The sequence below is a fragment of the Leptospira wolbachii serovar Codice str. CDC genome, from assembly GCF_000332515.2.
GTDB classification, from domain to species: Bacteria; Spirochaetota; Leptospiria; order Leptospirales; family Leptospiraceae; genus Leptospira_A; species Leptospira_A wolbachii.
Window position 1 is genome coordinate 760,001 of sequence record NZ_AOGZ02000014.1, and the last position, 115,343, is coordinate 875,343.

Annotated in this window: 106 protein-coding genes (2 of these 106 running past the window's edge); 45 read left to right on the forward strand and 61 right to left on the reverse strand. The window is 39.5% G+C overall.

What is annotated here, in order from left to right:
• The 3 genes from LEP1GSC195_RS09030 to LEP1GSC195_RS09040 form a co-directional block, all read right to left on the reverse strand.
• Nucleotides 1-101, reverse strand: the 5' portion of a protein-coding gene (locus tag LEP1GSC195_RS09030) for a methyl-accepting chemotaxis protein (protein WP_040506598.1). Its footprint begins 1,660 nt before the window's first position; 101 of the gene's 1,761 nt are visible here — the first part of the coding sequence; its start codon is at nt 99-101; its stop codon lies beyond the left edge, outside the window.
• Nucleotides 102-413: 312 nt separating this feature from the next.
• Nucleotides 414-2,195, reverse strand: a complete 1,782-nt coding sequence (locus tag LEP1GSC195_RS09035; protein WP_015681374.1) for a methyl-accepting chemotaxis protein — start codon at nt 2,193-2,195, stop codon at nt 414-416.
• Between the two features lie 147 nt (nt 2,196-2,342).
• Nucleotides 2,343-3,539 carry a metallophosphoesterase gene (locus LEP1GSC195_RS09040; protein ID WP_015681867.1) on the reverse strand — a complete coding sequence of 399 codons (1,197 nt, stop codon included), beginning with the start codon at nt 3,537-3,539 and terminating at the stop codon, nt 2,343-2,345.
• Between the two features lie 70 nt (nt 3,540-3,609).
• Here LEP1GSC195_RS09040 and LEP1GSC195_RS09045 point away from each other — a divergent pair, with 70 nt between their 5' ends.
• Nucleotides 3,610-5,133 carry a malate:quinone oxidoreductase gene (locus tag LEP1GSC195_RS09045; protein ID WP_015682675.1) on the forward strand — a complete coding sequence of 508 codons (1,524 nt, stop codon included), beginning with the start codon at nt 3,610-3,612 and terminating at the stop codon, nt 5,131-5,133.
• Nucleotides 5,134-5,164: 31 nt separating this feature from the next.
• On the opposite strand, the gene LEP1GSC195_RS09050 is transcribed toward LEP1GSC195_RS09045, so the two are convergent.
• Nucleotides 5,165-6,424 (reverse strand): OmpA family protein, encoded by a 1,260-nt coding sequence (locus tag LEP1GSC195_RS09050; RefSeq protein ID WP_015680834.1) that lies wholly within the window; start codon nt 6,422-6,424, stop codon nt 5,165-5,167.
• Nucleotides 6,425-6,526: 102 nt separating this feature from the next.
• Between LEP1GSC195_RS09050 and LEP1GSC195_RS09055 the strand changes: the two genes are divergently transcribed.
• The 5 genes from LEP1GSC195_RS09055 to LEP1GSC195_RS09075 all read left to right on the forward strand — a co-directional run bounded on the left by LEP1GSC195_RS09055 (nt 6,527) and on the right by LEP1GSC195_RS09075 (nt 12,944).
• Nucleotides 6,527-7,699: an NAD(P)/FAD-dependent oxidoreductase gene (locus LEP1GSC195_RS09055; RefSeq protein WP_015681607.1), complete on the forward strand. Its 1,173-nt coding sequence runs from the start codon at nt 6,527-6,529 to the stop codon at nt 7,697-7,699.
• Nucleotides 7,700-7,703: 4 nt separating this feature from the next.
• On the forward strand, nt 7,704-8,639 hold the full coding sequence (locus tag LEP1GSC195_RS09060; RefSeq protein ID WP_015682110.1) for a sigma-70 family RNA polymerase sigma factor: 936 nt from the start codon (nt 7,704-7,706) through the stop codon (nt 8,637-8,639).
• A 181-nt stretch (nt 8,640-8,820) separates the two neighbouring features.
• Nucleotides 8,821-11,109, forward strand: coding sequence for an ATP-binding protein (locus LEP1GSC195_RS09065; RefSeq protein WP_040507038.1), 2,289 nt, complete (start codon nt 8,821-8,823; stop codon nt 11,107-11,109).
• 12 nt (nt 11,110-11,121) lie between these two features.
• Nucleotides 11,122-12,153: an MBL fold metallo-hydrolase gene (locus LEP1GSC195_RS09070; protein WP_015680989.1), complete on the forward strand. Its 1,032-nt coding sequence runs from the start codon at nt 11,122-11,124 to the stop codon at nt 12,151-12,153.
• Nucleotides 12,154-12,206: 53 nt separating this feature from the next.
• Nucleotides 12,207-12,944, forward strand: a complete 738-nt coding sequence (locus LEP1GSC195_RS09075) for an SDR family NAD(P)-dependent oxidoreductase (RefSeq protein ID WP_015680669.1) — start codon at nt 12,207-12,209, stop codon at nt 12,942-12,944.
• Nucleotides 12,945-12,999: 55 nt separating this feature from the next.
• Here LEP1GSC195_RS09075 and LEP1GSC195_RS09080 read toward each other — a convergent pair whose 3' ends face one another.
• Genes LEP1GSC195_RS09080 through nirK form a run of 3 tightly spaced genes read right to left on the reverse strand, consistent with a single transcriptional unit; the run spans nt 13,000 to nt 15,804 of the window.
• On the reverse strand, nt 13,000-13,617 hold the full coding sequence (locus LEP1GSC195_RS09080) for an SCO family protein (protein WP_015681319.1): 618 nt from the start codon (nt 13,615-13,617) through the stop codon (nt 13,000-13,002).
• Nucleotides 13,614-14,381, reverse strand: coding sequence for a formylglycine-generating enzyme family protein (locus LEP1GSC195_RS09085; RefSeq protein WP_015682165.1), 768 nt, complete (start codon nt 14,379-14,381; stop codon nt 13,614-13,616). The genes LEP1GSC195_RS09080 and LEP1GSC195_RS09085 overlap by 4 nt, the downstream gene beginning before the upstream one ends.
• Before the next feature lie 22 nt (nt 14,382-14,403).
• A complete protein-coding gene (gene nirK / locus LEP1GSC195_RS09090; protein ID WP_408605938.1) occupies nt 14,404-15,804 on the reverse strand; it encodes a copper-containing nitrite reductase in 1,401 nt (466 codons plus the stop codon).
• A 208-nt stretch (nt 15,805-16,012) separates the two neighbouring features.
• Between nirK and LEP1GSC195_RS09095 the strand changes: the two genes are divergently transcribed.
• Nucleotides 16,013-17,776 (forward strand): GAF domain-containing SpoIIE family protein phosphatase, encoded by a 1,764-nt coding sequence (locus tag LEP1GSC195_RS09095; RefSeq protein ID WP_015681545.1) that lies wholly within the window; start codon nt 16,013-16,015, stop codon nt 17,774-17,776.
• 29 nt (nt 17,777-17,805) lie between these two features.
• Here LEP1GSC195_RS09095 and LEP1GSC195_RS09100 read toward each other — a convergent pair whose 3' ends face one another.
• The 8 genes from LEP1GSC195_RS09100 to LEP1GSC195_RS09125 all read right to left on the reverse strand — a co-directional run bounded on the left by LEP1GSC195_RS09100 (nt 17,806) and on the right by LEP1GSC195_RS09125 (nt 23,285).
• Nucleotides 17,806-19,506 carry a methyl-accepting chemotaxis protein gene (locus LEP1GSC195_RS09100; protein ID WP_232227749.1) on the reverse strand — a complete coding sequence of 567 codons (1,701 nt, stop codon included), beginning with the start codon at nt 19,504-19,506 and terminating at the stop codon, nt 17,806-17,808.
• A 303-nt stretch (nt 19,507-19,809) separates the two neighbouring features.
• On the reverse strand, nt 19,810-20,094 hold the full coding sequence (locus LEP1GSC195_RS09105; protein ID WP_040506602.1) for a hypothetical protein: 285 nt from the start codon (nt 20,092-20,094) through the stop codon (nt 19,810-19,812).
• Between the two features lie 46 nt (nt 20,095-20,140).
• A complete protein-coding gene (locus LEP1GSC195_RS19715; protein WP_015681241.1) occupies nt 20,141-20,290 on the reverse strand; it encodes a hypothetical protein in 150 nt (49 codons plus the stop codon).
• A gap of 41 nt (nt 20,291-20,331) precedes the next feature.
• Nucleotides 20,332-20,553 (reverse strand): hypothetical protein, encoded by a 222-nt coding sequence (locus LEP1GSC195_RS09110; RefSeq protein WP_015681764.1) that lies wholly within the window; start codon nt 20,551-20,553, stop codon nt 20,332-20,334.
• Between the two features lie 122 nt (nt 20,554-20,675).
• Entirely contained in the window at nt 20,676-20,978 is a 303-nt protein-coding gene (locus LEP1GSC195_RS09115) for a hypothetical protein (RefSeq protein ID WP_015682258.1), read from the reverse strand.
• Nucleotides 20,971-21,186 carry a hypothetical protein gene (locus LEP1GSC195_RS09120; protein WP_156827648.1) on the reverse strand — a complete coding sequence of 72 codons (216 nt, stop codon included), beginning with the start codon at nt 21,184-21,186 and terminating at the stop codon, nt 20,971-20,973. Before LEP1GSC195_RS09120 ends, LEP1GSC195_RS09115 begins: the two co-directional genes overlap by 8 nt.
• A gap of 1,145 nt (nt 21,187-22,331) precedes the next feature.
• Nucleotides 22,332-22,469, reverse strand: coding sequence for a hypothetical protein (locus tag LEP1GSC195_RS19725; RefSeq protein ID WP_015681105.1), 138 nt, complete (start codon nt 22,467-22,469; stop codon nt 22,332-22,334).
• Nucleotides 22,470-22,751: 282 nt separating this feature from the next.
• Complete coding sequence (locus LEP1GSC195_RS09125; protein WP_015681936.1) at nt 22,752-23,285, reverse strand: gamma carbonic anhydrase family protein; 534 nt, start codon at nt 23,283-23,285, stop codon at nt 22,752-22,754.
• 157 nt (nt 23,286-23,442) lie between these two features.
• On the opposite strand from LEP1GSC195_RS09125, the gene odhB reads away from it, so the two are divergent.
• The 7 genes from odhB to LEP1GSC195_RS09160 all read left to right on the forward strand — a co-directional run bounded on the left by odhB (nt 23,443) and on the right by LEP1GSC195_RS09160 (nt 30,851).
• Entirely contained in the window at nt 23,443-24,666 is a 1,224-nt protein-coding gene (odhB, locus tag LEP1GSC195_RS09130; RefSeq protein WP_015681492.1) for a 2-oxoglutarate dehydrogenase complex dihydrolipoyllysine-residue succinyltransferase, read from the forward strand.
• Between the two features lie 9 nt (nt 24,667-24,675).
• Nucleotides 24,676-26,082, forward strand: a complete 1,407-nt coding sequence (lpdA, locus tag LEP1GSC195_RS09135) for a dihydrolipoyl dehydrogenase (protein ID WP_015681431.1) — start codon at nt 24,676-24,678, stop codon at nt 26,080-26,082.
• 34 nt (nt 26,083-26,116) lie between these two features.
• Nucleotides 26,117-28,885 carry a 2-oxoglutarate dehydrogenase E1 component gene (locus tag LEP1GSC195_RS09140; RefSeq protein WP_015681945.1) on the forward strand — a complete coding sequence of 923 codons (2,769 nt, stop codon included), beginning with the start codon at nt 26,117-26,119 and terminating at the stop codon, nt 28,883-28,885.
• Nucleotides 28,886-29,040: 155 nt separating this feature from the next.
• Complete coding sequence (locus LEP1GSC195_RS09145; RefSeq protein ID WP_040506604.1) at nt 29,041-29,880, forward strand: hypothetical protein; 840 nt, start codon at nt 29,041-29,043, stop codon at nt 29,878-29,880.
• A complete protein-coding gene (locus tag LEP1GSC195_RS09150) occupies nt 29,877-30,182 on the forward strand; it encodes a TRL-like family protein (RefSeq protein WP_040506606.1) in 306 nt (101 codons plus the stop codon). Before LEP1GSC195_RS09145 ends, LEP1GSC195_RS09150 begins: the two co-directional genes overlap by 4 nt.
• Complete coding sequence (locus LEP1GSC195_RS09155) at nt 30,179-30,508, forward strand: TRL-like family protein (RefSeq protein ID WP_015680643.1); 330 nt, start codon at nt 30,179-30,181, stop codon at nt 30,506-30,508. Before LEP1GSC195_RS09150 ends, LEP1GSC195_RS09155 begins: the two co-directional genes overlap by 4 nt.
• The gene (locus LEP1GSC195_RS09160; protein WP_232227750.1) at nt 30,489-30,851 is read left to right on the forward strand and encodes a TRL-like family protein; all 363 of its coding nucleotides are present in this window, start codon (nt 30,489-30,491) and stop codon (nt 30,849-30,851) included. Before LEP1GSC195_RS09155 ends, LEP1GSC195_RS09160 begins: the two co-directional genes overlap by 20 nt.
• Before the next feature lie 8 nt (nt 30,852-30,859).
• On the opposite strand, the gene LEP1GSC195_RS09165 is transcribed toward LEP1GSC195_RS09160, so the two are convergent.
• The 7 genes from LEP1GSC195_RS09165 to LEP1GSC195_RS09195 all read right to left on the reverse strand — a co-directional run bounded on the left by LEP1GSC195_RS09165 (nt 30,860) and on the right by LEP1GSC195_RS09195 (nt 36,615).
• Complete coding sequence (locus LEP1GSC195_RS09165) at nt 30,860-31,627, reverse strand: hypothetical protein (RefSeq protein WP_015682411.1); 768 nt, start codon at nt 31,625-31,627, stop codon at nt 30,860-30,862.
• Nucleotides 31,627-32,748 carry a DegT/DnrJ/EryC1/StrS aminotransferase family protein gene (locus tag LEP1GSC195_RS09170; protein ID WP_015680741.1) on the reverse strand — a complete coding sequence of 374 codons (1,122 nt, stop codon included), beginning with the start codon at nt 32,746-32,748 and terminating at the stop codon, nt 31,627-31,629. The genes LEP1GSC195_RS09165 and LEP1GSC195_RS09170 overlap by 1 nt, the downstream gene beginning before the upstream one ends.
• A gap of 16 nt (nt 32,749-32,764) precedes the next feature.
• Nucleotides 32,765-33,187, reverse strand: a complete 423-nt coding sequence (locus LEP1GSC195_RS09175) for a hypothetical protein (RefSeq protein ID WP_015681181.1) — start codon at nt 33,185-33,187, stop codon at nt 32,765-32,767.
• Entirely contained in the window at nt 33,184-34,131 is a 948-nt protein-coding gene (locus tag LEP1GSC195_RS09180; RefSeq protein WP_015681587.1) for a PdxA family dehydrogenase, read from the reverse strand. Before LEP1GSC195_RS09180 ends, LEP1GSC195_RS09175 begins: the two co-directional genes overlap by 4 nt.
• Complete coding sequence (locus LEP1GSC195_RS09185) at nt 34,132-34,572, reverse strand: bactofilin family protein (RefSeq protein WP_002989231.1); 441 nt, start codon at nt 34,570-34,572, stop codon at nt 34,132-34,134.
• Between the two features lie 68 nt (nt 34,573-34,640).
• Nucleotides 34,641-35,414 (reverse strand): hypothetical protein, encoded by a 774-nt coding sequence (locus LEP1GSC195_RS09190; protein WP_015682607.1) that lies wholly within the window; start codon nt 35,412-35,414, stop codon nt 34,641-34,643.
• 1 nt (nt 35,415) lies between these two features.
• Nucleotides 35,416-36,615, reverse strand: coding sequence for an LBF_1011 family protein (locus tag LEP1GSC195_RS09195; RefSeq protein WP_015682468.1), 1,200 nt, complete (start codon nt 36,613-36,615; stop codon nt 35,416-35,418).
• A gap of 48 nt (nt 36,616-36,663) precedes the next feature.
• Here LEP1GSC195_RS09195 and LEP1GSC195_RS09200 point away from each other — a divergent pair, with 48 nt between their 5' ends.
• From LEP1GSC195_RS09200 to LEP1GSC195_RS09230, 7 genes are all read left to right on the forward strand, one after another.
• Entirely contained in the window at nt 36,664-38,931 is a 2,268-nt protein-coding gene (locus LEP1GSC195_RS09200; protein WP_015681783.1) for a lytic transglycosylase domain-containing protein, read from the forward strand.
• A 68-nt stretch (nt 38,932-38,999) separates the two neighbouring features.
• Complete coding sequence (locus LEP1GSC195_RS09205) at nt 39,000-40,289, forward strand: citrate synthase (RefSeq protein ID WP_015681197.1); 1,290 nt, start codon at nt 39,000-39,002, stop codon at nt 40,287-40,289.
• Nucleotides 40,290-40,316: 27 nt separating this feature from the next.
• Nucleotides 40,317-42,281, forward strand: a complete 1,965-nt coding sequence (locus LEP1GSC195_RS09210; RefSeq protein WP_015680558.1) for a 7TM diverse intracellular signaling domain-containing protein — start codon at nt 40,317-40,319, stop codon at nt 42,279-42,281.
• The gene (locus LEP1GSC195_RS09215) at nt 42,278-43,111 is read left to right on the forward strand and encodes a class I SAM-dependent methyltransferase (RefSeq protein ID WP_015682802.1); all 834 of its coding nucleotides are present in this window, start codon (nt 42,278-42,280) and stop codon (nt 43,109-43,111) included. Before LEP1GSC195_RS09210 ends, LEP1GSC195_RS09215 begins: the two co-directional genes overlap by 4 nt.
• A 21-nt stretch (nt 43,112-43,132) precedes the next feature.
• On the forward strand, nt 43,133-43,966 hold the full coding sequence (locus LEP1GSC195_RS09220; protein WP_015681995.1) for a TrmH family RNA methyltransferase: 834 nt from the start codon (nt 43,133-43,135) through the stop codon (nt 43,964-43,966).
• Nucleotides 43,963-45,030 carry a glycosyl transferase family 1 gene (locus LEP1GSC195_RS09225; RefSeq protein ID WP_015681479.1) on the forward strand — a complete coding sequence of 356 codons (1,068 nt, stop codon included), beginning with the start codon at nt 43,963-43,965 and terminating at the stop codon, nt 45,028-45,030. The genes LEP1GSC195_RS09220 and LEP1GSC195_RS09225 overlap by 4 nt, the downstream gene beginning before the upstream one ends.
• Nucleotides 45,031-46,701 carry a DUF342 domain-containing protein gene (locus LEP1GSC195_RS09230; RefSeq protein ID WP_015681844.1) on the forward strand — a complete coding sequence of 557 codons (1,671 nt, stop codon included), beginning with the start codon at nt 45,031-45,033 and terminating at the stop codon, nt 46,699-46,701.
• Between the two features lie 17 nt (nt 46,702-46,718).
• On the opposite strand, the gene LEP1GSC195_RS09235 is transcribed toward LEP1GSC195_RS09230, so the two are convergent.
• The 12 genes from LEP1GSC195_RS09235 to pyrB form a co-directional block, all read right to left on the reverse strand.
• A complete protein-coding gene (locus LEP1GSC195_RS09235) occupies nt 46,719-47,483 on the reverse strand; it encodes an LA_1326/LA_4305 family lipoprotein (RefSeq protein ID WP_015681484.1) in 765 nt (254 codons plus the stop codon).
• A 5-nt stretch (nt 47,484-47,488) separates the two neighbouring features.
• Nucleotides 47,489-47,785 (reverse strand): STAS domain-containing protein, encoded by a 297-nt coding sequence (locus LEP1GSC195_RS09240; RefSeq protein ID WP_051122362.1) that lies wholly within the window; start codon nt 47,783-47,785, stop codon nt 47,489-47,491.
• Nucleotides 47,786-47,902: 117 nt separating this feature from the next.
• Entirely contained in the window at nt 47,903-48,091 is a 189-nt protein-coding gene (locus tag LEP1GSC195_RS09245; protein WP_015680850.1) for a hypothetical protein, read from the reverse strand.
• On the reverse strand, nt 48,088-48,882 hold the full coding sequence (locus tag LEP1GSC195_RS09250) for a pentapeptide repeat-containing protein (protein ID WP_015682583.1): 795 nt from the start codon (nt 48,880-48,882) through the stop codon (nt 48,088-48,090). Before LEP1GSC195_RS09250 ends, LEP1GSC195_RS09245 begins: the two co-directional genes overlap by 4 nt.
• A 45-nt stretch (nt 48,883-48,927) precedes the next feature.
• Nucleotides 48,928-49,128: a 50S ribosomal protein L31 gene (gene rpmE / locus LEP1GSC195_RS09255; protein WP_002989271.1), complete on the reverse strand. Its 201-nt coding sequence runs from the start codon at nt 49,126-49,128 to the stop codon at nt 48,928-48,930.
• Nucleotides 49,129-49,138: 10 nt separating this feature from the next.
• Nucleotides 49,139-50,542: a transcription termination factor Rho gene (rho, locus tag LEP1GSC195_RS09260; RefSeq protein WP_015681801.1), complete on the reverse strand. Its 1,404-nt coding sequence runs from the start codon at nt 50,540-50,542 to the stop codon at nt 49,139-49,141.
• A 140-nt stretch (nt 50,543-50,682) separates the two neighbouring features.
• On the reverse strand, nt 50,683-51,846 hold the full coding sequence (locus tag LEP1GSC195_RS09265) for a helix-turn-helix domain-containing protein (RefSeq protein WP_040506613.1): 1,164 nt from the start codon (nt 51,844-51,846) through the stop codon (nt 50,683-50,685).
• Nucleotides 51,847-51,892: 46 nt separating this feature from the next.
• On the reverse strand, nt 51,893-52,531 hold the full coding sequence (locus tag LEP1GSC195_RS09270; protein ID WP_015682730.1) for a hypothetical protein: 639 nt from the start codon (nt 52,529-52,531) through the stop codon (nt 51,893-51,895).
• Between the two features lies 1 nt (nt 52,532).
• On the reverse strand, nt 52,533-53,525 hold the full coding sequence (locus LEP1GSC195_RS09275; protein ID WP_015681921.1) for an adhesin OmpL37 family surface protein: 993 nt from the start codon (nt 53,523-53,525) through the stop codon (nt 52,533-52,535).
• A 52-nt stretch (nt 53,526-53,577) separates the two neighbouring features.
• Nucleotides 53,578-54,804, reverse strand: coding sequence for an LL-diaminopimelate aminotransferase (locus tag LEP1GSC195_RS09280; RefSeq protein WP_015682296.1), 1,227 nt, complete (start codon nt 54,802-54,804; stop codon nt 53,578-53,580).
• Nucleotides 54,788-55,156 (reverse strand): DUF2203 domain-containing protein, encoded by a 369-nt coding sequence (locus LEP1GSC195_RS09285; protein WP_015681830.1) that lies wholly within the window; start codon nt 55,154-55,156, stop codon nt 54,788-54,790. The genes LEP1GSC195_RS09280 and LEP1GSC195_RS09285 overlap by 17 nt, the downstream gene beginning before the upstream one ends.
• Nucleotides 55,149-56,081, reverse strand: a complete 933-nt coding sequence (gene pyrB, locus LEP1GSC195_RS09290; protein ID WP_015681182.1) for an aspartate carbamoyltransferase — start codon at nt 56,079-56,081, stop codon at nt 55,149-55,151. The genes LEP1GSC195_RS09285 and pyrB overlap by 8 nt, the downstream gene beginning before the upstream one ends.
• Before the next feature lie 66 nt (nt 56,082-56,147).
• On the opposite strand from pyrB, the gene LEP1GSC195_RS09295 reads away from it, so the two are divergent.
• Entirely contained in the window at nt 56,148-56,561 is a 414-nt protein-coding gene (locus LEP1GSC195_RS09295) for an acyl-CoA thioesterase (RefSeq protein ID WP_040507044.1), read from the forward strand.
• On the opposite strand, the gene LEP1GSC195_RS09300 is transcribed toward LEP1GSC195_RS09295, so the two are convergent.
• The 5 genes from LEP1GSC195_RS09300 to LEP1GSC195_RS09325 form a co-directional block, all read right to left on the reverse strand.
• The gene (locus tag LEP1GSC195_RS09300; RefSeq protein ID WP_015681248.1) at nt 56,545-57,141 is read right to left on the reverse strand and encodes a UbiX family flavin prenyltransferase; all 597 of its coding nucleotides are present in this window, start codon (nt 57,139-57,141) and stop codon (nt 56,545-56,547) included. The genes LEP1GSC195_RS09295 and LEP1GSC195_RS09300 overlap by 17 nt on opposite strands.
• Nucleotides 57,141-58,049, reverse strand: coding sequence for a UbiA-like polyprenyltransferase (locus LEP1GSC195_RS09305; RefSeq protein WP_015682492.1), 909 nt, complete (start codon nt 58,047-58,049; stop codon nt 57,141-57,143). The genes LEP1GSC195_RS09300 and LEP1GSC195_RS09305 overlap by 1 nt, the downstream gene beginning before the upstream one ends.
• Before the next feature lie 811 nt (nt 58,050-58,860).
• On the reverse strand, nt 58,861-59,502 hold the full coding sequence (locus tag LEP1GSC195_RS19525; protein ID WP_084597403.1) for an endonuclease III domain-containing protein: 642 nt from the start codon (nt 59,500-59,502) through the stop codon (nt 58,861-58,863).
• Nucleotides 59,503-59,524: 22 nt separating this feature from the next.
• Nucleotides 59,525-59,809: a 50S ribosomal protein L28 gene (gene rpmB / locus LEP1GSC195_RS09320; RefSeq protein ID WP_015681407.1), complete on the reverse strand. Its 285-nt coding sequence runs from the start codon at nt 59,807-59,809 to the stop codon at nt 59,525-59,527.
• An 18-nt stretch (nt 59,810-59,827) separates the two neighbouring features.
• On the reverse strand, nt 59,828-60,592 hold the full coding sequence (locus LEP1GSC195_RS09325) for an LOG family protein (RefSeq protein WP_015680808.1): 765 nt from the start codon (nt 60,590-60,592) through the stop codon (nt 59,828-59,830).
• Nucleotides 60,593-60,626: 34 nt separating this feature from the next.
• Here LEP1GSC195_RS09325 and LEP1GSC195_RS09330 point away from each other — a divergent pair, with 34 nt between their 5' ends.
• A complete protein-coding gene (locus LEP1GSC195_RS09330) occupies nt 60,627-61,475 on the forward strand; it encodes a hypothetical protein (RefSeq protein WP_015680679.1) in 849 nt (282 codons plus the stop codon).
• Here LEP1GSC195_RS09330 and LEP1GSC195_RS19530 read toward each other — a convergent pair.
• On the reverse strand, nt 61,426-61,635 hold the full coding sequence (locus LEP1GSC195_RS19530) for a hypothetical protein (protein WP_002973090.1): 210 nt from the start codon (nt 61,633-61,635) through the stop codon (nt 61,426-61,428). The genes LEP1GSC195_RS09330 and LEP1GSC195_RS19530 overlap by 50 nt on opposite strands.
• Nucleotides 61,636-61,692: 57 nt before the next feature.
• A complete protein-coding gene (locus LEP1GSC195_RS09335) occupies nt 61,693-62,589 on the reverse strand; it encodes an aldose 1-epimerase (protein ID WP_015682557.1) in 897 nt (298 codons plus the stop codon).
• 55 nt (nt 62,590-62,644) lie between these two features.
• On the opposite strand from LEP1GSC195_RS09335, the gene sppA reads away from it, so the two are divergent.
• The 3 genes from sppA to LEP1GSC195_RS09350 are packed head-to-tail and all read left to right on the forward strand — an operon-like array spanning nt 62,645 to nt 65,782.
• Nucleotides 62,645-63,643: a signal peptide peptidase SppA gene (gene sppA, locus LEP1GSC195_RS09340; RefSeq protein ID WP_015682201.1), complete on the forward strand. Its 999-nt coding sequence runs from the start codon at nt 62,645-62,647 to the stop codon at nt 63,641-63,643.
• A 20-nt stretch (nt 63,644-63,663) separates the two neighbouring features.
• Entirely contained in the window at nt 63,664-65,091 is a 1,428-nt protein-coding gene (locus LEP1GSC195_RS09345; RefSeq protein WP_015682717.1) for an MBOAT family O-acyltransferase, read from the forward strand.
• Complete coding sequence (locus LEP1GSC195_RS09350; protein ID WP_015682255.1) at nt 65,057-65,782, forward strand: hypothetical protein; 726 nt, start codon at nt 65,057-65,059, stop codon at nt 65,780-65,782. Before LEP1GSC195_RS09345 ends, LEP1GSC195_RS09350 begins: the two co-directional genes overlap by 35 nt.
• Before the next feature lie 56 nt (nt 65,783-65,838).
• On the opposite strand, the gene LEP1GSC195_RS09355 is transcribed toward LEP1GSC195_RS09350, so the two are convergent.
• The 3 genes from LEP1GSC195_RS09355 to LEP1GSC195_RS09365 all read right to left on the reverse strand — a co-directional run bounded on the left by LEP1GSC195_RS09355 (nt 65,839) and on the right by LEP1GSC195_RS09365 (nt 70,000).
• The gene (locus tag LEP1GSC195_RS09355; RefSeq protein WP_015681766.1) at nt 65,839-66,279 is read right to left on the reverse strand and encodes a tetratricopeptide repeat protein; all 441 of its coding nucleotides are present in this window, start codon (nt 66,277-66,279) and stop codon (nt 65,839-65,841) included.
• Between the two features lie 345 nt (nt 66,280-66,624).
• Nucleotides 66,625-69,042, reverse strand: a complete 2,418-nt coding sequence (locus tag LEP1GSC195_RS09360) for a penicillin-binding protein 1A (RefSeq protein WP_015681176.1) — start codon at nt 69,040-69,042, stop codon at nt 66,625-66,627.
• Nucleotides 69,043-69,046: 4 nt separating this feature from the next.
• A complete protein-coding gene (locus LEP1GSC195_RS09365) occupies nt 69,047-70,000 on the reverse strand; it encodes an MBL fold metallo-hydrolase (protein WP_040506618.1) in 954 nt (317 codons plus the stop codon).
• Between the two features lie 58 nt (nt 70,001-70,058).
• Here LEP1GSC195_RS09365 and LEP1GSC195_RS09370 point away from each other — a divergent pair, with 58 nt between their 5' ends.
• Genes LEP1GSC195_RS09370 through LEP1GSC195_RS09380 form a run of 3 tightly spaced genes read left to right on the forward strand, consistent with a single transcriptional unit; the run spans nt 70,059 to nt 72,996 of the window.
• Nucleotides 70,059-70,883: a rhomboid family intramembrane serine protease gene (locus tag LEP1GSC195_RS09370; protein ID WP_015681860.1), complete on the forward strand. Its 825-nt coding sequence runs from the start codon at nt 70,059-70,061 to the stop codon at nt 70,881-70,883.
• Nucleotides 70,880-71,749 carry a lipoate--protein ligase family protein gene (locus LEP1GSC195_RS09375; protein ID WP_040506619.1) on the forward strand — a complete coding sequence of 290 codons (870 nt, stop codon included), beginning with the start codon at nt 70,880-70,882 and terminating at the stop codon, nt 71,747-71,749. The genes LEP1GSC195_RS09370 and LEP1GSC195_RS09375 overlap by 4 nt, the downstream gene beginning before the upstream one ends.
• Nucleotides 71,746-72,996 (forward strand): serine hydroxymethyltransferase, encoded by a 1,251-nt coding sequence (locus LEP1GSC195_RS09380; protein ID WP_015682371.1) that lies wholly within the window; start codon nt 71,746-71,748, stop codon nt 72,994-72,996. Before LEP1GSC195_RS09375 ends, LEP1GSC195_RS09380 begins: the two co-directional genes overlap by 4 nt.
• On the opposite strand, the gene LEP1GSC195_RS09385 is transcribed toward LEP1GSC195_RS09380, so the two are convergent.
• The gene (locus LEP1GSC195_RS09385; protein ID WP_015681411.1) at nt 72,993-73,796 is read right to left on the reverse strand and encodes an NRDE family protein; all 804 of its coding nucleotides are present in this window, start codon (nt 73,794-73,796) and stop codon (nt 72,993-72,995) included. The two genes, LEP1GSC195_RS09380 and LEP1GSC195_RS09385, sit on opposite strands and share 4 nt — an antisense overlap.
• Before the next feature lie 104 nt (nt 73,797-73,900).
• On the opposite strand from LEP1GSC195_RS09385, the gene LEP1GSC195_RS09390 reads away from it, so the two are divergent.
• The 3 genes from LEP1GSC195_RS09390 to LEP1GSC195_RS09400 are packed head-to-tail and all read left to right on the forward strand — an operon-like array spanning nt 73,901 to nt 76,710.
• Nucleotides 73,901-74,512, forward strand: coding sequence for a DUF4254 domain-containing protein (locus LEP1GSC195_RS09390; RefSeq protein ID WP_015680508.1), 612 nt, complete (start codon nt 73,901-73,903; stop codon nt 74,510-74,512).
• Nucleotides 74,509-75,567, forward strand: coding sequence for a glycosyltransferase family 9 protein (locus LEP1GSC195_RS09395; protein WP_084597404.1), 1,059 nt, complete (start codon nt 74,509-74,511; stop codon nt 75,565-75,567). The genes LEP1GSC195_RS09390 and LEP1GSC195_RS09395 overlap by 4 nt, the downstream gene beginning before the upstream one ends.
• 48 nt (nt 75,568-75,615) lie before the next feature.
• Nucleotides 75,616-76,710: a hypothetical protein gene (locus LEP1GSC195_RS09400; RefSeq protein ID WP_015681662.1), complete on the forward strand. Its 1,095-nt coding sequence runs from the start codon at nt 75,616-75,618 to the stop codon at nt 76,708-76,710.
• An 18-nt stretch (nt 76,711-76,728) separates the two neighbouring features.
• Here LEP1GSC195_RS09400 and LEP1GSC195_RS09405 read toward each other — a convergent pair whose 3' ends face one another.
• Nucleotides 76,729-78,018, reverse strand: coding sequence for a glycosyltransferase (locus LEP1GSC195_RS09405; protein ID WP_015682428.1), 1,290 nt, complete (start codon nt 78,016-78,018; stop codon nt 76,729-76,731).
• 49 nt (nt 78,019-78,067) lie between these two features.
• Between LEP1GSC195_RS09405 and LEP1GSC195_RS09410 the strand changes: the two genes are divergently transcribed.
• Genes LEP1GSC195_RS09410 through LEP1GSC195_RS09420 form a run of 3 tightly spaced genes read left to right on the forward strand, consistent with a single transcriptional unit; the run spans nt 78,068 to nt 83,221 of the window.
• The gene (locus tag LEP1GSC195_RS09410) at nt 78,068-79,387 is read left to right on the forward strand and encodes an O-antigen ligase family protein (protein ID WP_015681258.1); all 1,320 of its coding nucleotides are present in this window, start codon (nt 78,068-78,070) and stop codon (nt 79,385-79,387) included.
• A 4-nt stretch (nt 79,388-79,391) separates the two neighbouring features.
• Nucleotides 79,392-81,368, forward strand: coding sequence for a glycoside hydrolase family 5 protein (locus LEP1GSC195_RS09415; RefSeq protein WP_015681468.1), 1,977 nt, complete (start codon nt 79,392-79,394; stop codon nt 81,366-81,368).
• Nucleotides 81,365-83,221, forward strand: coding sequence for an adenylate/guanylate cyclase domain-containing protein (locus LEP1GSC195_RS09420; RefSeq protein ID WP_015681951.1), 1,857 nt, complete (start codon nt 81,365-81,367; stop codon nt 83,219-83,221). Before LEP1GSC195_RS09415 ends, LEP1GSC195_RS09420 begins: the two co-directional genes overlap by 4 nt.
• Before the next feature lie 485 nt (nt 83,222-83,706).
• Here LEP1GSC195_RS09420 and LEP1GSC195_RS09425 read toward each other — a convergent pair whose 3' ends face one another.
• The 10 genes from LEP1GSC195_RS09425 to LEP1GSC195_RS09470 are packed head-to-tail and all read right to left on the reverse strand — an operon-like array spanning nt 83,707 to nt 101,597.
• Entirely contained in the window at nt 83,707-84,141 is a 435-nt protein-coding gene (locus LEP1GSC195_RS09425) for a hypothetical protein (protein WP_156827650.1), read from the reverse strand.
• 59 nt (nt 84,142-84,200) lie between these two features.
• Nucleotides 84,201-89,957 (reverse strand): TIGR04388 family protein, encoded by a 5,757-nt coding sequence (locus LEP1GSC195_RS09430; protein ID WP_015680699.1) that lies wholly within the window; start codon nt 89,955-89,957, stop codon nt 84,201-84,203.
• A gap of 24 nt (nt 89,958-89,981) precedes the next feature.
• The gene (locus tag LEP1GSC195_RS09435) at nt 89,982-92,660 is read right to left on the reverse strand and encodes an efflux RND transporter permease subunit (RefSeq protein WP_015681361.1); all 2,679 of its coding nucleotides are present in this window, start codon (nt 92,658-92,660) and stop codon (nt 89,982-89,984) included.
• Nucleotides 92,657-95,641 (reverse strand): efflux RND transporter permease subunit, encoded by a 2,985-nt coding sequence (locus tag LEP1GSC195_RS09440; RefSeq protein WP_015681878.1) that lies wholly within the window; start codon nt 95,639-95,641, stop codon nt 92,657-92,659. Before LEP1GSC195_RS09440 ends, LEP1GSC195_RS09435 begins: the two co-directional genes overlap by 4 nt.
• On the reverse strand, nt 95,638-97,038 hold the full coding sequence (locus LEP1GSC195_RS09445; protein ID WP_015682244.1) for an efflux RND transporter periplasmic adaptor subunit: 1,401 nt from the start codon (nt 97,036-97,038) through the stop codon (nt 95,638-95,640). The genes LEP1GSC195_RS09440 and LEP1GSC195_RS09445 overlap by 4 nt, the downstream gene beginning before the upstream one ends.
• Entirely contained in the window at nt 97,035-97,667 is a 633-nt protein-coding gene (locus LEP1GSC195_RS09450; protein ID WP_015680824.1) for a hypothetical protein, read from the reverse strand. The genes LEP1GSC195_RS09445 and LEP1GSC195_RS09450 overlap by 4 nt, the downstream gene beginning before the upstream one ends.
• A complete protein-coding gene (locus tag LEP1GSC195_RS09455) occupies nt 97,664-98,170 on the reverse strand; it encodes a hypothetical protein (protein WP_015681252.1) in 507 nt (168 codons plus the stop codon). Before LEP1GSC195_RS09455 ends, LEP1GSC195_RS09450 begins: the two co-directional genes overlap by 4 nt.
• The gene (locus tag LEP1GSC195_RS09460) at nt 98,154-98,702 is read right to left on the reverse strand and encodes a hypothetical protein (protein ID WP_015682798.1); all 549 of its coding nucleotides are present in this window, start codon (nt 98,700-98,702) and stop codon (nt 98,154-98,156) included. The genes LEP1GSC195_RS09455 and LEP1GSC195_RS09460 overlap by 17 nt, the downstream gene beginning before the upstream one ends.
• Complete coding sequence (locus LEP1GSC195_RS09465; RefSeq protein WP_040506622.1) at nt 98,699-100,057, reverse strand: Ig-like domain-containing protein; 1,359 nt, start codon at nt 100,055-100,057, stop codon at nt 98,699-98,701. Before LEP1GSC195_RS09465 ends, LEP1GSC195_RS09460 begins: the two co-directional genes overlap by 4 nt.
• Nucleotides 100,044-101,597, reverse strand: a complete 1,554-nt coding sequence (locus LEP1GSC195_RS09470; protein ID WP_040507054.1) for a TolC family protein — start codon at nt 101,595-101,597, stop codon at nt 100,044-100,046. Before LEP1GSC195_RS09470 ends, LEP1GSC195_RS09465 begins: the two co-directional genes overlap by 14 nt.
• Before the next feature lie 122 nt (nt 101,598-101,719).
• Here LEP1GSC195_RS09470 and LEP1GSC195_RS09475 point away from each other — a divergent pair, with 122 nt between their 5' ends.
• From LEP1GSC195_RS09475 to LEP1GSC195_RS09490, 4 genes are read left to right on the forward strand one after another with little or no spacing between them, the layout of a single operon-like run.
• The gene (locus LEP1GSC195_RS09475) at nt 101,720-102,448 is read left to right on the forward strand and encodes a FecR domain-containing protein (protein WP_051122383.1); all 729 of its coding nucleotides are present in this window, start codon (nt 101,720-101,722) and stop codon (nt 102,446-102,448) included.
• Nucleotides 102,445-103,365: a DUF4384 domain-containing protein gene (locus LEP1GSC195_RS09480; protein ID WP_015680722.1), complete on the forward strand. Its 921-nt coding sequence runs from the start codon at nt 102,445-102,447 to the stop codon at nt 103,363-103,365. Before LEP1GSC195_RS09475 ends, LEP1GSC195_RS09480 begins: the two co-directional genes overlap by 4 nt.
• Before the next feature lie 40 nt (nt 103,366-103,405).
• Nucleotides 103,406-103,606 (forward strand): hypothetical protein, encoded by a 201-nt coding sequence (locus LEP1GSC195_RS09485; protein WP_040507056.1) that lies wholly within the window; start codon nt 103,406-103,408, stop codon nt 103,604-103,606.
• Nucleotides 103,607-103,609: 3 nt separating this feature from the next.
• Nucleotides 103,610-104,812: an LIC_12337 family protein gene (locus tag LEP1GSC195_RS09490; RefSeq protein ID WP_015681560.1), complete on the forward strand. Its 1,203-nt coding sequence runs from the start codon at nt 103,610-103,612 to the stop codon at nt 104,810-104,812.
• A gap of 19 nt (nt 104,813-104,831) precedes the next feature.
• On the opposite strand, the gene LEP1GSC195_RS09495 is transcribed toward LEP1GSC195_RS09490, so the two are convergent.
• The gene (locus tag LEP1GSC195_RS09495; RefSeq protein WP_015680938.1) at nt 104,832-105,980 is read right to left on the reverse strand and encodes a hypothetical protein; all 1,149 of its coding nucleotides are present in this window, start codon (nt 105,978-105,980) and stop codon (nt 104,832-104,834) included.
• A 98-nt stretch (nt 105,981-106,078) separates the two neighbouring features.
• Here LEP1GSC195_RS09495 and LEP1GSC195_RS09500 point away from each other — a divergent pair, with 98 nt between their 5' ends.
• Nucleotides 106,079-107,572, forward strand: a complete 1,494-nt coding sequence (locus tag LEP1GSC195_RS09500; protein ID WP_015681646.1) for an ArnT family glycosyltransferase — start codon at nt 106,079-106,081, stop codon at nt 107,570-107,572.
• On the opposite strand, the gene LEP1GSC195_RS09505 is transcribed toward LEP1GSC195_RS09500, so the two are convergent.
• Nucleotides 107,569-107,973, reverse strand: a complete 405-nt coding sequence (locus LEP1GSC195_RS09505; RefSeq protein WP_015682731.1) for a thiol-disulfide oxidoreductase DCC family protein — start codon at nt 107,971-107,973, stop codon at nt 107,569-107,571. The genes LEP1GSC195_RS09500 and LEP1GSC195_RS09505 overlap by 4 nt on opposite strands.
• Nucleotides 107,974-108,040: 67 nt before the next feature.
• Between LEP1GSC195_RS09505 and LEP1GSC195_RS09510 the strand changes: the two genes are divergently transcribed.
• Nucleotides 108,041-109,987, forward strand: a complete 1,947-nt coding sequence (locus LEP1GSC195_RS09510; protein ID WP_015680764.1) for a M3 family metallopeptidase — start codon at nt 108,041-108,043, stop codon at nt 109,985-109,987.
• On the opposite strand, the gene LEP1GSC195_RS09515 is transcribed toward LEP1GSC195_RS09510, so the two are convergent.
• Both LEP1GSC195_RS09515 and LEP1GSC195_RS09520 read right to left on the reverse strand, forming a co-directional pair.
• Complete coding sequence (locus LEP1GSC195_RS09515; RefSeq protein ID WP_015681275.1) at nt 109,967-110,524, reverse strand: SCO family protein; 558 nt, start codon at nt 110,522-110,524, stop codon at nt 109,967-109,969. The genes LEP1GSC195_RS09510 and LEP1GSC195_RS09515 overlap by 21 nt on opposite strands.
• Nucleotides 110,521-111,009, reverse strand: a complete 489-nt coding sequence (locus LEP1GSC195_RS09520) for a copper chaperone PCu(A)C (RefSeq protein ID WP_015681271.1) — start codon at nt 111,007-111,009, stop codon at nt 110,521-110,523. The genes LEP1GSC195_RS09515 and LEP1GSC195_RS09520 overlap by 4 nt, the downstream gene beginning before the upstream one ends.
• Here LEP1GSC195_RS09520 and LEP1GSC195_RS09525 point away from each other — a divergent pair.
• On the forward strand, nt 110,969-111,988 hold the full coding sequence (locus LEP1GSC195_RS09525; protein ID WP_040506623.1) for an alpha/beta hydrolase: 1,020 nt from the start codon (nt 110,969-110,971) through the stop codon (nt 111,986-111,988). The genes LEP1GSC195_RS09520 and LEP1GSC195_RS09525 overlap by 41 nt on opposite strands.
• Here the strand turns inward: LEP1GSC195_RS09525 and LEP1GSC195_RS09530 are convergent.
• Nucleotides 111,968-113,869 (reverse strand): hybrid sensor histidine kinase/response regulator, encoded by a 1,902-nt coding sequence (locus tag LEP1GSC195_RS09530; protein ID WP_015681033.1) that lies wholly within the window; start codon nt 113,867-113,869, stop codon nt 111,968-111,970. The two genes, LEP1GSC195_RS09525 and LEP1GSC195_RS09530, sit on opposite strands and share 21 nt — an antisense overlap.
• 23 nt (nt 113,870-113,892) lie before the next feature.
• Here LEP1GSC195_RS09530 and LEP1GSC195_RS09535 point away from each other — a divergent pair, with 23 nt between their 5' ends.
• The 3 genes from LEP1GSC195_RS09535 to rktP all read left to right on the forward strand — a co-directional run.
• The gene (locus LEP1GSC195_RS09535; RefSeq protein WP_015681656.1) at nt 113,893-114,162 is read left to right on the forward strand and encodes a Sec-independent protein translocase subunit TatA/TatB; all 270 of its coding nucleotides are present in this window, start codon (nt 113,893-113,895) and stop codon (nt 114,160-114,162) included.
• An 81-nt stretch (nt 114,163-114,243) separates the two neighbouring features.
• Nucleotides 114,244-114,960 (forward strand): twin-arginine translocase subunit TatC, encoded by a 717-nt coding sequence (gene tatC, locus LEP1GSC195_RS09540; protein WP_015681596.1) that lies wholly within the window; start codon nt 114,244-114,246, stop codon nt 114,958-114,960.
• Nucleotides 114,957-115,343, forward strand: the start of a protein-coding gene (gene rktP, locus LEP1GSC195_RS09545; RefSeq protein WP_015680581.1) for an Arg-Lys translocation region protein phosphatase RktP. The gene runs 708 nt beyond the window's last position; 387 of the gene's 1,095 nt are visible here — the first part of the coding sequence; its start codon is at nt 114,957-114,959; its stop codon lies beyond the right edge, outside the window. The genes tatC and rktP overlap by 4 nt, the downstream gene beginning before the upstream one ends.

Genomic DNA, 115,343 nt, shown 5'->3' on the forward strand with positions numbered 1-115,343 from the left:
AAAATTGGGCCTAGCACTAAATTGAGAACCAAAAAAATAAAGATCATCAACTGTGTGCGAATATTAAGAGAAAAGAGTCTATGAAGAGTTTGCTTTATCATATTTTTGAATGTTATAGTTTGATTTAAGAGAAAACAATAACACAGCACGGAATGAAAGTAATTTTTTCGGAATCTCCGTTTTTAGTAATCCACGGAAAAATCCTAACTTTCCATTCGTCGCAACTTCTATAAAATAAACCCATAGATATGAAATCTTTTGTAAATAAAAGATTTACTAGCGTAGATTCTCCTTTACTGGATCAGGAGACATAGGTTCTAAACAAAGACCAACGTTCAAACACCGATCTCTTACAAATAGTAACTATTTCAATTCTTTTGCAATGATCCTAAAGGTAGTTGTATCGGATGATTTTAAAATCGGAACCTGGAAACAATCCTTTCCATAGAATCAGATACCTTTTGCAGACGGTTTGCTTCTTCGGAAATTTCGCTGAAGGTCGCAGAAATTTTGGAATGATTTTCCCATAACGCTTGCAAGTTGGTGTTGGATTCTTCGGTATAACCGGTTTGCAATTTCATTTCGGCCGTGATTTGTTCAGCATCCCTTTGGAATTCACCCACAAGGCCTTTTAAGGATTTAACATTTTCGGAACTGGATTCGCTTGTGCGACCAAACATCTGGACCACTCTTGAAATTTCTTCAAACTTTGATTTAACATCTTCGTTGGTGGAGATAATTTCCTTCATGGATTCTAAACTTTCTTTGGAGGCTACTTGGGATAACTTCACCACTCGTTTGATGTCTTCTATATTTTTTGCGGTTTCATCAGCAAGGCGAGACACTTCCCCCGCAACCACAGCAAAACCTCGTCCCATAGAACCGGCTCTTGCTGCTTCTATGGATGCGTTGAGGGATAGTAAATTTACGCGGTCAGAGATATCTTCTACAATAGAGATGGTGGCTTTGATGTTTTCACTCATTTGGTTCATGACCTCCACCTTTTCATAAGCAGATTGGATGGCATCTTTTGCTACTTGCACCGTGCCAATCGAATGGACTGTGTTTTTTGCCAATTCGTCTGCTTTTTGGGAAAGGTCTGTCATCTCATCAGTGACTCGTGTGAGTTCTAAAGCTAAAAAATTAGTTTTATCTTTTTGAGAAAGAACACGTTCATAGGTTGCTTTGGATAAACTTTGGATTTGGTTTACGGACTCAAAAGTAGAATCGAGTTTTGTTTTTTCCGAACTGACTTGAGAATCAATCACACCCCCTTTATCCAAAATTAATTTGGATGTTTCCAATAGGGAAATTGCTTCGTCTTTTGCGGTTTGAAAGTATTGTCGCAGAGATTCCATAAATAGATTTAGTTTTGTAATCGTATGACTCAAGTTTGTTGCAGAGAGTTGAGGAATTGTTTCCGATAGTTCTCCTTTGGATAACTTTTCAATGGAATGGTTGAGGTTATCAATATCTTCTTTTAAAGATTTACTTCCCACATAAGCCGCATAAACAATAATCACAACCATCATAACAAACACGACGGGCATTTGATAAAGCCAATAGGGAGATCGAAACTCTGTCATCAGAATCAAAAACAAATAATAACCAAAGGTTAACATTGGTAAAAGTGCCACGGCGATCATGGTAAATAGATTCCTCTGAAAAACACCGAAAATACGTATTTTTGTTTCATCTAAAAGGATAGTAGATAATTCTTTTGCCTTGAGGACTGGGCTTAAGTAAACCTCTGTTTGAAAATAGAAAGCCAAATAGATAATTGGTGAGAGCATCACACAAGCATAGGGTAAGGCCACAATTTCCTTCCACGGAAGACCGAGTAAAGTCACAGCCATAAAAGAAAATCCCAAAATGGAAACTGTCCAACGAATGAGAATCACTCGACCTTCCCAATGTGGGTGTTCCAAAAGTCCTTTTTTAAAACCTTCGAGTGTTTTTATATCGGTGTCTTTGGTATAACTTAAGAGCGTCCTGAGCCTTTTGTTTCGAAGACCTATCCCAATCACCAAAGGAACCAGGGAAAGGAGAGTGCCGAGGATTCCCAATTGAATGAGGGTATCCGTAGCAAAACCTGAGGCAAACAGACAAAAGTTGATAAAGTAAGGAAAGATGAGCAAGTATAAGGGAGCTTCAATAGCAACTGTCAACTTCCTGATGAGTAGATTCTGATTCATTTGCTTGGTATCCGCCGTTTAGTTTGTCAATATTCTAGAAAATCCAAAGAGAGTTCACCTACTTTCGCAATTTTTTTCCTATACGAACAACCCTCTGCCAGCGTTCAGGATGCAGAAATCAGGATTCATCCTAATCATTAGAAAAAATCAAGCAGATTGGAGTTCCAAAATGGAGATCTCAGAGGGGGCACCCAACCGGAACGGTGGCCCCCAATACCCAGTCCCCCGACTAACGTATATTAATGAGTCTTTATACTTATGTAAACCTGCGACAAATTTTTGCGCAAAATAAATAAGTAAATTGCCAGGGAAAAATTGGCCCCCATGGGTATGTCCTGAAATTTGTAACTGGAATCCGGCTTCACTTGCTTCGTAAATACTATTCGGTTGGTGTGCGAGAAGAATCTTATAATCGCTATTCTCACCGCCTTCCATCGCTCGTTTAGGGTCTGTTTGGTGGGAGCGAATAATTTTTCCTGCAGCCAAATCGGTCACACCTGCCATTAATAATTTGGCTTTGCCAATGTTTAGAATTTGGTTTTGGTTGAGTAGAATATGAACACCTAACTTTTGAATTTCAGGTAACCATGAAAGAACTCCCGAATAGTATTCATGATTTCCTGTTACGTAAAAAGTCCCATATTTTGACTGAATGTCGGCCAAAGGTTTTAGATGTTGTTTAAGAGTGGATACCGGTCCATCTACCAAATCTCCTGTTATTACAACGGCATCTGGCTTTTGGAGATTGATTCGCTTTACTACACGTTTTAAAAATCTTTCTTTAATCGTAGCACCAATATGCACGTCAGAGATTTGGACAATCTTAAAACCTCTCAAATCTGGATGTAAATCTTTTACAGGGATGGAAACTCGTTTGTATTGTAACCGCACATGAGCATTGAAAAATCCAAGGGAACTAAGGGCTGTCGCCACCACAATGGTAGAAAAAGCCAAACTAAAGTTTTTTACTTCCGTCACTCCATCCAGAGGAAATCCAAAATGAAGTAAGGTAGAAAACAAAACTTGCGAATAATGAGTCACAATTCCTAAATCCACCAGACGTAACAGATCCATAAGAAGAACCAACGTAAAGAGAATAGAGAAAAATCCAAAATTAGTGAAGGTGAGATAGGCAAAAAATGTCTGGGTTTTTTCTCGTTTCGAGATCCGACTTAGAGCATAAGTCAATGGGACAAGCAAAACCAAAGCCCCAATCCCAAATAAAATCACTGTTACCACCGGCCCATTCAGTGAAAGTCCTGAAATCAAACGAAAGGTAGAATAATAATAGATAAATCCAAGCAAGGATGTCAGAACGGACAAAAATAGGAAGAATGCTTTCAATCGAGTAACCCTATTCTTTGGACATGATTTTGATTGTGAAAGTTGTCGATAATTAACCAGAAGGTAGAGGATGAAAGAAAAAGATACAGTTAGAACAAAATCCGACGTAATTTTGATAGGTGCAGGCATCATGAGTGCCACCTTGGGTATTTTATTAAAAGAACTCGCACCCCACCTAACAATTACTGTATTGGAGAGGTTAGATGCCGCTGCAAGAGAAAGCTCTAACGCCTGGAACAATGCAGGCACCGGACACTCTGCTTTCTGTGAATTGAATTATACAATCGAAAACGAAGACGGATCCATCCAAACTAAAAAAGCCCTCCAAATTGCGGAATGGTTTGAAATCTCCAAAGAATTTTGGGGATACCTGGCTGGCACCAAACGGATCCTAGATGCTGATGAATTCATTCATTCGGTTCCACATTATAGTTTTGTCTGGGGAGAAGAAAATGTTTCCTTTCTTCGTAAACGTTATGATGCTTTAAAAAAGTATGAACTCTTTAAAGATTTAGTTTATTCAGAAGATAAAAAAACCGTAACAGATTGGCTTCCTCTCGTGATGAAAGGTCGGGATGATTCGGAACCAATTGCCGCAACCAAAATGGAGTTAGGAACTGATGTCAATTTTGGAACATTAACAAGAGCTATGTTTCGGTATCTGGAAAGTTTTCCAGATGTTCATGTACATTATTTTGAAGATGTGAAGGACTTGGAACGTGGAGAAAATGGATTTTGGCACCTAACTTCAAATAATATACAAACCCACGAAAAAGAACACCATGAAGCCAAATTTGTATTCATCGGTGCTGGTGGTGGTAGCCTTCCTCTTTTGGAAAAATCCGATATCCCGGAAGCCGCTGGGTTTGGTGGATTTCCAGTCAGCGGACAGTGGTTACGATGTCGCAACAGAGAGGTGATCAAACAACATTTTGCTAAAGTGTATGGAAAAGCCAATGTGGGTTCTCCTCCCATGTCTGTTCCTCATTTGGACACAAGGATCATTGAAGGCAAAAAAGAATTATTATTTGGACCTTACGCTGGCTTTACGACCAAGTTCTTAAAAAAAGGATCCTATTTAGATTTGGTGAAGTCATTAGAGTTTGATAATATTTTTCCAATGTTATCTGCCGGAATGCACAACCTTCCGCTGACAAAGTACCTCATAAGCCAAGCAATGCAGTCCCATGAAGATCGAATCGCCGCACTGCGAGAATACTTCCCTGAAGTCAAAGCTGAAGATTGGGAATTAGTTGTGGCTGGCCAGAGAGTTCAAGTCATCAAAAAGGATGAAGAGGAAGGTGGGGTTTTAGAATTTGGAACTGAAGTTGTGGCGGCAAAAGATGGGTCCCTTGCCGCACTCCTCGGAGCAAGCCCTGGTGCGTCTACATCCGTTTCCATTATGTTAGAAGTATTGGCAGATTGTTTTCCTAAAGAGATGCAATCAAATGAGTGGAAAACCAAACTAAAAACAATGATTCCCAGTTATGGTGAGTCGATGAAAAACAACCCAGATATTTGTACAACCAGCAGAAGGAAAACTGAACAACTTCTGGAACTAAACCAAGGAACAAGTATTAGCTCCAAAGTATAAGTTTTAATAAAGCGATTGGGCTTAGGAAAAATTATCTATTTTTTTTTCGAAGCTCAATCACTACTTTTTCTTTAGAATCCACATTATACATCGCAGAGCCTTGTGTAGAATCAGTAATCCTTTTGGGTTTCACACCCTTTTCACGAAGCACTCGAGAGATTGCCTGAGAACGTTCAAATCCAAGATCATAGTTTTCATAATTTCCGGGAACCTCTTCTCTGAAAGGTGTTGTGTAAGTGATCACCTGAACATCATAGTCTTTGTATTCATTTTCTAAACTACGAGCAATCGCATCCAATCTTGCTCGACCTTCTAAGTGGATACGGCTAGAAGGGAGATCAAATATCTCACTTGCAAGAAATACAAAACGTTCCAACTTAGTTTCGACTGATGGTTCTTTGATTTGCGATGGAATTTCAGGACCTACAGATTCAATTACACTCGTTTGTTTGTTCTCCGGTTCAGGAATCGGATTTGTTGATCCAAGAAGCGAAAAATTAATTCCCAAACCCAACTTTAGAAAAGTCTCTTCATAATTTCCCCGATTTCTATGTCCTGAATTTGGAGCTTCATACTTAACAATGTAAACGTTGGAATGTTCTATTTCTGTACTTAAGAAAAACTGGGAATCAAAATGATACCTAAGACCGAGTGCACCAAAAACTCGATTTGTGGTACCACCAAACATCTGTTCATATCCAACTCCACCACCTATCCGAATATACGGATCGATTAGTTCATTCGGTAAAAAATGAAAGAACAGATTCAAGTCTCCTGAATTTGCACTAAAAACAGTTCTTCTACTTTGAACTGCAAGATCATACGTATCACCTAAATTCAGCTTTTCGAGCTGCGAACTTGTATTTGGTCCCAAAAAAGAAAGTAAAACAATATTTCTTGCCTCTAAAGCACGAAAATAGGATGCACTAATCACTTGATTGGAATAAGAAAGCCCAATCCCAAAGTATCGAAATATACCATACTCGAACCCTAATTCCCCTCCATGACTGGAAAGCTCAGTACGGTTTTTCGTAAATTCTGCAATCAAAAGATAATTACCCGCACGATAAAGGGTATCTACATACGGTGAGTTTAACATGAGAAAATTTGGTTGGTTTGTGGTTTCAACGGTTTTCTCCAGACTTCCCGAGTGATTTCCTAACCCGGTAGATCCAAAACCATAAAATATTAAACTCCCTTGATCAAAACCTTGTGCAAATATAGATGGTGCCAAAAAAAATAAAAAAGTTCCAGTCCATAGGAAACGACATTTCCAATTCATTTTTTGCATTGATGATCGTTGTTTCTCTTAATTGTTTAATCAAGTCGAATTTTTTTAGAAACACTGTCACAAATACCAAGACCTATCTCGTCTTGGTAACGAGGTGTAACAATGAAACCAAAAATATTAATCCTTGGGGCCGGATATGCAGGAATTTTGGCTGCAAACCGTTTAGACAAACAATTGAAAGATGCCGAAATCATAATCATTTCTGAATCGATAGGTTTTAAAGAAAAAATTCGTTTCCATGAAATGGCTTCAGCGGGTCAGAAAAAGGAAATAAAAATCAAAAAACTTCTGCGAACAAGGATTAGTTTTTTACAAGGAAAAGTTAAGGATATTTTCCCCAATGAAAAATCAGTCGTAGTCGAAGGAAATCCAGATCGAATCAATTACGATTATCTTGTTATTGCTCTCGGAAGTTCTCAAATTCGTCCAATACAAACCTCAGAAGCATCTATCCAATCAAAAGAAGCTGTTTCTGATTTTTTGAGAAAAAACAAACAAAGAGAAATTCAAAAACTTTGTATTATTGGCGCGGGTCTTACCGGAATTGAGATGGCATCCGAATGGAAATACTTTCATCCCCATTCAACAGTTACTATCATTGACAGAAACGAATTAGGATCTTCGTTTTCAAAAAGAGCAAAAGATTATTTAAGAGTCTTTATGTTGGAAAACGATATCAATATTTTGGAAAACACCCACATTAAAACGATAAGCGAAAATGAAATCACTCTCGAAAACCAAAACAAAGTATCGTTCGACTGTCTTTTAAATTGCACCGGATTCAAAGGCCCAGATCTACTAAAAGAAGCAGGCTTTCAAACAAATTCACTAAATCAAATCTATGTCGATCCCTTCCTCAGATCTCGTCAATACCCCAATGTTTTTGTTGCGGGAGATTCAGCTTACCTAGAAAACTCAATCTTACGTATGGGTTGTGTGACTGCACTACCAATGGGAGCTTATATTGCCGACCAACTCGCAAACTTGATTAATGGAAAAAACCTATCACCTTTTTCATTTCAATTTGTTGGCCGTTGTGTTTCTCTTGGTAGGAAGGAAGGTTTTATTCAATTTACCTATGGAGATGACAGACCAAAAGAATGGATCATCAAAGGAAGATGGGGGGCAATGATTAAAGAACTAGTCAATCGATTTACTATTTTTTCATTGAAGATGGAAAAACAATCTCCCTTTCGATTCTATTTTTGGCCAAAAGGAAATCCTTTGCGAATGGAAGAGATCGATTTAGCAAAAACAATTTCTATTAGGACATGAATACGTGAATGATATAGAATTATTTTTAAAATGGAAACACTATATTTTCTCTATCGCATACCGAATTACTGGTAGTTATGTGGATGCAGAGGATATTGTTCAGGAGAGTTATCTTAGATGGCTCTCCGCAGAAAAACTCTCTATCCAAAACCATAAATCTTATTTAGGAAGCATATCAGCAAGGCTTGCTTTTGATCTTTTGAAAAAAGCCTCACGGAAAAAAGAATCTTATATTGGACCTTATTTACCTGAGCCAATCCCTGAAACCGCAGAGTCAATGGATGATGAAAAAATCAATTTTGCTTTTCTTGTGATATTGGAAACACTCAATCCGACAGAACGAGCAGTCTTCATATTACGGGAGTTATTTGATTTTGACTACGAATCAATTTCAGGCATCGTAGGTAAAAATACTGACAACTGTAGACAAATTTTAAGTCGTGCTCGGACTGCCATCCAATCTCGAAAGAAAAAATTTGATCCAGATCCCAAACTCCACTCTAAACTTTTAATGGAATTTAGTTTTGCATGTTACAACCAGGACACAAAATCACTAACCCATTTACTACGCGAAGATGTCATTGCCTTCTCCGATGGAGGTGGAAAGGTTCATGCAGCAAGGATTCCCATTCCTGGGATACAAAGAGTCATTTCTCTACTCGCAAGAACTACGAAGAAAGCCGCAGGAACCACAGAAATATTTTTCGGTTATGCGAACGGCTCACCAGCCATCATCGGGTATTCCAAGGATGGACCAAGTATTGTCCAAATTTTTACTACCCAAGGGAACAAAATCGATACAATATATAATTTAGTAAATCCTGATAAACTAAAAGGGTTTCAGAACAAAGAAAACCTTATGAAACTAGGATTTCTACGGAAACCAACGGTTTTTGAATGGTTTTCGTCTTATTGGAAGCATTTTATTTCCTTTTGGTAAAACACAAAGATTTACTGACTTTCCTTCGTCTCATAACATAAAGGCAATGAAGATATCAAAACCGATCTTCCTTTTGATCCTGCTCATCACAACACTTAGTGGTTGCGATCCCAGTAACATTGCTGCTGTACCTATCGCCAAAAAAGCAGTGTTAGATCTTCGTGGTTGGAACTTTGAAACCATGGGGAATGTTCCACTCAATGGAGAATGGCGAATCGACTGGAAGGATTGGACCCCAAAAGAAGATGCTCTGAATCAGGAATTCACCGTAGTACCTGGGCATTGGGCTAACTCAAAATCAGAAAAATATCCAACTGGTTTTGCCACACTAAGCCTAACAATATTAGTTTCTGATAATGCAGAATCTTTGTATCTTCAGAATGGAGTTACTCGCAATGCTTTTGAAATTTCTGCCGGTAATGAGACCATCTACAAATCAGGGACTATTGGAGAAAATTATTCCTCTGAGATTCCCAATCTTAACGTACAAACTGTATCTTTACCAAATTCGCCAAACAACCAGATTCATCTCTCCGTAAGAATTTCCTGCTTTCATTACCATATTTGTGGGATTGCGACACCATACATTTTAGGAACCCATTTAGGAATCAATAAGTCATTTTTAGAAACCATTGGCCGAGATGTTTTTGTATTAGCATCCCTTCTTACCTTAGCCTTCTTCCATCTTGTTTTATATCTTTTTTGGAGAGATGAAAAAACTCATATCTACTTTGCATCCGTTTGTTTTTTAGCCGCAATTCGCTTATTAAGCACAGGCGAAACTCGATTAATCTACAACTACCTTCCTCCTGGAATCTACGAAACCATGGTAAGAATCAATGGAATCAGTTTTGTTCTATTGTATCTTTCTTTTGTCCTTTACGTGAGAGAAATTTATAATTCAAAAGAATATATTTTTGTTTATAGGATCAACTTCTTTGTGGCATTTTTATTATTCTTTGCATTACCTCTAGATATACTTACCTTTTCAAAATTTCTAGCACTACATCTCATCCTCTCCCTCCTCGCACTTTTTGGATTACTCTATCCTATCATTCACGGAGTGATTTTAAAAAAACCGGGTAGCCGATTCTTTTTATTTTCAGTGATTGCAACTATGTCTTTGTTCTCCTTAGACATCCTAACTGAATTTGCAAAAAAAGGGACCGCTTATCTTGCACAATACGGGTTTCTTGTATTTGGCCTTTCACAAGCACTCTTCATTGCAGATAGGATGATTGAGAACTTTAGAAACAAGGAAAGACTCAAACAAGAAAAAGAAAATGCAGAGGCAAAGGTAAACTTCAAAACCGCTTTCCTTTCCACAATGAGCCACGAAATCAGAACACCCATGAATGGAATATTGGGAATGACTCAAATATTAAAACAAACAGAATTATCTGAAGAACAAAGAGAATACTTAAATCTCATTCAATTTAGCGGAGATAATTTGTTACTACTTGTGAATGATATTTTGGATTTAACAAAACTAGAATCTGGACAATTTGAGTTACATTTAGAACCACTTCCTCTTCCTAAATTTTTAAATGATTGTATCCATCTTTTTAAATCACAAACAAATTCAAATCAACTGAAGATTGAATTAGATTTTTTAAACAAACTACCTGCGTTTCTGATCACAGACCAAAGACGATTTGCACAGATTTTGGCTAACCTACTCAGCAATGCGGTAAAATTTACGGAGAAAGGAACCATCTCTGTTTCAATAGAATCAATTCCTTTGCCAGACAACCATGTTCGATTGGTGATTTCAGTCAAAGACACTGGGATAGGAATTCCTGAAGATAGGATGGGAATTTTGTTCCAACCATTCTCTCAAGTACATTCCCATCTTACTGAAAAAACAGTGGGGACAGGACTTGGACTTGCTATCACGAAAAAATTAATCGAGGAAATGGGAGGATCCATTTCTGTACATAGTATTTACGGAAGGGGTTCCAATTTCACATTTCAATTTGATTCTCAAATTCCAGAAGAATCCTTTCAGCCAAATCCATCTACCAACGAAGGCGAAACCATTCCCAAAATCGAATGGGATTCTAAGTTATCCGAAAAATATCCTTTGAAGATTTTAATTGCTGATGACGATCCTATCAATCAAAAAGTATCCAGCCTTTTCTTAAAGAAACTTGGATACACCGCCTTACAGGCTGAAAATGGAGAAGGAACATTGGATATGGTTCGATCAGAATTGCCTGATCTTGTTTTTATGGACATTCAAATGCCGGACATGGACGGAATCACTGTGACTAAGTGCATTCGCCAATCTCAGGCCATTCCCAAACAACCAGTAATTATAGCTCTTACTGCCAATGTCCTCGAGGAAGAAAAACAAAGATGCCTTTCCAGTGGAATGGATGATTTTATGACAAAACCACTCTTGTTACACGACCTTGATTTTATGATCCGAAAATGGGCCAAAAAAGATTTAGCGCCGTCCAATACTTAAAGGACAATACTTTTGGCTACAACCCTCGGCAAACTTCCCCACGGCGATATCCTCAAACGCATTTCTCAGTCAGAACATTTTCAGTCAGGTAGCTTTCAGAACCTGGAACATACCGAGATGTTAGCACCTAACAGCTCCTATTGGAAAATGGCAATAAAGTATTGGCAAAAACCAAATTCGATTCGACCATCATCTCCCATTCCCTCTTCGAAAATCAATTTAAAAGAATTAGATGCCACGAAGCCGCAATACATTTGGTTCGGACATTCTTCTTATTTACTGCTTGCTGAAGGTAAAAAAATCTTAGTTGATCCTGTTTTTTCCGGTTATGCTTCTCCTGTTCCCTTTGCAGTTCAGTCTTTTGAAGGAACAGATGTTTATTTACCAGAGGATATGCCTGATTTAGATATCTTACTCATCACACATGATCATTATGACCACCTAGATTATGAAACTGTAATCAAATTACACCCACGGACAAAAACCATCATTGTTCCGCTAGGTGTCTCTGCCCATCTTCTTTCTTGGGGTGTTCCTTTACAGAAAATTGTGGAGTTAGATTGGTTTGAATCTAAAGAAATTGTTCCTAACCTGACTGTCACCGCCACTCCCACTAGGCATTTTTCTGGACGAAGTGTACTGCGAAACAAAAGCCTCTGGTGTTCCTATGTATTAAAGGTTGGAGAGTACAAAGTGTTCGTGGGTGGTGACTCTGGATTTGGGTCGGTATTCGAAACCATAGGCAAAAAGTATGGACCCTTTGACTTGGCATTCTTAGAATGTGGACAATACGGTGACGACTGGCCTTCGATCCACATGCGCCCAGAAGAAACAGCATTGGCAGCAGAAACCATTGGGGCCAAATCTTTTGTGCCAGTCCATTGGGGGAAATTCATTCTTTCCCTCCATCCTTGGAATGACCCAATCAAACGAGTTCTCATTGCTTCCCAAAACTTAAAACTCAATTTACAGGTTCCTAAAATTGGAGAAAGTTTTTCCTTCACTGGATCCGGTAGTGTGGATGGCTGGTGGAATTTTCAGTGACAGAGAAATGGTTCCTTAAATATAGTCAGATAGATTTTATTTAGGTCTTTAAAATGAAACATGCCTTAGTTGTTGGCGCTACTTCCGATATCGGAATCCATATTGTAGAATCCCTTGCCAAAAGGGGATTTTCCTTGTCTTTAACAGGAAGAAACAAACAGAAGTTAAATGAAATTCTAAAAAAACTAAGCCACCAATTCCCAACGATAACCATTGATACTTACCAATGGGATATCACTGATTTTTCCTCTCATACTTTATTTTATGGCTCCCTTACCACCAAACCTTCGATTGTTTTTTTTGTCGCAGGGTATTATGAAGACCAAACCAAAGCCAGGGAAGACCAAAAAGAATTACTAAAAACAATCAATACCAACTACACTGGTGTTGTTTCTCTTATCAATACAATCTCTTTGGATATGGAACAGAGGGGGAACGGAACCATTGTTGCCATTAGTTCTGTGGCTGGAGAGCGCGGAAGACAAATGAATTATATTTATGGGAGTGCCAAAGCAGGCCTCACTACCTATCTTTCTGGCCTTAGGTCTCTTTTGTTTCCCAAAGGAGTCCAAATCTGCACCATCCAACTGGGACCAGTGTATACTAAAATGTCAGAAGGCCACAATCTCCTCCCGTGGCTCACCTTACAGCCGGAAGTTGCTGGTGAACTTATTGTGAAAGCGGGCCTTGCGAAAAAAGATTTAGTTTACATTCGTTGGCCTTGGCGTTGGATCATGTTAGGGATTCGCATCATCCCTGAATGGATCTTCAAACGCCTTCCACCTTTTTAATCATTGGAAATAAACCAGAACCGACGACTCGGTTAACAAAAATCCGTTTTGCTAATTACTTTAACTTCTGATACTGTGTTACCAGGGTATCGGTATTGGAACCTATCCCTTCGATCCGAGAGACAACGATTCCTTCTTTAGAAACCAAACTATAAACAGCAGAATGGTTAAATTCACCATTCGAAATCTTTTTGTAATTAATACCTAGAACCACGGACAACATACGAACATCCTCTTCCTTACCAGAAAGCAGAGTCCAATTGTCGTTTAATTTCATTTTCTTTTTATAAGCACTGAGAACAGTGGGAGTATCTTTTTCAGGATCAAAACTAACAAGAACCATACGAGGCTCTTGTCCCGTTGTTTCTTTTATTTTTTTTGCTAGTTGTTCCATATCTGCGACAAGTCTTGGACAAATGGATTGGCAAGTGGCATAAAACATACTAATAATAAAAAGTGAGCCTTTGTAATTTTTTAGAACTACTTTCTGGTTGGATTCTGTTGTCCACTGGGAACCCAAGTCAAATAAACTCCCTTGAGCAGCGTCACTAGCGGCCAAAACATGGTCATCTCCATGATGGTGGTGTTCTCCTGAGTTATGTTCATCACAACCAAAACTCAAAATAGAGGTAATAAAAAGAATCATGATTCTGTGAGTGAATTGTATTTTCATAATGGATTGTCCTTATTTTTTTTATCTGATGCACATCGAAATCCTAAATATTTGGCGGTATACCAACCCTTTAAACCAGCACGATACCCATAACGCATGTAAGATGCATAATTGGAAAAATCATTTGCTTTGAGAGAACCGCCCCCACAAAAAAGATTACTTTCTAAATCTGTATCTTGCCTGGAATCCCCAGTGACAGAAGTGTTATTAAAATCAAACACCCACTCCCAAATCATTCCATGTTGGTCATACACTCCAAATCCGTTTTTGTATCGTCCCACAGAAGGAAGAAATTCTGGTTTTTGTTCCCCATACCAATTTAAGATCACCATCTCCACTGCTTTTTTATTTTTACCAGCAGGAGGAATACTAGCAGCATACTCCCATTCGGATTCCAAGGGCAGTCTTTTTCCTTTCCATTGGCAATACGCATTGGCTGAAAACCAAGAAACATAGGTAACAGGGGAATTGGTTTGGTTGGTTTCTGGGCCCTTTCCCTTCCAATCTCCTAAATAACCGCCATCGGCAAATAGAGGAGATACTTTTCCCTTTTTCCATTCAGGATTGGCTCCGATAAACTCGAAATATTCTTTCTGTGTTGCCGGGTACTCATCCAAATAAAAACTTTTGATTTTTACACTAACACCTAACTGGGAATCAGTTTCTTTTAGAAAGGGTTTCCAATTTCCGGCTGGGATTTTTACCATTTCGCCGAAAACTGGAAACACAAGAATTAAAATCATAAGAAAAAACAAACGATACATGTTTGGCTCTTAGACTGCGATGTTATCTTACCTCTGCTTCCGAAACCATAATACCTTTGTTACCCCACTGGTTGTAAACATAACTAAGGACACTGGCAATCTCCTCATTAGAGAGTTCTAAATGAGGCATCACGTTATTGTATTTTTGTCCATTGACAGTAATCGGTCCACTCAATCCCTTTTTCAAAATCTGAATGGCCCGGCCTTTGTCTGCATTGAGATAGTCCGACTTAGCCAGTGGAGGAAAAACTCCGACCACACCTTGTCCTTCTTTCATGTGACAAGCTGCGCAAACCGATTTATAAACACGTTCCCCATTGGCCAAAATTTCTTTGGGAGTTTTTGCTGAAGCTTTGGGTTTTACTTCCGTTACCATTCTTTGGATGGCAGGACCTTCCGGGAGGTATACAGTATCGTCTTGTTTTCCAGAATAAATAGTGGCGTTAGGTTCCCCTTCTACCTTTAGCATCCCAAGCGAACCTTTGTTAAATGTTCTAAAAATAGAATGGTCTACCAAAATGAGGGTACCGGGAACTTCTACTTTAAAATCAACAATAGCAGAACCACCCGCAGGAATTAATGTAGTTTGTACATTTTTTTGGTTGGGAAGAACTCCACCTTCGGTATACACATTGTCAAAAATTTCTCCAATGACATGAAAAGAGGAAACTAAATTGGGTCCGCCATTTCCGACAAAAAGACGAACGGTTTCTCCCACTTTGGCTGTGATAGCTCTATCTTCTACAAGGGAACCTACAGATCCGTTAAACACTACGTAATCCGGAATTTCAGTAATCGCCTTTTCCATGCTAAATGGTTGGAGTCCTGGTTCCCCATTTTTCCCTTTAGTATAAAATTCACTTTGAACTACGTAGTATTCTTTATCAACTTTCGGAAGGTCATCCTTAGGTTGTACAAAGATCAAACCATACATACCGTTGGCGATATGCATTCCCACGGGAGAGGTAGCACAATGGTAAATATACAAACCAGGATTTAAGGCCTTAAAAGAAAATTTAGAAGCATGTCCCGGAATGGTAAGGGAGGCAGCAGCTCCTCCGCCTTGGCCAGTCACAGCGTGCAAATCAATGTTATGTGGCATTTTACTGGAAGGGTGGTTTTTTAGATGGAATTCTACATCATCTCCTTCACGAACACGGATCATGGGTCCAGGTACCGAACCTCCAAAGGTCCAAAAGGTATACTCAACTCCATCGGCAAGCCGACCTACCACTTCCACAGTTTCGATGTTTACGATCACTTTTGCTTCGCTCGTTCTGTCGATATGAGGTGGGACTTCAGGGGCATAAGTAAGTTTGGCCTCTTCTGTTTTTTGTCCCGAACAAACAGTGAATAGGCTTGTTATGACCATGAGGAGAAGATAAATTTTTAAGGTCTTTGATTTCGGTAGTTTCATATACATTTCCGTATCCTTTCGTTTCATTCTAAATTGCCTAAACTCAACTCTCATTGATACAAATCAATAGATTCGAGTGCAAACATTACAAAATGCACAAAAAATGTGAATCGAGAAGTATTTTTTCCTCCACTTTCTTTAATTCAGGAAAAAACCGAGTTGAATTTCTAAATCGACGAATTCGAAACTGGGATAAATATGGGTTTGGTGCCCCATGACTTTAGATCCGCAAAGAAGCCTCAGTAAGTTTCGCAGCCTACTCCATATCTCTTCCATTCTGAATGCAAACCTAGATTTGCACCAACTCCTTCCCCTAATTATGTTATATTCTAAAGATCTACTAGAAGCCGAGGCAAGCTCCCTTTTCCTTTTGGAAGATGAAGAATTTCTCTATTGCGAAGTCGCTCTCGGCGAAAAAGGTGAGATCATACAAGAGTATGCAAGGTTAGAGTTAGGTGAAGGTATTGTAGGGATGGTGGCCAGAGAGAAAAAACCCATCGCTCTGGAGGATGCTTACAAAGACCCAAGGTTCAATGCCAGTATGGACAAACGCACCGGTTTCAAAACCAAATCTCTTATTTGTGTGCCTCTCTTTGTAGAAGACCGAATCATTGGGACTCTTGAGGTTATCAATAAAACCAACAATCGTTTGTTTGATTCCTCGGACTTGGAATATTTAATTTCTCTTTCTGAGGTGGCCGCCACCGCCATCCAAAATGCAAACACCAAAGATAGTTTAGACAAACGTATCCTCGAATTATCTTTGTTAAATGAATTTGAAAGGTTGTCGGTTTCCGAAAAGAGTTTACACGAACTAGGCAAATGGATTCTCAATCGTGTTTTAGAATATTTGGGAGCAACTTCTGGAACCATTTATCTCGCTAATGCGGAGAATCAAGAACTAAGTATTCTCTCTGCTAAAGGAATTCCAGAAGAGGCCTATGAACAAATCAAAGTTCCTTATGGAACAGGTGTGTCGGGTTGGGTGGCAGACAAAAGAGAAAGCCTACTCATCCATAACTTAGATTTGGATCCTAGGTATAACAAACTCTCTCCTTACAAATTTGAATCCAAATCTCTTATTTCCGCGCCACTCATCTTTCAGAACGAACTGCTTGGTGTGATTAGTATCAACAATAAACTTTCAGGATATGCTTTCCAACATTCCGATTTAGACTTACTCACAAATATTGCAGCAAGACTCAGTAGCACGATTAAAAATGCCCAACTATTTCACCAAATTGTAGATACGGGAAAAGAATTGAATCGCGCCAAAAACATCATGAAAAAAATCATGCCTTCGATTCTTCCCAGTACAAGCGAACTTTCCTATGGTGTGGCGCACATTCCTTTGGAACAAGTTGGTGGTGATTTTTATGATGTCACCCAACTGGAAGACTCTAAGTTTTCTATTTTGATAGCAGATATATCGGGTCATGGTCTTTCGGCTGCGGTTCTTGCGGCTATGGCACACATGGTTCTAAAAAACTTTGAACAAGACATCAAACTTAGTCCTTCTTTATTTTTAACAACTCTGAACCACATGTTGTATGGAAAATTGGCAGGAAACTTCCTGACTGCTTTTTACGGAATCATCGACTTAAAAAACAATACCATACTTTGTGCAAATGCAGGCCACCACGCCCCATTTTTATTGGATAAAAAAGACTCACCTATTGTCCAGTTAGATGTCAAAGGAAAGATTTTAGGACTCATCCCAGATCTGTTTTATGATGAAAAAACCTTCCCCTTCTCTTCGGGAAATCGCCTAGTAATGTATACAGATGGAATTACGGAACATATGTCAAAGGATCATAACAAACGTTATGACGAAGATTTGTTTCAGAAAGCAATTCAAAAATCGAAGTCTCTCGGTGCCCAAAGCTCAGCTGATGATCTCATCCAAGCCGCAAAAGATTATGTGGGATCTAACGACTTTGCAGATGATGTAACAGTTTTATTAGTGGATCGGATTTAAAAGCCGACCCACTTTTATTATTTTAAAACCTAAGCAGTTACTTCCAAACTTTCGTTACTACCCGTATAGTAATGCTCCACTAAATCCAAAATTTTCTTTGGTTCAGAAACCACGAGAGAACTTTTTTCTGATAAGGTTTCTGATTTATAAGCAATTACCTGGGCCTGTTCTGATAACCCAAGTAGGATATTAGAAATTTGTTTGGAAGCAAGATTTGCTTCTAATACCGATTGGTCGATTTGTCTGACTTGATCTTCTACTGATTCCAACTTTAACTTCACTCGCGTAGATTCTTGTAAATCGTGATACAAAGATGCAGACACCTTTTTTAAAATTGATTTCATTTCATAAAACAAATCGGAGACAGAAAAAATTTCTAAAGAGGCTTCTTGTACCTTTGTTGAAGTTTCTTTAATCACTGACAAGGTTTCGTCTACGTAAGTTTTTATTTCTTCGGCAGAGACCGCAATTTGTTCATTCAAACTCATCATCTCTTTTGCCACGATGGCAAACCCAGCCCCAACATGTCCTGCCCTAGCAGCTTCAATGGATGCGTTTAAAGAAAGTAAGTTGGTTCTATCAGCGATTTCTGTGATGATAGAAACTATATTTAAAATTTTACTAGAAGCATGTTTGATAGCATCCATACCTTCTAAAGAATCAGAAATCTTTTGTTTTCCTAAGTCTGCTTTTTCAGTGGATCTTATAGATATTTCATCCAGGCCTTTTAGAGCACTTTGTGTTCCGTTCAAGTTTTGGTTCACCGCATTCATATAGTCTTTCATGTCTGACATGATGATCGAATGGTTTGCTGTAATTTGTTTGATATTAGCGAGAGCCGAGGTCAGTTCTTCCATACAAGCAGCAGCCTCTTCACTTCCCGAAGCCATCGAATGTGTGGAGGTAAAAAAGTGGTTTGTGAGGTCTGTCAATTCTTCAGAAATTCGAATCGAAACATGAGTTGCCTTTTGGATTTGAGAAACAATCCCCCAAAGGTTAATACTCATACTTTTCATTGAGAGTAACATAATTTTTACTTCATCTTTGCTATCATTTTGAAGATGATCCGGGTATTGGAATCTTCCAGAAGAAACAGAAATGACCGATTCTGTTGCTTTTTGCAGTTTTTTGTTTTTCTTAGATAAAACTAACAAAAAAGAAGAAGCAATGACTGTTTGTAAAAGGAATAGAAGGCCACAATACAAAGGAGTTTCGGGAAAATGAAATGTAAAAAGAATCAAAAATGGCAAGGATATCATTAGGATTAGGAAAATATCAAGGTATTTGATGGTCCGAATGTTTTTGACAACCTTTCCTTTTTTCTTAAAAGTAAAGGAACGTTTCCCCATTTTTTGATACAACTTCTCGTAAAACTCTTTCTTATCCTCTGCTAATTTTTTCCGAACGGAAACATAACCGACCACCTTTCTTTCTTCATCGAGAATAGGTGTGATCGTAGCATCCACCCAATAGAAGTTTCCCGATTTTGCTCTATTTTTGACTGCCCCAGTCCAAGGAAGTCCCACCTTAATATAATCCCAAAGTTCTGCAAATACAACCTTGGGCATATCGGGGTGTCTTACTATATTATGCGGTTTGCCTATCATCTCTTCAGCACTGTATTCTGAAATTCGTGCAAAGTCGGGAGATACATAGGTAATCAATCCTTTCGCATCAGTGCGAGAGATAATGACATCCGATTCGGTAAGAATATTTTCAACTGAATTCACTTTTACATTTTTCAACTTTTTACCCCAAACTAGATGGTAGTTGTATCATCGAAGGAAATACCATACACTGTTTGTTAATGGTCTTTGGTATTTTTACCCGACTAACATATCGTAAGCTAGAAAGGTAGAAATTTGTAGCAACTCGGTTGTTCTTTTTTTACCAAAAGAGGGTCTTGATATTTGTCAATTAGGGATAAGGGAAACTACGAATCCAATATCGATTCTGTGTTTTCAGAAATTTTTCAAATTTTCTACCCATGGAACGGGTGTTTTACTGGAAATTGATAATGGAGAAAAAAAACTTCAATCAAATAAGAAGGGTACAAAGGAAAATAAGCACTCGTTATGTGCCAAAGAAAAAGGACTTCCTAGGTTTTGCGCTTCTTTATGATTCTTCAATTTTTTGATCTCTGTGGGGATTTTCTTATTTTTAGATAGATTGGCTAGTGTTGCAACATATTCATCCATAAAGGGACATTGGTTCGAATAGATAAAAGTAAATCCTTTCTTATGGGAACTCATGCCTGTTTTTGTTTGATCGATAAAGGATGGATCACCATATAGTTTTTTCCAACAATCGGTTTCCATGTTTTCTCAATGGGCATATATTCTATAAATACTTTCCCTCTCTCATCTAATCTTTTGAAAACAAGACCATCCGCGAAACGATCCGTATCCATTGTTTTTTGGATTCGGATCTTGCTTTATTTTTAAGATCGTTTCCAATCGCACAACAAATATGCTCCGTATCAATATTGTCTTTATCGATAGAAATGATCTTCATCGCAAAAATCTCCTAAACTAAAAATTGTTTTATTTGATTGGTTAATGAGAATACAATGCTCCGACGCAAGTCCCGCAAATATCAGAATCAGCGTTGGCAGATTTAGCAACAGCCACTCGGATTTTCTTAAGATCTAACCTTTGTGATGATTTTTCCATCGTATGTTTGGAAGAATCAAAACCACAGGGAAAGGATTTTACGCCTCCCTTTTCTACTTGGATATGTGCTAGTTCAACATTTTCAAAACGAATCAGTGTATACAAAATTTGTCCTCTTAGTCATTAGGAAATGGGAATTGGCTTGTTAGGTCAAGACCACAAAATAAAATATAGAAAAAAAAAATTCCCTATGTAGATTATGATCGAAAAGAATATTACTCCTTTAATTATTCGCAATTATCTGATGCATATCCTTCAACGGAAAAACATCTGACAAATAAGTAAAATTCATCTTTTATGACAGGATTCTTTAATCCTTTTTTACCTGGTGCTTTAGAAATTGCATCCCTAATTGCATTCTCAAGTTTTGGCAATGGTGGGAATAAAAGATAAGCACAACTTCTCCCATGAACCAAAACATCTTGGCTTCCTATCTCTTGTGGCTCTAAAATTATTTTCCTATATTCACCCCAACCAACGCAGGATAAGTGAACAAAAAAAATGGCTAAAAGTATTATTTTTTTAATCATAATTAATATTTACACACTGAAGTATTACATATCCAGGATAGTAGAAAATACTAACATTTTCAAATGTTTCTTTTTTTGATTTTATTTTTAATTCATCAAAAGCTTTTTCAATAATTCTAGGATAGACTAATGAACAAAACTCAAATTCATTTCTATTCATTTTGTTTATTTTTTCACTTGGCTCTATATAACCAATATTTTTTGCCATCTTCGTACAAGCTAAATTGGGAATCAGTAAGATAAATAATAATGAATATTTTAATCTCATAAAACTCATTTTAAACTAATTTTATCCTCCAATACAAGAACTTTTCATAAATTTAATAGAGATTAAAAAATAATATTATTTACAACTTAACCACTGTTTATATCTGTTCATCTAACAGTCACAAAAGTAGACCAACCATGAGAGAAATAACCAAGGGCCATTTTGGTGACAAAACCCAAGGAATACCAAACAAAAATCATACAAACCAAAACTACTGCCCTTTGAAAAAAGTGACTGAAGAAATTACAAACCGTGGGGTAAAATCGTTATGAGAAAGTATTTATTAATTTCTATATTCATTGTATTAATTTATTCTTGCTCAGGGTTAAGTAGACTATTAGACAATAGTGACAACAATACCGATCAGTATGTTGCTTTTGGCATATACGAATATCTTCTGTCTTCAGCTGGAATTTGCCCAACAGTTAATCTAACGCTAGATAAAGGAGTGAATTATCCTTTAACACTTTCGACAGAAAGTTCAGTTATCTTCAATATTTCCTCAGCTAACAATTTACCTCCTCCGAATCAGAACAGGGATTACTTACTGATTGTTTCAAAAGATTCATCAACAAATTTGGAATTCTCAACTCACAGACTATGCGATGCAAGTAATTCAAAAATAATTATAGAATCTCCTGAATCATCCACGCCAACTGAGTTACGATATCGGTTACAAATGAATGATGTGAGAACTCTAACGAATGCTTTTTATTTAAAACTACTCTCAGGAAGTGCATCGGTAACAATTCGGCAGGATTAACCATGAAAAATAGTTAATCAGGAAACAAAAGATTATCGTATATTTTTTAATACAAATTCATTCTATTTCAATTTATGCGCAATCTGCTGAATGTATAAGTAATCCTTTTAACAAAGATAAAACTTTTTAAACGTTTGTCTGGTGATTTATTAGAAGATTTAGTAGACACCCCATTGTATGGATATTTCGGATGGAATTTTACTTATCCAGCCAATCTTCAAATATCGATTGGAATGTTTAGAATTTTGCAGCTAGTCGATATAAAACATTAAGAGTATGCAATTAGTTTTGATAAACTTCTATTTCTTTTTACAAAAAAATCCTATAACTCCATCAACTCTTTACTCAACGATTGAAACTTGCGAAGTAACTCGGGATCTGTTTTACAATCGTTTATAAAGTCGGCTTCAAAGGATTCCACTAACAAACGTATGAAGGCAGTTAAGGTAGCATCATTCACTCCTCCACCAAATGATTTTGAAACGATGGGAAGATACCTAACGTGAGTAAGAAAAGTAGTGCAAATTGCATGAGAGAATGAAAGTGAATGCGAGAGTTAAGCCGAAGTTTAAGAATGATTTCATGACTCCGGATGTTTTGACATGACGCATAACCCACTGCAAGCGGATATCTTGGAAGTAATCTCAAATCGAAAAAACAAATTCCCCGCACAAGGGATAGAAGCGGAAATCCTTATCGCAGAAGGCGATAAGATTGGAGCAGATAGCCCGGTCCCTTTCTGTTAAGAAAGGGATGTGCCCCCAATTCCTTCTGCACGATAGTTTTCTTTATACTTCGCGTAGTTGTTTGCCGTGCGTGTGATGATCTCGCGGTCTTTGTCTGTGACGTCTCGGATGATTTTGGCGGGGCTACCCATAATGAGAACACCCGGCGGAATTTTCTTTCCTGGGGGAACGAGGGAACCGGCACCCACAAAGGACCATTCTCCGATCTCCACATCATCCATAAGCATAGCCCCCATCCCCACAAAACTATGGTCTTTCAAAACACAACCGTGAATGGTCGCATGATGGCCGATAGATACATAATCTCCAATGGTAACAGGGAACAGATCTCTTGCCACATGTACCAAAGTCATGTCTTGGATGTTGACATGTTTGCCAATGGTGATGGTATTTACGTCACCACGGAGTACACATTGGAACCAAATGGAAGACTCTTCGCCAATTGTGACTTTTCCAAGCACGTCGGCAGAGGGTGCCACCCAGGCCGTAGGGTGGAGGGAAGGAGTATGGCCTTGGAAAGAGCGGATCATTCTTCAAAGCAAAGGCGATCCAACTGAAACTCAAGGCCTTTTCGTTTTTTCCGCTTGCGTTTTTACCTTCAACTAAGTTACCGTAGTCTTAGATTCAAATGGGATCTCTCTCCTCAAAAACGCTATTTTTCTCTAAAAACCTGCTAAGGAACATTTCATGGCAATAGAAATCAAAGTCCCCGAGATGGGGGAATCCGTAACCGAAGCGACTATCAGTGCTTGGACCAAAAAAGAAGGCGATGCTGTAAAAGTAGACGAAGTGCTCGCCATTTTAGAAACAGACAAAGTCTCATTAGAAATTCCTGCTCCGACAAGTGGAGTCTTAAAATCCATCACCAAAAAGGTGGGAGACGTGGTTCATGTGCGCGATATCATCGGTGCCATTGAAGAAGGCGCTGTGGCAGCTGCCCCCGCAAATTCGGGCACACCAACTCCGAAAGCAGAAACTCCTGTAGCGCAACCTAACACGGGAAAAGTGAATGAGGAACTTCCTCCTGCGGCTCGCAAACTCATTGAAGAAAATAAGTTAGATGTTTCCAAAATCACAGGAACTGGTCGCAACGGACAAATTACTAAAGAAGATGTAATCCTCTTTATGGAAAAAGGTGGGGCATCCTCTTCGAAGGCATCCAGCCCAAGTCCCGAGATTCCAAAAGCGGTTGTTGTTTCTGCGAACAGTGGCCCAAGAGAAACTATCGTTCCTATGTCGAAGCTACGTCAAACGATCGCAAACCGACTCGTGCAAGCACAACATACAGCAGCCATCCTCACTACTTTTAACGAAGTGGATATGTCTCCCATTATGGAACTTCGTAATAAATACAAAGACAAGTTCAAAGAAACGCATGGTGTGGGTCTTGGGTTCATGTCACTCTTCACTAAGGCAGCGGTTGCGGCTCTCAAGGCTTATCCTGCCATCAATGCCGAAATCCGAGGAACAGACATCGTCTACAAAAACTTCTATGATATCGGAGTGGCTGTGGGTGGACCGAAAGGACTTGTGGTTCCCATCGTGCGTAACGCTGACCTACTTAGTTTTGCAGGTGTCGAACAAGAGATCGCAAGACTTGCCGGCAAAGTAAAAGATGGAAAAGTTTCCTTGGAAGACATGGAAGGCGGAACTTTCTCCATCTCCAACGGAGGGGTTTATGGTTCGATGATGTCGACACCAATCCTAAATCCTCCGCAATCTGGAATTCTCGGAATGCACAATATCGTCAAACGTGCGGTAGTTGTGAACGACCAAATTGTCATTCGCCCTATGATGTATTTAGCTCTTTCTTATGACCACAGAATTGTGGATGGAAAGGAAGCGGTCCAATTTCTCGTAAAAATCAAAGAAATGGTAGAGGATCCAACAAGACTCCTCTTTGAAGTGTAAGGATTATTTATGGAACAATATGATATCGTTGTCATTGGTGCGGGTCCCGGTGGTTATGTAGCCGCGGTTCGTGCCGCCCAACTTGGGAAAAAAGTAGCCATCATTGAAAAAAGAAAAACTCTCGGGGGGACTTGTCTCAACGTGGGTTGTATTCCTTCCAAAGCCCTTCTCGATTCTTCTGAAGAATACCACAAAACAAAACATAAATTAGCCGATCACGGAATCTCAGTCAAAGATGTAAAAATCGATATTGCAAAGATGATGGCCAGAAAAGACAAAGTGGTTACAGAAGTGACATCCGGTGTTGACTACCTGATGAAAAAAAACAAAATCACACGTTACCTAGGTCATGCGAGTTTTGTTTCTAAAACCGAAGTTTCAATCACTTCGGAAGATGGAAAAAAAGAATCCATTAGCGGAACGAATATCATCATTGCTTCCGGATCCACACCCATTGAAATTCCTCCCCTTCCTGTGGACGGAAAAAACATTGTAACTTCCGACCATGCCATTGGTTTTGATTCTGTACCCGAACACCTGATCATTGTTGGTGCAGGAGTGATTGGACTAGAGCTCGGATCTGTATGGTTACGCCTTGGTGCGAAAGTCACTGTGGTGGAACTTATGCCACGTCTTTTTGGAACCGCTGACCAAGCGATGGCAAGTCTTGCCGAACGCCTTCTTACTGGGCAAGGAATCAACTTCCTCTTTGAAACCAAAGTTCATGGTGCCAAAGTAAAGGGTAAAAAAGTAGAAGTCGAGATCGAAGGCAAAGATGGAAAAAAATCCATTCTCGAAGGAGATAAGGTTTTAGTTTCCATCGGTCGCCGACCGAACACGGACGGACTTGGTGCCAAAGAAATTGGAATCGAGATGACAGACCGTGGTCGCATCAAAGTAGAACTTAACAAATTCCAAACCAATATTCCTAACATCTATGCCATTGGGGACGTAGTCGACGGACCGATGTTAGCCCACAAAGCAGAGGATGAAGGGATTGCAGTAGCCGAACTCATTTGTGGTAAGTATGGCCATGTAAATTATAAAGCCATTCCTTGGATCGTCTACACTTGGCCGGAAGTGGCCTGGGTAGGTCTTGGCGAAGAAGAATTAAAAGCCAAAGGCATCGAATACAAAGTGGGCAAGTATATGTTCAAACCCAATGCTCGTGCCAAAGCCATGAACGAAACGGATGGACAAGTGAAAGTCTTAGCCGACAAAAAAACAGACAAACTTCTTGGAATTTATATCGTTGGGCCTCGCGCCTCAGATATGATCGCAGAAGCTGCGATTGCTTTTGAATTTGGTGCCAGTGCGGAAGACATCGCTCGTTCCACACATGCCCACCCCACTCTTTCCGAAGTCCTTCGGGAAGCAGCCATGGATGCCGACGCAAAATGGTCCATCCATTCATAGTAGAACCGTTGTTTTGTTGTTTTAGGGAGAGTATATGACAACCGACCAGATGATGAGTTTATACGGCGATAACGTCGTATTGTTGGAAGAGTATTACAAGTTATTTAAAGAAGATCCGTCCTCTTTAACCAAAGATTGGGTTTCTTTTTTCCAAGAATTGGAAAGGACATCCATTCCGAGTAATGGATCTGGTGGGAATGGGTTTAACGGGAACGGATATGTAAATTACGCATCCACCGAACACAGAAAAGACTCCTCACTCAGTGACTTTGGAATCATCAACCTACTCAATGCCTACCGAAGACAAGGCCATTTGGCGGCAAATTTAGATCCACTCGGGATCAACAAACCCAACCGCGAATTCATCGACCTCAAAATCAAAGCCCTAAAACAAAGTGACTTAGAAACAGAAGTAGATTCTGGAATTGCAAATTTAGGAAAAGCCAAACTAAAGGATGTGATCGATTGGTTTGAAAAAACCTACTGCGGATCGATTGGTTGTGAGCACTACTACCCTGTCAATGACGAGGAACGTGAGTGGTTACAAAACCGAATGGAACCGCTAGCGAACAACGAACCGATCAGTAAAAAGGTCGCCTTACGTTTGTTTGAGAAACTCTACCAAGCAGATAGTTTCGAAAACTTTCTCGCCAAAAAATTCGTAGGGAAAAAAAGATTTTCCCTGGAAGGGGGAGAAACCATGATCCCGATGCTTGACACTCTTGTTGAGGAAGCGGGTGGTCATAAAATGGATGCCCTTGTGATTGGTATGGCACACCGAGGACGTCTGAATGTTCTTGTGAACATCATCAGAAAACCTGCGGGCCTTATCTTTACTGAGTTTGAAGAAAAACTAAACCCAGGCCAACTGGGTTATGCAGATGTAAAATACCACCTTGGGTATTCCAACCATGTAATGACTCATTACGGGAAAGAAGTCAAACTCTCTCTTGCCTTCAACCCTTCCCACTTAGAAGCAGTGGATCCTGTAATTTTTGGATCAGTACGGGCCCGCCAAGAAATGGCAAAGGATACGGACCGTTCTAAATTTATGCCTGTGGCCATCCATGGAGATGCTGCCTTTGCAGGACAGGGAGTGGTTGCAGAAACTCTTAACATGATGAACCTAGATGGTTACACAGTGGGCGGAACTTTCCACATTGTGATCAATAACCAAATTGGATTTACTACTCTTCCGAGTGAATCCAGATCCACTTTGTATGCAACAGACCTTGCCAAAGGTTTCCAAGTTCCTATTTTTCACGTGAATGGTGATGATCCGGAAGCCACTTACCGAGTCACAAAACTGGCGTTAGAATACAGACAAAAATTCAAAAAAGATGTCATCATCGATCTTATTTGTTACAGAAGGCTTGGTCACAACGAAACCGACGAACCAACTTTCACGCAACCGCAGATGTATGATATCATCAAAAAACATCCCAAAACCATCAGTATTTATGAAGAGAAGTTGCTAAAAAGGGGAGATATCACTCCTGAAGAAATTCAATTCATTAAAGATGGAATCCAACAAGGGCTCGAAACTTCTTTCCAACAAGCCAAAGAAAAAGATACTCGCATCACAGTAGATACTCTTGGTGGAGTTTGGTCTAGATACACAAAAGAACCATTAGATTCTGATGTGCATACAGAGCTTCTCCAACAGCAGTTAGGTGGAATTGTTAAGGCAGTCACCACTCTTCCTGCAGGATATACTGCGAACCCAAAACACATTAAGGTTTTAGAAGATCGTAAAAAAATGGGTGCTGGGGAATTACCAATCGACTGGGGATTTGCAGAATCACTTTCTTTTGGTTCCATTTTGGAAAATGGATTTCCCATTCGCCTTGGCGGTCAAGATGCTCAGAGAGGAACTTTCTCGCATAGACATGCCACTCTTTCTGATATTGTGAACGGGAAAAAACTCACTCTCCTCAATCACATCAGCGACAAACAGGCAAAAATCGATATCGTAAACTCTTCTCTTTCCGAATACTCCTGTCTCGGATTCGAATATGGGTATTCTCTTGCTGATCCGAATAGCCTTGTGATGTGGGAAGCACAGTTTGGTGACTTTGCTAACAACGCACAGGTGATTTTTGACCAGTTCATTTCCAGTTCGGAAATCAAATGGCAAAGGATGTCAGGACTTGTTTGTTTACTCCCTCATGGGTATGAAGGACAAGGCCCTGAACACTCTTCGGCAAGATTAGAACGATTCCTACAACTCTGTGCTTTGGACAATATCCAAGTCGCAAACCTTACCACACCGGCGCAGTATTTCCATATCTTACGCCGCCAAATCTTACAAAGTTTTAGAAAACCTCTCATCATCATGACACCGAAGTCCCTACTTCGTTTGAAAGATGCGGCTTCTAGTTTGGAAGATATCACGACCGGTGCATTCCGAAAGATCCTTCCGGATCCTGTAGCAAAACCGGAGAAAGTAGAGAAGTTACTTTTCTGTTCCGGAAAAGTGTATTATGACCTACGTAAAGCCATCGATGCCCAAAAGTTAGAAAACGTGGCTGTAGTGCGAATCGAACAACTTTACCCATTCCCAGAAAACCATATCCAACAAATGATTACCAGTTACGGAAAATTGAAAAAGTTTGTTTGGGTTCAGGAAGAACCAAAAAACCAAGGAGCATGGTTCTTTGTTCGCGATCGGATTGAAGCAGTAATGCCGGAGAACAAACGTTTGCATTATGCAGGTCGTTCGGAGTTCCCAAGTCCTGCTTGTGGTCACGTGGTCACACACTTAAAAGAACAAGAAGATTTAGTCAAGGATGCCCTATCCTAAAGATAGATCATCCCACTACAAATTAAGATTGTTTTGAATGAGGCCTTGGGAGAAATCTCAAGGCTTTTTTCGTTACTAACAGACGTACAACCGCAAACACTGTATTGAATTTTACTATTGACATACCATCAAGCAGCCGTTACAATCTCTTCACCATGAAAATCGTTTCTAACTTTGGTTATCTCTTCTGCATGATATCCATTATTGGTGGATTCCCATTTCCAGTATATTCTCAAACCCCAACTCCCAGGCAAGAATATCCAATAGGCTTTTATCAAGGTGGGTTTTATTTGAACTTACAAGGTGGGGATACCGTTTATTCGGGTGGTAGCATTACCAAACGAGAAACATCTCTGCAGAACTCTTTAAAAAGCCAATCCCAAGTCGGAATATTACCGACAAAACTTCTGGGATCCGTGAATATTCCCCCAAGTTTACCGATCGCTGATGGAAAAATCGAAACAGGGAGAACAGGTCGAATTTCTTTTGAATACGGTGTCACTGACCATCTTGGCATTTCTATTTCCTATGCCACAACGACTGTGAAAGGGGAAAGATTGGAACAATTGATTTATGTAGATCGTACCAATTCAGCAGGTTATTCCCCATATCTCGAAGCAACTCCCACGAAATATACGTTATATTCTGATAAAGTTTATGGACTCGGCCTAAACTATCATTTCCTTTCAAAAAACAGATTTGATCCATTTGTTGGTTTGGAAGTTGGCTTTGTAAATTTCAATGCATCTTACCGAACCACAGGTTATTCCAATTTGTACCTTCAAAATTTAACCGCACCAGGGACAGGTGTGAGTGGGAGAGCCTCTGCAGGTATCAACTACTACCTAACACCTGAATTTGGGTTTATGATCGAAATTCACGGAATGAAACGAATGTTAAAATCCAATAGTTTTTCATCCGAATCTTTTGACCAAGTAGGATTTCAATTTGGAGTCATCTTCAACTTAGACAACATTAGTAAAGACCAAAGATGACCCGAACCTATCCCATACTACTTTTGTTAGTCTCGGCATTGTTAACCATCAATTGCCGATTAGGCTCCTTGTATCGGGAGGATAACTATCCTGGTAAATTAGGCAAGGCTGAAGGAAATGTTCAAGGAAAGGCATGTGCTTTCTCTTATTTGTTTTTAGTATCCACAGGAGATGCTAGTATCGAAGAAGCAAAACGAGTCTCCAAAATCACAAAAATTCGTTCTATCGATATCCAAGTTCATTCGATTTTAACTTTTTTTATCATCCGACATTGCCTTATCCTCACGGGAGAAATTGAATGATCAGATTTATACTTTTGCTACTATGTTTGTCTACTTCGTTTACCTGCTTTTATGGTGAAGTGTATAAACCTCTTCCGGGTATTTTGTATTCCAATGTTCATTTTGATGGAGACTTTGATCCAGAAAATAAAGTGAAGGTAGAAAAATCTGCCAATGGCTGTGTTCAACATTTCCTACGATTGTACTCATGGGGGAATGCGGGTGCTGGCAGCATTGCCAAAGAAAATGGAATTTCTAAGATTTCATACATTGACCATCACATCGTTGAATTTCTATTTATTTATGGGAAGTATTGTACCTATGTGCATGGCGAAAAAAGTCCTTAAACTAATTTCCACACTATCTATCTTGTTTATTTCAAATTGTATACCGGAGTACCGAGTTCCTTTTGTAGCACTTGTGATCAACGAAACTCATAGTTCTCGTGATGGTTCTCAAAATGGGAACCCTGGAATTGCGGGAAGTTTAGCAGAAGGTAGAGTATTAAAGGTGGGTAAGTCTTGTACAAACTCCTATCTCTATATCAATATGTATTATTTCAAACGGGGCGGAAATATCAGAGATGCTGCGGAAAAAGCAGATATCAAAAAAATATCCGCCGTGGAATTTACAAACAAAACATTATTAGGAATTGTAAATGAAGACTGCGTACAAGTCTGGGGTGAATGATTTTTTGGTTATGGACTCACCGCAGGGGCAGTCAAAGCTTCCAAAGATCCACTAAGTATTCCCTTGTTTGTAATCGCATCATAATCGAAGATATGTAGTTTGATCTCCGGCTCGGGAAGTTTTCTTCTTTTATTGATTTGTTTATCAGGATTTTTTCCCAAAATCAAAGTTAGGTGATTTCTTAAAGAGTTGTAAACCAACTTTCGGAAATGGAATCCTACTGGTAGAACGGTTTCCAGTCCGCTAGTCTCTGGATCAAAAAGATAAACCAATTTATGGTCTTTATAGTTTAGAACTCCATCTAAATTGCTATCTTCTGTAACGGCTAAGATGATGATTTTTTTTTCCAAAGCAAGGACATCTTCTTTGGGATCATCAATAGTATTGGAAACAGATTTTTTAGCAAAATCTCCAGCAAAAAAATCCCAGATATACACGTCGTGAGGAAAGAGTTTTTGTACCTTTCCATCTTTTAAATTGATAGAGTATAAATTCCTAGCATGTGAAAGAATTCCATCTGGGCCAAATCCACCCGATTCAGTAACAAGGCCATGAGGATAGATGAAATATTGTTTCCAATAAATTTTCCCATTCCCATCTTCTAAATCTAAACTATCGGTAGGTTCGGGGCTATTGTCCTTTTCTTTAGACTCAGGAGTCTCTACTGTGACTTCATACCCATCATCATAGAGGCGCCAACTTTTAGATAAACTAAAAGTAAGCACCGCTAATATGAGTAAAAAGAATAGAAATACTCCGACTCTAAACTTTTCCATTATTTGGTCGCGTTATACGCCTTTATGGCACTAAACACTTCATCCAACTCAGAATCTGTCATATAAGCAAAGAGTGGAAAGTTCAGGACAGATTTAGAGATCCTACGAGCATTGCCATCCTTTCCAAATCTTTCGATTAGATATGGTTTCGCACCCGGTTGGTCGGACATGGCTCCTGGATAAATATTTCCAAATCCAATTCCTTTGTCTTTGAGAACTGCTTCGATTTTGGGACGCACTTCTGGATCCACCAAAGTCACGTTACAGTAACCATTTTCCTCATAACCTTTCGGCGGTTGGATCACACCAATTCCAAGACCTGGAAGTTCTTTGTAGTATACGTTTTGTGATTTTTTACGAGAATCAATTCGTGTTTGCAGGTGTTTTAAAGACAAATTGAGGAATGCTGCTTGCAGCGAATCAAGTCTTGAGTTCCAACCTACAAGTCCATGTTCGTAGTGGGATGTTCTTCCATGGTTGACTAAACGGCGAGTCACAACAGATAACTCTTCATCGTTTGTAAACACAGCACCCCCATCACCAGCTGCACCTAACACCTTCGCCGGGTAGAAGGAAGTGGTAGAAATTAATGCGTCTTTGTAAAGTGACTTTCCATCGAACTTCACTCCAAAACACTGTGCTCCATCTTCAATAAGAGCTACGTTCTTTTCTTTGCAAAATTTACGAAGTTCTTCAATCTCTGAGGTTCCCCAACCATACAAATGGACAACAAGAGCAGCCTTTGGTTTTACTTTTTCTACGGCTTCTTGGAAAACTTGGAAGTCCATTTGTAAATCATCTGGATTTGTATCAATGGTGTAAGGATCCCCACCCACATTCACAACAGCTTCAAAGGTTGCCCAAAAAGTTGAGTCAGGTAACAAAACTTTATCACCACGACCCACGCCCACAGCACGAAGAGCAAGTTGCAATGCATCTGTTCCATTAGCACAACCAATGGCATATTTTGTTTCCGCCCAAGTGGCAAGCCCTGCTTCTAAATCAGAAACTTCGTTTCCGCCGATAAACTGTGCGTTTAGTGACATGGACTTTACTTTTTCATTCCAGGTGTCCAAAAATCCTGGTTCAAATCGTTTGATATCTATAAATGGAACTGCCATTGTATGCCCTTTCTAATTACTTATTTGTGAATATTTGATGAAGCCAACCATTGAACTCTTTGGAATACATGGTCCAAAGAAAAAATAATGCCCAATACAGAACTGTCCCATAAGCAAGTGCAGGGATCAAGGTTTTACTTAAGTTATTGGATGCAGAATAATAAATTCGAATGAGAACGAGAGGCCATAAAAAGAATAAAAATACATAGATCGAATTTCCCATAGCGGAGATCCAAAGGAGGGCTTCTGCTTTTGGATTTTCTTTCCAACGGGCCACCCCTTCCCAAAATTCCGGGAAGAATTGAACCAGATAAAAACAAAATACAAGAAAGAAAAAAAACTTCCAGTGTGGCTCCAAATCTCTTCGGAAGAGAGTAAGAAGCAGGCCCACAAACCAAATGAATAAAACAGGAAAGGCAACGGTTTCCAATAGTGTCATGAATTTATTTTTCTTTCGTCTCCGTTCAGTCGTTCTAAACAGGAAATGAGTCCTGTGGGATCTGCGACCCCTTTTCCAGCGATGTCAAAGGCTGTCCCATGGTCCGGGGAAAGCCGCGTAAAATTCAGTCCTAAGGTTATGTTGACTCCCTTCTTCCCTTCAAGCAATTTAAATGGAATGAGTCCTTGGTCGTGGTACCCCGCCAAATACAAATCGTACGGTTTGGCTCCTGGCAAAAAAGCAGAATCTGCAGAAAGGGGCCCTTCCACCGAAAACTTTGCTTTTCGTAAAACCTTAACGCCGCCAGCCAAAATGGTCGATTCTTCGTCCCCAATCTTTCCACCTTCCCCCGCATGAGGATTTAGTCCTAAATAAGCAATTTTTGGATTTTTTAAAAACTGCGAACGTGCGAGAGCTTTGGAAAGTTCGCTCCAAGAAAAACGTTTCAATTCTTTCACCACGTCTTTTAGGGGAACATGGGTGGTTAAGGGAATTACGTTTAATTTCTCACCGGACATCATCATAAACGTAGGTCGTTTGTAATATTCGGCTAGGGTTTCTGTATGGCCCCGAAACCCTTTGACGCCGGCTTTCCCGACCCACTCCTTCGAAAGAGGAAGGGTGATAAGATCGGCCCCTAATTCCGTTTGCCAGTCCATCGCGGCAAGAAGGGAATCGTAGGCCATTCTACCAGAGGTAACGGAAGGTTTACCTAGTGTGAAGTTACGTGATTTTTTAGAATCCGACCAAGGGAGAGAATAGAATCCGGGGGCAGCACTCGGTTTGGTTAGGATTGGTAGCGAGGGGACCGTGAGATTGTGGGGGCCACGGATAAGATAGATCCGGTGGCGTTTCCCTAAGGATAACAACAATGGGAAGGCGGAAACCAAAAGTTCGTAGTTGATACTTGTGGGATCGCCTTCCGAAATCAGAATGGTTTTCAATTATTCTTTTGCGTTTGGTTGTTTCCCAAAAATTTTCTCAACACTTAAAGAATCTTTGGAGTATTCCAATTCGATTAAGTCTTTTGCACTGTGTTTGAGGTCGTTGGAAATCATACAACGTCCTTCCAGGATCACACCATTTTGGATGATGAGTTCCGGAGTTTTGATATCGCCAAGGATTTTCGAAGTAGGAAGCAGCATCACGCGGTTTCTTGCAGTTACGTTTCCCGCCACAATTCCTTCTACGATGACACTGGCAGCCGTGATGTTGGTTTTGACCTTTCCGGTAACACCAATGTAGAGGTGTTCGGCTTGGAGGGATTTTCCCTCGAATTTACCGTCAATTTTTAAGGATCCATTGATAAAGAATTTACCGTTGAAGTAAGAATTCTCACCAATAGTTGAATTGGTAACTTCGGTCTGATTTTTGACTAATGCCATGCTGTTACGGGTCCGTGAATGTGATTTTTCACAGTGTCCTCGTTCCCCCTGGGAATGAAAAGGTTTTTTTAGCCTCGAAAAGACGGGAGTCGAATCAAATCGCAAGCCTCTTCTGCAAATTCCTGAAATTCACGAAGCCCTTCCATGATCGAACGACCTTCCAAAACTGTGGCCTTTTCAAACCTAGGATTGAATTTAATCGGTTCTTCCATGTTCATAATCACATTATTCCCATCTTTGATGTCTTTATTCACCGCAGTGAGGAAATCTCGGAATTTACCAAGGGTTTCGAAAGATTCAGCGATGAAGATTCGGGACTGTTTGTTTTTCATCCGAGAGAGCTGCTCACGAAACTCTTGTTTGTCGGCAGCTGCATATTCTTCGACAGTCTCCACCAATATCTTCATGTTTCGTCGCAAGTTCTCCATATACTTAAGAACAGAATCCCTTTCCGTCGCATGTGAATAATCAAATTTAATATGACCATCCCCAAGGATCGGAATATATTCTAAATCGATAATATTCACAAGCGTTCCGATTTGATTGATTTCGCTATCATTCGAATTGGGTGATATTTTCATTACTGGATATTGAGATATAACTTTATGTTTGAGGTTTTCTGGATTTTCCTCTCTGGTTTTTGCGTTACGCATCGTCTGTTCTAAGTTATCTGGTATTCCTTCAGGGGAAACCTCTTGCATACGGCGTCTATAACGTTCTATATCAAAGGCTACACGTTCCTTTTGCAGATCATTTTTTGCATTTCTTTCAATTTTCTCCAAATTCCTTAGCATTTTCTGCAATTTGGAGAGTTCCATAATCTGTTCTTGAGTAAGTGGCATCTTATACCCAACCTTCCGGAATACTTACAGATTCACCAGACGCAACGAGCGTTCTTTCAATGGAAGAACCTAGAATCTCATCACCAGTAACTTTTAATACTCGAAAGTACAAATTGAGAGCCAAAGGCAAATACTTAAGTCGGCCGGCTTTTTTATAAAAGCTTAGAAACTTGTCATTTTCCTTTTTAACAAAAGCGATAGAAGCCAATTGTAAATTGACAAAATAAGAATACGGTTTAAGAAGTAATTCGTTTTTCAAATCATCTTCGTAACGGATTCCTTCATTTCGAAAGCGAACTACCGTTTCTACAAACGGATCCATTTCATGAGACAATTCATATCCAAATCCGTTGTTAACAGTCCAATCTCCGTGAAGACTAGTTTCTAAATCTTCCCTGTAACTTAAAAAAGTTTCTTCAGAAAAGTATCGCTTCGCATAACGTAAAGCAGGAAAGGCTGGAATTTTTCCAAGAGAAACCGAGCGAAATTTTTGTTTTTCCCAATCTTCCCATTCCTCATAAAAACCTATTAGGAACTTCCAAAATCGAAATGTTTCGTCACCGTTAAACCATCCCATTTCAATCGCATGAAATAGAACTCCAGAGATCTGCCAATGGGAATCGAGAGTTACCGCATCGGTGAGAGTTTTGAAATTTAAGGTTTCCCTGTTTCCTCGGACATATTCAACTAACGTATGCAATATGGAATTTTCATAAGGCAGTTCAGAAAATTCCCAACCAAGTAAATACAAAAACCTACGATTATCATCAGTTTGACCAAAGAATTCTTTGGTTTTTACGACCCAATTGCGAAACTCTGCAATTTGACCTGAATACAAAAGCCCAAATCCGATAAGCTCCCAATCCTCTCTTTCCATCTCTTCAAACTCTCGGTTTTGGCAAAGTTTCCAAATTTTGTCTAAAGACTGGCTCGGGAACGGCGAAGGGGTGGTAAGTTGCGGGTCTCGGAACCGATTGGCGACTTCATTTTCCCCCAAAAAGGAACAAAGGCTGAACCCTCCAGAAAAATCGGTCGATAAATAGTAGAGATAGTTTGCAAAACGAGACTGATTGCCAGAAAAGAAGGCACGTAAACTAGGCCAGAGTTCGGAAAGTGTGGCCGTTTTAGGAAGTTCGGGCCTTTTGTGGAATTCGATACGATATTCCGGCCATTGCAGTTTGTATTCTGTTTGTAAGCTCATAAGGAGAGGAACCTTCCCTCTCTAAATTCGTAATCATAGGAAGTATGCATGAGGCATTTTTGGTTAGCAAGTAGAATTCTTCTCTTTTTCACAACATCCCTATTTGCGGAAACTGACCTTCAATATCTAATCAAATCCCACCAGTGGGGGCAAATCGAAAACCATTTTAGAAATACAAATCCTTCTCGCGAAAGTGAAGTGTATAGCCTTATCGAATTTCACGAAAAATCACCTAACGGGGACAAGGAGAAACGATTTCGGTATTTGATTTCTCTCGTGCGCGGCGTTTTTGTCGCAGAATCTTCGGAAGAAGAAGTAAGAAAAATCCTTACACAAACTATGCCCTTTCAAACCACTCTATTCAAACTGAGTTATTGGAAGTTATACACAGAAATTACCCAAAGAAACTACCTTACCCCTGCCGAAAGAATCCAATTTCTAAACCGATTGAACTTAGAAGAGGATCCCATTTGTCGCCGCCTCTTGGATGAACTGGTACGCCTCCTTGCTGCAAACAACCAATGGAAAGAGATTTTAGATAAAATTAACTCCATCCAAGAATCCCACAGAAGATACCTCCTCACGGGGGACACACAATATAGATACGGAAAAGCAAAACTCATATTAGGTGATGAAAAGGCAGCTGTAGAAGAATGGATCAATCTTCTACAAAGAGAAGGACTTTCTGATTCCACAGTGCAGATGGTTGCTGCTGATTGGTCCAAATATAAAGGTTCGGGAAGTATTTTGCAACTGGCCCCATCCGAGATCACCCTTCTTCTTCCAGCAATCAGTCATAATGACAAAGAAGCATTGTTTCGCACTAGGCCCGAACTATTTTCCTCAAGACTTGCTTATTATGAAGGTTTCAAACACCTAACTTCTATTTTAACAAAAACAGGGAAAACAAACGAATTATTTAGAGTTTTACGTTCCAACAAAATCTTTGTGGATATGGATTCTTCATGGATCGTCTCCCTTGCCGATATTTTGTACCAACAAAACAAATTCCAAGCGGCCATTGAACTTTTAAAAACATTTCCAGGAAAAGATGCAGGATACTACCGAGTACTCACCGCATCTTACGACCGTTTGGGGGATAGGGAGTTGTATTTTGAAAATCTAATTTTGTATTTAGGAAAGTATCCCTTTAACCTTTTTTACCAAGACCGACTCATCGAATACCTTGTGGATCGAAAAGGGGAAAAATCAGACTACGCTCCTATTGCAAAATTTGAAAGAGCTCTTGCTGAAATTCCAAACCTCCCCGTTAAGGGCCGATTGGTCTATTGGTATTTACGTGCTTTGAAAGAAAATGGTGACATAGAAAAATTAAAAAAAGAACTCAAACGTTATTATGCCCTTTGCCCAGGCTCTTATTACACACGTGTGATCCGTGAAGAATTTTTATCCATCATCAAAGAATCAAACAAACCAGACAATCCCACGTATAACAAAGAGTATCTTTTTGAATACCTTTCTTATACTGCAGGAATTCCGGAAGAATCCTATGCCATCCTGGGCCGCAATTTAGGATTTGTGTATCCGAAAGATTCTTATGAATTAGGAAATAAACTCGGAGGGATGAGCTCAAGGATCCAAGGACATAAACTTTTGAATCTTGCCAAAGAATACTTCCGCGTCGGAGAAGATAGTTTGGGCCTAAGTCTTGTCAACTTTCACGTAAAAAGGGAGAATCTTTCCGAAGAAGAAAAGGATGAGATTTTAGTAGGTATCGGCGACCTAACTTATAACACATATTATACTGCGTTTCATACCAGGTCATTACTAAAAAGACATTTTATCCCCGATGATCCCATCCTTCTCCCAACGTCTATTTCTGTCCGGATCTATCCTAGACCTCACCAAAGTATTGTCTCTCGTTACGCCAATGAAAACGATATCTCTGAAGATAAGGTCTATGCTCTCATGCGACAAGAATCCTTTTTTAAGGAAACGGCTACCTCGAGGTCCAACGCGCGGGGCCTCATGCAAATTATGCCAGCCACAGGTCGGGAGTTGGCATCCCGGATGGGGGTCACCTCCTACTCCCTCTACGATCCGGAAACCTCCATCCGGTTGGGGACAAAATTTTTAGCCTATCTTTTGAAGTCCAACGGGAATGAATTAAAATGGGCATCGATTGCCTACAACGGTGGACCTGGAAATTTGCGAAAATGGAAGAAGTCCGTTTACTCCGGTGATTTTAACCATTTTTTAGAAGACCTTCCTTACAAAGAGTCAAGAGATTACTGTCGCATCGTGGTTTCGAACTTCTACGCTTATGACATCATGAAAAAATACCATAAGTTGTAAAAAATGGCTTTTCCCCACCCTTTCCTCTGTCTATCCTTTGAAATAGACAGAGATATACAGGAGAAGATATGTCCGAAAAGGCAATTCTGAAAGTGGATGGAAAAGAGTTCGAACTTCCGATTTTAGTAGGAAGTGAAAACGAGAAGGCAATTGATATTACTAAACTCCGCCAATTGTCCGGTTATGTTACGATTGATTCCGGTTATTTAAATACAGGTGCTTGCACCAGTGAGATTACCTTTCTCGATGGAGAACAAGGGATCCTACGTTACCGTGGAATTCCTATTGATGATTTAGCCGCTAAGTCTACTTTTACTGAAGTAGCTTATTTACTCATCTACGGCAAACTTCCAAACGACGCACAACTAAAAGAATGGAATACTTCCATTACTAATCATACAATGATCCATGAGGATCTCAAACGCCTGTTTAACGGTTTTCCAAAAGATGGACACCCGATGGCAATCATGTCTTGTATGATGGGATGTTTATCTACATACTACCAAGATAGTTATGATCCAATGAATGAGGAACACAGAGAAATCTCCATCATTCGACTCCTTGCAAAGTTCCCAACGATCGCCGCTTATGCGTATAAAAAATCCATAGGTCAACCTATCATCCACCCGCTCAACGAGTTAGATTATGCATCTAATTTTATGAACATGATGTTTGCGGTTCCTGCGGAAGATTACCACATCGATCCAGAAATTGTTTCTGCCTTGAATTTACTTCTCATCCTTCACGCAGACCACGAACAAAACTGTTCTACGTCTACTGTGCGTTTGGTGGGGTCATCTCTTGCCAACTTGTATGGTGCGATTTCTGCTGGAATCCTTGCACTATGGGGACCTCGTCACGGGGGAGCCAACCAAGAAGTATTGGAAATGTTGGAAGGAATTAAAAAAAGCGGACTCTCGGTTAAAAAAATCGTAGAACAAGCCAAAGATAAAAACTCCAGTTTCCGATTGAATGGATTTGGTCACCGAGTTTACAAAAATTTTGACCCTCGTGCCAAAATCATCAAAGTAGCTTGTGATAAAGTTCTAAACAAACTTGGGATCAAAGACCCACTTCTTGACATTGCTAAAGAATTGGAAGAAGCAGCACTAAACGATCCATACTTCGTAGAAAGAAAACTCTATCCAAACGTTGACTTCTACTCTGGGATCATCTACCGAGCTCTTGGAATTCCTACCAACATGTTTACAGTGATGTTTGCTATGGGAAGACTTCCGGGTTGGATTGCACAGTGGAAAGAGATGATTGAAGACCCAAGTTTAAAAATTGGTCGACCAAGACAAATTTACACTGGCCCACAAGAAATTTCTTACGAAACTGCAAAAAAACAGGCTTAAAACCTAAATGAAATAAGGACAGGGGTAATGATCAATGATCCCCTGTCCCAGACCTATAAATTGAAAAAAAAATCTCGGCAAAGAATCCTTTTTCTAATTTTACTCTCCTCTCTCTCTTTTACAAAGCCAATTCTTTCAGAAACACCAAGCGACATTGGGGAAAGAATCATCTACACTACAAAATTCACTTATTGGATAGATTCCACCTCTTCTGTTCCTATTGAATCTGTTTTAAAAATTGGAGAATTTACTAAAGTAACCGATGATTTTGTAAATTTTGGTTTTTTAAAAGGTACCCTTTGGTTAAAACTAGATCCCAAAGATTTTCCCGATCCCCTCAAATATCCATTACTTCTGGTCCAAGCACATAACATTGATTCTGTGGAACTATTTCACAAAAATGATGGGAATACTTATGTAGTGTCCAAGTCAGGTCATATCCAACCCGTATTCCAAAGAGAAATTCCGCATAGGAATTTTGTTTTTCGAATTGGACACGAAAAAGAAACCATTCTCATTGCCATTCGATCCGACATCTCTCTACAATTTGCTTTTGTTTTTACTAACCAAAGAAATCTCCAAAGAGAAGATTACATTACCCAATGGATCTACGGATTATTTTTTGGAAGTTTAGGAATCATCATTCTATATAATCTTGCAATTGCCTTTTTTGTAAGAGATAGAAATTATTTCTATTATATTGGCTATGTTTTGTTTTTTGGGCTCGGTCAACTTTCACTTTTGGGTTTTTGGGGGTATTTTTTTGTTCCTGATTCTTATTATTGGAAACGAATTGGTATCCCTGCTTTCTTTAGTATCTGCCTTTTTTTCTTTGTTTTATTCACGTCCCATTTTTTAAAACTGAAAGCCCGAATTCCGAAAGTGGCTCGCTTCTATCAAGTTTTGGGAATTTTATCCCTACTAAATGCCGCAGTCGCTTTGTTTGGTGGAATTTCACAATCATCCATCGGAGTGAGTTGGCTTTCAGTTTTGATCTGCATCAGTTTACTGATTGTTCTTGTCTGGGGAATTTGGAGGCGAATTCGCTCCTTTTATTATTTTGCTATCGCCTTTGTATTACTACTTCTTACATGCATTGTCTATGGGTTACTCAAATTTGGGATCCTTCCTTCCAATCCATTTTTAGAAGAGATGTTATTTCCTATCGCATCTCTTGCCGACATTACTTTGTTTGCATTCGCCTTGGCAGACCGAATCCAATTGTTACGCCAAGAAAAAGATATGGCCCTTGCCCAAGTCACAAGCCTTAGAAAAGAAAGAAAAATCTCTAGGGACATTCTCATGCAGTCCCTTCCGAAAACCATTCCCAATGTAACGAACTTACAAATCCAAATTTATATCTTACCGATGAAAGACGTGGGTGGTGACTTTTATGAATACTTCTCGCCCAATCCTTATGAAATAGGCATTGTGCTTTGCGATGTTTCTGGACATGGAATTCCGGCCTCCCTCATTTCTGCCATGGGGAAAGTGGCCTTCACCACCCAAAAGGATAATATCTCCTCCCCCAAACAAGTTTTAGAAGGCATGAACCGCGTGTTATACGGGAACTGCAATCCTCAGTATGTAACAGCCTCTTATGTTTATCTCAATACATCTACAAAGGTATGGCGGTTTGGACGTGCAGGCCACCCCAGTGCTTATCTCCAGAGAGCCAGTGGTGAGATCATCAAAGTCCATCCCAAAGGAAAAATCATTGGAGTCTTTCCCGAAATTCAAATCGAAGAAATTACCTACAGAGTCGAGCCCAAGGACAGAATCCTTATTCTAAGTGATGGAGTTTTGGAATGTTTTAATCCAGAAGGAAAAATGTATGGGGAATCTGGATTATTGGAATTTTTACATACCAACCGGGAACTGCCCAACCATCTATTCAAAGTCAAACTCATCCAGGATTTAGAGTCGTTTTCTAAAGCCGAAATAAAAGAGTGGGACGACGACCTAACGTTTATTTTTCTGGAATTGGTATGACAAAAAGTTACGAACTCTTGGATTCAGGTGATTTATCCAAATTGGAAATTGTAGGTGGTTACAAACTCCATCGTTCTTCCCCTACTTCTGCTTATGGAAAAGCAACTCCTGAAATTTGGAACGACCTCCATGCACAGTACATCAAAAATGATTCCGGTGCCGGACATTGGAATTTTCTTAAGAAAGTTCCAGAAAGTTTTACCATAGAATTTTCTAACTTAACCTTCAAAATCAAACTCACTCCTTTTGGTCACATTGGCCTCTTCCCAGAACAAGAAACCAATTGGAACCGCATCCGAGAGATTGGTAAAAAGAAACAAGGCCTCGAAGTCTTAAACCTATTTGCTTATTCGGGTGGATCCACTCTTGCCTGTTTGGATGCCGGAATGAGTGTCTGCCATGTGGATGCATCCAAAGGAATGGTGGACTGGGCTAGGGAAAATGCAAAACTCTCCGGACTCGATTCGAAACCAGTCCGTTGGATTGTGGATGATGTAATGAAATTTATCCGTAGGGAAATCAAACGGGGGAAAAAATACCAAGGCCTCATTCTTGACCCACCGAGTTTTGGTCGTGGTTCCAAAGGAGAAGTTTGGAAGATTGAAGAGAACTTATCGGAACTTATGGATGCCCTTATGGAACTATCAGATTCCAAACCAGAATTTGTGATTCTCAGTTGTCATAGCCAAGGATTTAGTCCCCTAACATTAGAAAGGATCTTGTCTTCCAGAATCAAAACCAAAGGGATCTACCAAACATCGGAGTTATTCATTCCGGAAAGATCGGGAAAAAAATACCCGGCTGGATTTTGTACTTTCTTCACCAAATAAAAAACATTTTTTGTAAGCCCCATGCCAAACAGAAGACAATACATCACTAGTTTTTCCAATCCAAAGGTCAAATGGGTAGCGGGACTCAAAGAAAAAAGAAACCGAGATGAAGAAAAGAAATTCTTTATCGAAGGGTATCGGGAAATCAAAAAAGCAATCGCAAGTAACCCTACGTCACCTATCCCTTGTTTACCGGTCAGCATTACAAGTTTATTTATCTCTCCTGAATGTTTTTTAGGCGAAAACGAAGAACAATTGATCCAGTCAGTCCATTGTCCCGTCTTCGAACTTCCTCGTAAAATTTTTGAAAAAATTTCTTACAGAGATAGGCCCGATGGACTCATTGCCGTGGCGGAAACACCCGATGCCACAGTCCCTTGGGAAAAAATTAAATCGTTGGATACTAATCCCATCCTTATCATTGAAGGTGTAGAAAAACCAGGAAACCTAGGTACTATTTTACGAACTGCAGAAGGTGCTGGAGTGGGCCTTGTGATTGTCACCGATCCTAGAATTGATCTTTTTAATCCCAACGTAGTTCGTGCCAGTACCGGAACCATCTTTACTTTACCAGTTTATATTGGAGAATTAAAAGAAGTCCTTACCAAGTTTCATAACCAAGGATACAAACGTTATGCCGTTACACCGGAAGGAAAAACATTGTATACATCTATCAATATGAAAGAGAAATCCGTATTTCTTTTTGGAAGTGAACAATACGGCCTAAGTAATGATGCCAAGGAACTTTCTGATGACACTCTCCACTTACCCATGTTCGGAGAAGCAGATTCACTCAACCTAGCCATGTCGTGCGGAATCGTTTTATACGAATCCATCCGACAAAGAAACAAATGAAAATTTATTTTTATATTTCTGGCCATGGGTTTGGACATATCAGTCGCTCTGGAAATATCATCAAACGTCTACTGCAGTCAGAGTTTATCGAAGAAATTCATTTAGTAAGCACAAGAATTTCCTTTTTAGGTTTTACCCATACCAAATTAAAGACACGAGATCTTAAACTGGATGTCGGCGTTTCGCAAAAAAACTCTCTCTCCATTGATTTACAAACGACGAAAGAAGAACTAAAGGACTTTGAAAAAAACAAAAACCAACTTTTAAAAGAAGAAACAGAATACTGCAAAAAAAATGGAATCTCAATCATCCTAACCGATAGTTCTTCTTTTCCCATCACCATTGCTTTAGAAACAGGAATCCAAAGTATATTTCTCGGTAACTTTACTTGGGATTTTATTTATAAAAATTATGCCAAAGACGATTCCTATTTTGGGAATTTAAGTGAGCAGTTGCAGGTGGAATATGGCTTTGCCACAGAAGCACTCATTTTACCTTTTTCTTGCCCCATGCCTACTTTCTTAGACTCAACTAACATCGGTCTTGTGGGAAGAAAACCTACCCTTTCCAAATTACAAGCCAGACAAAAATTTGGATTTAAAGACGATACTACTTATATTCTTTTATCCTTTGGAGCTTACGGTTTGGAAGGGACCCTGCTACAAACAAAAAACCTCAACCCATCCATCCAGTTAGTTGCTTATGGAGTGCCGGGAATTCAAACAGAGGGAATCTTGGTGCCGGAAGTTTCTCACTATCCCGATCTCGTAGCAGCTGCAGATTATGTTTGCACAAAACCAGGATACGGAATTCTCGCAGAATGTTATTATGCAAAAACTCCGATTCTTTACACGGATCGTGGTGATTTTGCTGAATATCTTTATTTGGTCAATGCGCTCGATCTTTACTTTCGGTCGGCTTATATCGATCTCACCCGAATAATTTCTTGTCAATTTGAGGAAGTGCTGACTCTAATTAATACAATCGACTCTATGACTCCCAAGTTAGAACTAAAAACGAATGGAGAGGAAGACGTTGTTTCTCACTTATTAGAATACAATTAAATGCCAGGCCCAGACTCCTATACAGATAGAATCCTCCAAGATTTAGAAGCGAACGAAAACGGTTACTTCCAAATCGAAAATTCCGCTGGCAAAGCTATATTAAAAATCACTAAACCTGGCCCCAAAGGAAAAAAAGTAGATTACAAAGACGTATTAGCACGGGTCCAACTCTTTGGTGTTGAAGGTTATAACTCAGAACAAATCAAAAGAGCCGTAGCTTTAGCGGAGAACAAACCTGTAGAAATTGGAACCTGGTCCAAAGGCGATCCGATAGGCTCGTATGCGGACATTACAATCTCCGAAGATCTTATGGAAGCCAAAATGGTTCTCCATCCACCCAAACATGGGGGAGCACTTCTCAGCGAATACCAGTTACGCGAACAGATAGCTTCCGTTGGAATCTCTGTTGGGATTATTGATTCAGTGATTCAAAACCAGGTAAAAAATCCAGATTTTTTTGTTCCCTATACGATCGCCAAAGGGTATCCACCGATTCCTGGAAAGGATGGAGAAATTAAAATTTACTTTAGGTCAGACAACAAACCTCAGTTAGAAGAGGACGAACATGGACGTATTGATTATAAAAACATTGGAGTCATCCAATCTGTCAAACCAGAGGATCTGATTGCCGAACGAATCCCTCCCAAAAAAGGCGAGTTTGGGAAAACCGTCAACGGATCCATGATCCCTTACCAAGAAGAAAAAACAGTCGATTGGAATCTGGGACCAAACGTGGAACTGAGAGGGGACAAACTGTACGCTAAAATCGCAGGCCGACCCGTTCTATCGACAGCATGGGAAATCAAAGTGGATGAAGTGATCCAACTAGAAGCCGTTGACTATTCCACGGGCAATATTGATTTTCCTGGAACCATCATCGTAGAAGAAAAGATTGGAGATGGCTTTTCCTTAACCACAAGCGGAAGTATCATCATCCGAAATTCTGTAGGTAAGGCATTTCTCAAAGCTAAAGGTGATATTGTTTTATCGGGCGGGTTTATGGGAAGGGGCGAAGGTTATATAGAATCTGAAGGAAATATCTACGCCAAATTTGTGGAACAAGGAAAACTCACAGCCCAAGGGAGTATCTTTGTGGAAGAAGCAGTCATGCATTCCGAACTTTCTGCCAAAGATTTTATCCGCGTTGTAGGAGGCCGGGGAGAAGTCATTGGAGGAACAGTCATTGCTGGAAACTCTCTCACCTGTGCCAAACTCGGTGCCGTAGTGGAAACCAAAACCAAAGTGGCAATTGGAACTCCACCGGAGTTACTTGATGAACTCAATCGGATGAAAAAGGAAATTGCAGACAAAGAAATCACTCTTCACAAAGTCCAACTAACACTTACAAAACTTGTAGAAAAAAGTCAGAAAAAAGATCTGACACTCGAAGAAAAAGAAACCATCACCAAACTAAAAGATGCAAACGAAAAATTCACAAAAGTTTTAGAAGCACAAACCAAACAATTCGAAACTGCCCTTGGCTCTTACGAGCCAAATCCAGAAGCCTATGTGGATGTGGAAAGAGAAGTATTTCCGGGTGTAGACCTAAGTTTTGGTGCTGGAAAAAACTACCGCATGGGAATCAATTCCCTGATAGGGAAAACTCATTTTTATTTAGGAACTGACGGTAGCATTCAAACTGACAGAACCGTTATCAGAAAGGAAGACTAAAAGCGAAGACTATTGTTTTAGTCTCCGTTGATAATCCCTTCTTCTTCATCACGAGAAATTCTTTTTTCAGGTTTAAGATCTGCATCAACAGAGTTTGTCACTTCTGGGATGGTAGTTTTCTTTCTTTTCTCAAATTTCAATTTTGCCAAATCTGCTTTATCGAAAACTAACCAATGTTTATTGCGAAAGCCAGAGACTTTTTTAAAAGAAAAACCAGGACCCTGCAGAATGTATGTGGATTGAGGAAAATGTTCAAAAGGAATGTCTGGAATATTGGACCAGTCAAAATAATTTCCTTGTTCATCATAAGAAATTTCTTTCTGAAGTTCCCCAAAAAGAATTTCTATCGAGGTTTCAGTAGACCAGATATAAAAACCTGTTCTAGAATAATGGGAAACTACTGACCGCACTGGGTTGTACTTAGAAATAACAAGGAGCAGTTGGTCTGGTTTTAATTTTTGCAAACCATCGACAAGATCCAAAGCGAACTCTTTGATTTCTTTTTCTTCGAAGATATATCTGTTTACGTCTCCGTAAGAACTTTCTTCACGAAATCGAATGTTCCCAAGTAAATCTAGAACCTTATCTTCTGTGATTTCCACAGGATGGGCGAATGTCTTTGAAACAGAGGTTTCTGACTTTAAGCTGATTTTATCTCGAGCAACTGTGTAGATTGCAAATTCATTACTGCGAAAAAGTAAAGATCTAGACTTAACACCTGAAGCACAGGAATTCAAAGTGATTGATAGAACTAAGAGAGAGAAAATTCGATAGAGTTTCATTACGCTTATGCCTCTAGAGTTTTTTGAAACTCCGGAAATTTAGAAAGGTATTCATCCAACGTCAAAATGGAAAGGATATGATTGAGTCCAGAAAGACGAAACACAGAGTTTAGATTTTTATTCAAATTGGTTACGAAGATTTCTACGCCACGATTGTGAAGGGCAGAAGATGCTTTGATCACAGCTCCGATTCCACTCGAGTCGAGAAACTTTACAGAATGGAAATCCATCGTCAATTTCCCAAAATTCTGACTTTCAATCGCCTTCTCAAATTCTTGATAAAACTCTCTCGAGTTTTCCATCAGGACATCCCTTTGGATCGATAGAAGCAGGTGATTTTCCTGACGGTGGCTTAGAATCAACATAGTTGGATTAACAATACGTTACGATTCTCTGGATTTGTGTCAAGAAAATCGGCTTTATGAAAGAGGGGACAAATCCGTTAGATTCATCTCTAAATCGTGGGGATAGCCTTCTTTATCATTATAAACAACAATAGCTTTGTCTGATTGGATTTCTTTGATTTCCACTGTGGAACCGGTAAAGATAAAAATTCCTTTGTTTAGGAATGTTGGTTTTGTCAATTTTGCCTTATCGCCTGGCTTCATTCCTCACCCTCTGTTTTTAGATAGAGGTCCTTACCCGCCTTTTTCATGACATCAAAGATGTACATTTGACTGTGATCCACTCGGGTTCCAATGTCATAGATGGCGTCTGTAAAATCAGCACCTTCGATCTTGGCAGAAGCTAATTTGGCAAAACGTAAGTCAGCACCACGAAAATTGGCGTTTCTTAGATCGGCACCATTAAAAAAAGAAGCCTTTAAGTTAGCACCTTGAAAGTTGGCTCCCACAAAACTAGAGTTTTGCAAGAAGGCATTGTGAAGGTCAGCACCGCTGAAATCCACTCCATCCAACTTTTCTTTTTCCAACATAACACTGGATAACTTGGCTTCCCGAAGATGGCCTTGGTTATGAAGGAGTTCCATTGTTTGGGATTTTGTGATACGGTTTTCTTTCGGAACCCCTTGCCCTGATTCATAATCTTCTACAGCTTTTTTGAGAGCAGCTACAGCGGATTCTGGGTAGTTTTTTCTTCTTTCAGGAAACTCAAAGAGAGTTTCTAAAGTTTCAGGTGTAAGGTTTTTCAGTTCTAAAAGGGATTTACCTTTAGCGTATTCGGTGGCCATAGCAAGAGCCACAATTCCGAACCCGCAGCCTGTTGTGGTGTAACTTGCGTCTTCCACAACCAAACTATCGTTTAACTTTAAATAAATGCGGTATCCGTCCCCGCAACCTGTGTTGCGGTAGTAGGAGACGACGGTAGCATCGTCCATCTCACGGTAATTCATCCTTTGGTCGTTGATTTCTTTGTAGCGAGCAAAGTCCATTACTGCCATGAGTGTTCCCCCTGTTTATGATTAGACGGACGCGAGCAGGTGCTCTTACTTCATTTTGTATTTTTTCTTGAATTTGTCTACGCGGCCTGTTGTATCCAATAGTTTGGATTTTCCAGTGAAAAATGGATGGCAGTTGGAACAAATTTCCACACTGATATCCCCGGCAGTGGATCTAGTTTCGATCACAGTACCGCAAGCACATTTGATTTTGGCAGCTACGTATTTTGGATGTATGTCAGTTTTCATGGTGGCCCTTTTAGTTCGTATTCATGCTGGCGAGGAATTGGTCGTTGGTCTTCGCGCCGCGCATTTTTTCAATCAATAGTTCCATACTTTCGGTGATACTCATGGGAGAAAGTACTTTTCGGAGGATAAAGACTCGAGTGAGGGTATCCTGCGGAAGTAGGAGTTCCTCTTTTCTTGTTCCCGATCGGTTGATGTCGATGGCAGGGAAAATTCGTTTGTCAGCGAGTTTTCGGTCTAAATGGATTTCCATATTTCCCGTTCCCTTAAATTCCTCAAAAATCACCTCGTCCATTCGGGAACCAGTGTCAATGAGAGCTGTAGCGATGATAGTGAGTGAACCACCCTCTTCAATATTCCGTGCTGCTCCAAAGAAACGTTTTGGTTTGTGGAGGGCGTTGGAATCCACACCACCAGAAAGAATCTTTCCGGATGTCGGAACCACTTGGTTGTAAGCACGGGCAAGTCTTGTGATGGAATCAAGGAGAATGACCACATCCTTTCCATGTTCCACGAGACGTTTTGCTTTTTCGATGACCATCTCCGCTACTTGGACGTGGCGTTGTGCTGGTTCATCAAAAGTCGAACTCACCACTTCCCCCTTCACATGCCGAGCCATGTCGGTTACTTCTTCTGGACGTTCGTCAATGAGAAGTACAATGAGAAAGATTTCTGGGTGGTTTCTTGTAATCGCATTGGCAATGGATTGCATAAGAACCGTTTTACCCGTTCTAGGTGGTGCTACAATCAGAGCCCTTTGTCCTTTTCCAATCGGACACATAAGATCAATGACTCGAGTGTCCAAATGGCTTGGATCAAACTCCATATTGATTCTTTCGTCTGGATAAAGCGGTGTTAAGTTATCAAATAAATTTCTTTTTTGAGCGACTTCTACTGGGAAACCGTTGATGGATTCCACTCGAAGCATGGCAAAAAATCTTTCTGCTTCTTTTGGAGGACGGATAAGCCCAGTTACTGTATCACCCGTGCGAAGGCCAAACAGTTTAATTTGAGAAGGAGATACATAAATATCATCTGGACCTGGCACATAATTATAGTCAGGTGATCTTAAGAAACCGTAACCATCGGGAAGTCTTTCCATCACTCCCGCTGCATGCACTTGACCATCTTTTTCGGTCTGTGCTTGGAGAAGAGCAAACATCAAATTTTGTTTTTTTAGTCCATGAGTGTTTTCCACTCCCAAACCTTTCGCAAGGTCAGCTAGTTCGTTGATGTTTTTTTTCTTGAGTTCTACTAAATCAAGTGGTGGAGGAATGGGACCTTCGTATCGGCCCTTTTTCTTCTTAAATTGTTTTGGTGGTTCGGAACCATCTTCTTGGTCCATGATGCCGTTTGTATATTCGGTTTGGTCTTCGGGGGGATTAACTTGAATTTCGTCTTGTTTGCGTGATGCCATAGATTGTTCTACATTGATTGTTAGAGTATTTGATTAAATTTGGGAAACCATTTGTGCAAGTTAAGTATGCAAGGGAAACAGCGAAGTGCGGAGGTGTTTTCTCAAACGGTAAGGAAAAAATCGTTTTTCCCTCATTTTCGTCAACGTCTTTTTTTTGTCTTTTTTCTCGCTTGGGTTTGATTTTTATTCTGTTTCTTTGCCGGGCCTTGCGATTTTAAAGATTTTACTGATTTTTTAAGGATTTTGGCCTTTTTAGAGGGAAGTGGTTTGCTCTTCTCTGCTGTTTTTTTTGGCTTTGTATCTGGTTTCTCCGAGCGTTTTCTTGGGATCACGGTTTTCACCTTGGTTTCATTGCGGAAACGTTCCGAGAGTTTTAAAAATCGAATTCTGTTTTGCAAAGTAGTTCTTGGAACACCGAGCTCCGTTGCTGTATGAGAGATATTGTTTGAATTTCTTCCCAGCGACTTATGGATGTAATGTGCTTCCATTTCCTCCAAAACTGACTCCAAGGGAAGTTTGGAACGAAATGCTTCGTCTAAATTCGGGAATTCAGACTGTCCATTCTCCGCTGGATTGGCAAAAGAAGACGGAGAAAAATGGTATAAAAACCCAAAGACCTTTTTTTCTTTTTTTAGAGTAACGATTCTAAGTGTAACTCTAAGTTCTGTGACGTTCGCATACAAAACATTAGTGTCAGCATCCTTACCCAAACTCATATCATGGTCTTTTAAATAAGATGCGAGAACTTCTTTATTGAGATTGTGGAGGTATTTTTCCGCCAACTGGAGTGAATCACGAAACAATGGTTTGGTGAGAATGTCATTCTCAAAGGTTTCGTTATAAAAAACAGTGGAACCGGTGACGTCCGTGGCAATGAGCCCATCTGGAAAATGGGAGAGGATGAGTTCCATAAACCATTGGACAGAGTCAGCGTTTTCTCTCTTTTTTTCGAGTTTTGATTCGATTTCTTCTAATTTGGGATCGCGAATATGCGAAGAATCTAATTTAGTAAAGGCGGCAAGGAACCTAGGTTTGTCCCAATTGTCTTTTTTTTCTCCGTCCAGGCCAATGACAGGGATCTGGGTAGATTCTTTAAAAAATAAAAGTAGGTTTTCGTGGAGTTCTGTTTCGAGGATTTCCAAGGGAATTTCGTCCAGGTCTTCCCTTTCTCTTCCCAAATCGGACAACTCGCGGTGGACACGATCTTTGGAAAGTAGGCCCAATAACTCACCCTCCTCCGAAATCACAGGAAGGTGGGTGGCCCTTGTCAGCAGAAAATGACGATAGAGTGATTCGAACTTCACTAAGCAGTCATTCTTTGGGATTTAGTATCAGTGAAAATCGAAATTTTTAGTTTTCTTGAATCGTGTTTTGCTTTTGTTTATGAAGGCCCATCCAAATCGGTTGGACCCAAACGGAATCTGCCGTTTGGTATTCTTCGGGGATCTCTACTTTTTGCGATCGTAAAGACATAAGACTGTAAACTAGCGAACGTTTGTATGTGTGGAGCGAAAGTTGGTAATTCCCTGACAAAAAGTATTCCTTTGCATGGTCTTTTTCACTTTTTGCCATCACAAGATACCTTTGGATTTTTTCTTTAGTATCCCATTCCAAAGGTTTGGCACCAGTTTTATCTTCTCCTTCGAGAAGAATCCATTGTCCCATGGCTTTTTGGTAGAGTCCATTTGCTGATTCTTCCATAGGAAAACAGAGTTTACGTTGGGTAACAAGAAGATCCCCTTCAGCAATAGAAAGAGTTTTTTCAATTTCCACTCGATTGCCAGCTCGGTAGGTCTCCTCCACTTGTGTGCGAATGGCTTCAATGGAAGTTTTACCAATTTCTGGCTCCAACTTCAATTGTTCTTTGATATCGAGAACCAGTGTTATTTTTCCATCTAATTGTTTTTTACGTTCCCTATAAGACATTGTGGTTTTGGCCACAAGTGAGAGTGTAAAAACAAAGATGATAACACTGGTAATCCACTTCATATTATTTTTTCTTTTCTTCTGGGTAGATAGCTTTTCCGTTTTCATCAAACTTAGGAATAGGAGGAACTGACTCACGTCTTGCCCCTTCTGTCTCTTTGATTTGAGCATTGGCTTCCATTAACAAATCTAATTTTTTGGAAGTGATGAGACCATAGTTGTCATCATGTTGTTCCAAAAGATCCAAAGGTTTTGCATCAGGATTTCCTGGAGGGACAATCGTTCTTTCCATTCTTTTATTTTCAATGAAGTTGATGAGAGTATCTCTCACCTTCTCGTAGTTACGTTGTTTTTCTTCGTTACGAGCATCTTTCAAATCTTCGTTAGAACGGTATTGGTATTCTGGTTTGTCCTCATCCGGTGTTTTGCTATAAATCATCGCAAGGATAGCAAAACGTTTGGCACGACGCAAATTAAGAATCCCTTCTTTATAAAGAGTCAGTTTGTATCGGTATTGGTGAGGGCTTGAGTTAAGACCTGTAGTGTAAAGATCTTCGGAAGAACGTAAGTCTCGAAAACCTAAACGTAACAATGCTTTGGCGTTATTGTCATTGGAACGAATGATGGTAGGAGCTGCTGCTTCAAGAAGTGCCCTTGCATCTTCAATGTATTTCTGTAGAACGATTTCAAAGATACTTTTCAATTCCCCTTGGGCTTGGCGGAGTTGGCGAAATCCATGCACATAGTTACTTTGTAAGTACCACATGTTTCCACTAAAATCAGATTGGTTGGCTGCTTTTAGGAGTTTGAAATAATCAAAGTCCAAATTCTTTTTGGAAGGATCTGCAGCTGGAGCTTCTGCTCCCGGTTGGCCAGAGCTTTGCGCCTCTTCTTGGGAAGGTGCCAAATTGCTGAGAGCAACATTGATAAAATTTAAGTTTTCTTTGTTTTCAAAGATTAAAATCCCCAGATTTGTTTGTTCTGGAGATACTGCGCTGATATGTGAGATGTGACCCACGACCATTGCAAAAAAGAGGATGAATTTCCATTTTCCCATAGCTCTACCTTGTTTTATATATCGGAGCTACAGGAAAAACCAGGACTAAATTTTACATTTTTTGGATTCGTTCTATGGCAGAAATGACATCTTCCCGCTTTCCAAAGGCAGAAAGTCGAAAATATCCCTCTCCCGCAGGTCCAAATCCCGATCCAGGGGTTCCGACCACTTGTGCTGTTCCCAAAAGTTTGTCAAAAAATTCCCAAGATTTGAGTCCATTAGGGGTTTTCAGCCAAATGTAAGGAGCGTTCATTCCCCCAAATACGGTGTACCCCGCCTTTACCAATCCTTCTCGGATGAGTTTGGCATTCTGCATATAGTAGGAAATTTGTTCTTTGATTTCGACTTGCCCTTGGGTTGAAAAAACTGCCTCGGCTCCTTTTTGTGTTACGTATGACACTCCATTGAACTTAGTGGTATGGCGACGGTTCCAAAGGGAATTAAAACTAATCTCCTCCCCGCCTTTTGTTTTTCCTTTTAAGTCTTTTGGAATTACAAGATAAGCGCAGCGTGTTCCCGTAAAGCCCGCAGTTTTAGAAAAGGATCTAAATTCCATAGCCACTTCTTTGGCACCAGGGATTTCATAAATGGATTTTGGAATTTCTGGATCTTGGATGAAGGATTCATAAGCGGAATCATAAAGAATGATACTGCCGATTTTTTTGGCGAAATTCACCCACTCCGTTAAACGAGCCTTAGTTGCCACCATCCCGGTAGGGTTGTTTGGATAACAAAGGTAAATGATGTCTGGTTTTTCTTTTGGAAAATCCGGTTCAAAATTGTTTTCTTCTGTAGCAGGCATATAAATGATATTTGCATATCGTCCATCAGACCCGACTTCCCCCGTGCGACCCGCCATTACGTTTGTATCCACATAAACCGGATACACAGGATCCACTACGGCAATTTTACTATCCAAAGAAAAGATCTCTTGGATGTTTCCGCAGTCACATTTAGATCCATCAGATACAAAGACTTCATCTTCTGCGATTTGAACCCCACGAGCCGTATAATCATGTGCGATAATCTTTTGGATGAGAAAGGAATACCCTTGTTCTGGGCCATATCCATGGAAACCTTGGGAGCTTCCCATTTCTTTGGCTGCGTCAACCATAGCATTCACAATGGTAGGTGCCAAAGGAAGAGTGACATCTCCAATCCCGAGACGGATGATTTTAGCATTTTGGTTGGCATCGGAATAAGCTTTGACCCTTCTTCCAATTTCCGGAAACAAATACCCTGCTTTCAATTTTAAATAGTTTTCATTTATCTGAGTCATCTTCTTCTTTATTTTCCTCTATGAGTTTTCTCGATCTAAATCCTTCATGATAACCGTGTTCGTATAACACATCTTCTTCGCCCCAAGTCCAACAATAGAACCCGCTGCCATGGTCAAAATCAACAAGCCACAATCCTTTGACATCAATATTCATTGTCAAAATTTCATTGGTCCAATGTTTTACAATCTCACCTATTTCTTCTTCTTTGGCTTCTAGAACATTTTCTGGGAGGAGTTTGTTCCGGACATCATCAGCCAGAACACTGGCTCTTAAATAGTATTCTCTTGTGATGTCTCGCACGAGTGGTAGGACTTCTCTTGCCTCCGCTAATGTCCAAATCTTTTTAGTCAAAATCCACTCCGAGACTAAGACAAAGTAATGCCATTCGGACCACCACACCATACTTCGCCTGACGGAAGTAAGCTGCATTTGGGAGGTCATCTACATCTGTGGAGAGTTCATTCACACGAGGGAGTGGATGGAGAATGGTTGTATCTTTTTTGGAAGCAAGGACAAGTTCCTTATTCACTTTATAAATATCTTTTAGTTTTTCGTATTCTCTGTGATCGGGGAATCTTTCCTCTTGGATCCTTGTGACATAGGCTACATCGGCATCCCAAAAAGCTTTGATGTCCGTGGTTTCTTCCCAGGTCATAGGAAACCCTTCCAAATTCTTTTTGTATTTTTCGGGAAGTCTCAGTTCTTCAGGACTGATGAGATACAAATGAACCGGGTAATGCCGGAGAAGATTGATGAGAGAGTGGATGGTACGTCCGTATTTCAAATCCCCGATGAAAGCTATGTTCAGTCCATCGATCTTTCCTTTTTCAGAAACAATCGTATATAAATCGAGAAGGGCTTGGGTGGGGTGTTGGCCGGCACCATCTCCTGCATTGATGACAGGAATGTTCACTGCCCCTGCCGCAATCCGAGATGATCCTTCCACGGGATGACGAATGACAGCGATGTCCACATAGGCCTCAATCATCTTCATGGTGTCATAAAGAGTTTCTCCCTTTGAGATGGAAGAAAACTGAAATCCCACGGTTGAGATTAGCCTTCCCCCGAGTCTTTCCATGGCGGCTTCAAAGGAGAGCCTTGTCCTGGTACTCGCTTCAAAAAACAGGGAGGCGAGAAGTTTTCCATTCAGAATTCCGAAGGCCTTCCCTGATTCCTGAAGTAGATTCATCTTTTGTGTTTTTTCAATGAGGAAGTTTAAGTCCTCTTTGGAAAATTGGAGGGTGTCTAAAATGTTTTTGTGAGAATAAGAGTGCATAAGTCGGAAATCTTTTCTCTAGGGTTTTTGGTATCGAATAAATCGAAAACATATTTTTTGGTATTTATGGTCGACACGATTCAGAACAAACTCCGCGATATGGAACTGGTCACCCAACACCTGGTCCAACCTGACGATTTGAACTACCATAACAATCTTTTTGGGGGAAAAATGCTCTCCTGGATCGATGAGGGGATGGCAATGTATGTTATGAATAAAATTCGTTATACCAATATTGTCACGATGAGTATGGACAATGTGGTATTTCGCTCGCCTGCCCGGGCCGGAGACATCATCCAAATCTATGGAAAAATCGTAAAATACGGAAAATCTTCAGTCACGTCTCGGACTTTGGCCATTACCAACAACCCACAAACGGGAAAAATGTCGGCAGTGATCGAAAGTGACATCACCTATGTCTGTTTAGGCGAGAATGGAAAACCTACCGCTTACTTTAGAAACTTTACCCCACCCACTTAGGATAAAGAGTTTGATCAATTCCTAGGAGATTGAATATCCTTCCTGCAATAAAATCGCCAAGGTCATCCAAAGTTTTTGGCATTTGGTAGAACCCAGGGGAAGCAGGAAGGATGATAGCCCCTGCTTCATCTAGTGCCAAAAGATTTTTTAAGTGAATCCGATTGTAGGGAGTTTCTCTCGGAACCACAATCAGCCTTCTTCTTTCTTTCAAAGATACATCTGCGGCTCTTTCGATTAAGTTTTCCGTGAGACCTTGTGACATAGAAGCCACAGTTTTCATACTACAAGGAACCACCACCATCGCATCCCAACGGTTGGATCCACTGGCAATGTCAGATCCTATATCAAAAAAATTGCGAACATGGAATTTGTGTTTGGGTTTGGTTTCCCATTTCGTTTCTACAAAAGAAAGGATGTCTTCAGCAGATTCCACTTTGGTTTCATACTCTTCGGAAAAAATACGTAACGCCGCAGGACTTGCTGTAATATAAGTTTCACCTTCTACTTCAGACAAAGCTCGCAGAAATCTTGCGGCATAGATACTACCGCTGGCCCCTGCAAGGCCCACTACAAGTTTCATTAGAAACTAATTCCCGAAGAGACTTTCAGTAAAAATTCATTCCATTTATCAAAGAGAATCGCAAGGAATAAAACCACACTGATCCAGGAATTGATTTGGTAAAACAACATAGGCAAGTCTTTAGATTTGTACTGATAAGAAATTTTATGTTCATACAGAACTAAAACTCCAATCACAGATAGAATCAGAAAATACATTACCCCAAGACCTGCGCTACTTCCAGCAAAGATAAAAAATACAAAAGAAAGGATATGGAGGAGAACAGCAATGGCTCTTGATTTAGTTTCGCCGAGACGAGAGGGAATGCTATGTAGGTTTTCTTTCGCATCAAAGTCCATATCTTGGATTGCATATAACACATCAAAGGCGGATATATGAAAAAGAAGTCCTAGAGAAAATAAAATGGGGACTAGATTGATGGTTTCTGTGATCGCAATCCAAGCACCGAGAGGTGCCAAAGAAATCGCAAAACCCAAAACCAAATGGCAAAAAAGAGTGAAACGTTTGGTGAGCGAATACAGAAATAAAACAAAGAGGGCTGGAAAAGAAAGTAAGAAGGCTAGTTTATTTACAAAGAAACTAGCAAAGATAAATATAAACGAGGACAAACCAATAAAGAGGAGAGCCGAAAGTTTGGAAATTTTTCCGGAAGGGATTTCCCGGTTTTGGGTGCGTGGGTTTTTTTCATCAATTTCTGAATCCACATAACGATTGAAACCCATGGCGGCACTACGAGCACTCACCATACATACAAGGACAAGGGCCCCAATCCGAAGTAAATCCCCCGTATCCAAAGTGGATTCCAAATAGGCGAGGAGGAAACTAATCCCAGCGAAGGGCAAGGCAAAGAGTGTGTGGGAAAATTTTACCATTTTAGCGTAGAGAAGTAGGTTTTTAAAGAAGTTCATGGCATCCTTTCAGCCCATAGTTTAGACAGAGAAAAGGTTTTTTGGTTCATTCTGATTCGATTTCTTCCGTTCTTAGAACCAAGGTCTTAATTTATGAATATCCGTCTTTCATTTCTTGGTAGTTTCTCCGTATCCTTCATTACATTCGGGATTTTTCTCACTTCCGCACTCACCACTACCGCAAATGCCCACCCCAGTTTGGAAGACCGACCCTTACGGATTTTTTTCCATTGTGGGAAAGAACTCTTCACTCATGTCGATGAGGAAGGTCGCGGGGGACTTAGTGCCCTACTTGGATTTGTGGAACGAGAAAAAATGGATTTGGATTTGAAACGAGGGAAAGGGTACATGTTGTACCCTTTTAGTCCTAAAGACAAACCTTTGGAATTTCCTTTTGATGGATTTACCCTTGGAAAACCAAGAGAGATGAACCATGGACCCGTAAAACTTGGCTTAGGTTCCATCCAAGAACTCATCGATGTCAAAAATATTGAGGATTATGATGGATGGATCGTTTATGTGGGCCCGGATGATGAAACAAAGATTCCTCTCCTGCCTTGGCAAAACCATCCAGAGCTTCCCCTCTTTCTTCTTGTGGAAGGAAAACCACAAGCCCGGTTTCGTTACCTTGCCAATGTCCACCAAATTGAATGCCCCAAAGACTACGGAAGGCTTGGAACTTTAAACCTATTCTTTCGAAAACGAAATCTGATTCGTTTGGATTATAAATTGGAGTCCATTAACTTAGCCGATCGCAATCGTTCTTGGAAACAAAGAAAGGAATCAGAAACCGAGGAAGGATTAGAGAAACCTACTCTGAAAACGAAGGACATAGGGAAGAAAGAGGACAAGTCGAACAAAATGTCCGGCGGGCCTGGCAGTTCTTACGACCGAGAAATATTAGGTACAGAGATAGGTTTCGGCAAATCTCCTTAGGAGTGATTTTTATCATCTCCCGTTCAATTTGTACGGGGTCTGTTTTTTTAGTGAAACCCAGCCTTTTGGTGAGGCGTTTTACATGGGTATCCACCACAAAGCCTTCCACCACCCCATAAATTTCTGCAAGTACTACGTTGGCGGTCTTTCTTCCAAACCCAGGAAGTTTGATGGCTTCTTCCATAGTGTCTGGAATTTTTCCGCCATATTCCTGCAAAACCATACGCGCAAAACCTTGGATGCTTTTGGCTTTGTTTTTATAAAATCCAGTAGAGAAGATTTTTTTCTCAATGGATGCCAGGGGGGCGCTCGCAAAGGATTCGAGTGTGGGAAAGGTTCGAAAGAGTTCTGGGGTGACAGTGTTCACACGTTCGTCCGTACACTGCGCACTGAGAATGACCGCAATGGCCAATTCGTAAGGTTTGGAGAAAAAAAGGGGAGTTTCTACTTCACCGAACTCCGCCTCTAAGAGACGGTAGACATCGGTGATTTTGGGTGTTTTTCTGGATTGTTTCAATCCACAAGCGAACTTAAAAAAATTAAGCTGCTGGTTGTGCTTTTGGAGTGATTCCTACGTATTTTTTAGGAGTGATAGCAGTGATATCGCCGCCGTGGTCTTTAATTGCCACTTTCAAACCTTTTTTACGAAGAGTTCGCAAAGCACGTGTAGAAATCTTAACGCGAACCCAACGGTTCTCGTCTTCCAAAAAGATTTTCTTTGTGATTACATTCACCTTCCAGATACGGCGATTCTTTTTATGAGAATGGGCTACGTTGTTCCCTGCCGTTGTTCCTTTTCCGGTTACTACACATGTTCTAGCCATAATTATTACCTTGTTTCGCTATGTTTTTGTACCCTCAGAATGGGTCAATTCGAAACGAATCTTTTCCTGAAAGAATCGAAGTGCATCCACGGGTGTGTCTGCAAATCCAAATAATTTTAAGTCCTCTTCAGAAATCAGATGCATCTCGGCTAGTTTTTTGAAATTGATCACTTGTGTCCAAAATTCTGTCCCATACAATAGAATGGGAATCTTTGTTTTTTTTCCGGTCTGGACAAGAGTTAAGGTTTCAAAAAGTTCATCAAAGGTTCCAAATCCCCCAGGAAAAGCAATCATCCCTCGGCAAGTTTTCATGAACCAAAGTTTTCTCATAAAAAAATAATGAAACTCAAAGGCAAGTTCAGGATCCACATAAGGATTTACATGTTGTTCGTGAGGGAGAACAATATTGAGGGCTACTGATTTGGAACCGGCTTCTCTGGCACCACGGTTTCCTGCTTCCATAATTCCCGGTCCCCCTCCCGTGCAAATGTTCAAATTTCTGGAAGGATTTTCCTGTTTCAAAATATCAGCCCATTCAGAAATCAATCGTGAAAACTCACATGCCTCCTGATAATAATGGCTTAAAGAGGAGAGAGGAGAAGGCGGATTCTGTTTGGGTGCCTCTGGCGCAGGAATTCTTGCCGAGCCGAAGACTACGATGGTATCTGTGATTCCATGAGTTTGGAATTCCGACTTAGGGTGGAGGTATTCGGAAAGGATACGGATAGGGCCGGCTTCGTTCCCCCATAAAAAACTTTGATTCTCAAAGGCTAAATCATTCATCTTGTTATCATAGATCGACCGAATGGTATAAAAAATGCGGAAATTCCCAAAAACACTCAACGTCTCTATTTCTTTAGAACATCTCCCTATGACAGAGACCGATTTAAAACAAATCTGTTTGGATTGGGAGGATCTGGGGTTTCCTTTCTTTCGACCCGCTGTGGTTTTGGACTGGGAAACACGAACTTTGCCTTTAGGTAAATCCAGATTGGACCTAGATTTAATACTATCACTTCGGTTTTGGCAAAGTTTAAGTGATTGGATTTTGCCAAAATGGTATTCCCAAAAAAAACGAGGCCAACTAACAGGAATATTACGGAACCAACTTCTTTCAAAAGATAGGGAATACAAACCAAATTCCTTTTCGGAACGTTGGAGCCGTTTTTGGAACACTCCCCTTTCCCTTACATGGTCACATTTAGGATTCACGAAACTACGTATGGACCTAAATTTAGAAACGGATTTCTTTTCGAATGCTCATCCCCTTTCTTTTGATGGGGAAAAGAAATTCTACTTTCGCACTGGGTATCTAAAAACCATCCACTACCGATTGACTAAAAAAGAATTCAAAATGCCCTATCCAAAGTTTGCGGAAGTGTACATCAAAACACGAGACAAACATAAAGATGAAAGTTTAGGCGGGGTTTTTTATAGTTTTATCGGATATTTACTCGAAAAAAAGGGCGACGAATACCTGTTACCATACTGGGGATTTTCATCCACACTACCGGATTCCATACGGGACCTAGTTCCAGAAGAAATCTGGAACTTCACGAACGCACCTAGTCCACTCCTATGGAAAGAAAAAAATCTTTTGGGAAAGGAATTAGAATTTAGGACTGTCTACCAGGTTTCCACTTCTTCGCCAAATCATCCAAGATGATAAAACGAGAGTTTTTACCAATGACAACCTCATTGATTTTTTTATCTTGTAATGCTCGGTAAACAGAGGTTCGGCTAGTGTTTTTCTTTTCAGCGAAGTACTTGATCTCCAATAAATTTTTACTGATTTGTTTGCATGTATTCACTAGTGCATCTGACATTGTTGAACTAACCTCTCCTGACTTAGACAGTTTGTTCGTTAAAGAGATTACAAATTTTTAAAAACGATCCAAACGAATGGAGAATTCTATCCGTTTTTCTGTCTTTGCCGCTATGGTTTTAGGATTACCACCAGGGAAGTGTAAAAAATTCCCAGTTCCCGTCATAGGTTCAATCGCTATAGATCTTCGATCTTGTGGAGTATAGACTTGATAAAACTCACCACCTTGGATGATTAGTTTTTCTTTTTTATTCATAGAGAAAAGCCCAATATAAGAATTTTGTCCATGGATGGCCGAGTAAAGGTCATCTAAATTCTTACCCATCAACGTCTCTTCAGAATTAAGTACAACATCTTCTGTTTGAATTTTCTCTGGTAGGAGATAATCCCCTAACTTTACTTTATGAAACCCGGAACCAAATAAAAAAAGATCATCGATGGATTCATCTTCATTCCAACGAAAGTAGGGATGGATTCCGAGTGCAAAAGGAAATTCTGTATCCGATTCATTGGCCAATCGATAAATGATCTTTAACTCTGAGGGGAAAAGTCGGTAACATTCTTTCACTTGGATTTGGGATAACAAAGTACCTTTCCAAATAGAAGGGATTTCCATTTCGAACTCAGCATAAGATTCTTTGTCACTCAACTCTTCTTTTACCAAATGCCTGGGAAGGTTGTGGTAGAGGCCATGTAAGGGAATTCCATTCCCATCGGTCAACCAATGCGTGCTGGGATAAAAAGGTTCTCTGGCCCAAGGATTGGGTTCTAAACGATTCACCCAAGGAAACATAAGAAAAGACCCGGATGCGAAAAAAGGATCAGGGGCCTTATGTCCAGAAACAACGGACACGGATTTTCCGTCCACTGGCGAAAGGAGATGCAAACCAAGCCATTGGCCACCGCCTGTAGGGTGGGTTTCAAAACAAGACTGTTTTGTTTTCAGTTGGTACAAGATTTATCTCCCAAAAATGATTGAAGTCATAGTTTGCCATCTTAGAAAGGTTTGTATGCCTTTAAGAAAGCCTTTTCTTTTCGTTTGTATCGTTCTTCTTTCGGTTCTTTTTGCCGAATCTTGTGTCATTGGGAACAGTCTGAACTTGTTACCACAAAGTGGCAAGGCTGATTTCGAAGAGAAACTCATTGCCGGAAGGGATCAAGAAAAAATCGTTATCATCTCCATCGAAGGTATGATTTCGGATGATTCCAAAGAAACCTTTTTTGGTACTTCCACGGAATCCATGGTCGCTCGGATCAAAGAGTCTCTGAAATATGCAGAACGAGATCCAGATGTAAAGGGTGTGATTTTAAAAATCAACTCACCTGGTGGCACGGTCACAGCAAGTGACATTATCTACCAAGAAGTTCTCAAATTTAAGAACAGAAAGTCCATTCCTGTGTTTGCAGGATTTATGGATACCGCAGCGAGTGGAGCCTACTACATCGCAATGGCAACAGACGCTATCGGTGCTCACCCAACAACTGTTACAGGATCCGTAGGTGTCATCATGTCTGGGATCAATGTAAAAGAAGGTTTGGATAAAATTGGTGTGAAGGATCAATCCTTTACCTCTGGCCCAAACAAAGCGCTTGGTTCACCTACTACCGAGATGACTGGGGAACAAAGAAAAATACTTCAATCTATCATTGATAGTTTGTATGGTCGTTTTTTTGAGATCGTCAAAAAAGGAAGACCAAACGTAGGAGAGACTCGCCTCAGAGAAATTTGTGATGGAAGAATCTTTACTGCAGAACAAGCCAAAAAAGAAGGAATGATTGATTTCATCGGCTACTTTGATGACTTTGTTTACCAAATGATGCAACATCCAAAATTCCAAGGGAATCGCACAGGAAATCCTCGTGTCATCACTTACCAAAGAGGAAAAGGTCGTGTGGACAACATTTACCAAGCAACTGATGGTAACAAAAATCCTTTTTCTTTAGGAATTGCTGATAAAATTTTAGGAACAGGAACCAATGCTAAATTTCTTTATCTTTGGGATCTATAATTTTTAAGGCCAACTAATCAATGTTATTTAATTCTATTCCCTATTTACTGCTTTTTGCTTTCACGTATTTAATTTATTGGAATATTCCACAAAAAGGAAGAAAACCTTTATTGGTTATTTCTTCCCTAATTTTCTATGCATATTTCAGTTTTCCTTTTTTGTTCCACTTCCTACTTGTTATTTTAGTTAACTATGGGTTTAGCGAATGGATCTTTCGTAAAAAAGACAAAGGAGAAAAATACGGCCATTTACTGTTTAGTATTGTTGCATTAAACCTAATCAATTTAGGTTTTTTTAAATACTTCTACTTCATTACAGGTTCCCTATTTTCTTTGACTGGTTATCCTTCCTTTAAAGAAATCGCAGGTTCTTGGAGTATATTTTTACCTCTTGCCATTAGTTTTTATACCTTTCAAATCATTGCGGTACAGGTGGACATCCATAGAGGAATCATTGAAAAAAGAATGTCCGCAGTGGATTATTTTTTATTCATACTTTTTTTTCCGCAATTGATTGCAGGTCCCATCATGCGTTCTCAGGATTTCCTTCCGCAACTAGACCATCCAACAATTGATTCGGACCGAATGAAAAAAGGCCTATTCCTCATTATTGGTGGTCTTTTTAAAAAAGTAATCATCGCAGAAAACATTGCACCAATCATTTCTCCTATCTATATGGATCCGTCCAAATTCGATAGTTTTTCGATATTTTTTAGTGTTCTTGCATTCGCCGTACAAGTGTATTGTGACTTTTCTGGATACACGGATATGGCCCGCGGTTCGGCAAACCTACTTGGGTATGAGATTCCTGAAAACTTCCAAGGACCATTTTTTTCCCAATCGTTCCGGGAACTTTGGTCTAGATGGCATATCACACTTTCTTCCTGGTTACGCGATTATATCTATATCCCGCTGGGGGGAAGTAAAGGATCTATCTTTCGTTCGAATTTAAACTCTTTTATCACAATGTGTCTTGGAGGACTTTGGCATGGTGCCAATTGGGCTTTCGTGTTATGGGGGGCCTATTTGGGTGCTTTGATATGGATTGAAAGATCATTGTATTTGGGTCGGGGGAAAAAGAAACTTCTTTCAGACTCCATTCCCTTTATTGGAATTTTCCGTACGATAGTCATCTTCATCACCTTTTCTTTCTCCGGTGTATTTTTTCGCGCCGCCGCAAGAGGTGAGGAATCGATGAATGTAGCCTTCGAAATCTTTAAAGGTGTTTTGACTTTCCGCAATACTGGGGAAACATTAAGTCGAGTGGATGAGTTACCGACCTTTATTGCTTTGGGTTTTATGTTTAACTGGTTCCAACACTCCAACTTTGTGTATGAAAAACTAAAACCATACCAAAATATCCTCCTTCCGTTTCTATCCGTAGTCATCTTGCTGCTACTAGGAATCTTTGGAGATGGTGGACAAGATTTTATCTACTTCCAGTTTTAAATCTTCCCTTCTCAAAAGTAGGGACTATCACAAAAGATCGGAAAGGATGATTCCCATTCTTTCCGTTTGCATCTTACTTTTTAATTTGCAGTGCGCTCCCAAAATGGAATGGATTCGCTCCCTTCCTTCTGAGTATCCAAGGGATAATAAAATCACCCTTGGATTCTATTCACGACCGGCTGAAAAAAAATCGGCATTTGGATCCAGACAATTCCTGCTGTATTGGAAGGAAGAAATTCATTTACTACCCAACTCCCAATTCACAAAAGTTTGGAGCGAGTGGAAAGTATATAAAGACCATTCTGAATTCCGCCATAAAGTAGGATTGGGAAACTTTGAAAAGTCTGGGGATTGGGTTCTGTTACAGACAAACAAACTCACTGAATCAGACTGTGTTTCCTCCGAGAAAACAAAAACCATTCCAGATGGCGGAGATTGGTCAAAGTTGTTTCCCTGTTCTTCGTCAATTTCGCCAAACAACCGTTCGATAAATCATCGATTGTTATATTATTATGATGGGAAATCACTTTATCCCTTACAATATGAATCGGGATACACGGAAGCTAACTTTGGCATTGCTTGGGAATCAGACCTTCCCTACACCAAGTCGAATTTGTTTGAAAAAGCTAAATTGAAATATGGAAAAAAAGAATTCCAACCCCACGTGTACAACCACGTGAAGTTGGATTGATTCGAAGATGAATCAAAAAAGGGTAACCATCTCTAGAAAGAATCATTACATATTGTTTATCTAAAAGCCACTACTGCACAAACACGTGCATATTCTTTATGTTCTACATTTGCTTTTTGTTCGAATTTAGTAATTCCATGTTGGCGGAAACCTTCACTTGCTTTTTTAGCAAAAGTGGATGCTTCGCAAAAGTTCCCTGCTTTGGAATGGGCAAGGCTTGCTAAGTATTGGATGGAAGCAAAACTTTTGTGTTCGCTCATTCCAATCGCTTCTCTAATTTTAATGGCTCGTGAATAATGTCCGGAAGCCAAATCAAACTCTCCCATCCCCTCTTCTTCACTGGCAAGTTTTACCAGTTCGTTGGAGATTGCTGTCAGAGTTTCTTTGTCGTATTGGTTAATTAGGGAATCTAGGTCTTCATTCATAAAAGAAGACTCTCCAGCTGAAATCGAAGCAGTTAGTGCCAAAACTAGAATGGGTAGAATTGCTTTTTTCATATTCCCTCCGAACCAATTGTTCTCTTACAATAATGCAACTATCGTGCCAGGGCCAAAGTGCCACAAAACACGGAAGAATCGCAATTGGGAGAGTCAGCAGAGGGAACTTAGGACCAAAATGCTTAAATAGTACGCACAATGGTGAATTTGAAATAAATTTCCTAACCGATGAATGAGGAAGAAAGAAGGGAATTACGAAGCTGTCGGAAAGCCTTAAGCGAAGGGACTCCGAAGGGAAAGCCGGGAGATTGGTGACTGAATCTGACTGCGGGTGGAAAAGAAAGCCGCCTCGCTTTACGTCTGCGGCATCCTTCCCTTGGGGAGAGGTCGAAAAAAGGGAGAACCTTATTTCAATTCTTCATCGGAGATCTCTAATTCTCTTTGGAGAAAGTCGGTTAGGTCCATGGACCGGTAGTGGTCACGATCCCCATCACACTGTCTACCACCGGGAACGGCCAAAGTTCGACCTGCAATGGTAATCGGTTTTAAAAATAAGTTCCCCGTCAAAGGACAGTTAGGTCCTGGAGACAGACCATTAAAAGCACAAGTGGCTCCCTTAACGACATCTGCTGGGATCTCTTCTGCACGTCCATTGGGATAAAATACCGGGTATGGGCCTTCGTTGTACCAGCGAGAGTAGATTTTTCCCCAAATCGGTGCTGCCACTCCTGCCGCAGTGACCCCTTTTCCAAGAGAAAGCGAGGATTTATCAAATCCCATCCAAACGATGGATGTGTATTTTGGGTCGAAACCTGCATACCAAACATTGGTATAAGAAGAAGTGGATCCAGTTTTTCCACCAGACTCTCCCTTATAATTTCCTTTGTCGGCTGCACGAAGGGCTTGTGTGGGAGTTCCTCCCATTGCCACACCAATTAACATTTGTTTAATGATATAAGCAGTAGCCTCGGGAATAATTTGGATAGATCCATTTTTTGCCTCTTCGGCAAGAGTCTCCTGGACTTCCTTTTCTTTATTGTAAACCACAGTTCCACTTTGGTTGAGAACATAACGAACACTAAAAGGAATTACATCTTTACCTTTGTTAGCAAGAATCGAGTAACCAAGTGCCATTTCATAAGGGGTCAGTTCTGCCACACCCAGGGCCAAAGCGGGGCCAGTGGGGAACCTGGATTTATTTGTTTTTGTTACTTTAGAAGCAAAATCAATCACCGAATCGGTTCCTGTTCTCATAAGCACTTGAACAGAAACAATATTTAAGGATAAAGAAAGTGCACGAGAGAGAGGAACCATTCCTCTAAAATCTCCAGAGATGTCTTGCGGCGAATACCCTTCTCCTTCTTCCGTAATTGTTGTGAGAGGGGCATCCATAATTCCTGTTCCGGAACCAACGGCTCTATTCTGGATGGCTGCCGCATAAACAAAGGGTTTGAAAGCAGATCCGGTCTGGCGTCTCGCCTGCATAGCTCGGTTAAACTGGTTTTTGGGAGAGAACCTAGAACCACCTACCATCGTTTGGATATATCCTGTTTGGTGGTCAATCGTGACAATAGCACCTTCTACGTGTAAGTTGGAAGAAAATACAAGAGAAGACCTTTGGAATTCTTTCACTGCAGAACTTTCGTTCTCCGAAGGGATAAAGTCAGTCAAAAGTTCCAAGGCAGGAGCCATTTCTTTTTCTAAATGAAGGCGAAATACTTGTCTATCATCCAGACTAGTTACATAAGGCACTCCCACTGGAAAAATAGAACCGAATAAATTGTATAAAGAAACAAGACCTCTGTCCGCACGACCCACATAACGAAAGTTTGCTCCGAATGCATATTTATCTTGTTCGATGAGGCCTTTCCTGAGTTCTTCTTCCGCGATCTCTTGTTTTCTAACGTCGATCGTTGTATACACTCGTAAACCACCAGTATACAATGCCTCTTCCCCAAGTTCCTTCTCTAAAATTTGACGTACCCATTCTGTAAAGTAAGGAGCTCTGTTGAGTTTGGCCCCCCAAGTAGATCGAGAAGGAGATTGAGTGATGACAACAGGCCAATATCTATCCCAAAAATCATCGTGGATTTTTTGCACTTGGTCTTTGGGAATGAATCCATTTTTTGCCATAAGGCCCAAAACAACCAACTGCGCTTGTTTTGCTTCTTTTGGGTTTTTAAATGGGGAATAGGTAACCGGAGCTTTCGGTAGACGTGCAAGCATGGCCGCTTCTGCGATACTTAAATCTCTTACATCTTTCTGAAAATAAACATTCGCAGCAGAAGAAAGGCCTGTAGTTCCATGACCCAAATAAATTAAGTTAAAATAAATTTCTAAAATTTCTTCTTTGGTGTACTCTTGTTCAATTTGTAAGGTGAGGAGAGCCTCTAAAAACTTACGACCAAAGGTTTTTTTCCTTTGTTGTAAAATGGTTTTTGCTAACTGCTGGGTGAGAGTAGACCCGCCTTGGACAATTCGTCCAGCAAATACGTTTTTAATCGCCGCACGAACTATCGCTAAAAAATCGATCCCGAAGTGATTGAAAAAGTTATCATCCTCAACAGAAAGAAATGCATGAATGACATGGGGAGGAATGTCACTGTATTTTAATAATTCTTGTTTGTGGCGATAGAGTTCTGCGAACAAAACTCCATTGGAATCATAAAGTTTAGTAGGTGTTGTGGGTTGGTAGGATGCCAACTTTTGTAACTCTTTTCCTTTATTTACCTCAGATAAGATATATCCAAAAAAGAAACCACCGAGGAGTGCAATGCTAAAGAAAGTAGTAATAGTGATTCGAAGTGTTTTTTCTTTGTTCATAGTATTATAGGTGGAATCGCAATCCTTCCCTTGCTAAATGAATTTTTAATTTTTTTTCGCCTAACTGTTCTTTGTGGAGCTTGGCATCATTATAAATTTCGTAAATTTTTTCATCGGAGTAACTTGGTTCGTGATGAGTTAAAACTAAATTCTTTACCTTCCACGAGGAGGCACAATTCACAGACATAGTGTATGCTGTGTGCCCCCAGTCAAACTTGGAGAAAGATTCGTCTAACGTGTATTGTGTGTCGAGTATGAGTAAATCCGCCTCGGCAAAGAAGGGATGGCATTCATGGATTAAGTCCATGTCCCCTCCCGTAAACTCAGCATCGGTGGCAAAAATAAATATTTTTCCGGCACGATTTGTAAACTTATAAGCAAAAGACCCACCTGGGTGTTTCAGTGGGTAACACTCCACTTTCATTCCTGATGCAAATTCCAGAACATCTCCCGGAAAAAAAAGTTTAAAGTCCTTGGCCGATCCTGTTCCATCCAAAGGAACCGGAAAGTATTCTGGTTCTTGTTGTTTTTGGAGTCTGGATTCCAAATCCGAATAGGGAGAATAAAAATTAAGAAGGAAATCGGGAAAATAAATGGGTTTGAAAAAAGGAAGGCCTTGGATATGGTCCCAGTGGGTGTGGGTAATAAAAAATGAAACTGTCCTTTTTAGCTTAGTGGAAAGATAATCGGAGACAAGTTCGTCCCCTAAATTCCTGAGACCCGTTCCCATGTCCAAAATATAGACTTCTCCCTCATCGTCTGTGACAGAAACACAAGTGGTGTCAGAACCTGTGACAAATTTTAGATGGTAAGGAAGGTCTTGCCAAAATTCATCCGCCGAAACCCGAGCCCCCGTTTGCCTATAGAGGTCCAGAATATCGATAATTTTTTTGCGGTAGTCTTGGTTTCGGAGGGGACTCGCTATGGAGCCGCGGACTCCGTAGAGTTGCACAATCACTTCCTCGATGCTAGGAAATCGACTTTCCTTGTCACTCAAGATTTGCGACCTTGAATTTATGGCCTCTCGTTACCCAGGATATGAACTCCGATTTGGACCTCCCATGGTTCCCGTTGTACGCACTCTCATGATTATCAATGCAATTCTTTTCCTTCTGCAGATGGCAACGAAATTGGCTTTTCATTCTCCTATCATAGAACTGTATTTCGGGCTTACTCCGGAATTGGTTTTTCACGGTTGGGTCTGGCAACTCTTAAGTTATGCCTTCCTCCACGGAAGTTTTCTTCATATTCTTTTTAATATGCTGAGTCTTTGGATGTTTGGTTCAGAACTGGCAGAAATTTGGGGAGAACGGGCTTTTTTAAAGTTCTATCTGTTTACCGCATTTTTAGGTGGGATTTGTACCATTGTTGCCCATTTTTTTGGCGTCTCCCAGGGACTTGTCGTTGGTGCCAGTGCCAGTATCTATGGCCTCCTCGTTGCTTATGCAATGACTTGGCCCAATCGTGAACTTTTAGTTTTTCTGATTTTTCCCATGCGGGCCAAATACTTTGTCATGATCGTTATGCTTATGGTCCTTTTTGCGCAAGGGGAACGTGTGGCCCATTTTGCTCACTTAGGAGGAGCCATTGGCGGCTTCCTGTTAATGAAAATCTATACTGGTTGGAAAAATACAAAAGCATCCGTTCCGACTTGGTCTTTGTCACGATATCTGCAAAAACGTAGGTTTTTAAGGTACCAAGAGGAAATGGCCAAAAGAGAAAATGCGAAAACAAAAGTGGATGAACTTTTGGAAAAAATTTCTAAAAATGGAATGGAATCCCTATCTCGTAGCGAACGAAAATTCCTCAATGATGCTTCGCAAAAATATTTCAACGAGTGAATTCTAAGGTATTTTATTTTCCACAAATCCCTCCCAGATCACCTTACTATAATTTGGCGATTGAAGAGGCATTGTCTCTTCAGTTGGTTTCGCAAAATCTCACTGCGGGAGTGAGACTCTGGAAAAATCCAGATTCCATTATTTTAGGCCTTTCTGAAAATCCCTTCCGCAATATCAAAGAAGAAGTGGTAAAAAGATACGAAACGGAAGCCCGCACCAAGGGATTCCAAAAAAAACCAAAACCTAATTTTTGTTATATTGCTCGGCGAGCGTCGGGAGGAGGAACTGTATTTCACTCCCTCACAGGAAATATCAACTATTCCCTCTATGTGAATTTAAACGAAAGAAAAGAACTCTTTCCCGTCAAAGATTCCTATGGTATTTTACTTGGGATTGTGACAAAATCTTTAGAAAGGCAAAACATCCATTGTACTCCCAAGGGAAAATCGGATTTAGTTTTAGAAAAAAATGGAATCTTTAAAAAGATTTCCGGGAATGCCCAGTTTCGAAAACGCAACTGCATTGTCCAACATGGCACATTGATTTTGGAAGAAACTCTCATTGAACGAGTGGCCGAAGTCCTCCACCACCCACCAGAAGAACCTGACTACCGTAAAGAAAGAACCCATAAGGACTTTCTTACTTCCCTTCCCGATTTTTTTTCGGAAAGTATTTGGGCAAAAGATCTAGTTTCCGAAGTTTTTTCCTATTTAGGAGAAAAGGCCCCCGAAGATTTTTCAAAAATTTCCTTCTTTGGCCCGGACTTTTCTACTTTTCGGAAACTCGTCCTCCAGGAATCTGAATCTATTCGTAAGAAGAAATACCAAAATCCAGACTATACACTCCACAGAGAAATTCCCACATGAGTTATTTAGAAAAACAAGATCCTGAAGTTTACGCTGCATTAAAAAAAGAAGACGAACGCCAAGAACATTCCCTCGAAATGATTGCGAGTGAAAACTTTGTTTCGCGTCCAGTTCTCGAAGCTTACCATTCCACTCTCACTAATAAATATGCGGAAGGGTATCCTGGGAAACGTTACTACAATGGTTGTGAAAACGCAGACAAAGTCGAAGTACTTGCGATTGAACGAGCTAAAAAAATGTTTGGAGCTGAATATGCAAACGTTCAACCACATAGCGGGGCTCAGGCGAATATGGCGGTATTTCTTGCCACTCTCGAACCGGGGGATAGTTTTCTTGGGATGAATTTGGCGCATGGTGGCCACCTAACTCATGGTAGTGCGGTCAATATTAGCGGAAAATACTTCAAACCAATCCCTTACGGAGTGGATGAAAAAACAGAAACCATCAATTACGATGAAGTGGCAAAACTTGCCAAAGAACACAAACCAAAACTCATTGTTGTCGGTGCTTCCGCTTATCCAAGAACCATTGATTTTAATAAATTCAGAGAAATTGCCAATGGAATTGGTGCCAAAATCATGGCCGACATTGCACATATCTCTGGTTTGGTGGTTGCAGGTGAACATCCAAGTCCTATTGGTGTTTGCGACTTTGTCACCACTACCACTCACAAAACATTACGCGGACCAAGAGGAGGACTTATCCTTTCCTCTGCAGAACACGAAAAGATTTTAAACTCAAGAGTATTCCCTGGAATCCAAGGTGGACCACTCATGCATGTGATTGCGGCAAAAGCAGTTGCTTTCGGCGAAGCGCTTAGGCCAGATTTCAAAACTTATATCCAACAAGTGGTAAAGAACGCAAAAGTTCTTTCGGAAGTATTCCAAAAACGTGGGTTCCGAGTGGTTTCAGGCGGAACGGACAACCATATCGTTCTTTTGGATGTGTCTGTCAAAGGACTCACGGGAAAAGATGCAGCGGATGGCCTCGATCATATCGGAGTGACCGTAAATAAAAACGCGATTCCATTTGATAGAAATCCACCGGCGGTTGCTTCGGGAATTCGCTTGGGAACTCCTGCTCTTACCACACGAGGACTGAAAGAAAAAGAAATCGAAGCGGTTGGAAATTTAATCTGCGATTATTTGGATCATTTTGGTGATTCTACTTGGGAATCCAAAGTGAAACAAGCGGTAAAAGAAATCACATCCGCTTTCCCAATGAAACAATTCCGATTGGAAGATTAAGATTCGCTAAACTCTAAAACCTCTCTCCGTTCCGTAAATTCATTGGAAAGCGGATCGGAGAAAGTCCTCTCGATGATCTCCACATTCTTTTTTCCATAAAAAACCAAAGTTGATGCCCGAGTTCCATAACCGGGAACACGAATTCGTATCGAAGACAAATACCTCTCTTTATCTAGTCCAATCCCCGTATCAGGAAGGAGCGAGTCCTCTTTCACTAAATCGGAATCACTTAACAATCGAAAAAATTCCGATGCCACTTGGCTGGCCCAGTTCTGGTCTTTCGGGAAAGAATCAAACACCTGTTTTACGCCCAATTTCAATTTTTCTGTCTTGGGCCAAACTGTATTCCAATTGGCATTACTTACAGCATGAAATCCTGGTTCTAAAATTTGGGACTGTAATGGATCCCCGCCGACATAGCCCGCCACTTTCCCATCAAAAACAAATAGATTGAAACCTTCATAGTCTGGCGCTTTTTTTAGAGCTTCTTCTCGGTATTGTTCAGAACTAAAACTTTGGGATGATTTTAAAAAATCCAAAACAAGGTTGCCCCGTGATTTTGGTTTTGGATGAGGAGGTTTTTTAAAATTTCTCACATTGGTGAGAAAAGCTACCTTACAGAAAGCACTGGCTCCAAGCCAAGTCCCCCCTGCTTTCAAATCCTTGCCGGCAATGATTTTGGGATTCGATTCCCAAAGGTGGAGAGGGTCCGTAGGTCTTTCAAAAAACTCATCTCTATTGGAAATGATGACCAGAGGAAAATCGGGGTGGACCCTATAGGCGATCACAACTAGGCACATGTCAGTTCAAATGACAAAACTAGATGGCAAAAGAAAGCGAAAAACCTGGGAAATATTTGGATTGAACGCCAAAAACCATATTAAATCATGAATTGCATTACGATATGAAAGCATTGGAAGCCATAAAAGCCGTCTCTATTTTCCAGGAATCCGTTCTGGATTGGCATAAAAAAGAAGCCCCTCATCCAAATCCTTATCCAGAAGGAAGTTTGGAGTCCACTCTCTACCAAAAAAACCACATCGATACCATCCAGTGGCATATTGAAGATGAAATCCGAAGACCAGACATTGCTTTGGAAGATGTTGTGGCCCTCAAACGAAAGATCGACAAACTGAACCAAGACAGAACCGATATGGTGGAAAAACTCGACGACTTTGTAATGGATATGTTTCGTTCGGTCACACCAAAACCAAATGCACGATTGAATTCTGAATCGCCAGCTTGGTTACTCGATCGTATGAGTATCTTAGAACTCAAAATTTACCACATGGAAGAACAAGTTTCAAGAAAAGACTCTTCTGCTTCCAAAGAACATATCGCCAAATGCCAAGCTAAGTTAGATGTACTCCTAGACCAAAGAGAAGATTTGAAGAAATGTTTGGATGAACTTTTTCTCGACTACTCCGAGGGAACCAAACGAGTCAAAGTTTATCGTCAAATGAAGATGTACAACGACCAAAATTTAAATCCGTCTTTGTATAAGAATCAAAAATGACAAACCTTTTAGTACTACGATTTTCGGCAATGGGGGATGTGGCTTTAATGACACCAGCCCTCATCGCCATTGCAGCAAAATATTCAAATATTCAGCTGACAGTTGTTACTAGAGGAAACTTCGCACCATTTTTCTATAATATTCCTAACCTTAATGTATTAGGAATCAATTTAAAAAAATACAAAGGAATTTTAGGTCTTTGGAGGATGTATCGTGACATCGCCAAACTGGGACCTTTCGGTCATGTCATCGATTTACATGGATCTGTTCGTTCCCGTTTCATTGCATTTTTATTTCGTAGTCAAGGTGTGCCCTACTCCAAAATCATCAAAGGCCGCCGCGAAAAATTAATACAAACAAGACGTTATAATAAAAAATTAAACCAACTCCCCCATACCGTAGAGCGTTATTTAAATGTATTTCGCAAAGCAGGTTTTGATGCTCCCATTCGTAAAGGCCCCTGGCTCAATGTAGATGGAGAATCCAAGATGTATGCTAAAGACTTTCTCAAATCCGTTGGGATTGATAAAAAAGAAGGCCAATGGTTTGGATTTGCACCTTTTGCGGGACATGCTCTAAAAGAATGGAGTTTTGAAAAATGCAAACGACTGGTAGAAGTTTTACTCGATGAATTTCCTGACTGCAACGTATTTCTGTTTGGTGGCAAAGACGAAGCCAAAGAATTAGAAATCCTTCGGAATGGCCAAAAACGCGCTCACATTGTTCAAGGTGGGAATTTAGGAATTCGCGGGGAACTTGGAATTATGGACAGGTTAGATGTTATGATTGGAATGGATAGCTCCAACGTCCACATTGCGGCCCTACTCAAAAAACCTGTGATTGGAATTTATGGAACTACCCACCCTCTTTCTGGATTTGGGCCCTTTGCCCAGGAAGATTCTGGAGTTTTACAAGTGGACCTACCTTGCCGGCCTTGTTCCATTTATGGAAACACAAAATGTTGGCGAGGGGATCATGCATGTATGGAACTGATTGACCCACTAGATGTGGTTCGTCGCATCCGATTGATCCAAAATGTAAATACGCTTTGGTGATTTAAGCAAAGAAATCTAAACTCATCCAAAAGGGATAAGGAGACATTTATGTTATTCCGAATTGAAAAAATGAATTCTCCGAAGACTTTCAAATCTAAACAGAGAACTCCTTTTTTATTTCCGATAAATGTCCATTCCCTTTGTTATCATACGATCCCAAAGCAAGGTATTTTTCTTTTTTTATTACTTTCCCTTTTTCTAAGCGTAGCACAATTAAGAGCGGAAGAATTTTCTTCGGAGTTCCAACCGATCATCCTCCCTTCTCCCAACAAAGCCGACTACGAAGAACAAATCAAATGCCAAGAATTGTATTGTAAAAAGATTTCTTACTCAGAGGACGGAAAGTATTTGTCTGATGTTTGGGAAGAACTGGGAAAAAACGGAGGGAAAGTAGTCGTCGATTATTTAGATTCTCCGCTTTCTCTCAGCGAATCAAAAATGGACGATATCACCGAATACTTACGGGAAATAGCCAAAAGAGACGGCCATGTCAGTTTAGAACCATTTTATATCGCCACAAGAAGTATTGGACTTACGGATGTTCCGATCGTTAAAGATCTTTTTGGATTAAGTTATAATTTATACAAACGAATTCGTTCTGTTGTAAAGTTTGGTAGGATGGGAAATTATAATGCGAAGGTCCTATACCATCCCACAACCGGTAAAGTGTTACAGGTATTTTTCTTCCATAAAAATTATGGAAATTTGTGTAACACAGTGTACTCCACTTGTGATCGCATTGAATACATCGATGATGATTTGTTTGATAAACAACTTTCCCTAAGACTCAGTGAAGTCAATGCAAGAGGAATCGAAGTTCGCTTCAACCAAACTCCTGCCATCCTTCCCCAAATGAAACTCGATATTGGGAATCTTTTGGATACGAATAGGTCGGCCAGACTTTACAAATGGCTCATCATTGCTAAAAAAACAGACACCAAAACGGTGACTCGGGAACGGTTTTTAGGAGTAGAACTTGCGATCAAAGCTTTGGACTATACCTTAAGTGCTTATGAAATTGTAGAAGCAATCCAACTCTATATGCCTGCTCGTAGCAAACAGGCTGAAGTTGTTTACGAAGATACGGAAGAAGGTCGCATCCTTAAGTCTGTAATTTTTTATCCAGCTCCTGCTAAAGATTAGTTTCTAATTTCTACGTTTTCATTGCATAAAATCAAAAAATAGATCAAAGATATTTTGTTTTTTTACCTTACCTTTCATCGCCTCGATCACTTTGGAATACACTTCTTCCATCGCATCCACACATTTTTCCATTTCGTGCCCTGAAGCAATTTGAATGGAATTTTTAGAAAACTTTGCATACTCTTCTGGATTTCGAACAAGTTCCAAGGCACCTTGGGCGATTCCTTTAGAATCAAATGGTTTCGCAATGTATCCGTTTTCGCCGTGGCGAATGAGCTCCGGCAATGCAAACGAATCCACTCCGACAGCAGGAAGCCCACAAGCGATCGCTTCCAAAACAACAAGACCTTGTGTCTCCATTGTGGAGGCAGTCAAAAATACATCATACTTTGGATACTCTTCGTGTAACACGGCATTGGGGATAAATCCTTTAAAACTAACCGCTGCCTGAATGCCCAGATGTTCCGCTTGTCTTTGTAAGGACGGAATGGCAGGACCTTCTCCAATGATGGCAAGTGTTGCCTTGGGATAATGTTCATGGATGGTTTTAAAAGCATTCAGGACCACATCACAATTTTTTTCATAAGAGATTCGACCCACATGTAAAAACTTGGGAGCATCACCACCAGTATAGGTTCTAGGAGTCCCTTGGAATCTTTTTAAATCCATTCCATTGGAAACTACTGTGATGGGACGAGTGATTCCATATTCAATGAGTTGTTCTTTGATAAGATGGCTCGGAGAGATGACCACATCACAACGATTATAGATATCATTACAAATTTTTAAGATGATTTTTTTGCGTATATTGAAGTTATCAAATTTTACAATTTTATCTAACTCATCGATATTTAGTTTTTTCTTAAATTTATTAGCTTTGAAAAAAAGTTTGTCAAGTTTGAACAATCGATAAAAGGAAACATACATTTCCTGTTCTGCCATAAGGGTATGGTAGGTTCCAATCGTTGGAACACCGAATCTTTCAGCAGCATTCACCGCATACAGTCCGAGAAGTCCCGGGGTATGGATGTGGATGAGGTCGGGTTTGAAGTCCTCAATGATCCGTTTGATTTTTCCTGGAGAGGGCAAAACTACTTTGATATCGGGGTAACTCGGCAGGTATCCAGAACGAAATCGAACGACTTGAATGTTGTCCGTCATCCGATCAAAGTCCCCATCACCGTATTTCGGAGCACAAATACAAAACTGATGCCCACGCAAAGCCAAAAGTTCAGAAAAATTCTTAATCGAAACAGCGACTCCGTCGGTTTTTGGCAAAAAAGTATCGGAAAAATATAAGACTCGCAACTGTTACCTCTTTACAAATTGGAGAAAAGCATTAGTCTCATCCAAAGTTATGTTTTACCGAATCTATCGCTTCTTTCTTGCCTTGTCCATCATTTCCTGTGCCCTTTCTGTTTCTCTTAGCCAACTTTTTCTACTCCTTTCTTTTGTTTTTTTCCTCCTTCTTCCTGAAAAACCAAAACTTACAAGCCATTTGGTAAAAATCCTCTTCTTATTTTATATTTGGCAAATTGTAACCGTATTGTATCATTTCTCGGCCTCTGGTTTTGCCATAGATTCCATCAAACACGCGTTTCGTGACGAAATGAAAGACATCTTTCTTGTCACAGCATTTATCGCAGTTCAAGGAATCAAACCGGAAGATAAAAAATATCTCTATAAAACTTTTTTCATTTTTGCTCTTGTGATCGTCATTACAGGTTTTATCTCCATTTTTTCTATGACTAGACTTTCAAGATTGATCTCGGATTTGTATAAAACCTCAGCTTCTTGGCCTTACCAACACCATTACGGCAAAATCACCAATATCAATATTTATCTACCCATAGGGCTTATGAATACCCACCTTACTTTTGGTGGGTTACTCGCATTTATCTTTCCTGGATTTGTCTTTCGATTGTATGCTTCTTGGTATAAAAAAGAATCTTTCTCTAAAATTTCAATCAATGCCATATTACTTTTATTAGTATCAATTGTATTTTTATTTAACAACGCCAGGTCTTCCCTACTTGGTGCTTTGGTAAGCACAATTTTTGGCATTTATATTCTTGTGTTTATTGATAAAGACATTTCAAAAAAAATGTTAAAACGTATCGGGATCTTTAGCCTTATTTTTCTAATCTTGGTATTTGCAGGTTACAAAACAACATCAGCAGTCAAACGAGTCGTCGACCCATTGTTTGGTGGAGAAAAACATACTGACTCGGGAAGGACGTTTATTTGGGATTCCACCTTCCCTCTTATCGAAAAAAATCCTATCTTCGGGATTGGATCAGGAAATTACCAAAAAGAGATTGAGATCTCAAGAAAAGAAAGGGAAAAAGAAAACAAAGAGCTTGGTTTCTTTTATGAAGTGACACAAAGAGGTCATGCACACAACGACTACTTCCATTTAATAGCCGTATTTGGTGGCCCGCAAGGAATACTTTATCTTCTGTTATTTGGGACTATTCTTTACACTCTCTTAAATGGAAACATACCTAAAAAAATCCGATTTATGACTTATGGACTTGTCGGGTTTTTCTTTTCCGGTCTTTTACAATGTTATTTTCAAGATGATGAAGTTTTGATTGTGTTTTACTTTTTACTTGGGTATCTCAATCTTTACGCCGAATCCGAAAAAAAGACGAATGAATTAGAGATAGGAAGATAAATCGATGGCACCAAAAAAGCTCTCTCCCCAAGGCGAATGGTTTGTAGATGTTAGCGGAAGAAAAGTAATTTTACGCGGAATTAACTTGGGCGGTGATACCAAGGTTCCTTATCCAAATGGTGGGACTCAGTTTCCGACCGATTTTTCAGACCATAAAGAAGTCAGTTTTATTGGAAGGCCCTTTCCTCTTTCCGAAGCAGATACACATTTCACTAGGCTCAAACAATGGGGATTTAACGTATTACGTTTATTAACCACTTGGGAGGCAGTCGAACACAAAGGTCCAGGCGAGTATGACGAAGCCTATTTGGATTATTTTACAGAAATCGTTCGGTTGGCTGGGGAATATGGATTTTATGTTTTTGTTGATTTCCACCAAGACGTTTGGTCGCGGATGACCGGTGGCGACGGAGCACCAGGTTGGATTTTTGAAAAACTAGGGATTGATTATCGTAAACTCTCGGAAGCCGATGCGGCAATCGTAATGCAAAGGTCTTATGATTACAAAAGACCTGGGATCCGTCAGGAAGAGAACTATCCAACCATGTGTTGGTCACAAAACTATCGTTATGCTGGTAATGCAATTCTTTGGACTTTATTTTTTGGAGGAAAAGATTTTGCACCAAACTTCCTAATTGATGGGAAAAATGTCCAAGATTATCTTCAAGGTCACTACTTAGGTTGTATGAAACAAATTGCAGAACGAGTGAAAGGTTTCGATTTTGTTTTGGGTTTTGATTCTCTCAACGAACCAGGCAAAGGATTTATCGGTCGAGCCATGAACGATCGAGGCCTTACAAACACTGACGAAGATCCCGCAAAACCAGGATTAGGTTGGTCTCCAATTGACGCACTTTTTTCTTCCCATGGACATGCCATTGATTTACCCTACCTCACACTCAAAGTTTGGAAAGGTGGATTTGTTCCAACAAAAACAGTCACCGTAAACAAAAACCAAGTCTCCATTTGGTTACCAGGTTCGCCAGGTGATCCTTTCCAATTGGAAGGAGCTTATACCATCACTAAAGACGGAACTCCCTTCATCGAACGGAATGATTTTTTCCAAACGGTAAAAGGAAAAACCATAGACTTTGATGCAGATTACTTGATTCCTTTTATGCGCACCGTTGGTGAGACAATTCAAGAAATAAGAAAGGATTGGATGGTCTTTATTGAAAGAGAAGCCTCCGATGCTTTCACCCACCCACATTTGAATGGGGAGGCACCGAAACTAGCGGTAAATGCTGCTCATTGGTATGACATCCTTACCCTCCTTTTTAAAACCTTTCTTTATCCCATTGCAATAGATACTCTCACCAAACGACCTGTATTCGGTAAGTCGGGGATCGAAGCAATGTATGTGCGTCAACTCTCACGCATTAAAAACACCGCAGATTCCGTTCCAGGAAAAATTCCAAGTCTTATCGGTGAGTTTGGAATCCCTTTTGATCTACAAGGGGGCAAAGCATACAAAGAATGGAAAAAAGGAAACCACTCTCCCAAAATTTGGAAACGACATGTGATGGCCCTCGATGCCATGTACAATGCGATGGACCATTTATTCCTTTCCAACACTCTCTGGAATTACACAGCATCGAACGAAAACGATTTGATGGTGGGAGATGGTTGGAACCAAGAAGACCTTAGTGTTTTTTCCAAAGACCAAATCATTCCTGGTTCCGATCCAGATGTTTATGGCGGTGGCGGCCGTGCCATCGAAGGGTTTTGTCGCCCTTACGCTGCATTCACCCAAGGAACTCCTATCAAAATGAAATACGATTTAGAAAACCGAGAATTCCATTTTGAATGGTTATCGGATCTTGCCATAACAGAACCTTGTATCATCAAAGTCCCCCGGTTTGTCTATCCGAATGGCGTACAGATTGTACTATCCAATGCGGAAAAAATTTCAGAAAACGAAGGGGAACTTACAGTCAAAGGGAATGGGGGGAAAGCGAGCCTCATCCTAAAACCACTATGATTGATTTAGAATCCTTACTGCAAAAATATCCCTGGGAAGACAGGTGGAAATCGCTCGCAACACCAATGGATTCTCTTTGGGAGTTCGACCTTCCTGTAACGAGGGAAGAGATTTGGCCCCATTTGATTGATACCTCCGCACTCAATCACAGGATTGGTATGCCTAGGTTTGACTACCAAGAAAAAGATGGGAAGCTGATAGGAAAAACCAGACAAGCTGGTTTCCAATTAGAATGGGAAGAAGTTCCTTGGGAATGGGAATATCTTAAAGAAATTGGGAATGCCCGCATTTACAAAAAAGGATTTGGTCACTACGTTCGCAGCCGAATCATCTTAGAAACGTTAGGTGAATCTAGAAGTAAAGTATACATTTATTTCGGTTGGATCCCTAGAAACTTTTTTATGCGTAAACTTTTACAATATGCTATGCCCAAACTAGAAGTATCTTTTCGCAAAGCACTGAGTGACATAGCCGAAGAGATCAAACATAAAAAACCAAAACCAATTTTGATTCCTGGAAAGGAATTTTCCTTTGTTCCGGAAGCCCAATGGATCCATCCAGAAAAACTGGACAAAGAAACCCAAAACTTGATAGACAAAGGTATTTCTAAAGAAGCAGTTGATTCTGTTTTCCAATGGATCAAAATCACCTCCGACAATGAACTCGACAGAATCCGTATAAAAGAAGTTAGTCGAAAATTAAACCTAGATCCAGATGAAGTTTTATTTTTATTTTTACAAGGTTGTCGGTTAGGAATTTTTACTCTGAGTTGGGACATTGTTTGCCCGCATTGCCGTGGTGTCAGAACAAGCCTCACACGCCTAAGTGACCTGCCATCCAAAGATGAATGCGAGGTTTGCGAAATTGATTTTGATACCACGGGTGTAAACTCCATCGAAGTTACGTTCCACCTCCACCCAAGCATCCGAATTATAGAAAAACAATTCTATTGTGCTGCAGAACCAGCTACCAAACAACACATACTACTTACAAAAACCATTCCTGCTAGAAAATCCTATTCTGCAAGCCTACTCATTGGATCTGGAGTTTTTCGTCTAAGAAAAAAAGGGGATAAAAAATACCGCTTAGTGGATGTTAAATCCTCATACCCACAAACAGACATTTTGTGGTTACCAGAGACCAAAGAAGAAGAAATTAAAGTTTCCCCAAAACCAAATTTGGTCTTTGAAAACGAATCCGACTCCGATGTTACTATCATCCTAGAGGAGCGTAGCGAAGACCAAACAAGCCTTCGGCCTTCAGAAATTTTCAACTACCAAGAGTTTAGAGATCTTTTTTCCGAAGAAGCCATCGCAACCAATTTACAACTAGATATCGGAATCAAAACCATCCTATTCACAGACATAGTTGGTTCAACAAAGTTCTACGAAACCGAAGGAGATCATGGGGCTTTTTTGCAGGTGCGAGAGCACTTTATCAAAACAAACCAAATCATTCAAAACTTTCGAGGAGTCGTAGTCAAAACCATTGGGGACGCTGTGATGGCGAGTTTTTCCAGCCCCTTACAAGCATTAAAGGCTGCCAAAGAAATGCAAGAATGGTTTCATCCCGAAAACCAACATACACCCGTTAGGATACGAATTTCCATCCATACGGGTAATTGCCTTGCCGTAAACCTTAACAGCAACATTGATTACTTCGGAAACACAGTCAACTATACCGCCAAAATCCAATCCGTTACCAATTCAGGTGAGGTTTCCTTTAGCGAAACGATCTTCCGTGACCGCGATGTCCGCGAATACCTACGCTCCGAATCCATCAAACTTCACAAAACAGAATTCCCTCTTCCCTGGGCAGACCGAACCGATTTTGTTTATGTTTGGAAGGTATGAAGTTTACCCATCCCCCACTCCTGCCAACGTCCCGTAGAGAAGACGGGAGGAATAGAGTTTGGCTGGTGCAGAGGTTTTGTCGCCGAACAATTGCTTGGTTGATTTTACCGGAATGGTTCGAGCGACTGTATATCCCTGCCTCGCCACCGCGGGGAACGGGAAACTTGGGTTAAGAGAAGAATGGTAGATAGGGATTCGTTGGTGGAGAGGTTGTGGCGCCTCGAGTTTGTATGGTGGAGCAAAGTTTCACCAAATCATCGACCGCGCTTTACGCTGCATTCTTTTCCTTCGGAAAGGATTTCTGCTCCAATCTGATTTTACTCTCGGAGTTTTTAATCTAATTGTCATGACGTCTTACTCACGTTGGATTCGCTCGGGCGAGGGAGATGAAACTTGAATAGTTAATCGTTGAACCAATGCTACATCTTATTAACTACAATGTATCAATAACAAGTAGAAACTAAGGATCTCTTGTCATTTTTATCTTATCGAACTTGATCTACTTCAAATGAATTAAAAATGCACTTTTCCGGATCATTGCTCCTGGGTAAACATACAATTGAAATCTTATAGACATATTCATTAAATTTTACAGTGACTATTCGAGAAATAAAGTCGGGGGGATCAATGATGATGCACTGACTCGAACATTCTTCAACGGACTGTGCATTCAGCAGAGCAGAATAAAAGGAAACGCTATCCTTAAAAATCTGTTCATCCTCGCTAACTTTGAAAAGTATATTATATAAATTTGAACTAGCTTCAAGATTTGCTCTGATATTTGAAAAATGCCCTCCGCCAGCGCTAAACCGAACCGAATTATCATCTGAAAATCTTTTAGAAAGCCAACCTGTATCTTTTTCAAGAATTTTTTTCACGAATGTTTTTGAAATTGGAGTAAGATCTTTATAAAGATCCATACTTGGGGAATTTTTATTGCAACTTAAGAGAAGGATACTGAAGAATATAAATTTCAAATTCATTTTTTCTTTCCTTTTAACCATTGTAATAGAGTTTCCCTATCTGCCTTTTGACGCGGATCTTCTATATGCAAATGTGGGCCACTTGAATTTCCTATCTGAGACTCAATTCTACCTAGATAAGTTCCTGCCGGCAGCTCATCACCATTGTGATAAGCATTCATAATTTCTATATTTATTTGGTCGAAGTGGCCGAATAAAATCCTCCGACCATCTCTGAATTCAATCGTTACTGCGCCACCGTATCTACTTTCCGTTCCCGCTTTAATTACTTTGAACGGTTCATTGGGGCCAGTCCAATCTCCTTTTTTTCGTATGTCACCTCTGTATTTTTGATCTACTTTGGTTGTGTATGTTATACCGAAAGCTTCCATCTTTACAGGCCTATTGTGAGGCCCATTTATTTTATCAATATCAAGCCATGAGTTTTCAAGCTTTTTAGCATTGACGATCTCTACCGTTCCTGATTTGTCAATCGTGTTTTCTGCTGATCCAGTTAGATCATCGGTACCATGATAATCTAACTTATTGCCTACAAAAAAAACTCTATCTTTATTCCATGAATTTCTTAAAACTTGAAACTCACTTCCCGATTTAGTTTTATATAAGTTATCGACAAATTTTTGAAGATCTGACGCAACATTAGAATCTAAGCCGGATTTAAGATTTGCAAATAATTTTTTAGAAGGAATCTTCCCATTGAAATAATTTTCCGTTAAATAAACCTTCAGTTTATTTATTTTTGCTAAGTCCGATTCGAACGCACTGCCATCGTCTGAACTCAAATAATTACGAACTGAACTAATCGCCAAAATATTCTGAGTTTTTTCTGCTAAAGTTATTGGGTTTTCATTATAAAGATTTAACGAGTTTTCAATTATCTGAATGCTCTGAGACTCAGATAATATCCGGTCATTTGCATTATCTGAATTTTCATCTTTCACATTTCCTTCCTTAGACCCATCAATTTTTACTTCTTTCCTGAAGTCATTTCCCTTATCAGTAATAAATTCATGGGCCGTAATCTCAACACCTCCAACACTTTGTTCAGGTGAATTAAAATTTGGAATTGTATTCTGATTCGTCGGATCAATAAAATTAGAATCAGCAAAACCAGAATCTAGAGATCTATCCGCTACACTATCTGCATTTTCCGATCCGAAGTCTTCCTCTTCCCTCCTTCTATCTCTCTCCAATACCACACTTTCCCCAGCACTTTTAGCTCCGCCTTTCGGAGTTGGTTGGGAACCCCCCGAAAAGAGTTTCGCTGTAACTGCTGCGCCTCCTGCAAGCAATCCAGCGAGTGCCAATCCAGCATTGGAGAAATCATGAAGAAAATCTGGCTCTTGTTCTGGGGCAACCTTGTCAGCGGATTTTCCCCCATCACTCACTTCACTTTCATCCTGCGCTGCATTGATATTCTGTTCTGCAAAGTTCATTTCTTGCATTTGAAAACCATCTTCGGAATTGGTTCCGAGAGTCACACCTTGTAACTCAGATGAGGTGGAAATTCCTTTTTTATCAATAGAAGAAGTTAGGCCAAGTTTTGAATTGGGATCCGTATAACCTATGCTTCCGCTAAGCCCTCCCCCATTTAAGTCATACATCATGGAGAAATTCCAATCCTTTCTCGGACCCTCACCTGTAGGATTATAATTGAAACCTACATTGGCAGCTCCATTGGTCGTGACATCCGCTTTCATTTGCACTCCCTTACCCAAAGATTGGGAAGCTTGGATGGTTGTATTTCCCTTCTCAGAAAAACTAACACTCATATTGCTAATCGTATTTCCCATCCCAAGAGATCCCCCCCACCCATTTGCGTTAGAATAGGTAACGCCAATCCCAGGTACCATACCCTTAAACAATCCTGATTGGATTTTTCCAACCCCTTGTGTAATTCCACCTAATACACCGTTAGCGAAACCAGCAATTGCTCCTTTAGGTCCTTCATGGCTTCCTGCAAGAGTTTGCACAAAGGTAGAAGCCACAGCCTGTCCTACTTGAGTTGTTGCGGGCAATATACCATTGGTTAGGCTACTAACAGCTTTTCCTATATTAGAAAGCGCAGAACCGACCCCACTCAATGCACCACTGGCACCAAGGGTAATGGCAATGGACGCAGCATTCACAACCGTTTGCCTTACTGCTTTGGATCTAGCTTTTTTATCAGATTTTTGTTTTTGGTAAGAAGAATAAGTGGAATCTACAAGTTGACCGATTGTTGTCTCATCCGTTCCCATAGTTTTTGCCAATTCTTTGGTAATAGCCTTTTTCCCGAGATCTTCTACCACCGCTTTCGAATCGCGAAGATTGAGGTAGGCACTTTGGTGTTTTGTCCAGCCCGCCTGCATACCCATAGCTTGTAAGGTATAACCAAAACTATCGTTAGTTGCTGAATTTTGATCTATATTTCCCGCATTGATGATTCCATTAGTGTCTTGCAAAATAGATTGGATTTCATCCTCTGGCATTCCCAAAGCGACAACGGCTGTTTTCGCAATCCCACCAAAGGCACCCATTACCTGTGATCCCAAATCCAAAATAGGATTTTTTTCCATGTCATTGTTTGCTTTTTTTGCTTTGATTTGATTATACTTGTCACCTAACATTTTAGAGATAGCATCAGCTGGTATCCCTGTACTTTGAGAAATTGCTGCAGAAATCCCATTTTGAACTAACAATTGTTCATTTGCTTTAATCTCTTGTAAACGTTTACCAGTCCCCGCGATTTGGCCATTTATCTTGTTATATTGTCTCTCTCCAATCAGTGATTTAGTTACAGCCATAGAAGATGCTTGTGTTAAATTTAAAGTCATCGTCGACATACCAAGTGTCGCTTGGTCCATAACTTTTATTGTAGCAGATAGAGTTTTTGCTGTAATAGATTCTAGAGCTTGGATTGGATTTTTAATCGATATAAATTGATCACGCGATTGAATTTTTTTGGCACTCATTCTACCTCGCATAAAATCGATTAACATTGATGCGGTTTGTATGTCGGACTCGCTACCACCTGTTGCTGTGATCCAAGCTTTTGCCAACTCACTATTAATCGCCGAATCCAGTTTTCCCTTTAGTGATGCTCTAACACCACCTGCTCCCCCTGTCAAATAAGCCAACGCTAACTCTTGAAAAATGGAATCAGCATTTTCTTGTGACTCCTTCCTTGTTAAAAACAATTCCCTATTTCTATTATCTTCCTCTTGAATGGAGGCTATACTTGAGTTGATAAATTGTTTATCTTTTTGTAGTGAATTGGCCAAAAAAGACTGAGTGATTTCGGATTTCTTTTGATTGAGAGAAACCCAATCTTCCTCATCCCAAATAGTAAAAAAACTGCTGTTATTTGCTACTTGCACTTTCCCAACAGAACTTAACTGAATTTGGCGTATCTCTTCCGTTCTGCCAGCGGCATACTGTCCATCTGAGTTTTTTCCAGCGAGTAAACCGTTGTGTATTCCTTTTTTTAAAGTAAGCACTCCATTCCTAGTATCGATAATTGCTTCATATTCTTTTTTCAATAATGTTTTGCATACATCTGCATCAGGATTTTCGTAACAAGATCCAAATTTATTTTGCTCCTCAATCGATAGCTGCGAAATATCATAAGTTCCAAGTAAAATCTTTTCCTCTTTTGTTAATTCTCTTCCGCCCAACGAATCCCATTGAATTCCATAAGCCATTTGGTTGATTAATTTCTTCTGCTCTAAACGCTTAAACTCTTCTAAATCAGTATTCATCTGAAGAACCGAAGCATACTGACCCACACCTACGATTGTTCTTTGTAGCTCACTCAAAAGACTTCCACTACCAATTTGAATTCCTTCCGTTGGCCCATTAAAAACACTTAAAGCTTGAAATTCAGAAAGTTTCTGATCGTCGAACAAATCCAATTTTAGATTGGGAGACCACGCAGAAATTGTGGGAGATGAAATCTCTTTTGGTTCCCCACGTTCGTATAAATCTGTCCAAGTCCTAAGCCCGTTTCGTTTTTCCTCATCAAGACGTTGCAACCAATCTTCTTTTGAGCGCTCAAGCTCCGCACGGTTGGTCTCCAATTTGGCAGAAGCATCAGCAATAAGGTTTTCTCGATTATCTTTCCAGTTTTCATAAAATTCGGAATACTCTTTTACCTTTGTCTCCCAGTGAGAAACTGCTGGTAACAACGTATTCTGGAAATGATCACGTTGTCCACCTAACTGAAAGTGATTTCCCTTCCAATACAGCGATGTTTGGTAAGAGTCATCATCATACATCTCGTAGAGAACTGAATAACCTATGGCCCCCATTTGAAGATCCAATCTCTTTTGATCCGAGATCGAAAAACTCCTTTCAGCTAACCATAACCCATACTTATCTTTTCCATCTAACAACAAATTTCCACTTGTGTGAAATGCTCTTTGAAATGGAACATAAAAATCACCAATCTTTTCATTGTTAATATAATAATAAGCATCTGTATACAGATTCGCAGATAACATGGATTGGACTCGCCTACCATCACCTAACCTGCTATTTATGATAGATGTTAGTCTTTGAAAGTCAGAATTATGGATGGATTGAAAAATACTCTGCAGCTCCGAATCATAAACACGATTAAAATTTCCAATTTCTCCCTGTCCTCCTGCCAACCAATTTTCATAACGTTTGTCTGAAGATAATTGCCAAAATGACTGATGCCTAAGATTCCACTCAGCTCCGCCTAAATCAAATTTTGATTTAGTTTGATCTAAGTTAATTTGAAAACCAGTTTGATAAGTATAAATTTGATCATTAAAAATTGTGTATTCCGAAAAAGCTTTATTGGACTCATCAGATAAAAAATCCTTAATTTTCGTAGATATTAGCGTAAGGATAGAATCTGGATCAATATCGGATTGGCTTAATTGTTCGGATAGATCACCAATGAACTTTGAAAATAACTTTCCTGCTTCATTGAAACTACCATCAAAGTTTTTATATTGGCAACCGGTCTCCACAGAACATGTGGAATCCAATCCAAGCTTGAGTTGTGATACAACATCTCGTAATGCGGTTTTGATTGTTTCCTTATATGCGTTAATTGCATTCAGGTTATATGCAAATTGGTTTTCAGTTTCCGATAAAGAATTTATATATGTCTGATAATCGTTTTCTAACTCTGTAAATGAATTGGCAAAGGAATCCAAACCTTCTTGCCTTGTTTGTCCCCACTGAAACTCCCATTCTCTTGCTGATTCCAAAATTCGATTTCGATTTTCGGTGATTGTTAACTCTTCTTTAGTGTATTCCTCATACATTGACGTCTGGCCAATTCTCTGAAAATACAGAGAATCCACCTTACCTGTTTCCAGTTTATACAAAAATGCATTCCGATTGTCAAAGTAATCATCAATTAACTCCCGTTCCCAAGCAGAATAAAGAACTGTAACTTCAGAAAATAGAGACTTCCTTCTTTCATCTAAATAACCTTCGTTTGAAATAAATGCATCCGATCCATCTTCTAACATTAACATTTGTTCGACCATTAGGTCAGCTGCTTCCTTCCACTGGGCCATTGATTGATACAAAACTTCTTCGACTTTATAATCCCATTCTTCTAAAGACTGGGAAAAATAAACACTTCCATAAAACTCAGAGTAGTCGGCAGGTTGATATACAGGAGGGTTCCAAGTTTCAGAAAGGGACTGACCAGAAATTGTATATGCAAATACAGAAACAAAAAAACACAAAACAAATACTAAGAAACAACGAAAAGAGGATTGGGAATACATAGAGAACCTCAGTTCTCTTGGGTATCAAACAGAAGGTTTGGTTTTAAAAAAATTCACTTTGTGAAATATTTTATATTGGATCAGAAAAAAACCGAGAACAAGCAAAAATCCTTCGAAAAAAAACTTACCTCCTTCTCCTGGAAATAGATACGCAATGAAAAGAAGAATGATCGGTGGAAGGATTTTTTTCTGATCGAAGGACTGACTTCTAACCCACAAAACCGAAAACATTAATGGAATAACAACAGTCCCAAACAATAAATACTCAGCACCTATAAATGAAACCTGTAATCTCAAAAGAAATACAAAAATGATGGAGTTTACAAACGAGCTAACTTTGTCTTTCTTTCGATAAAGAAACAAAGTAATCCAGAGAAATAGAAAAATGGGACGGTATTTTGCTTCAGTGTCCTTTTGTGGCAAAATTTCAGTAAGTCTTACAGGGCCTTTGTTTAGAAGATTGTTTATCTTAGTTTCCAATTCATCCCATTGAATATTTTTTCCTTTAACTAAAATCTCCAAGCTGGTTTCTCCATTTTTGTGGTAGATCCTTCCGGGTGTTTTGATGTTTTTGTATTCTGAGATTGATTTGTCAAACAAAGGTATTCCTGTTGTCAATTTAACTGGCTTCTCAATGTAACGTTCTACCTGTTTGTTTTGTTTTACTGAAAAACGAATGTCTGTTAACTTTTTCTCTACCAACATTCTTCCGACAATTGCCGACTGTAAATCCAACGATCGTTCTCTTAAAGAGTCTGCAATATCATTACCAAATAAACTTCGAAATTTTCCAGGAGAGTGCAACTCCAAACCTTCCGTAGAAGGCTGAAAACACAAAACCACGTCAGAAACTCCTTCGAAAGTACGTAACCAAGGTATCAAAGGGATTATATTCTTTTCCAGAACCTCTGTATCAGCGTTAGAAAAACGAAGGATTCGATTCGAATCTATTTTCGATTCACCTAAAATATGGAAGTATCCCGACTCAGTTGGCAAATCAACCAAACCAAGGCTAACACCTAACTCATTCAAACGGAAATAAAAATCTGCATTGGCTGAACTCTGTTTTACCACCAATAAATCAGTTAACTTTCTATTTAGGATTGTATTTTCTACCTGTTTGGTGATACGAAGAGACTCTTGTTCTGAAATTGATGTGGGAAATTCCAATCGGCCCATTTGTATGGTTCCGTTGGGAATCGTAAGCGGGTACAAAGAAAAACTTGAATGAATCGAGGAAACAAATCCTATCAAAAAGATAACTAGAACCATGAACCAATGAGTAAATGTTCTTTGTTGTTTAGATTGATCTATCTTCTTATGCAAAAGGAAAAAATTAGAACCGAAGAACTTAAGCCCGAGGTTTGGATTGAAATCCGATAAAAAGAGTTCAAACAAAATTTTCAAAAAAGAAATGGAAACTAAAAAATACAAATTACATACCAAAATGATACAAAAAGTCATTGGAATCCAATCGAAATAGACAAAAAAGAAAAAGATAACCAATGAATTGAAACATTGTTTTATCCAACGACCAATCCTCTTTATCGCAAACACAGCCAAAAAGTATTTCCAATAAATAAATAAAAAGAGAATCGGTCTGCCGATTGGATACGAAATGATACAACAAATACCAAGAAAGATGAGAAAAGAGGTATAATAGGCAGACAAGTAAATCACTAATTCCTTTTCTCCCTTCTTAAAGGATGAGGCAAAAAAGATTAGAATCAAATCCAAAGAAAAGAAAATAACTAAAAACCGAAACAAATCATTGTTAAATTCTTGATGGCTGGTGTATAATAGAACCCAATCACTATAATCTGCCAAAATTAATTTCAGCTCATTTGCCAGATGATGCAGCGAAGTGTTACTCTCTGCTTTTACAATCATGGTTTCAGAACTCAACCCATTAATACGTGTTCCGTGGCGAACGTCCCTTTCTTCCAAAGAAACTTTGCCAACCGAAGAAAGTTTTAATCCCTCTCCAAATCGAGAAGGAATCCCAATTTTCGACCAAGCTACAGATTGCACTGGAAAGTCTTTTTGAAACCAACCTCCATCGGACTCATCCAAACTAAACCCCCAATTCTGGTTTCTAATAGTCATAAATATTTGCGATAATGAGGGAAAATCTAAAGTTTGAATCCAGTCAGAATGTATTTGGATTAGAATTTCTTTTTCTTTATTGGAATAGTGAGCCAAGGATTCAAATCCAGGAATGTTACGTATCTTTTGTTCCAATTCCTTTTGGTTTTTTTCCGGGCCTCCTTTTATCTTTTGCAAAATAACAATATAACTATCTTCTGATTTTCCTAGTTTGATTCGAGGGAAAAGTGAATCCTCGGGGAATCTTTGCCTTTGCAATAAATACTCGTTACGAATTGCCTGGATTATATCCTCGTTTTTTATTCCTTCATCTAATTCTAAATGAATCATAGAACTTCCAACTTCGGATATGGATTCTATTTTTTTGTAACCAGATATTGATTTTAAAATTTGTTCCCATGGTTTAGTGATTTGTTCTTCCACCTGTAGAGCCGTTTTATTAGGCCAATGACTGGTGATTTGGATTGATTTATTTTCCGTACCCAGAACATTCTCACCAAATAGAAGTTTACTGAAAGAAAGAACCGAAACTAATACTAAAAATAAAATAATAACTAAAATACGGTATCGAAAGAAACGAATCCAATGGCAGTTCACTGAATCTTCACCAAAAACTTCAGGAATAAATTTGGATATACATAGAAAACAAAAAATACAGAAACAGGAATCCCAACAAACATAGTCAATGCGATAGCTTTTGAAAATTCCGAACCTGAAGTTCCAAAGGCGATGACTGGAAAAACTCCCATCAAAGTTGTACCTGAATTTAAAAGGATGGGCCAAACCAACCAACGAAAAATAGATTCCCTTTGTTTGGAAGAGACCGTATCTTCCCTAATTTCCACCCACCTTTCACCAAACAAAGAAATGCTATCAATGGACAATCCAAGCAATACAACAAGACCTATGTAGTGGCCTAAATGGAATTCACGGAATAGAACAAAAACAAAAGAAACAGTTACCGATAAATATAATAATGATAACCCCAGATAAAATATAGGAATTCTAAAAGATTCATAAATTCCCACCAGAGCCAAGTAGATAAAAACAAAAGAAAGAAGGAGTAAAACAAAAAGGAAAAGAAAAAACTTTCTTATTTCTTTCTTAGCAGAAAATTGTATTACAGACAAACCATTCTTCATAGCAAACAAACTGGAATCAAATTCCAAAACCTCCCCCATCCATTCCGTGTAGAACAATCCAGATTCTCTATGGTATTGATCATAACTTTCCTGTTTTTGGGAGGTAAATAGGGTGCCAATAAAAGTGGCTTCGTTTGTTTTTGTTTTAAAACTGATTCGTTTTGGATCGATCCTGTTCCCCAAATCTAAACCAAAAGAGTCCATACCTAAATACAAATCTGTTTTTGTGACATCGCCAATAGGTCCCAAATATTTTGGAATCTGTTGGTATAAAATTCGATGTTTTAAGTCCTCTTCATCAGGAATGAATTCAGGAATAGGGATTTGATTTCGAGACCACTCTTCCAGCGTGATTCGATTTGGCAAAAAATCAAAATTACCATTTAATTCTCGTTTGCTGATATTCTTTCGAAATTCTCTAGAAAAATTCAATAGTGCATCGAACGATTCATGTAGAAAAACCAGAGAATCATTCGGAATAAATGGCAGTGTTATCGAAACTTGAGATTCGATAGGTTCCAATTTCCAATCCCATTTAGAAGGAGGAAGCAACTCAACAAATAAAGTTTCCAATTCTTTGGACTTTTCGATTCCGAGAAGTTTCCATTGGATGGGAATTGATTTTTGTGGATGTTGCCTTTTTGTATCCAATGGATCCAAAGGAAAAACAAGAGTTGAAAGTTTAGGATCAATTTTTTGCATCTTACTCTGCAATTCATACACAACACCAAGTTCTTCTTCCAAAGAAAGATTTGACTTTGGTGACATTTGCATTCGGAATCCAATAGCTGGTTGTTTTGGAAATATATGCCATTTAAATTCAAAAACAAAAAAACTAAATAACAGAAGACAACATAGAATCACTGCCGCATTCTTTTTTCCTATAGTGTTCCATGCATTATACGTTCTCTCATACATAGATACTAGAAGTTTTTCCCGATCAGTATTCATCGCTGTTTTTTTTAAAGATTCCATAAGGGAAATTGATAATAAAGGAACAATCCATAAAGAAGAAACCAATGAACAAAAGACCAGTAGTGCGATACATACCCCCGAATCAAAAAAGAAGTTTTTCCATTCCATGGGAAAAACCAAAAGGGGAATAAAAACAACAATCGTAGTTAGGGAAGAAGAAAATAAGGAAATAAAAACAGATTGAATGCCTTTGGTTACCGATTCTGATGCGAATGCCATTTTTTCTAATTTTTTTCGAATAGAAAAAACAATTAGATTACTTGCATCAAACAACATCCCGATACCGACGGAAATTCCACCTAAACTAAGTATATTGATAGAGATAGAAAAGAGTAATACTAGATGAAAGAACAATACAAGGGAAAATAGGACCGAAACTAATAGGATAAGAGCTGGAACCCAACTCCGATAAAGAAAATAGGAAAATACAAAAGCAAACGTTAAACTCCAAATCAGATTAATTCCAAACTGGTGTATTTGATCATGTAACTCATTCGAAGCATCGTAAAAGATCTTCGGTGATAGGTTCGAATCCAATGTTTGAAATTTTTTCTGAACCTCCGAAGAGACCCTAAGTGGATTTGCTGACGAATCAGTAAAGACTGCAATGTAGATAGCATTTTTCCCATCCATTCGCGTAAGTTTTTCTGCAGGAAATTCTGATTTGAAAATCGTTGTTAGTCGCCCAAGACTGACCGAATTTCCATTCCCCAGATGGATGGGAAACTGTGAAAGATCTTCATAGGACTGAATTTCTGCAGAAAATTTTAATTCGGTATCCTTTGTATACCCCTCTATTTTCCCAAGAGAACCTCCACGCATTGCCGCTTGGATTTGAGATTCCAAATCGCGAATACTGATTGGAAAAAGATCCAATACATTTGTTTTGATAGAAATAAAAGCAGAATGTTTTGGTTTTCCTACTACACGAACTTCCGTTACACCTGAAATTCTTTCCAATTGGAATACCAATTGTTGAAAACGGAAATCGAAACTAGTGACATCGTTCCCAATCCCTTTCGGAATGAGGATTTCCATAAATGGTCTTTCCTTTGCCTCTCCCTGCAACAACCGTGGCGCACCTACACCTAACGGAAGTTTATCATTCATTTCTAAAATTGTTTGATACAACTGATCTTTAAACTCAGAGACAGAAGCTCCAAATTGTAAATCGATTTGCACTACCGATTTTCCGTGTTCTGAAATTGTACGAATGCGTTTGACTGATTTCACAGAGGATACCATTTCTGAGATAGGTACACTTACCGACAGGTCTGTTTCTTCTGCGGAATGGTTAGGAAATTCTGTTACTATGTAATAACGAATTGGCGTTAACCTTGGTAATAGCCAAATTTCTAATTCAGGAATTCTAAAAAATGCCGCCAAAAAAAAGCAGATAAATACCACCCAATACAATCGTTTATGTTTGAATAAGGAATGAACGTAACTTTCAACATTCATAAAGACAAACTAGTTTCTACTTCGTCCTCAAGAGAAAGCCCAGATAGAATTTCTAATTCATTCAATAAATAGGGTTTGAATTGTATAAATTTTTTAGTAGTCCCTTCTTTTTGTTTTACATTAACATAAAACCCACTTTTTTCATCACCATGAAGCGAAGAGGAGGGAATCAGAATCTTTTCTATCGTTTCAGGCAGTTTGACTTGCACAAGTCCAAACATACCTGGCAAAATATTGGTTTGTTTTGGTTCCAACCGCACTTTAATTCCAATACTGTGGGATCTTGGATCTAAAAATCCACCGACCCGATCCAACTTACCTTTGATCGCTGGTAGGTTCTCCAGCGAGGGAATAAAAAGAACCTCCTTCCCAGGTGAAACATACAAAAGATCCGATTCACCAATTTGAAATCCAGCCGACAACTCTCCCTTCTCCATTAAAATCATTACAGGAGATTGGGTGGTTAATTCCCCTTCTTTGATTTGAATTTTTAAAATTTTACCCGATTTAGGAGCTCGTAAGCGAGTTTCAGATAACAATTGTTCATTGGACTTAATTTGGTTTTTTATAATTTTAAGATGAGATTTACTTAGTTCATATTCCGATTTTTCCAGAGATGTATTTTTTTCTCGCCAGACCTTTAGTTTTCCTTCAAAACTAAGATCCTCAAGTTCTAAATCTAAATTAATTCCTGATAAAAGATTTTCCCTATCTCTAATTAAGTTTTTATATTGCGTTTCTTTGGACTGCTCCTCTTGTTTTAATTTTTCTACCTCCGTTAAAGAAACAAAACCCTGTTTCCAAAGTATTATCTTTTTCTCTTTCAGATCTTTACTAAGAATCCATTCCTTTTCTGCTAATTCAACTAACTCTGTTTTTTTGTCGATTTCTCTAAGTTTTACATCAACTTGTTTCTCTGCCTGTTTCCATTTTTCGAAAGCAATTGTTACCTGTGACTCAGAGACGTTCAGAGCGAGAGACAACCTTTCCCCTTCTAATCGGATCAATTCATCATCGATTTCCAATAGAACTTGTCCTTCTTTAACAAAACTTCCTTCATCTACATAGATTTTTCGTATACGACCACTCTGTTTGTTATGCAACTGAATTTCTTTTGTAGGTTCCACCACGGCAGGAAACTCAATTACTTTATTTTCTTCCAATAACCGAGGCCTCTGAAACACCAAACCTTGCTTTGGTGACTCCATCGCTGAGACCTCATTCATTGTCTCCCAATAATTGGGAAAATAAAAAAAGCCAACCAAAAAAGGGAAACGATTTCTTATATCGACATTTGAAAGGAGCGTATATAAAACCGAAAAAAGAATATAACCAACTCCCATAACAAGGAGTTTACGAACCAAAATTCTTATTTTTGTCATTGGATTTGAGTTCATACATTTGCCAAAACCAAAACAAAAAACATAAACAGGATGGGGTTCACATAACCCAAACTATGGGAAAGAAAGGAAACCGACCGATCACTGGATACAAACAACCTTTTATAAAGTTCCCCATTTTGAATGATAAAGAACAAAAATAAACCAGTCCAAAACATAACAACTAATACAGAATAATAAATTCTGTATTGAAAAAACCCTAAACACTGATTCCCGATAAACAAGATGCAAACAAACTGAAAAAACTGTCGGGTAAGACTTCTGAAAAAATCAGTGATGTTAGTTCTGAATGTTTCCTTGGCTTTTTTCCCAAAAGAAAACAGTAAATTGATACTTAATGAAACCAAAAAATACAAAACACCTACAAGGAGCACACTTACGATTTGAAAAGGATACAAACTCCACAAAGAAACCTGTTGGCCAGAATTTATTGCGCTCAATTCCAAATTTCTGTTTATATTCATAAACTCAGACCAATTCCATAGACAATGAAATCCGTAAAGAAAGAGATAAAGAAATACAAAGAAAAAAGGAGATCTATACAAAGTCATCAATTGACTCTCAATTACCTTCCATCGATTTCGAATACCAGTGCAAATAAATTCATACAAAACAAACCATTTCATTTTTTTTCCCCCAACTCTTTACGTAATCTATCAGCTTGGGTCTGGAATTGTTTCCATTGGGCCAAAAAAAGTTTTTTCTCTTTGTTCGTATGTTTGTTTTTGATGAATTTTAAATACAACAAACAGGCTTCTGGAGAAACGGGTAATAGTTCGATGAGTTTTGATTCATCACTGGAAGATACAGAAATCGGAGTTTTCGCAAGGAGAACTGCTTTAAAATAGAATAAAACCATTTCCGGTGTTTTGACAGAAACCTCAGACCAATGCTTAAAAAACTCTTTCCATTCCCCTGAGTAAAACAATGTTTTGGTATATAAAACTTCTTCCTCTTCTGTAAATTTTCGTTTTCCTCTTATCTCCTTAAAAATGGAACTGACAACAGTGAGATGACCTGCACGATAAGCCTCTGTTAAGATTTTATATTCATTTTTTTCCGAAGACGAAGGCGGTGAACAATAGACACAAAATAGAATCATCAAAATATAACTAGTTCGGTTTTTCATTTTTTGCCCCTGCGATTTGTCGGATAAATTCATGAAAGGGAATTGGATCATCAGGATTCCAGTTCCAATCAAAACGGATCACTTCATTTTTATCAAAATGAATCCAAAACATCCGGATTTGTTTTGTTTTATGTTCTAAAGAAAAATGATACCGAAAAAGAAATACATCTGAGGCACCGATCTTTTCTGCACGTTCCTTCCAGACTTGAATCCTTGGCCGTTCTTCTATTAAGGTGTGGCGCAAATTTCTTTGAAATATTTCTATGTTGTCTTTTGGGATAATAGGAACTTTTGGATCTTCCCATACTTTCTCACTCACAACTATTGAGTATCCTAACTCTTCCAGTTTTTCTAAAATCAGAATGTTTACCTCTCTTTCCTCCGTATAGGAGTCATAAAAAATCGGCGAGGAAGTGTTAACAAAAAGTATCTTTCTTCCATGAGGGATGGGATAAGTTACCGTTTTTATATCACTAGGACCAGAAACGCAAGAAACCAAAAAAAGCGGAAAGGCAACTAACAAATGCTTCATTTTGCTTCTACCTGAATGACAAAGCCAACCTTCATTCGTTTCCCCGAAATGGATTTTGCTTCAGGCTCCAATCGAAATTCATAATAAGGGTAAAAATTGGGAGCGAAAGCCGAAGCCGAGAGATTAAAATCTCCTCCAGTGGAAATATTTCCAAACAAAGTACCATTACAACTGGCTTCACTTTCTGCATAAGAGTATGTCAACTGCCTACATCCAAAAGGGTATGTAGATTGGCAATGGGACCAAACCCATGTAGACAAACGAATGTTTGTAGAAGGTGGTGAAATTTTGGATAACCTTGTGGCCCCGATCACAGAAGTTGTATCCATATATTGGTTAAAAAAAATTCGAAAATTATCTGTATTCACATCGGGACAGGCAAGTGGACTACCAGAAATTCCCGTTCCATCATCACCTCCTCGAAACTGATATAGATTGGGACTTAAAATAGGTAAATCTCTACTCCAGAAACAAAATCCAGAATCCCAACGAGCACCCGTTATAGATCCTAATTCCTGAGTCCCTAAACCACAGTTTTGTGATTCTAAACCAAACCCTATGACCTCTGGATCACTCATGTCAGAACCTACAAGAAAATTCAATTGTAAGGTTTCCAGAAGATCACTACCATCTAACGAGTGTATTCCTTTGGGGAATAAAATATGATATCTTGTGTCTGCCTGTAAAATGAAATCCGGCAAAATCCTAAACTGTGAAGAATTTTCCCAGTCCAATCGATAAGAAATAGGAGGTTCAATCCTTAACCCAAGTTCTACCTCTGTTTGGTTCATCGGTTTTGAAAATCGAACAAGGAAGGAAGGAGGCCCAGGAATACCCGAACATGCAGAGTTTATTTCACCTAAGATCAATTCTGCAGGAATACCTCCAACCAAACATTCTGATTCTGTTCCTGCCAAAACTAATAACGATTCCAATTCCGGTGACTTTGGAATTTCTTTTTCTCCTACACGAAATGGAATGGTATACACTTGGTCTAAATCCTTCCCATTTTTATCTTCACATTGTTTGGTGAGCCGAACGATATAACCACCTGAAGGGAGTTCGGATTTCGGCAAAAACTTCAAACTTAAATCTGTTGTTTCAAAAGCACCTCGCACTTGCGGTTCCAAAGAAAACGCAGAAATACAAGATTGGATGGACATAGGATGACTGAATAGAACCGTAATCTTGGTTTCTGGATTTACATCGATTGCATCAGAGGAAGGAGAAAATACCAAAACCTTGGGAGTATCTTCCAAACTCAAAACTCCTAACCAATCTTTCATGGAACCAAAATTCGAATGACAATGAAAAAATAGAACAAACCAGAGACAATTCCATCTAACGAGTTTCATACGGATCCTCCATAAAGAATGGGTATTGTTTTTTTGATTTTGGTTCGTTTATTTTTCTTTTTTCTATTGAGGAGTCCTGTTTCCAATGTTCCAAAATTATTGTAAAGTCACTGGATATTTGTTTGGACTCCAATTTATAATAGCGATTGTCAAACGGATCTTCACCGAGTAACAAAACAAGTTCCAAAGCAGTAGCGATGTATTGAAAGTAATGATCCAACAAAATTTCAAAACCAACAAAAACCTCTTCTTCTGATTTTAAATATTCTATTTCGGAAATAATTCCCTGAGTTCGTTCCTCTCTTTTGAATCGATGTTGGAATATATTGGATTTTGTATTTTCTAAATAGAGATTGTATTTACTATACAATTCAGTTAATTTGATTTCTGTAGATTGGATTTGGTTCAGAATCAAAATCTCGGATTGTTTCCATTCTGCTTTTGCCTGCAACAGACTCATTTTAGAATCGAAAACTTTTTTATTCCTCCCCATATCGTCAAACAATCCAATCGATCCACTTTGAAAGGAATTTTCACCGGGACCTACTGGTTGTGGGCCGTATCCTGGAATTCTTTGAATTCCGTTCCCTTCGGATTGGATTCCGTTTTGTGTATTGGTTTGGAAACTAGTTCCACCCAAATTGGCTTGAACGCCAAAACTCAAACCATAAATTTCATTTTGTAAGGGAAAACCTGCGTTTCCATTTTTGCCTACATATCCACCTAACACGAACTTTGGTTTCCAATCATTCTCCAAACTTTCCTGGTCCAGTTCCGCAAGCTCCATTTGCAATCGGGCTTTTTTTCGTATGGGATGATTTTCATTGCTCGTAGTTTTTGCTTGAGAAGGATCAAACAACCGAATGCGTTCAGTAAGCCCCCCCTCCAAAGTAATACCCACACCTGGATCAAGAGACATCGCATGATGTAATTCCAAAACGGCTAGTTTCTTTGCGGACTCAGAATGGATTTTTTTAGATTGGAATTCTACTTCCCAAACCTTCTGCCAATCAAAATCCCCTTTTGGAGAAAGGCCAAGATCCGATTCTTTTTTTCGTTTTCTTTCTTCCCACCTGTAACGTTCCGATCTAAGTTGGAAAACCATATCAACTAACTGTCGTTTATTGAGTAATAAATATGACAAGGAGATCGATTTAAAAACTTTTTCACGTAGGAGTTTTCTTTCTTCGGAATGGATCAGTTTTCGGATTTCTATTTTTTGTTTTTCCCGTTCTGTTTCCCCTCCGTCATACAGAAGTTGTTGGATCTGCAAACGAACATCTCGGTATTCTTGGTCGATTTGTTCCTGGTTTTTGGAAAAAATTCCAAAATAATGCACTCCTAATTTGGGAAGGTATTGTTTCCATTTGTCCCTGGTTAGAATGGGAAAAATTTCAGAACGAATCTGCTCCAAACCCAAATTGCTATTGCGTTCCATCCCAATCCAAACACAATCCTCCCATAACAATTTCCCCTCTGCTCGCAACGAAGGACAAAGACAGCCTAAATAAAAACAAAGGAGAGAAATCTTATACCACATATCAGAAGATAGGTGATAAATAGGAAATTTGGTTCGCTTTCTCCCCATTTGTAGGGAATTTTTTGATTTTTTTTTTAGTTTTTTTGGCTTGTAAGACAGGAGAGTTTGTTTATAAAAGTGGCATGATTCGAATCCTTGTTTCCATTTTTTTTCTTCTTTTTACTGCCGCCCTGACTGCTGATGAAGTAGGGATCATTAGTTTCATCCAAGGTAAAAACTATCTTTCTGGACCACGTTTTAAAAAAGCAAAGGAACCAGTAAAATTAGGAAGTATCCTAAAAAAAGGAGACACCATCACCACAGAAGACGGAACTTGTGAAATCCAATTGGCAACCCAAGCCACCATCCGTCTCGCCAAGTATTCCTCTGTTCAAATCGAAGACCTTCTCAATCCAAAATCAAAATCCACCACTTTGAAACTAGTTGGTGGTAAGTTATTTGTAAAAGCACATAAACCGGCAGCGGGTGTACCGAGCCAAAACCAACTGAGCGTAGTCAATCCTAGTTTTGTTGCAGGTGTTAGATGTACAGAATTTTTAGCCGCAGCCCCAGACACTGGTGGGGTAGATGAAGACCTTAGTAATGTGGAAACGGGCGTTTATGTAAACGAAGGAACCGTAGCAGTAAGCCCCGATAAAAAGGGAAAAGAAACTCTCGTAAAAGAAAACGAAGAAGTCCTCGTGTCTGGCAAAGAACTTAAGAAACAAATTTTAGATGAATTTGTAAAAGAAAAAATGCGTATCTTCGAAGAATTCAAAGCTATCAAAGAAGAAAACTACCAACGAATCAAAGAACAATACGAAAAAAACGACCAACTGATGAATGATTACAAAGGTAGGGCAGACGAATGATGAAACAATTTTGGATTCTCTCATCCATCATTTCCCTTTCTCTCTTTTCTTCAGATCGAATCGGAAGACTCCCTGTTTACAAAATTGCAGTTGAGATGTCTTCCTCTACCGAAGAGGCCATCGCCTTACGAGATTTTATGAAAGAACAAATCCAATCTACAGGGCGCGGGATGGTTTCTCTTCCATTGAAGGGCATTGAGTCTGGGGTTTGGGAATTTGACAAAGAAGGAATAGCTTCAATAAAAACTGCGGAAAACTTAGAGAAACTCGCAGATGTAGACAAACTAGTCCTTATCGCAACAGAAGATGGACAAGCAGTGGTTTCCTTTGTGGACGTCCTACACAAAAAATTGGAATACCGAAATTCCCTTCCCGACACTCTCTCTAAAACTTTGGTCTCCGACTTTCTTGGTTTTTTAGACAAAAAGAATATCTACTTGGCATTATCCGAAACAGGTTCTGGGTCCAACGCCCAACTCAAAATCAATTCCTTAAAACCTACTTATGTAGCAGGGGAACCCATTCGTTTTGAAATCGAATCGGCGGAAGACAATTATGTGTATGTAGTACTTGTCCCTGAAAACCAAAAAGGGGAACCTGTCCTACTTTTCCCAAACCAATTCCAGAACGATAACTTCATCCGCAAAGGAGACAAAGTTACGATTCCTGATAAACGAATTTCGTTTAAAGCCGCAGCCACTCCTTCCAAAGATCGGATTCGTGCCTTTGTTTCTCGTGAAGAATGGAAAGAGTTCCAACTCCGTGGAAAAAAAGAAGATTCGTTTTATAGGCTTCTTCCACCAGCAGTCACAGGAACCAAGACCACTGCAAGGTCTATGATGCCACTAAATACCATGACCGCTTCCATTGAACAAAGTCCAGTGATGGAATGGGAATACCAAATTTTATCTAGATAATTTCTTGCAAAAACTTCTCGTACCTATTGTTATTCTAGGTATGAGAAACGTAATCCTTAAATCCGTTGCCGTTTTAGGACTCTCAACACTCGTCACTTGTTCACTCTTTAAAAAAGAAAACAAAGACGAGGATATGTTGAATGCCTTCTTACTTTTGCTTTGGGCAAATAGCCAATCTGCTGGTTGTTCTGGGACTAAGTCTGGATTTACCATCTGTATTCCCAAAGGAATCGCGGAGTAAACCATGAAAAAAATCCTATATACAATCATATTTCTCGGAATGAGTTTTCAAGTTTCTGACTTCAACAAACTCACTCGTTTAGACCAAAACAAACAACTGGCAGAGTTCTTTGGCAATGCCATCCAATTTGGATTTGGTTCTGAAAAACTTTGGTCTGCCACGAATGCAGACAATTGGGGATTTGTGCGCCAATCTGCCACTTGGGCGCGTGGAAACTCCGGTATCATCGACAACCTTATCTTGGGTTTAAAAAACGCCGGATACTTTAATAACTCTTCACCTCGCAATGATGTGCTAAACAATATCAATTTGAATGGATTTGGTTCGGCAACCCTTACCATCAAAATCAGTACACCAACAACTGGAGTAAGTTCCACAGCCTATACAGGAACCAAAGATTTTAATCATTTTTTTCAAATTACAAAAACAGGTGCGTCCACTCCCTCCTTACAATTGTTCTTCGATGATCCCAATACCACCCTGGGAAACGATGGAGCTTTGATTTATTATCGTTTGGTTGATTTTGGAAGTCCACAATTTGCAACAGTGGGAGATGTCATCACAGAAAGTTACACTGCAAATGAATCTGTTTATGGAACCAAATTTCAAACCTATACTTGGCGAAACGGTCCAGAAAATGCGGCTTGGATCAGTAAACATGGCCGAGTGGTTTTAACAGAAGTGGATGCAGGGAGACAACTTTGTTTTCGTTCTGTGGTTCGTTTGAGTTTTGCCAAACTCAAAGCATTAACCCCTGCCAATACGGCTGCCCTTGAGAATTTGAGAACGTCATGTAATACTCAACTAGGTGTAGCCGCCGGCAACGACAACCTTTACTATGTGTTGGCCTATATGCAGAAGTTTGATTCTCCCTTCCAAACAACGGCGAAAGCTACTTACACAACGGCGGCAACAAAACATGAAACCATCTGTAACTTAGGAACAAAATTGTCTTATGGAATTTTCAATGTCAATGGTTATGTAACAGACCAACTGACAGCGGGAGAGGTTCCGTCAGATTACCCAAGTCCCACAGTCGGTGGTTCCGACTTTATGTCTGTGGATGATGCCTTCATTCGAACTTATGCTGCGTTGAACCAAAACGTAGGACAGGCCAGTTTAGGGTTAGTCAAACAATATGAAACCACTTCCCAATCATTTTTGGATGCCTTTGATGGTGCCGACCAAAACCTAAAATTCAAATAAGTGTAAGGTTTTTTTTTACTTAGTTACTTCTGTAAATGGCGTTGGAGAGGACAGAACCCGTGAGGGCAATCATCTCCAACCGCACATAAGAATCTTTCTCTTGAAACGTATATTCAGCTTTGTTTGTGTCTGGGCTTACCTGTAATACTTCACCCTTTTGCCCGATAAAACGAATCTCCAAATATCTTTCTTTTGAATTCAGTTGGATGGTATTCTTCTTTGTCACCTGAATCTTGGGAACTTTCGGGTCCTCTGCCGCTTGGAAGAATTTTTTTACACAGTAAAACGATCCCGAGTTAAGAGATGCCAATACGGAAGGTTGGTCCTTAACGCCATCGGCTGTTACAATGTAACGTAGGAAACTTTCACCCTTTCGGTATCTTTGGTTTCCCAAAGTTTGGATCATATCTTTCCAAAAAGGTTGGTCAAAAGTTTTAATCGAGTTTTCCGGAAAATAATGTAGGTCATCACTAGCCATACAATGCACATTCCGTCCTTGGCTTAGAAGTGAATCCAATATTTTAGGATCATCGCCAAACGGAGAGTATACTTCCACAGCTTGGAATCCGCCGATGGCAGAAAGTTCTTCTCTAGAAAACGAATCAAATAGTTTTGGATGTGGAATGATGACATATCCACCTAACTTTTGCATACGATCCATCACCCAATTTAAGTTCTCACGAGTGGCATATACGGGAAAATAATCATAAAAGGATTTTTGAATTCCAATCGCAAGTAAGTGACGTTTTTTTAAATTTTGTCCCCATTCCAATCCACGAATGTAATTTGGATTTTCTGTTTGCGAAATTTGTCCATAGTCGGTAATGGCTACGTTAGAAAAACCTTCTCGTTTGTATTCGGATTGGATTTCTTTTATTGTATGTCTTTCGGGGGTAAACCATACTTCATTGGAATGGGCATGTAAGGATATTTTTTCCTGGCCATCCCCATTCCAATTTTGGTATGGATTCACAATTTCTGATCCTTGGAACGAAGATGCTGGCAAAACAATAGTCTTTCTAAGGAGTAATACAACCGCTAGTTGGTAAACAATCAATATTCCGAGTAAAGATAATAAAACGAGTAAATATCTGTATTTCCACAGGGAGGGACGCATAGCTGTTTGCCTATCTGTATAGGCAATGGACCCAGAAACATTGAAAAGCATAAAGAAACTTTATAGACCTTTCTTTCCAATTTGATTCCAGTTTTGTTACAAAATGAATACAAAACCAAAGATTCATTTCTGCTTTGACAAAATGGAAGATGATTTCAGTCCTTGAGACTGTGAAATTCCTATCTGTCCACCGCACCTTCCTCATCTTACTTTGTATTCTCATTGTGTTTTTATTCTATGGGAATTCCTCTCCCTTGGTGGACCAAGACGAGGCAGCCTATGCCGGTTTTTCACGCTCTATGTTGGAAACAGGGGATTACCTCACCATGGACTTTGCCTACTCACTCCCACACAGAAAACCTCCACTGCATTTTTGGATTAGCTCTTCTCTTTTCCAAATATTTGGCAGTACCGAATGGGTGTTACGTCTTTTCCCTGCCCTATGTATCTTAGGAACTAGTTTGTTAACCTACCATCTGGCGAATGTTATATACGGCTCAAGAACAGCCTTATATGCTTTCAGTATCCTCAGTTTTTCCTTGTATTTTCCACTCAATGGAAAAATTGCACTAGTAGATTCGCTTTTAGTTTTTTTTGGAATGGTTGGATTTGTTTCTCTTTACCATTGGATCAAATCAAAGAAAAGAATATTCGTTCTTTTATTCTGGCTCTCTGTAAGTCTCGGATTGCTTGTGAAGGGGCCACCCATTCTTATCTTTCTTGGGGGAACTTGTGTCCTTCTTTTGAGCGTAAATCAAATCCGTTCCCAAATTTGGAAATTGAATCCATTTTTATTTCTCCCTATCGCTTTCGTTCCACTTCTTCTTTGGGGTTATTTTTCTTGGCAAAAAGACAATGGCTCACTCATCCAATGGATGTTGGATTGGTATATCTTTCGTAGGGCTACCGATCCAGTATTTGGACAATCCGGTCCACCAGGCACCTATCTTATGCTATTTGTAGTTACCCTTTTTCCCTGGAGCCGATTGTATCTTTCGTTCTTAAATGAAAACGGATGGAAACTCATCGCCTATCTAAAAACGGAAGGTTTGGGAGTGATCAAAAATCTTCTTCCTTGGCATTGGGAAAAAAGCGATTTTATTTTTACTTCAAAACGGTTTCTGCTTCTAGGACTTGTTTTTTCTTGGCTCTTTTACGAATGTTTGGCGAGTAAACTTCCCTCTTATCCCTTATCCGCTTATCCCATCCTTGCCATTCTCCTAGGAGATCAACTCGCAAGAAAACACAACCAAATCTATATGTACAGGTTGTATCTTACGGTTGCACTTTTAATGATTGCGATCATCTCTTTTGTTTTACTTCCTAAGTTTTCTGAAATGAGAACCGATACAAAAAAAGCAGCAAGTGTAATCCAAAGTTTGGTTCCTAAAAACGAAACCTTATACTCATTTGGTGCACACGGTATCCCCAGTTTTGCTTATTATTACCACAGGCCTATACGTGAGATAACTTGGGAAGAAATCCAAATTACGAAAGGGTATTTCCTAGTCTCGGAATCGGATTATACAGTATGGAAAGGGCTCGGTATCGATTGGGAGGAAATAGGAGAACCTTTGCCCATTTATGCTTACGATCGAAATAAAAAATTAACCCTTAGGCTTGTAAAAACCAAAGGACTTTAATTTAAAAAACGTTTTTGAATGTTTGGTGAAGGAACCATACAGGCCTCTGCTTTGCCAAACCAATCATAGCGGTGTTTGGCAATGTGCCTATAAATGGAATTGCGAAGAAACCGAGGAAAAATCCAAAACCCATAGAACAATGGCCAAGGAAATACGAGCTCCCGTGTCAGTTGCAAAATGGCATCCGATTCTAAATACAGTTTACCTTCCATCCAATATAGAATGCTGTCCGGAAGATTGCCGTAAGATTCTTTAGGAAGAAGGGAATTAAAGGTCTCGGATCCGATGGCAGAAAAGTATAAATTTTCCTTTTGGTTTTGTTTCAAAAGAAACTGAACCGAACCCATACACAAATGGCAAACCCCATCAAAGAAAACAATTTTACTTTTTTCCGGTGGCATCCTTTCCCTCTAATCCCAAACTGACAGAGAACTATTTGAAATCGAGTCTAAATCTATAGAGGTCTTTATGTTTCCTGAATTTCAATCTGATAATCTTCCTAAAAAAGAATCTGCCATTTTAGAAAAAATGGAGTCTAACAAAGAGTTCATTCAAACCCTATTAAAGATAGACAAACCTACTTTTCAAAATTTCGCAAAACCCTACCAACGAATCCAAACAGAGTTGAGTGATCTTGTTACGGAAATTTCGCATCTTAATTCTGTAAAAAACAACGACGAGAGCCAAACTATCTATAGCAGGCTCTTACCAAAACTTAGCGAATACTATACAGACCTGGGTCAAAACGAAGACATATTTGCGACTCTATTAAAAATTCAATCCTCGGAAAAAGATCAAAATCATGAAGCATCCAAAGTTTTAGAAAACGAAATCAGAGACTTTCGTTTGTCCGGAGTAGGCCTAAACTCAGATACTAAAAATACATTAAAAGAAATTCGGATTCGCCAGTCAGATCTTTCCAATCAATTTTCGCAGAACGTCCTAAATGCAACAAACGCTTTTGCGCTCTACCTTTCGGAAGGCGATGTTGTTGGCCTTCCCGAAAGCGAAAAAATCTCTGCAAAACAAGACGATGGAACCTACAAATTTACTCTCCACTTTCCATCTTACATTGCTTATATGACCTATGGTGAAAATAGAGAGATCCGAAAAAAACTCTATGATGGGTACTGCACGAGAGCTCCAGAAAACGGAAAACTAATGGAAGAGATTTTGGAACTCCGTGATAAAGAAGCAAAACTTCTAGGATTTCCAACATTCTCTCATTTAAGTTTGGCAACTAAGGTGGCTGACACTCCGGAACAAGTGATTGATTTTTTAGACCACTTAGCAAAAAAAGCCAAACCAATCGCCTTACAAGAATTAAATGAAATCAAAAATTTTGCTAAAAAATTAGGGCACGAAGACATAGAACCCTGGGACCTTACCTTCTATTCTGAAAAACTAAAAAAAGAGTCCTTTTCTTATGATGAAGAAATCTATCGACCCTATTTAGAAAAAGAAACTGTCATTTCGGGAACATTTCAATTTTTAGAAAAACTTCTAGGAATCCAATTCCAACAAGTGGATACTCCCGTTTGGGAGCCGTCTGTTCTTTGTTATAACCTGGTTGTAGAAGGAGAGATTAGATCTCGATTGTATTTGGATTTAGAGGTCCGCACTGAGAAAAAAGGTGGGGCCTGGATGCACAACTGGAAACCTCACTTCCAAGATGAAACTGGTAAAACAGAACTTCCCGTTGCCTTTGTGGTTGCAAGTTTTCCCAAAGCCACAAGTACACAACCTTCACTGCTTCGACCAAGCGATGTAGTGACTCTTTTCCATGAATTGGGACACGCTCTCCACCACTTACTCTCTCGCGTCAAGGAAGCCTTTGTGAGTGGCGTCAACGGTGTGGAATGGGATGCTGTTGAATTTCCATCCCAATTTTTAGAAAACTTTGCTTACGAACCAAAAGTATTAGAACTTTTCGCCAAACACTACCAAACGAAAGAACCAATTCCTAATTCCTATATCGAAACAATGGTAAAGGCCAAAAACTTTATGTCAGCTATGGGTGTGGTGAGACAGTTAGAATTTGCAAAATTCGATATGTTGATCCATAAAGAAAAACCTAGCGAATCTAGAGTTCAGGAAATCCTAGACCAAGTGAGAAAAGAAGTCTGCGTTGTGTTCCCGCCGGCATACAATAAATTCCAAAATTCCTTCACTCATATCTTTGCTGGAGGGTATGCAGCAGGATACTATTCTTATAAATGGGCCGAGTTACTTTCTGCCAACGCCTACTATTCGTTTGTCGACCGGGGAGTTTTTGACCTAGAACATGCGGCTCATTTCAGAAAAACGGTTTTAGAAAAAGGTGGATCTGCGAGCGCCATGGACCTATTCCGAGATTTTTACGGAAGAGATCCAGAGATTGATGCTTTATTACGATTAAATGGAATTGCCGCTTAACACCTGTATGGACTTTGTGATCACTTCTTTGGAATCGGTAGACTTGATGAGTTTTCGAGTCTTCCGATTCTTATCCAAAACATAAATGTAGGTAGAGTGGTCGAAACTTTGGCCATCTTCCGTTTTTTGCACATAAGCTGCATACTGTTTTAGAATTTGGTTGATTGTATCTGCCGAAAAAGAAAGTCCTACCGATTGAGGTAGATAGAACTGAACATACTTTGTAGTTGTCTCTGGGGAGTCACGCACTGGATCTACAGAAATAAAAACTACTTTGAATTTTGATTTCTCCACTTCGTTTAACGGCTCTACTGCAGCCTTAATTTTTGCCAAGGTATTGGGACAAAAGTCGGGACAATAGGTATAGCCAAAAAACACTAAGAGGACCGGCTCCTCAAATGCTTTCAAGGATACAGATTGTCCAGATTTATCTTTGGCTTCAATATTTCCACCAATTGGAAGTTCGGTGAATTCTAATGCAGAACCACATCCGACTAAAAACCCAACTAACAAGATTAAGACAAATTTTCTTTTCATAATTCTCTCTCTTCCACTATCACAGTCCTACTTTCTCCATTAGAGAATTGAATTTCCAATTCCAGCTTCCCGGGGTGATCCAATTTATCATATAACATCAAATGTTTTCCTGATCGTTCAAGTTCAATGGTCTCGTTGGCTTTCAGCAAAATAGGATAATCCAATTTCCGCATCCTAGCAATTCCAGACTGGTCGTCTATGACTGTTTCATGGAAATCAATTGTTTTGTATCGATTGCTAACAATAGTTCGAATTTCCACATCGCTTGCGTAGGGATTCTTAATTTCTCCATAAACAGCAGCAGTTTTTGCTACCTCTGGGGGAGGTGTCATCCAGAGTCGGATGGGTTCTGTCGGTTTGTGACAGAAAACAAACAAATTGACTTGAATTAGTAACAGAATTCCTGCATTTGTTATATTTATCTTTCGTAACAAGAGAACCTCGATGAGAATAATATTCAAATGGGTGATTGCGATCACTCTCATTCTTTCTTCATTTCTAGTATCCACTTACAACTGGTCTACCGGTGAATACAATTATGATTCCTCTCGTAAATTCGAAAATTTTGATGCCTTTTATCAGAACGAACTCGAACTCAGTGCGAAAGAAAACACAAGACCTAACAACGAAGAACTACTCGTTCGAGTTTCGGAAGAAAAAACTCCAATAGTTATTGTCTATATCCATGGATTTGGTGCCAGCCGAGGCGAAGGTGAAGAAGTCACAAACAAACTCACTGAATACTTTGGTGCCAATACTTATTATTTAAGACTACCTGGTCATGGAACCAATCCAGAAGACCACCTACACACGAACTTTCAGAAGTATCTTCAAGATGCAGAAGATAGTTTAATTTATGCAAGAGAGCTTGGCGACAAAACTGTGCTCGTGGGAACGAGCATGGGAGGAAATATTGCTTCTTATTTGGCAGCAAAACACCCCGATCTAGTGGACTCCCTTGTTCTTGCGTCACCATTTTATGATTTTGACGACCCGAGTGCCCACTTCTTTCGATTCCATTGGGGTAAGTCTTTTATCAATGCAATTAAGGGAGAAATGCGAATTTCTAAAACTGACCCACGAGACGAGTCAGCTAAATATTGGTATTTAGACCAATACTATGCAGCGATTCAAAATATCTTAGAATTAAAACGATTTGTAGACAAAGCAAACCCTTATCCAAAAATAACTGCCCCCACCTTACTGATGTATTACTACAAATCAGAAAGAGAACATGACTTCGTAGCCTCCATACCAGCCATGTTAAAGGTATATGATGCGATTCAAACAGGACCAAATCCCAATCCCAAAAACAAACTTTTAAAAATTGAAAACGGTGCCCATGTTTTACTTTCTAAATACGTAAAATCTGACAAAGAATTGATCGAAAAAGAACTCATCCAGTTTATTAAAGATACAACGGGTGCTGAAGAAGTTAAAAAATCAAAGAAATCCAAACGATAACAAAATAGTTTCGTAAAGTTCATCTACGGATATTGGTTTGGAACGAACCAATATCCCTTCTGCATCCAATTCCTCAGAATCAAGTCCATCCATATTTCCCGTATAAAGAACTGCCGAAAGATTCGGATTTACTTTCTTAATTTTACGAATGAGATTAAGCCCGTTCATTTCTCGCATTCTGTAATCAGATAAAATAAAATCAGGAATTTTAATTTTTAATTCTTCCAATGCCAATGAAGCACTTCGAAATACTCTCGGAGTGATTTGTTTTTGAGAAAGGACAAAACTGATTGCTTCACTAGCAGCTTCATCATCCTCAACAATCCAAATTTCCTTATCAGAAATCACGGACCAAACATCTTTGGGTTTATTTTCTTGATTCGATTTAGCTGCGCCAATCAACACCTGTCCTTCTTCCAAAGGCAAAAAGATGTGGATAAGAACTGTCATTGGTTCTGGTTTTTCAATATAAAACTCACCACCCCAATTCTTCACATAACGATTGATTAGGTGCATCCCAGTCCATTGGAATTCTTCATCCCCAAAATTTACAAAATCGAGTGTGTTTAAGCCCGAAAGACTTGGCAAAGAAAGTCCCGTAAACTCCATAGAAACCAAAAGTTTAAATTCGTCTGCAGGTGAAGTTTTAACACGGACAAGACCCCTCTTTCGATCGTCCCAAACGAGGAGACCACCGGAAGTAAGTTCACATAGAATTTTAGATAATCTTACAGCATCTAACTTAGTGTAAAGGGGAGATTTATGGAAGTCAAATTGGGCCTCCACGTTTTTCGGTAGACCCGCATTTACAAGAGGAATGGTAGATTCAACCACAGATGAAATTTCAATTTTTGCCGCAGAGTCTTCGTCTTTTACTTTTGAGTATTTGATGATTCTATGAATCATAGAACGAGCATTATCAGCTCCCATCCGGATTTTTCCCAAATATTCTAAAATCTTTGTTTGGTCAAATTTCCCTGAATTGATTTCTTCTTCACCTAACTGTGAAAATACGTGAATGGGCTGCAAGTAGTTATTTAAATCATGAGCAATGTTTGTCGCCAAACTTCCTATCGTTTCCATTTTTTGTGAATGTAACTGATAAGATTCTAATTGTTTTTTTTCCGTCACATCATCTAAAAACACATAATAAAAATCTGGTTTCCCTTGTGAGTTACGAAACGCACTAATCCTTCGATAAACATTGATTCGACGACCATCTTTTCGTGTAAGTCTCGACTCTTCCGCCCCTTCTTTAAAAAACCCAAAGTATTCCATTTCCTCTTCGGATATGGGTTCTCCTTTGATTCGTTTGATATTCAAATCTGTTAGGTTTTGAAAACTATAGCCGGTGATTTCTGTAAATCTTGGATTGGTTCGGAAGTACCCTCCTTCCCAGTCCTGTAATGCCATCCCCACTGAAGCATTTTCAAATAGTCCCAAAAAAAACTGAATTTGTTCAACTATATTGATTTCGTTCGTTTTTTCATTAGTCACATCACGAACAAAAACAATTTGGAGTTGGGAATCCATATTAGGAATGTTTACCTTTCTTTTTTCAAATTGGAACCACCGAACTAAAATTTCATTCGGCATTCGGAAACGGTAGTCCCCTTGTACGGTGTCACGTTCGAAATGTTTACTCGGAAAAAGAATTTGGTCTCGAAAATTTGACTTATCTTCTTCCGCGACCCATAACAAAAGGTCGGACTCCAAACATTCCTCATTGGTTTTGTGACAACCCAAATTGTTTTTAAAAAAATCGTTTGAAAATAAAATCTGACCGGTTTTGGGATCTGTTAAGTAAACCCCACCGGAAAATAGATTGGGCAAGACCTTAAAGAATTCTATCATTCTGCTTGCTTCTAGATTCGTTTGCATAACTCTTGCCTTAAGAGGGAAATATGCCATCCAATCCGTTTTCTTTTCAAGCACCTATTGCTTTTTTTAATTTGGGACCATGGGAGATTGCACTCATCGTCTTCTTAGCGTTGCTTTTTTTTGGTGGGAAACGCCTTCCAAGCCTTGCCAAAGATTTGGGTTCCGGAATCAAAGAATTTCGTAAATCCCTAACAGGTCAGGAAGAGGAACCGACTCAACCTACTTTCCCACAGGAAGAGCCTAAGTCGACTTCACAAGCTGCTTCCAAATCCGGTAAAAAGAAAAAAGCTTAAAAGATCCAAACCTTGGCTGGGAAAAAGAGAACCACAATTCCACTTCCGCTGCCGGAGGATTCCGAAACCAGGGAAAAGTATATGTCCCTGGGGGATCATTTAGAAGAACTCCGCCAAAGGCTGATCTATTCTATCTTAGTGGTGTCTGTCTTTATGATTGGCACTTTGTATTTCGGTAGCGAAATCCACAGTTTTCTCATCCAACCCTACAAATCGGTTCTCGGCCCGGACGCTCATTTCTTTCAGATCCAACTGATGGCTCCGTTTCTAATCTATCTCAAAACTTCGTTTATTTTATCTGTACTCGTTTCTTTGCCGTTTTTATTGTACATCCTTTGGGGATTTGTGGCACCTGCTGTGGATACTCGGACAGAAAAATGGGGAAAGTTCATCATCCTTTTTTCTACCTTACTATTTTGGTCGGGGCTTGCTCTCTGTTGGTTTACTGTTTTTGAAAATTTCCTTCGAGTTTTCCTTGTAGTTTTAAGACCCGACGGAGTGGATCCTTATTTACCGATTGACGAATACTATGATTTATTCTTCAATTTGCACTTAGTGTTTGGTGCGTCCTTTCAGTTACCAATTGTCCTAATCCTACTGGGTAGGATCGGGATCCTTTCCTCTCGTTTTCTTATTTCTAGATGGCGAGAGGCAGTTCTTATCATAGCTGTTGTATCTGCGGTTCTCTCTCCAGGTCCCGATGTATTTTCTATGCTGATGTTACTCGTTCCCCTTAGCTTTCTGTTTTTTCTTTCCGCCATTGTTATGAAAGTTTTGGAAACAACAGACCGCAAATGAGTTTTCGTGTCAAACTTCCCGTCCTACTTGGAATCATTAGTTTCCTCTTCTTTTTTATCCATTTTTTGTTAGCAGAATTTACCTTTACCCATTGGCAAAACCCAAAGGGGGAAAACACACTTAACTTCAATTTGGTGGGGGTCTATTCATCCTTCGTATTTTCTTTGTTAATTGGATTTTTAACCTATTATTTCCTTGGATTTTTATACCAATACATCCTGCACCTAATTGCACATATCCAGGACAACGAACTTCCCAAAGACATTCGTAACCTAAACCAAGAATCGGAAGAATACAAAATTTATAAATCGGTCAGGTTTACTCTTTTGCAAGGGGATGAAAGTTTAGGGGAAGAACAATTCGAGAATAAATTCGATTGGAAA

What these genes read in the sequence shown, in the direction of transcription:
- LEP1GSC195_RS09035 (WP_015681374.1), bottom strand. Translation starts at nt 2,195, where the DNA reads ATGAATCAGAATCTACTCATCAGGAAGTTGACAGTTGCTATTGAAGCT.
- LEP1GSC195_RS09045 (WP_015682675.1), top strand. Translation starts at nt 3,610, where the DNA reads ATGAAAGAAAAAGATACAGTTAGAACAAAATCCGACGTAATTTTGATA.
- LEP1GSC195_RS09050 (WP_015680834.1), bottom strand. Translation starts at nt 6,424, where the DNA reads ATGCAAAAAATGAATTGGAAATGTCGTTTCCTATGGACTGGAACTTTT.
- LEP1GSC195_RS09055 (WP_015681607.1), top strand. Translation starts at nt 6,527, where the DNA reads ATGAAACCAAAAATATTAATCCTTGGGGCCGGATATGCAGGAATTTTG.
- LEP1GSC195_RS09065 (WP_040507038.1), top strand. Translation starts at nt 8,821, where the DNA reads ATGGGGAATGTTCCACTCAATGGAGAATGGCGAATCGACTGGAAGGAT.
- LEP1GSC195_RS09075 (WP_015680669.1), top strand. Translation starts at nt 12,207, where the DNA reads ATGAAACATGCCTTAGTTGTTGGCGCTACTTCCGATATCGGAATCCAT.
- LEP1GSC195_RS09080 (WP_015681319.1), bottom strand. Translation starts at nt 13,617, where the DNA reads ATGAAAATACAATTCACTCACAGAATCATGATTCTTTTTATTACCTCT.
- LEP1GSC195_RS09085 (WP_015682165.1), bottom strand. Translation starts at nt 14,381, where the DNA reads ATGTATCGTTTGTTTTTTCTTATGATTTTAATTCTTGTGTTTCCAGTT.
- nirK (WP_408605938.1), bottom strand. Translation starts at nt 15,804, where the DNA reads ATGTATATGAAACTACCGAAATCAAAGACCTTAAAAATTTATCTTCTC.
- LEP1GSC195_RS09095 (WP_015681545.1), top strand. Translation starts at nt 16,013, where the DNA reads ATGACTTTAGATCCGCAAAGAAGCCTCAGTAAGTTTCGCAGCCTACTC.
- LEP1GSC195_RS09105 (WP_040506602.1), bottom strand. Translation starts at nt 20,094, where the DNA reads ATGGAAACCGATTGTTGGAAAAAACTATATGGTGATCCATCCTTTATC.
- LEP1GSC195_RS19715 (WP_015681241.1), bottom strand. Translation starts at nt 20,290, where the DNA reads ATGAAGATCATTTCTATCGATAAAGACAATATTGATACGGAGCATATT.
- LEP1GSC195_RS09115 (WP_015682258.1), bottom strand. Translation starts at nt 20,978, where the DNA reads ATGATTAAAAAAATAATACTTTTAGCCATTTTTTTTGTTCACTTATCC.
- LEP1GSC195_RS09120 (WP_156827648.1), bottom strand. Translation starts at nt 21,186, where the DNA reads ATGGCAAAAAATATTGGTTATATAGAGCCAAGTGAAAAAATAAACAAA.
- LEP1GSC195_RS09125 (WP_015681936.1), bottom strand. Translation starts at nt 23,285, where the DNA reads ATGATCCGCTCTTTCCAAGGCCATACTCCTTCCCTCCACCCTACGGCC.
- odhB (WP_015681492.1), top strand. Translation starts at nt 23,443, where the DNA reads ATGGCAATAGAAATCAAAGTCCCCGAGATGGGGGAATCCGTAACCGAA.
- lpdA (WP_015681431.1), top strand. Translation starts at nt 24,676, where the DNA reads ATGGAACAATATGATATCGTTGTCATTGGTGCGGGTCCCGGTGGTTAT.
- LEP1GSC195_RS09140 (WP_015681945.1), top strand. Translation starts at nt 26,117, where the DNA reads ATGACAACCGACCAGATGATGAGTTTATACGGCGATAACGTCGTATTG.
- LEP1GSC195_RS09145 (WP_040506604.1), top strand. Translation starts at nt 29,041, where the DNA reads ATGAAAATCGTTTCTAACTTTGGTTATCTCTTCTGCATGATATCCATT.
- LEP1GSC195_RS09150 (WP_040506606.1), top strand. Translation starts at nt 29,877, where the DNA reads ATGACCCGAACCTATCCCATACTACTTTTGTTAGTCTCGGCATTGTTA.
- LEP1GSC195_RS09155 (WP_015680643.1), top strand. Translation starts at nt 30,179, where the DNA reads ATGATCAGATTTATACTTTTGCTACTATGTTTGTCTACTTCGTTTACC.
- LEP1GSC195_RS09160 (WP_232227750.1), top strand. Translation starts at nt 30,489, where the DNA reads ATGGCGAAAAAAGTCCTTAAACTAATTTCCACACTATCTATCTTGTTT.
- LEP1GSC195_RS09165 (WP_015682411.1), bottom strand. Translation starts at nt 31,627, where the DNA reads ATGGAAAAGTTTAGAGTCGGAGTATTTCTATTCTTTTTACTCATATTA.
- LEP1GSC195_RS09170 (WP_015680741.1), bottom strand. Translation starts at nt 32,748, where the DNA reads ATGGCAGTTCCATTTATAGATATCAAACGATTTGAACCAGGATTTTTG.
- LEP1GSC195_RS09175 (WP_015681181.1), bottom strand. Translation starts at nt 33,187, where the DNA reads ATGACACTATTGGAAACCGTTGCCTTTCCTGTTTTATTCATTTGGTTT.
- LEP1GSC195_RS09185 (WP_002989231.1), bottom strand. Translation starts at nt 34,572, where the DNA reads ATGGCATTAGTCAAAAATCAGACCGAAGTTACCAATTCAACTATTGGT.
- LEP1GSC195_RS09190 (WP_015682607.1), bottom strand. Translation starts at nt 35,414, where the DNA reads ATGCCACTTACTCAAGAACAGATTATGGAACTCTCCAAATTGCAGAAA.
- LEP1GSC195_RS09195 (WP_015682468.1), bottom strand. Translation starts at nt 36,615, where the DNA reads ATGAGCTTACAAACAGAATACAAACTGCAATGGCCGGAATATCGTATC.
- LEP1GSC195_RS09200 (WP_015681783.1), top strand. Translation starts at nt 36,664, where the DNA reads ATGAGGCATTTTTGGTTAGCAAGTAGAATTCTTCTCTTTTTCACAACA.
- LEP1GSC195_RS09205 (WP_015681197.1), top strand. Translation starts at nt 39,000, where the DNA reads ATGTCCGAAAAGGCAATTCTGAAAGTGGATGGAAAAGAGTTCGAACTT.
- LEP1GSC195_RS09210 (WP_015680558.1), top strand. Translation starts at nt 40,317, where the DNA reads ATGATCAATGATCCCCTGTCCCAGACCTATAAATTGAAAAAAAAATCT.
- LEP1GSC195_RS09215 (WP_015682802.1), top strand. Translation starts at nt 42,278, where the DNA reads ATGACAAAAAGTTACGAACTCTTGGATTCAGGTGATTTATCCAAATTG.
- LEP1GSC195_RS09220 (WP_015681995.1), top strand. Translation starts at nt 43,133, where the DNA reads ATGCCAAACAGAAGACAATACATCACTAGTTTTTCCAATCCAAAGGTC.
- LEP1GSC195_RS09225 (WP_015681479.1), top strand. Translation starts at nt 43,963, where the DNA reads ATGAAAATTTATTTTTATATTTCTGGCCATGGGTTTGGACATATCAGT.
- LEP1GSC195_RS09230 (WP_015681844.1), top strand. Translation starts at nt 45,031, where the DNA reads ATGCCAGGCCCAGACTCCTATACAGATAGAATCCTCCAAGATTTAGAA.
- LEP1GSC195_RS09235 (WP_015681484.1), bottom strand. Translation starts at nt 47,483, where the DNA reads ATGAAACTCTATCGAATTTTCTCTCTCTTAGTTCTATCAATCACTTTG.
- LEP1GSC195_RS09240 (WP_051122362.1), bottom strand. Translation starts at nt 47,785, where the DNA reads ATGGAAAACTCGAGAGAGTTTTATCAAGAATTTGAGAAGGCGATTGAA.
- LEP1GSC195_RS09245 (WP_015680850.1), bottom strand. Translation starts at nt 48,091, where the DNA reads ATGAAGCCAGGCGATAAGGCAAAATTGACAAAACCAACATTCCTAAAC.
- LEP1GSC195_RS09250 (WP_015682583.1), bottom strand. Translation starts at nt 48,882, where the DNA reads ATGGCAGTAATGGACTTTGCTCGCTACAAAGAAATCAACGACCAAAGG.
- rpmE (WP_002989271.1), bottom strand. Translation starts at nt 49,128, where the DNA reads ATGAAAACTGACATACATCCAAAATACGTAGCTGCCAAAATCAAATGT.
- rho (WP_015681801.1), bottom strand. Translation starts at nt 50,542, where the DNA reads ATGGCATCACGCAAACAAGACGAAATTCAAGTTAATCCCCCCGAAGAC.
- LEP1GSC195_RS09270 (WP_015682730.1), bottom strand. Translation starts at nt 52,531, where the DNA reads ATGAAGTGGATTACCAGTGTTATCATCTTTGTTTTTACACTCTCACTT.
- LEP1GSC195_RS09275 (WP_015681921.1), bottom strand. Translation starts at nt 53,525, where the DNA reads ATGGGAAAATGGAAATTCATCCTCTTTTTTGCAATGGTCGTGGGTCAC.
- LEP1GSC195_RS09280 (WP_015682296.1), bottom strand. Translation starts at nt 54,804, where the DNA reads ATGACTCAGATAAATGAAAACTATTTAAAATTGAAAGCAGGGTATTTG.
- pyrB (WP_015681182.1), bottom strand. Translation starts at nt 56,081, where the DNA reads ATGCACTCTTATTCTCACAAAAACATTTTAGACACCCTCCAATTTTCC.
- LEP1GSC195_RS09295 (WP_040507044.1), top strand. Translation starts at nt 56,148, where the DNA reads ATGGTCGACACGATTCAGAACAAACTCCGCGATATGGAACTGGTCACC.
- LEP1GSC195_RS09300 (WP_015681248.1), bottom strand. Translation starts at nt 57,141, where the DNA reads ATGAAACTTGTAGTGGGCCTTGCAGGGGCCAGCGGTAGTATCTATGCC.
- LEP1GSC195_RS09305 (WP_015682492.1), bottom strand. Translation starts at nt 58,049, where the DNA reads ATGAACTTCTTTAAAAACCTACTTCTCTACGCTAAAATGGTAAAATTT.
- rpmB (WP_015681407.1), bottom strand. Translation starts at nt 59,809, where the DNA reads ATGGCTAGAACATGTGTAGTAACCGGAAAAGGAACAACGGCAGGGAAC.
- LEP1GSC195_RS09325 (WP_015680808.1), bottom strand. Translation starts at nt 60,592, where the DNA reads ATGAATGATTTAGCCTTTGAGAATCAAAGTTTTTTATGGGGGAACGAA.
- LEP1GSC195_RS09330 (WP_015680679.1), top strand. Translation starts at nt 60,627, where the DNA reads ATGCGGAAATTCCCAAAAACACTCAACGTCTCTATTTCTTTAGAACAT.
- LEP1GSC195_RS19530 (WP_002973090.1), bottom strand. Translation starts at nt 61,635, where the DNA reads ATGTCAGATGCACTAGTGAATACATGCAAACAAATCAGTAAAAATTTA.
- sppA (WP_015682201.1), top strand. Translation starts at nt 62,645, where the DNA reads ATGCCTTTAAGAAAGCCTTTTCTTTTCGTTTGTATCGTTCTTCTTTCG.
- LEP1GSC195_RS09345 (WP_015682717.1), top strand. Translation starts at nt 63,664, where the DNA reads ATGTTATTTAATTCTATTCCCTATTTACTGCTTTTTGCTTTCACGTAT.
- LEP1GSC195_RS09350 (WP_015682255.1), top strand. Translation starts at nt 65,057, where the DNA reads ATGGTGGACAAGATTTTATCTACTTCCAGTTTTAAATCTTCCCTTCTC.
- LEP1GSC195_RS09355 (WP_015681766.1), bottom strand. Translation starts at nt 66,279, where the DNA reads ATGAAAAAAGCAATTCTACCCATTCTAGTTTTGGCACTAACTGCTTCG.
- LEP1GSC195_RS09360 (WP_015681176.1), bottom strand. Translation starts at nt 69,042, where the DNA reads ATGAACAAAGAAAAAACACTTCGAATCACTATTACTACTTTCTTTAGC.
- LEP1GSC195_RS09370 (WP_015681860.1), top strand. Translation starts at nt 70,059, where the DNA reads ATGGCCTCTCGTTACCCAGGATATGAACTCCGATTTGGACCTCCCATG.
- LEP1GSC195_RS09380 (WP_015682371.1), top strand. Translation starts at nt 71,746, where the DNA reads ATGAGTTATTTAGAAAAACAAGATCCTGAAGTTTACGCTGCATTAAAA.
- LEP1GSC195_RS09385 (WP_015681411.1), bottom strand. Translation starts at nt 73,796, where the DNA reads ATGTGCCTAGTTGTGATCGCCTATAGGGTCCACCCCGATTTTCCTCTG.
- LEP1GSC195_RS09390 (WP_015680508.1), top strand. Translation starts at nt 73,901, where the DNA reads ATGAAAGCATTGGAAGCCATAAAAGCCGTCTCTATTTTCCAGGAATCC.
- LEP1GSC195_RS09395 (WP_084597404.1), top strand. Translation starts at nt 74,509, where the DNA reads ATGACAAACCTTTTAGTACTACGATTTTCGGCAATGGGGGATGTGGCT.
- LEP1GSC195_RS09400 (WP_015681662.1), top strand. Translation starts at nt 75,616, where the DNA reads ATGTTATTCCGAATTGAAAAAATGAATTCTCCGAAGACTTTCAAATCT.
- LEP1GSC195_RS09410 (WP_015681258.1), top strand. Translation starts at nt 78,068, where the DNA reads ATGTTTTACCGAATCTATCGCTTCTTTCTTGCCTTGTCCATCATTTCC.
- LEP1GSC195_RS09415 (WP_015681468.1), top strand. Translation starts at nt 79,392, where the DNA reads ATGGCACCAAAAAAGCTCTCTCCCCAAGGCGAATGGTTTGTAGATGTT.
- LEP1GSC195_RS09420 (WP_015681951.1), top strand. Translation starts at nt 81,365, where the DNA reads ATGATTGATTTAGAATCCTTACTGCAAAAATATCCCTGGGAAGACAGG.
- LEP1GSC195_RS09425 (WP_156827650.1), bottom strand. Translation starts at nt 84,141, where the DNA reads ATGGATCTTTATAAAGATCTTACTCCAATTTCAAAAACATTCGTGAAA.
- LEP1GSC195_RS09430 (WP_015680699.1), bottom strand. Translation starts at nt 89,957, where the DNA reads ATGTATTCCCAATCCTCTTTTCGTTGTTTCTTAGTATTTGTTTTGTGT.
- LEP1GSC195_RS09440 (WP_015681878.1), bottom strand. Translation starts at nt 95,641, where the DNA reads ATGAATGTTGAAAGTTACGTTCATTCCTTATTCAAACATAAACGATTG.
- LEP1GSC195_RS09445 (WP_015682244.1), bottom strand. Translation starts at nt 97,038, where the DNA reads ATGAACTCAAATCCAATGACAAAAATAAGAATTTTGGTTCGTAAACTC.
- LEP1GSC195_RS09450 (WP_015680824.1), bottom strand. Translation starts at nt 97,667, where the DNA reads ATGAAATGGTTTGTTTTGTATGAATTTATTTGCACTGGTATTCGAAAT.
- LEP1GSC195_RS09455 (WP_015681252.1), bottom strand. Translation starts at nt 98,170, where the DNA reads ATGAAAAACCGAACTAGTTATATTTTGATGATTCTATTTTGTGTCTAT.
- LEP1GSC195_RS09460 (WP_015682798.1), bottom strand. Translation starts at nt 98,702, where the DNA reads ATGAAGCATTTGTTAGTTGCCTTTCCGCTTTTTTTGGTTTCTTGCGTT.
- LEP1GSC195_RS09465 (WP_040506622.1), bottom strand. Translation starts at nt 100,057, where the DNA reads ATGAAACTCGTTAGATGGAATTGTCTCTGGTTTGTTCTATTTTTTCAT.
- LEP1GSC195_RS09470 (WP_040507054.1), bottom strand. Translation starts at nt 101,597, where the DNA reads ATGTGGTATAAGATTTCTCTCCTTTGTTTTTATTTAGGCTGTCTTTGT.
- LEP1GSC195_RS09475 (WP_051122383.1), top strand. Translation starts at nt 101,720, where the DNA reads ATGATTCGAATCCTTGTTTCCATTTTTTTTCTTCTTTTTACTGCCGCC.
- LEP1GSC195_RS09480 (WP_015680722.1), top strand. Translation starts at nt 102,445, where the DNA reads ATGATGAAACAATTTTGGATTCTCTCATCCATCATTTCCCTTTCTCTC.
- LEP1GSC195_RS09485 (WP_040507056.1), top strand. Translation starts at nt 103,406, where the DNA reads ATGAGAAACGTAATCCTTAAATCCGTTGCCGTTTTAGGACTCTCAACA.
- LEP1GSC195_RS09490 (WP_015681560.1), top strand. Translation starts at nt 103,610, where the DNA reads ATGAAAAAAATCCTATATACAATCATATTTCTCGGAATGAGTTTTCAA.
- LEP1GSC195_RS09495 (WP_015680938.1), bottom strand. Translation starts at nt 105,980, where the DNA reads ATGCTTTTCAATGTTTCTGGGTCCATTGCCTATACAGATAGGCAAACA.
- LEP1GSC195_RS09500 (WP_015681646.1), top strand. Translation starts at nt 106,079, where the DNA reads ATGATTTCAGTCCTTGAGACTGTGAAATTCCTATCTGTCCACCGCACC.
- LEP1GSC195_RS09505 (WP_015682731.1), bottom strand. Translation starts at nt 107,973, where the DNA reads ATGCCACCGGAAAAAAGTAAAATTGTTTTCTTTGATGGGGTTTGCCAT.
- LEP1GSC195_RS09510 (WP_015680764.1), top strand. Translation starts at nt 108,041, where the DNA reads ATGTTTCCTGAATTTCAATCTGATAATCTTCCTAAAAAAGAATCTGCC.
- LEP1GSC195_RS09515 (WP_015681275.1), bottom strand. Translation starts at nt 110,524, where the DNA reads ATGAAAAGAAAATTTGTCTTAATCTTGTTAGTTGGGTTTTTAGTCGGA.
- LEP1GSC195_RS09525 (WP_040506623.1), top strand. Translation starts at nt 110,969, where the DNA reads ATGAGAATAATATTCAAATGGGTGATTGCGATCACTCTCATTCTTTCT.
- LEP1GSC195_RS09520 (WP_015681271.1), bottom strand. Translation starts at nt 111,009, where the DNA reads ATGAGAGTGATCGCAATCACCCATTTGAATATTATTCTCATCGAGGTT.
- LEP1GSC195_RS09530 (WP_015681033.1), bottom strand. Translation starts at nt 113,869, where the DNA reads ATGCAAACGAATCTAGAAGCAAGCAGAATGATAGAATTCTTTAAGGTC.
- LEP1GSC195_RS09535 (WP_015681656.1), top strand. Translation starts at nt 113,893, where the DNA reads ATGCCATCCAATCCGTTTTCTTTTCAAGCACCTATTGCTTTTTTTAAT.
- tatC (WP_015681596.1), top strand. Translation starts at nt 114,244, where the DNA reads ATGTCCCTGGGGGATCATTTAGAAGAACTCCGCCAAAGGCTGATCTAT.